A 113,603-nucleotide genomic window follows, 5' to 3' on the forward strand; every position below is an offset into this window, starting at 1 on the left:
ATATTAACAATTACACCACCTTTATTTTCAATCATTGATTTTTTTACTGATTGAACTGTGAAAAAATAATGTCTTAAGTTTACATTTATTCTCTCATTCCAGTATTCTTCTGTAACATCATCAATTTTATGTCTTGTGTCATTAGCAGCGTTATTGATTAAAATATCAATTGGACCTTTTTGATCTATGATGTCTGCAATTGTCTTTTGAAGTTGTTTTATGTTTAATAAATCACATTCAATAAAAGTTGGTATTGAATATTTTTTATTTTTTATATCTTCAATTAATTTTTCAGATTCTGATACATTAATATCTATAAAGTAAACTTCTGAACCTTGTTCACAAAAATGTTCAACAATTGAAGCACCAATTCCAGATCCTCCACCTGTTATAAATACTCTTTTCTTTTCTAAATCATAATATTTTACTTTCATTTTCTTAATCCTCCACCAGTTATAAATGCTCTTAAATTTTCTAAATAGTGATATTTAAAAATTTTATTATTTAAATAATTTAAATTCTGTTTATTTTAGTACTTATAAAGAATTTAAATTAAAAATATAGAATTTATTTTGCCTTATAGCCCAAACCAATATTATTTATTTTTTTACTTGCATCCATTATTTTTGGATATTCATAATTTAATCCTAAAAGCTGTCGCACTTTTGGATTTGAATTATTTTTAAAATCTTCCGATAAATAAGTAACTAAATCTTCAACTGGTTTTATATACTTTGGAAGAAACTCTATCAGTAATGCTGCTCTTTGGTGATCTGATTTATTTGGTGATGCTCCATGCCAACAGTTACCATTAAAAAAAACTAAATCTCCAGGATTAGCAATCATTTGTTGTTTGTTTGAAAAGTCATCATTTTCATTTGGATAGTGTAGTTTCTTTTGTGATCCTGGTATGAAAGCCGTTGCTCCTGATTGTTCTGAGCAGATATCTAAAGGTATAGTAGCCTGACAGTTTTGTGCAAATGAACTATTAAGACCCATTGGAAAAGTCTCACTATTATAAAAATCCCAATACGGATAATCGATATGTAGTTCTTGACCTATTGATCCTGGTAACAATCTACTTGCGCAGTATGATCCACAAAAAAACTCTGAACCTAAAAGTTTAGACATTAAGCTAAAAATAATGTCGTTTGTTATTAATTTACTAAAAACCTCTCCTTTACCAAATAAATTCCATATCCTTTGCTGTAGTTTAATTTTATCAGACGCCTCAGCCTCGGCATTAAAGTGGGTTTCTTTTTGCTCTTGTGTATCTGCAAAATGATTAACAATCTCTCTTGCTTCTTTGATTTCGTTTAAATTATATACGTTTTCAAAAACAATAACTCCAGATTCATGCATTAATTCATTTATTGCTTCGGTAATATTAAAATTATCTCTTGAGAATTTCCGCATAGATAAATTTTAAGTGAAAAAAAATTAAAAAAAAATAAAAAATTATAACTCTAATTCTTTAGCTAGATCACCAATTTTAGCACCACCTGCCATCAATCTTTTCACATCTTCGTTACCTAGTTCTGAAGACAATCCTGAACCAATTACTTCTCCTAAACTTAAAAAAGTAAATCGATCAGCTATTAGACGTGCATGAATTTCATTGTGAGTGATAAGTATAATTGCAATGTTTCCTAAATTTTGAACTTTTTTAATTGTTTTTAAAACTTCCATTTGCTGCTTTTGACCTAATGCTGATGTAGGTTCATCTAATATCAATATCTTTGCACCGAAGTAAATTGCTCTTGCAATAGCTAATGTTTGTCTTTGTCCTCCTGACATTGTTCCAACTGGTTGATTGGGGTTTGCAATGTTAATTCCAATTTTAGACATCTCCTCTATTGTAATTCTATCCATCTCATCCATTTGCATTAAACCAAATCCGGCAGGACCTTTTATTAATTCACGTCCAAGAAAAAAATTTCTTGTTACTGATGTTAGCGCGTTTAGTGCTAAATCTTGATAAACTGTTCCAATTCCTGCATCAGATGCTTGACGTGGTGAAGTAAAGTTAACATTTTCTCCATCTACTTTTATTTCTCCACTTGTCATAGGATGAACACCAGATAACACTTTGATCAAAGTTGATTTTCCAGCACCATTATCACCTAACAATGCATGAACTTCACCTGGATAAACATCTAATGAAACGCCATTTAAAGCAGTAAATGCTCCAAATTTTTTTACTAAATTTTTTATTTCAATTAATGGTTTTTTATCCATTAGATATTTCCCATAATTCGTTTTCGTATATTCTCATTGGTAAAGGCAGCAGTAACAAGAACTGCTCCAAGGAACACCCTATAGAACGATCCATCAATTCCAGGAATATAAAAGAAAGCTTCTTTTGCAATTCCAAAAATAATTGTGCCTAGGATTATTCCACCAATTGTTCCAAAACCTCCAGTTAATACAACTCCACCAATAACTGCTGCAGCAATTGCTTCTAACTCTTTTAAATTACCTTTAGCTGTATCTGCTGTGTTAACTTCAAATACCTGACAAGCCGCAAACATAGTTGCGCAGAATGCAGTAAACATAAATAATGAAATTTTAACTTTATTCGTTGGCACACCATTAGCTTTTGCTGCATTAAGATTTCCACCCGTTGAATAAATCCAGTTACCCGCTTGAGTTTTACTTAAAATTAAATAACAAATAAATGCAATCAGTCCCCAAATCATCAAACAAGAATACATTCCTTTAGCAAAAATGTTTCCGAAGTTATTTACGTTCCAATCTACCGTATAATATAGCCAGTTAAATACTGGTTCCATAATATCGCCACCAAAGAAATTAGCTACAGGTCTTGCAGTAACTATGGTGTCGATATAAGCTTTTGCTATATCAATATCAGTAACCGCTTTTGCTGCAACTTCAGGAACATTAACACCAGCTTCAATTTTCTTTGTCAAAATTTCAACCATTGAGTCATTGCCAGATTTTTTTGCCCCAGCTAATGATTTTTCTAAAGTTGCAATCATCTTTTCAGCATTCATAGCAGTTTTGTAAGCTGCAACTTTTTCGTTAATATATGTTAATCGTTCAGTTAATTTTGCAACCGTGCTAGCTGGCACAGTGCTAAGAATTTCTAATAATTGGTCATTTGGTAAAGATTTAGCCGCGTCTCTTTCCATTTCTCCATGACCTGGTACATTTATAATGTTTTTGATATCTGGTAAATCTGTAACAGTTGTTGATCCAGCAGTTTGATCAGGAGCTTTGTTAAATGCTCTGTATGATACCTCAGTTAATCCTCTTAAGAAAAAAAGTCCACCTAATGTAACGATGAAAGAAGATATTCCACTCTTAACAATTATCCATCCTTGTATCCATCCAAAAGATAATGTCATACATAATGTAATTAATATTGCTAATAATGGAGATACATCTTGAATTTTAAATAATGTAAATCCTTCAAAATGAAAACCTCCCTCGAAAGATATGTAAGGAATAACAACAGCAAAACCCCATTTTAGTATCATTGCCATACAACCACCGGCAAAACCGATCATTGAACCAACAGAAAGATCAAATTCACCTGCAATGATTAACATTCCAGCAGCAAGTGCAACGATCCCTAATTGTGCAATTACCCTAAAATTATTTCTAATTCCTAAAGCGTTAAATCCTTCACCAGAAAAAGGGTTAAGAGAAAATTGTCCTTCTGGAATAGAAAAGTATCCCAACATACAAAAAAGTAAAACCATAACTCCAAAAGGTCCAACTTCTGGTCGAGACATAAATGCAGAGTACCATTTTTTTTCACCTTGTCGGTCAGACTCTTGTCTTGGTTTTTTTGTTGTTGATGTATTCATTTAATAAAGACTTATTAATTTTGTTAAAAAAAAAGGGCCGATTGAATAATCGACCCTTTAAATTATTACAGACTATCTATCAATACCTGCTAAAGCAGCAACTGAAGAAGCGTTAGACTTGTCAACGAAGCCAGGTCCTGATGGGATGTTAGCTCCTGGTAAAAGTCCAGCACTGTTGTTGTACAAGTGTAATACGATGATTGGCATATAACCTTGTAATCTTTGTTGTTGGTCGATAGTGAAAGCAACTCTTCCAGATCCGATTAAATCCATAACTGCAGGACTTAAGTCGAAGCAAGAGTGGTGTACTGTCATACCTAGATCAGCTAAAGCTTTATCAACAGCTTCACAAACGTGTGGTCCTACTGAAAGGATTGCATCGATATCACTGTTTGCTTGTAAAGCAGCAGTTGCTCTAGTTTGAATAGTTGCAGGGTCAGATGTAGTATCAGTCATTTGCATAGGAACAGCAGAACCGTAACCTTCACATCTGTCTACAAGAGCTGTGTTGTATGCTTCTTGAATCATACAAAGTGCTTTAGAAGCACCTTCAGCTTTTGCTCTTTCACCAGCTTTTTGTCCAGCAAGTAATTCAGGCTGACCAACGTGCATTAAAGCACCTAGGCTAGCAGAAGACTCTAAACCAGAGTTCATTGTAATTACTGGAACACCAGCAGCAACAGCAGCTTTAATAGCTGGGCCTAATGCATCTGGATCTGGTAAAGAAATCACCATACCATCTGGTTGAGTAGCTGCAGCAGCTTGAATTGAGCTTGCCATATCAGCCATATCAGCAGAAGGGTTGTAGATATATTCGAAGTCAGCACCGATTGCTCTAGCTGCATCTTCACCACCTTTTTGAACTACTGGCCAAAAAGGATCTTTTCCTTCACCATGAGTAATCATGACATATCTTTCAGCGAACGCAGAAGTTGCAAATAATGCAAGAGCTGCAATCGAAAGTATAAGTTTTTTCATTATTTCTCCCTTTTTTTTATGTTTTTAAATTAATTTAAAAAAACGAAATATACCCACTTTGAGTAAAGATCATAACAAAAAATATAGATACAACTTTTAATTGAAATTTTTTTTTTAAATTTTATTCGCTTCTTTGCTTGTCTTTAAATTTTAGAATTTTTCTAAATTTAAATTTAAAACTAATATGTCGCGCTTCTTCCTAATCTTGCAGCACCTCTAACGCCACTCGCATCACCGTATCTTGGTTTTAAAAAAACACCTTCGTATTCTCTGCCAATTACAAATTTTCGCACCAGTGAATCTATTTCATGTAAGAAATCAATTTCATTTGAAACTCCTCCTCCAAATATAAAAACATCAGGATCCAAAATATTTATTATACTTGAAAGTGACATTGCTAAATTGACTTTAAAATCGTCTATAAATTTTTCAGCATCTAAATCATGTTTTCTATTTAATTCAAAAATTTCATTAGTTTTTAAATTTTTTCCATAAAGTTTTTTAAATCTTTTAGCCAAGCCTAAGCCGGATAAAAAACTCTCAATCTCTGCTTCTCTTGGATTGCTTGAGTCGAAATTTTCTTTCTTAGCAGCGAAATAGGGAATTTGATTATGACCCCATTCTCCTGCAACACCATTAGGACCACTTACAATTTTTTTATCAATAACTAAGCCACCTCCAACTCCAGATCCTAAAATAATTCCATAAACAATCTTATAATGTTTCCCCGCTCCATCTATGGCTTCTGATAAAGCAAAACAATTTGCATCATTTTCACAAAACACTTCTTTACCTAGTGCTTTACGCAAATCATTTTGAAAAGGTTTTTTTTCTAACCAACTGATGTTGGGAACGTTTTTAACTAATCCTGTTTGAGGAGAGTGAACTCCTGGATGACAAACGCCGATTGGAAGCTCTTGTTTAAACTCTTCTTCTAATTTTTTATGAATGTCTCTTATTGCAGTAATAATTTGAGTATAGTTTTTTGGACATGCTATTCTAGATCTGTGTTTTTCTTGTCCACTTTTTTCAAGTACAACACTCTCTATCTTTGTTGCACCAACGTCTATACCTACTTGCATAATTATTAGTAAGTTGCTCTACCACCGCTTAGATCAAATACTGCAGCTGTTGAGAATGAGTTTTCTTCGCTTGATAACCAAGCAACTAAAGAAGCTAATTCCTCTACCTTAGCAAATTTATTTCTTGGTATTTTTGAAAGCATATAATTTATATGCTCCTCAGTCATTTGGTCAAAAATTCTAGTTTTTGCTGCAGCTGGAGTAACACAATTTACTGCAATATTTTTTTGTGCAAGTTCTTTACCCAAAGATTTTGTTAATCCTATAACTCCTGCTTTAGAAGTACTGTAAGCACTTGCATTTGGATTTCCTTCTTTACCTGCAATAGATGCAATATTTACAATCCTTCCATAATCATTCTTTGTCATAAATGGAACAACTGCTTTGCAACAATAAAAGACTGCATTTAAATTTAGGTTAATAACTTTGTTCCACTCTTCTATTGGATATTCTGCAACAGTAGTGTTCATGCCTGCTACACCAGCATTATTTATAAAGATATCAATCTTACCATGTGATTTTTCAACTTCAGATAATTTTGAATTAATTGTTTCATAGTTGCTCACATCAACTATTTGATAAGTTAAATTTTCAGAATTTACTTTTTCTAATGCTTTTTTAGCTTCTCCTTCGTCGATATCCCAAATTACTACTTTAGCACCAGACTCGATAAATCTTTCAGTAATAGCTAATCCAAAACCTTGGGCTCCACCTGTTACAATTGCTACTCTATTGTTTAAATCAAATTTAATCATTTTTATTTTTTAATTTTTTTCGATCTTATTAAAGGAAAAGCTAAAGCAATTAAAGATAAAACAAAGAATGTTAAAGCTATTGGTCTTGTGAAAAACATTAACCAATTTCCATCAAATATAACTAGAGATTGTCTTAAAGTTCCTTCTACCAACTCACCTAAAATTAACCCAATGATGACAGGAACAACTGAGAAACCATATCTTCTCATAAAAAAACCAAGCACACCAAAAAATAACATTATCCAAACGTCAATTATAGATTGATTTAATGAATAGGTTCCGCAAACTGAAACTGCAAAAATCATTGGCCATAATATTTTATTAGGCACCAAAGTTATTCTTGCAAATATTTTTGCTCCAAAAAAACCAAATATAAAGAACAAAACATTAGCAATAAGCATTGCCCCAAATATTCCATATAAAAAGTCAGGTTGTTCTCTAAATAAATCAGGTCCAGGTCTAACCCCATGTATAATTAATCCAGTTAAAATAACTGCTGTTGTTGCACTACCAGGAATTCCAAGTGCAAGTGTTGGAACCATTGCTCCACCTGTTGCTGCATTATTTGCAGCTTCTGCTCCTGCGATACCTTCTATGGATCCTTTTCCAAATTCCTCTGGTTTTTTTGAAAATCTTTTTGCTTCTGAATATCCAATTAAAGATGCAACCGTTCCTCCTTCTGCAGGCAATACTCCAATAAAAGAACCTATACCACTTGATCTTAAAATTGTTTTCCAAGTTTTTTTGTAATCATCTTTACTTGGAAGTTTAATTGCTTTTAAAGCTATTCTATTAAATACCTGATTAATTAAAGTTGATTGTGTTAACATTTCACTCATTGCAAATAAACCAACCACTACTGGTATAAAACCAATCCCTTCAGTTAACTCGTTAATTCCAAAAGTAAAACGATCAATTGATGTCATAAAATCTTTACCGACTGTTGAAATTAAAATTCCAAATGCACCTGCAATCAAATTCTTAATTGGACTTCCCTCTCCAATTGATGCAAGCATCGTTAAACCAAAGATAGCTAATGCAAAATACTCTGGCTGACCAAATTCATATGCAAGCTGAGCTAATATAGGTGCAAAAAAGACAAGTATTACAACACTAAAAATACCTCCAACTGTACTTGAAACAGTAGCCATTCCTAGAGCTCTCCCTGCCTCTCCTTTTTGTGCCAAAGGATAACCATCTAAACAAGTTGCTGCAGCAGCTGGTGTTCCAGGTGTGTTAATAAGAACTGCTGTTATCGCACCACCGTAAGTACCGGCACAATAAATTGAAGTTAACAATACAATTGCTGACAATGGATCAAGTGTCATTGTAAATGGTAAAATTAATGCACCACCAGTTGTTGGGCCTAAACCAGGTAACACTCCTAAGATTAATCCAAACAATGTTCCAAAAAATAAAACCAATAATAGCTTTGAGCTAAATAAAGGAGCCATCATTAATAATAAATTATCCATCTAGCTATAATAAATGTTAGTTATAATTCCAGGTGGAAATCTTAGACCTAAAATTGTTTCAAAGAAAATAAAGACAATCACAGGAAATATAATTCCAACAAGTAATAAATAAAATATTCTTTTTTCTCCCCAACAATAAGAAACAAAAATAGATAAAACTGAAATTGCTAAAAAGAAATCTAAAGTCTTTGAAATGATTAAAAAAATCACAAAACTTGAAAGTGTTAAAAAGAATGATTTTGGTAATTCTTTTTGAACCTTCCAAGGGTTTTTAGTTGCTAAATAATAAATTAATAAAGTCATTACTATTATTAAAACCAAAAGTGCTTTTGGAAATGTTGCGGGCTGTATTCCTCTATTCAATATAGGAGGAACAATGTCAAAAGTAAAAGTAGTGATTAATAATGCTACAGAAATAAAAATAATTACAAAAGAGACTTTAAATTCATCTCTAAAAAAAAAGGGCAAACTTTTGTTTGCCCTTTTTTGTTTTTGTACATTTTTCATATGCAAATGTACTTTTAATTATATTAGTTAATGTAACCTAAAGCTTTTAGCTGAGCAGTCATTTCAGCAAGCATTTCTTCCATTTGCTTACCCCACTCGTCAGCACCAACTACACTAGTGTCATCAAGACCAATTTCAGTTAAGAAATTTTTGTAATAGTTGTGGCTCATAGCTTTCATCATTCCAGCTTCTAATTGTTTAACTCTTTCTGCTGGAGCACCTTTTTTAGTTACGAAACCTCTAACAGTAGATAAAGAAACAGGAATTCCTAATTCTTTAGCTGTTGGAGAGTCACCAATTTTAGCCATTCTATTATTTGCTAAAACAACTGATACACAAAGTTTACCTTCGTTGATTTCAGTTAATGCTTCACCTAAGTTTAAAACACCTACATCGATATCACCTTTGATAAGGTTAGTTTTAATTGGCGCTACACCTTTGTAAGCAACAATAGTTGGATCTGTTAATCCACCCTTTTTAGTAAATGCAATTGCACTAACATCATCAATACCACCAGTGTGTGTTGTTCCATATTTTAGTGATTTTGATTTTTGCGCGCTAATGAATTTCTTAGCATCTTTAATTTCATTGTTACAGTTAACAACAAATAATTGAGGATCATCTGTACCTCTAGCTAAAGGCTGCATATCGCTTAATTTTACTTTAGTTTTTCCTAAAGCCATTGATACTGCGTGACCAGTAGTCCAAGTTAGAGTGTGGTTACCATCTGCAGGTAAAGACATCATGTAATCCATAGATGCTGCTCCACCACCACCTTTTTTGTTAACTAACTGCATATCTTGTTTAAGAACTCTTCTTGCTCTTAATAACATCATTCTAGTAGTAACGTCAGTTCCACCACCAAAACCAGCGTGAGTAATTGCTTGGATTGGGTGTCCATCAGCTTTTGCTGAAGTGATCATTAATGGAAGAGCTACAACAAAAAATTCAGTTACTAAAAAAGCAGCTGCTAAAAATAGTTTAAAGCTTTTTTTCATTATTTCCCTCTTTAGTTTATTTAATTTATATATATAAGTTATATATAAATATATAATCACATTCAGATATAAAACGTAAAGTAAAAAGTGAAAAATATTTATTTAGATTATATATATAATATCTATATATAGTTACACTTAGTAGTATTTAAAAAAATTAATGACACAAACAAAAGCTAATATTGCAGTTTTACTTGGTGATCCAGCAGGAATAGGACCTGAACTTATTTCAAAATTATTAAGTGAAGAAATAACTAACAAAGCAAATATTGTTGTTATTGGTGAAAAACAGATACTTGAGAGTGGAAATAATGTAACTGGCAACTCTCACCAACTTGAAGTAGTTGAAAATTTTGATCAAATTGATTTTAATAAATCTAATAGATTTCTATTAGATATTTCAAAAGGAAAAAACCATAAATACAAAATAGCTGAACCTTCAAAAGAATCAGGCGAAAGCGTTTTGGAGGCTTTAGATTTAGCATTAACTCTTGCTAAAGAAAAAAAAATTGATGCAATTAATTTTGCTCCAATGAATAAAACAAGTTTAAAACTTGGAGGAAACACTCATTCAGATGAATTACAATTAATGGCTGAAAAATTAGATGTAAAAAGTTTTTGTTGTGAGTTTAATGTTATAGATAATTTTTGGACTGCAAGAGTGACCTCTCACATTCCAATCAAAGAAGTGGCTCAACACATAACAAAAGAAAATATCTTAAAGCCTATTAAATTAATTAATGAAGTTATGGAATTAAATGGCGTAAAAAATCCTAGAATAGCAGTTCAAGCACTTAACCCACATGCAGAATTTGGCACTGAAGAAAAAGATGAAATTATTCCAGCAATAGAAGAAGCAAAAAAACTTGGATTTAATACAGATGGTCCATTACCTTGCGATACATCTTTTGTGGTTGCTTATAAAAATAAAAATCATGATTGTATGGTTGGAATGTATCATGATGCACTCCAGTCTGGACTTAAAGCATTTGGTTTTGATAGAGGAGTTACAGTTCAAGGTGGGTTAACAGTTCCTGTAACAACTACTGCACATGGATCTGCGTTTGCAATTGCTGGTAAAAATGAAGCTAATTTAGCTCCAATTTTAAATTCATTTAAGATTGCTTTATCAATGGCTGAAAATAAAAAGAAGTTAAGTTAAGCCTTAAATTAAACCAGCATCTACCGTAAAATTTTGTTTAGTGCATCCAGACGAAACATCTGATGCCAAATATAGAACCATTCTTGAGACATCTTCAGGTAATACTTGTTTTTTAAGACACTGTTTATCTAAAATTTCTTTTTTAAATTTTAGATTTAACCATAATTTTGACTGTCTTTTAGTTGCAACTGAACCTGGTGCAATGGAGTTTATTCTAATATTATGTTGTCCTAAATCTCTAGCTAAAGATTTTGTTAAACCATAAATTGCAGCTTTTGCAGTACTGTATGCTGGAAACATAACGGCTCCTCTAATCCAACTAACAGAACCTAAATTTATTATTGATCCACCTTTATTTTTAATCATACTTTTTTTTACCGCTTGAGTAGCAAAAAAATAATGTCTCAAATTTATTGCCATTCTTTCATTCCAGTATTTTTCAGTAACTTCCTCAAGTGTATGTCTTTGATCATTGGATGCATTATTAACTAAAATATCAATTGCTCCTTTTTTTTTATAATGCTCTGAATTAAAGTTTTGTATTTTTTTATATTTTTAATGTTGCAGATATGAAAAGTAGGTATTTTATGTTTTTTCCTCTTAATTTTTGAAATTAATTTTTGAGCTTCTTTTTTATCTATATCAAAAAAATAGACCTCAACACCTTGTTCACAAAGATGTTCAACAATTGATGCGCCAATACCAGATGCTCCACCCGAAACTAAAGCACGTTTTCCTTTTAAATCAAAATATTCTACTTTCATTTTTATTTTACTTAATAATTTTCTACTTCTTGAAGTAATGGCATTGATGCTGCTGCACCTAATTTTGTTGTTGATATTCCTGCTACTTTATTTGCAAATACTAATGCATCTTTATTTTTTAGGTCATTAGATAATCCAACAACAAAAGCACCATTAAAAGCATCCCCCGCACCAGTTGTATCTACAACATTATTTTTTAATTTACATGCCTCAACAAAATAATCTTCTTTTCCATTAGAATAATAAACACCCTTCTCTCCTAATGTAATTATAATATTCTTAACTCCTTTTTTTAAAAACTCTTTAGCAGCTTCTTTAATATCATTTTCTGATTTTATTTTTTTATTTAAATAAAATTCTGCTTCTGTTTCATTTGGAGTAAAATAGTCAATTAATTTAAAGTACTCCTCTTCTATTTTTCTTGCAGGCGCTGGATTTAAAATTGTAACACAATTATTTTCTTTAGCTTTACTTAAAGCATAAAGTGTCACTTGCTCTGGAGTTTCTAATTGAGTAAGAAAAAATTTTGAATTTTTTATGGTGTTTAGATTTTGATCTATATCTTCATTATTTAAGTGGGCAGCTGCCCCAGCAACAATATTAATTGCGTTATGACCTTTTTCATCAACCATGATACCCGCAACTCCCGTGGAAAGATTTTTATCCTGGATGATTGAATTTATATTTATTTGAGCCTTTTTATATAATTTTAATGCCATATCGGCATGACTATCCTGGCCAATTTTTGTTATAAAATGTACATCACCTTTTAATCTTGCGGCTGCAATTGCTTGATTAGAGCCTTTGCCTCCAGGTCCAACAATATAATTTTTTCCTAAAACTGTTTGACCCTTAACTGGAATTGTCTCACCAAAGAAGCAAAGATCAGCAACAAAAACTCCAAATACACAAATTGAATTCATTATTTTTCAAGAACCCACACATCGCCATTGGGTTTAACTACACCTTTTGTAAAAATAAAACAGCCAAATGGTCTTGTTTCATTAGTAGTTATAATTGCGTAAGCATTTTTTGTTTCTTTATAAAAATTATTTCTTTCTATAGATCCTATTTTCCAATGATCTCCAGATACTTTTTTTGTTGTATCTATAAGTTCTTTGTGGACATCATTTAATTCGTTTGGTTTTCCATCAATTTCCATTCTCAAAATTGGATATTCTATAAAACTATCTAAAGGAAAAACTGAAAGAATAGCTTCTGCCGCTCTTGAAGCGTTTACACCATCAATTCGATAAACTCTTTTATTCAAAGAATATGCTGGAAAATTTGAGTCACAAAGTATTAGCTTATCACCATGTCCCATACTGCGTAAGCAGTGTAAAACATCAGGGCTTAGTATTGGATCAATTTTAATTAACATATCCTTATACAACTAAATTAATTTCAATAATTCAATAAATTAATTCAATTACAATAATTAAAATATATAATCATAGAATGTATTTAGGTATCGATCTTGGAACAACATTAATGAAATGTGTTGTTATTGGAGACAATCAAGAAATAATTTGCAAAACCTCTAGCAAAAATATTCCATTATCTAATCTAAAAAGTGGGTGGTCAGAACAAGATCCTAAATCATGGATCATTGCCCTCAATTACTGCATCAAAAAATTAAAAAAAGAAATTAATTTAAAAAATATCAAGTCAATCTCATTTTCTGGTCATATGCATGGCGCTACATGTCTTGATAAAAATTACGATGTTATAAGAAAATGTATTTTATGGAATGATACTCGAAGTCACAATGAGTGTAATGATATAATGAATGACAAAAAAGTTTTAAATATTTCAGGAAATATTGCAATGCCTGGATTTACATCGCCTAAAATTTTATGGCTTAAAAATAATGAATTAAAAAACTTTAAATCAATTCACAAATGTTTGCTACCTAAAGATTATTTGAGATTTTACATTACTGGAGAATTTTATAGTGACTTATCTGATGCATCTGGAACATATTGGCTTGATATAAAAAGTAGATCTTGGTCAAAGAAATTATTACAAACAACTTTTATGAACCTTTCTCAAATGCCTAAAACTTGTGAAGGTACAGATCAAACTGGAATTGTTAAAAAAGAAATCGCGGAAAAATATGGTTTTGATTTAAAATGTAAAGTCTACGGAGGTGGAGGAGATAATGCGGCAGCAGCTGTTGGTCTAGGTCTCTATGAAGAAGGCGATGCATCAATATCTTTAGGTACATCAGGCGTAATCTTTGCTTCAACAAAGAAATTTTTAAAAAACTATAATGATGCAATTCATTCATTTTGCCATTGTTTACCTAACACATGGCATTTAATGTCTGTTATGTTGTCTTGCACATCTAATATTAATTGGTTTATTGAAAATTTTAATTCATCTCTAGAAGAAATTTCACTAAATCTAAAAAAAGCAATTAAATCCAAAAATTTAATCAAAAATGCTCCGTACTATTTACCTTATTTAACTGGTGAAAGGACGCCTATAAACGACCCTCATGTTCGTGCAAGTTTTAACAACGTTGATATAAGTACAACGAGATCTTCAATGATTTACAGTTTAATAGAAGGAATTTCATTTGCATTAAATGACAACTATCAAGCCCTTTCAAAAACAAAAATTAAATTAGAAAATCTTTATGTAATTGGAGGAGGTTCAAATAACAAAACTTGGATTAAAATTTTAGCATCTATTTTAAATAAAAATCTTGCAATTACAGAAACTTCAGATTCAATGGCTGCTTATGGAGCAGCAAAAATAGCTTTTTTAGGTTACAATAATCTTGATCACCAAAAAGAACTAAAATCTCCTAAAGTGAAAAAAATTATAAAAAAAGATTCTTATCTTGCTTCTATACTTTCAGATAGGTTTGATAAATGGAAAAAATTTTATACTAAAACTTAAAATTATAATTATGAAAAGATTAAGCTATGAAGAACTTATCAGCGATTTAATAAAAAAATTAGATAATATAAAAAATAGATATTTGATAGCTTTAGCAGGACCTCCTGCTTCGGGGAAAACTACTGTTTCTGAAAAGATAACAAAAGATTTAAATCTAAAAGGATATCCATCAAATATTCTTCAGATGGATGCGTTTCATTATGATAATGGTATTTTAGAAAATAAAGGTTTACTATCCAAAAAAGGATCCTCTGAAACCTTTGATGTTATGGGTTTAAAAAATTTTTTAAATAGATTAAATGATGAAGATGAAGTTATTGTCCCAATTTTCGATCGTTCTTTAGAATTATCTAAATCATCAGCGGTTATAATTTCAAAAAAAACAAGAGTTATAATAGTTGAAGGAAATTATCTTCTTCTAAATTCTGAACCTTGGAAAAAATTACATAATTATTTTCAATCTAAAATCATAATTGATTGTGAAGAAAAAATTAGAGAAGAAAGGCTTGTAAAGCGTTGGGAAAATTTTAATTTACCTAAAGAAGAAATTCATAAAAAAGTATATGAAAACGATCTCCCGAACGGATTAAATGTTTTGAAAAATAGTATTGAAGCAGACTACACTTTAATTAATTAAGCTTTCGGCGGTTCTTTAGCTCCAGTCATGAATGCAACAGCATCTGACATTTCATATTTTTTTGGATCAATAACACATAATCTAGTTCCTAGTCGATGAATATGAATTCTGTCAGCTACCTCAAAGACATGAGGCATATTGTGAGAAATTAATATAATGGGAATTTTACGTGCTCTTACCTCACCTATTAACTCAAGAACCCTTCTGCTTTCTTTAACACCTAAGGCAGCTGTTGGCTCATCCATAATTACCACTTTAGTTCCAAATGATGTTGCTCTAGCTACAGCTACACCTTGTCTTTGACCTCCTGATAAAGTTTCTACTAATTGATCAATATTCTGAATTGTTAACAATCCTAGATCAGAAAGACGTTTTCTAGCTTCATCAGCCATAGCTTTTTTATCCAAAAATCTTAAAAATTTTCCTAGAAAACCTTTTTTTCTAATTTCCCTCCCCAGAAACATATTATCAGTAATTGATAAAGCTGGAGATAGAGCTAAGTTTTGATAAACGGTTTCTATACCTAGTTTTCTTGCCTCAATAGGAGAAGTAAAAGTTACATTCTCTCCATCTAAAAGTATTTCGCCACTATCAGGTATTACTGCTCCACATAAAACTTTAATTAAAGTTGATTTACCAGCGCCATTGTCTCCAATAACTCCTAACACCTCTCCAGGATAAAGCTCCAGATCAGCACTATCCAAAGCAACAACTCTTCCATATTTTTTTGATAAATTTTTTGCAACAAGAACAGGTTTCATTAATTTGATACCTTCCTAATCCATTGATCTATACCAACAGCAATAATGATCAAGCAACCAAGCGCGAACCTTTGCCATAAAACATCTAATCCAGCAATTGACAAACCAGAACTAAATACACCTACAATTAATGCTCCAAATAAAGATCCAATAATAGTTCCTCTTCCACCAAACAGTGAAGTACCACCTATTACAACTGCTGTAATAGAGTCAAGATTTCCTTCATAAAAACTTGTTGGTGAAACTGATCCGACTCTTCCTATTGAAACCCATGCTCCTATAGCAATAACCAATCCTGCAACAGCATAAATTGATACAAGCATTCTATCTGTTCTAATACCAGACAGCTCTGCAGCATCTTTATCATCTCCAATTGCATAGACATGTCTTCCCCATGCAGTCTTATTGAGCATAAACCATAAGAAAACAAATATAGCGATCATCAAGAAAGCACCGTAAGTAAATACGAAACCTCCAAGATTTATTCTTTCACCCCAAAAATGTAATAAAGGTGCATTCTCTTCAATTACTGAACTTCTTATAGATTGAGAACCAGTAAAAAAAATAACTAATGCAAAAAATATATTCCAAGTTCCAAGAGTAACAATAAATGGAGGTAATTTTAATCTTGTTACTAATAAACCATTTATAGCACCAGTCACAACTCCTGAAATCATACCTATTGCAATTGCAGGTAAAGTAGGCATCCCAAAATCAATTGAAAGTTTTCCCATAACGACTGATGCAAGAACCATCATTGCAGCAACACTTAAATCAATTCCAGCAGTTAAAATGATCAGTGTTTGTGCGGCAGCTAAAATTCCAACAATTGTTACCTGTTGAACAATCAAAGATAAATTAAATGCAGAAAAGAATTTTCCTCCAGCTATAAATCCAAAGGCAATTACGCTTAAAATTAAAATAATTACTGGAACAATAGTTGGATTACCATGTAGAAAATGTTGAAGTTTTTTTAAAAACGTTTGCTCACCAATATCAAATGTATGGTGGTCTTGAGCCTTGTCACCTATATCTGATGTAAACTTTGGCTGATCTTTTAAATCTTTTGATATGTCATCAGATATTTTGCTCATGAATAAAAAATAAAATTAATAATTACAGAATTTAAAGTCAAGTTTATCAGGGCAGAAATATTCTGCCCTGATAAAATGAAAAGTTATTGGATTATCCCCAACATCTGTCCATTCCTTCTTTAACACTTATTGAAGGAACGCCACTTGCAGCATCATCTGTAACTAAATTTACACCAGTATTAAAAAACTTTAATCCTGGAGAGTTCTCAGGTTTAGTTCCATTTTCTGCCCAAGCTTTAATAGCCTCAACACCTAAAGAAGCCATTAAAAGAGGATATTGTTGTGATGTAGCTCCAATTATACCTTTTTTAACATCAGCTACACCCGGACATCCACCATCAACAGAAGCAATTAATACACTTCCATCTGCTTTGCCCGCTGCTTTTAAAGCTTCATAAGCACCAACAGCTGCTGGTTCGTTAATTGTATATACCACATTAATGTCTCTATCTTTCTGAAGACATTTTTCCATTGCTGTTCTTCCACCTTCTTCGTTACCATTTGTAACTTCATTACAAATGATTCTTGGATCATCTTCGTCTCCCCATCTTGAAACGTCTTTGGTATCAATACCAAATCCGTTTAGGAAACCTTGGTCTCTTAAAACACCAACAGATGGTTGACTTTCATTAAGATCTAACATTGCAATTTTTGCATTAGCAGCATTTGCTCCTAATTTTGCAGCAACCCAAGCACCACCTAGTCTACCAGCTTCAAAGTTATCAGTAGCAAAAGTAGAGTCTGCAGCTGTGATTGGTTCTAAAGGTGTATCAAGCGCAATAACTAATAGACCGTTATCTTGTGCGTTTTTTAAAACTGGAACTATTGCTTTAGTATCAGATGCAGCAATTAAAATTCCTTTTGCACCAGATGCTATACAAGTTTCAACAGCTCTTACTTGAGTTTCATGGTCACCATCAATTTTTCCAGCAAAAAATGATAATTTTACACCTAACTCATTAGCCCGAGCCTCAGCACCTTCTTTCATTTTTACGAAAAATGGATTGATATCCGTCTTAGTAATCAAACAAGCTTCAATTGCAGCGTTCGCTGAAGTAGTCACAAAAAATAGACCACTTAAAATCATTGAAGCGAGAGTTAACGTTAGTTTTTTCATATATATCTCCCTTTTATTTATTAAGAGTTAAATGTAATTGGAAATGATTAGCAACAAAAAAAAACGCTCACAACTAAAAGTTGAATAAATTGTCAAACAAATAATTTTTAAATTTAGTTAACACTGACAGGTTTGGAGCTTAACAATTCAACTGTTTTTAATTGTGCTTTTTTACAATATTTTGGTTTTTGATTTTTTAAAATTAAATCCATATCTTTAAGAACTATATTTCCCATATCAAAAAAAGCCTCCTTTAATGCACCGGCTCTATGAGCTGAAAATAAAATATTTTTTACTTTTCTTATAGCATCATTTTTTCTTACAGGCTCTTCTGGAAATACATCAGTGGCCACATAAATATCTCCTTTTTTTAATCTAGTAACTAAATCTTTAAAATTAACAACTGCTGCTCTACTCATTAAAATAAATAAAGTATTTGGCTTCATTCTGTTTAACAATTTTTTATCAATTAAATTTTTATTTTCAGTTGTCACAGCTGCCAAAACATAAATTACTTCACATTTTGAAAACATCTCTTTTAAATTAATCGGCTGAAATCCATATTTTTTGATTACATTTTTTGGAAGCCATGGATCATAAACAGAGATATCTTTTGTAAATGGTAAAAGCAGTGGATAAAGAGATTTTGCTAAATCACCAAACCCTAATAAACCAATTTTTTTCCCTGACAACATTGATGCTTTAAGATTACTTTCTAAGCCATATTTCTCTTTACCTTTTAGAAAATCAAAATGCGCTTCATGAATATTTCTTAATAGGGATAATGTCATTCCTAATGCTATCTCAGCTACAGGTTTTGAAAAAACTGGAGAAGTAGCGATGACATGAATTCCTCTTTTATGACAATATTGATAATCAACATTGTTCATAAAATTACTTTCAACATTTATAATTGCTTTTAATTTAACTGCTTTTGACAAAAGCTTTTTATCTAGATCTGGTTGACCCATTATAAATGAAGCTTTGTGAATATTGCTTTCATAAAATTTTTTTTTGTTTTTACTTGGGGCTACAATAAGTGTGTATTTAGTTTTAAGTTCTTTTAGTTTTTTTTTTGTGAAAATTAGATCTAAAGTTCTTGGGAAAGGATCTGAAATTACAATTAATTTTTTCATAAGTTAAAAAATTAATTCATAATTTTTTTTATTTCCTCTAACGTAAATGGTTTAGGTTTTTTGCAAGTAGTCTTTATTTCTTGTGGAATACCTGTTTGAGAAGCTCTCATAGTTGAGTCTATGATATCTAAAACATGCAAAGAAAGCTCACCATTACATCTATGTTCTAAATTGTTTTCAATTGCATAAGCCATCTCAGATAGACCAGCTCCTCTATAATTTGCATTTGTTGGAGACTCATTTGCTCTTGAGCTTTGACTTTTAATGTTAATTTTTCCTAAAGGCATCATATCTGTTTTATGCTCACCCCAATTACCACCAGCAGTCACTGAAACAAAAGCTGATCCACCAAACATATTTGGATCAGGAACAATAATTGATCCTTTGTTCCCATATAGCTCTATGTGATTTCTTTGATGAGCGACCACATCAAATGATAAAGTAATCTGTATGATGCAATCATTTTCAAATTGTATAGTTGCAAGATAAGTTGTTGGAGTTTCTACTTTAAATTTTTGACCTTTTTTTGGGCCTATCCCAATTTCTCTTTCTTCAAAAACTTTTGTACATCTTCCTTGTACTTGTTTTGCTGGACCAATTAAATTTACTAATGCCGTAAGATAATATGGACCCATATCTATTACGGGACCCCCTTCATTTTCAGCAAACCAAGGTTCTGGGTTTGGATGATAAGATTGCACTCCAGGGAAAGCAAAAATAGCATTACCTAATTTAATGTCACCAATTACACCGTTATCAATGAGTTCACGAGTTTTCTGAATGCCCCCACCCAAAAAAGTATCTGGTGCATTTCCAATATAAAGATTTTTCTCTTTAGCAAGTTCAACTAATTTTTTTCCATCTTCAAAGTTAACAGCCATAGGTTTTTCAGCATAAGAATGCTTACCATTTTCTAAAGCCATTTTTGAAACTTCAAAATGCGCACCAGGAATTGTAAGGTTTAATATTATTTCAATCTCTTTATCTTTAAGAAGTTCTTCAACAGTTACAGCTTCAATATTGTAATGAATTGCACACTTCTTCGCTGTTTCCATATTAATATCAGCGCATTTAACAATTCTGATATTATTGAAATACTCCTGAGCTCTAAAATAAGTTTCTGAAATATGACCACATCCTATAAGGCCAACTTTAAATACTTTGTTCATAAAGGATTAAATACCTTGTCTTTGCTTGCTTCTTCCTTCTTTATAAAGTTTTAAAGCTTCTTCATTTTCTTTAGTAGTTGGAATTTCTAAAGTTGGACTATCCCAAAAAGATGATCCTTCTACCCATTTATAAGCATGGGTTTTAATTGAAATAACATAAGTTACATCAGACGCTTTAGCTCTTTTAAATGCAGCTTCAAGATCTGAAATTGAAGTAACGTGTTCAGATTTCGCACCCATACTCTCTGCATGTTTTGCAAAATCTACATCTACTAAACCAGGAGTATTAGAACTCTTTAATAAGTTATTATACTCTTTTCCGCCTTTGAATAATTGAAGTCGGTTTATAACTGCAAAGCCTCCATTATCACAAACAACTATGATCAATTTATTTTTTGTAATTACTGACGAATAAATATCAGTGTTATTTAATAGATAAGAACCATCGCCAACAAATGAGATCACCTCTTTATCTGGATTAGCCATCTTAATTCCTAATGCTCCAGATATTTCATAACTCATACAACTAAAGCCCCACTCTGTTTCGTGGGTATTAAGTTCTCTTGGTCTCCATACTTGAATTACTTCACCTACCAAACCTCCTGCAGCTGTAACTGCAATATCTGTTGGATCAGAATTTCTGTAAATAGCACCAATTACCTGAACATAACTTGGAACTTCCTGATTAGTTGGAGCGCTCTCTTTATCTATATGTTCATTCCATGACTTAAGTTCTGTTTGAGATTTCTTATTCCAATCTTCCCCTGCTTTCCAATCACCTAAGGCTTGAGAAAGTTCAGTTAATGAAACTTTTGCATCTCCAACAACAGCTTGAGCTAAATGTTTATTAGCATCATATCTTGATACATTGATTGAAACTAGTTTGAAATTCTCATTTTCAAAATTTGCCCATGATCCTGTTGTAAAATCAGCAAGTTTTGTACCTACAGCAATAGCAAGATCAGTTTGTTTTGCTAATGTGTTTGTATTTTTTCCACCAAGTCCTCCAATTTGACCTGCAAAATGAGAATGATCTCTCTTGATTGTTGAATAACCCATTACAGTTTGTGTAACTGGAATATTGTGTTTGATTGCAAACTGACTTAACTCTTCCATTGCATCTGAATAAAAAACTCCCCCTCCAGATATAATGATGGGATTTTTTGAAGATTTAATTTTTTCAGCTGCCTCTTTAATTTGAAATTCATCTGGTCTAGGTCGTCTAATTGTGTGAACTTTTTCTTGGAAAAATTCTTCTGGATAATCAAAAGTTTGACCTTGGATATCTTGACTTAACGCAATACATGCAGGACCACAATCAGCAGGATCTAACATTGTTTGAACTGCTATTGGAAATGATTGAATTATTTGTTCAGGTCTAGTGATACGATCAAAATATCTTGTAACTGGTTTGAAAGCATCGTTTGCAGTTACACTTGGATTGTTAAAATGTTCAACTTGTTGCAATACTGGATCTGGCATTCTATTTGCATAAGTATCACCAGGTAAAAATAAAATTGGCAATCTATTACTCATTGCTACTGCTGCTGCAGTAACCATGTTGGTTGCTCCTGGACCAACAGATGATGTAGCAACAAAAATTTGTTGTCTTCTTTTAGCTCTAGCGTAACCTATTCCTGTTAAAGCCATATTTTGTTCATGATGGCCTCTATAAGTTGGTAATTCTTTTTGATTTTCTTCAAGTGCTTGACCTAAGCACGCTACATTTCCGTGCCCAAAAATTCCAAAGACACCAGGAAAGAGTGGTTCTTTTTTGCTGTTAATTAATATTTTTTGAGCTATTAAATATTTTACGATTGCATGTGCACAAGTAAGAGTGATTTTTTTCATAATTGGGTTTATTTTTTTTATGTATAATGTTTATATATATTTATATTTATAAATTAAAAAACCCAACTTAGTAAACCTTAAAAAAATAAAAAATTATGTATAGCAAATTTGGACAATTCATTGATGGAAAATGGCAAGAAGCAGAAAAAAAAGAGACATATGATGTAATCAACCCTGCAACTGAGGAAGTGATTGGAAAAGCATCAAAAGCATCTTCAGCAGATGTACAAAAAGCATTAAAGTCAGCTGAGAAAGGTCTTAAAGTTTGGAGTAACACTACGCCATGGCAAAGATCATATGTAATAAGAAAAATTGCAGATCTAATGAGAGAGAAAAAAGATGTTCTTGCTAAATGGTTAACACTTGAGGTTGGTAAACCTCTTGCTGAAGGAGTTGGAGAAGTTGGTGGAGGAGCTGATATATTTGAGTGGAATGCTGAAGAAACAAAAAGAATTTACGGTCAAACAGTTCAAAGTAGATTTCCTGACACAAGAGTTTATGTTTATTATCAGCCAGTAGGTGTTGTGGCTGCTTTAATACCATGGAACTTTCCAATTATTTTGGCTGCAAGAAAAATTTCAACAGCATTAGCAGCAGGTTGCTCTGTAATTTGTAAACCAGATGTAATTACACCTGGTGCAGTTATGGAATTAGTTAATATCTGTAAAGAAGCAGGTGTTCCTAATGGAGTGGTTAATTTATTATCTGGCGATCCTGCAGAAATTTCAAATGAACTATTAGAGTCTGATATTATTAAAAAAGTATCAATCACAGGCTCAACAAGAGTTGGTAAATTAATATTAAAGAAAGCAGCAGATAAAGTTCAAAGAGTAACGATGGAACTTAGTGGTCATTCACCTTTTATTGTATGTGATGATGTTGATATGAATAAAGTTGCAGATATTGCGATTACTGCAAAATTCAGAAACAATGGACAAGTTTGTATCTCTCCAAATAGATTTTATATCCAAGAAAATAAAAAAGATGAATTTCTTGGAGCGTTTATGGATAGAGCAAAGAAATTAAAAATTGGAAATGGTATGGATGAAGGAACTATCTTAGGTCCTTTAACAACTGCAAAAAGATTAGAGGAAATTGAAAAACTAGTTGAGACAACAAAAAATGAAGGAGCCAATGTTTTGATGGGAGGAAAAAGACCTTCGGGTTTTAACAAAGGTTATTTTTATGAGCCAACTGTTTTTGATAATGTAAAAGACGATTTTACGATTATGAGAGAAGAGCCATTTGGTCCTCTCGTACCCGTTCTTACGTTTAAAACATTTGATGAAGTTATTGAAAGAGCAAACAATAATGACCTTGGTTTATGCAGTTATTTGTATACAAATAACATGGATCAAGCCAACAGAGGTTCTGAAATGTTAGAGTCTGGTTGCGTTGCCGTTAATACTGGTGCAGTTGCTGTAGCAGAAGCTCCTTTTGGTGGTATCAAACAAACTGGTTATGGACGTGAAGGTGGATCAATGGCGATCAAAGATTATCTAAACGTTAAATACACTCACATGGCATTAAAGGTATAATAATGAGAAAAAATAAAATTAAACAAATGATGAAAGACGGTAAACCCGTCATTAATGGTTGGTGCGCAATTCCAAGTACTGCATCTGCTGAAGCAATGGCACATCAAGGTTGGGATTCATTAACTATAGATATGCAACATGGATTAGTTGATTACAGTAATGCTCTTCCAATGCTTCAAACAATTTCGACAACGGATGTCACTCCACTTGCTAGAGTTAATTGGAATGAACCAGGTCAAATAATGAAAATTTTAGATGCTGGTTGTTATGGAATTGTTTGTCCAATGGTAAGCAATAGAAAAGAAGCTGAAAATTTTGTTCAAGCATGTATGTACCCACCTGATGGTTACAGAAGCTTTGGTCCTGTTAGAGGATTAATTTATGGTGGCGCAGATTATGCAGATCACGCTAATAAAGAAATTCTTAAATTAGCAATGATAGAAACAAAAGAGTCTTTAGAAAATTTAGATGAGATAATGTCTACACCAGGTGTTGATGGTATTTATATTGGGCCTGCAGACTTAAGTTTAGCAATTGGAGAAAAGCCTGGCTTTGATCGAGCTGAAACTACAAAGGCTTATTCTGAAATTTTGAGAATTCTAGAACATGCGAAGAAAAATAATATTTTTGCAGGAATTCACAATGGTACAACAGACTACGCAATGAAGATGATTGAAAAAGGTTTTGATTTTGTAACGATAGCTTCTGATTTAAGAGCTTTAAGTGCTGGTGCAAAAGCGACTGTAGATAAGATGAAAGGTTCTTTATCTAAAAAAGACGACGACGCTACTTATTAATCAAGTTGATTTAAAAATTCTTCAAACTGATTTTTATCTAAGTTAGAAGATTGTTTTTTACCTGGAAACTTTCCAGTCATAGAATCTTTTTTAAATGCTTTAAGAGCTTTAACTCTTTCAACTTTAATTTCATTTCTAAGTTTTAATAAGTTTCCATAAGCTTTAGAATGTCTTGGAGGATTTTCGGTATCACCACAAATATCTTCTATAAATAAATACATCACATCTGCATTTCTTCCTGATCCTAAAGAGACAGTAACAATGTCTGTTCGTTTAGAAATTTCTCCCATCACATTTTCAGGTATTACTTCACACTCAGCAGAAAAAGCTCCTGCATCTTCTAATCTTTTAAATTTTTGAAATAATTCATAAGCTTCATTTGCTGTTTTACCAACTGCTCGAAGTCCACCTATCCAAGTTGATTTTCTTGGAACTAATCCTAAGTGACCCATAACAGGCACATCTTCCTTTGCTAGCATTTCTACTATATCCATACTTCTTGGCGTCATCACTGCATCAGCACCATTTTCTAAAGCTTTAAACGCTCCTCGCATAATGTCATCTGCTGTTACAAATTCATTCAAAACTAAGGCTGCGGTTAAAAAAAGGTTTTTAGACCCTTCCCTAACTGGAACAACATTTCTAGCGTTAGCAATAATCATGTCAAAGCCAGCTTTTTCTGCAGCAGCTGCTTCATCAACAGTATTTGCAGTAACTTGAGTAAATTTTCTTTTACCTTTGGCTGCTTTTAAATCACCTACTGTAGTAGATCTTTTGGCTGGTTTTGCAGCCCATGTATATACATTCTTCATTAAATATCTTTATAAAGGACGTCTCTTCGATCAATAAATTCCTCAAAAGTCTTAATAGTAACAACTGATGGTAAAATAAAAATTGATCTTTTGTCCTTTTCGTTTCTAATAATTCTAAAATAACCTTTTTTGATTGCTGTATCGATATAAACATTAGAAGTTAAATAAGATTTCTCTATAACTCTTAATAGTTCATTTTTTGTAATAGATTTATTTTTATAATAAGCAAGCATCACCATGTGCAGCATAATCCAATGTTGAGGTGTCAGAGAAAACCAATTTAATAAATCATTTGCTAACCTTCCCTCAAAATCTCCAAGTGAAATTTCAGCTAATGTAATTCTTTTTTGAGTTGATTTTGAAATTTTTTTCTGTTCTTCAAAATTTTTTGGATACTTAAACTGTCTTTTCATTTAAATAAACTTAAACTTAATAAGTTTTCTATTCAATACTATTTTTGCTAAGTAGTTCTTTATAAATATTATTAACTCTATGCACTTCTGAGGCTGTATTAAAATATCCTTCATATTCTATTTCATCTGGTGTTACATCAAAATGGTAATGACCAGCATCTTTATCATGTTCATAAGAATGAAAATGTGTATGTTCACCAGACTCTCTTAAATTTAATTCTCCTCCAGTAGGATCTCCAGTCCAAAGTACTGTATAACATTGTAATTTTGGACCAACAGGTTCATAAAATTGAAGAAAATCTTTTACACACTTCATTTGTTTTGGATCATAGTATTCATGTTTAATATCTTTATAATCTGGTTGAACATGAGATCTTACTTTTCCTTCTAAAATTCTAAACACACCTGCAATAGCAATATGTTCATTTTCTTTGAGATTTAAATTATTAGACAAAGAAGACCTCATTGCTTGTGGAAGTGAACCTTGATCGCCTGATCTTCCTTTGATTTTTATTTTAATTACTTTTCCTTGCTTACCATCGGTATAATAAATATTCCCAAGTCCACCGTGTTTTCTTGCACTATATTTTTCTACAATACATTTTTTATCAGGACTTACTCTTGCAATTATAGATCTAGACTCTTCTGTAATTAAATTTTCATTAATTACTAATTCTCCACAGTGACCTTCCAAACATGACATTGCACCAGATCCAGCACCTAAAGCATAAGATTTTTCTGATCCAATCATTTTAGAAATTTCTTGGTAATCAAATTCAGCACCGATAAAATTAGGATCATGCATGTATGGTTCACCACCAACATCAATGATTTTTTGGTTGCCGCTTATTCCTTCAGATGGACAATCCCATTCACGAAGATTAGGACAATCTACAACTTCTACTTCAACATTTTTAAAATTTTCTGAAAGTCCTTTTTTTAATGCACTCGCTATATCTTCAAGTGAATGATTTGTGAAAGTTCCTTTTTCTATTTTTAATTGCATGATGTTAATAAGCTATAATTTATTTTGCATATTGTCTATAGATAATATATATAATTTCTATACATAAATAATTTAAAAAAGGTAACGATGATAAATAAAGATTTGAAAGTAGCCGTATTAGGTGCAGGTGCTATGGGCTGCCTGTTTGGAGGATTGCTAGCTGAAAAAGGTTTAAATGTAACTTTAATTGACGTTTGGAAAGAGCATGTTGATGCAATTAATAAATATGGTTTGAAAATGGATGGTCACGGTGGTGATCGTATAATTAAAGTTAATGCTACTTCAGATCCGTCATCGTTAGATAAAATGGATGCAGTGATTGTTATGTGTAAAGCAACTGCATTAGAACCAGCACTAAATAGCATTAAAAATATTATTGGTGAAAAAACAGTTTTCATGTCTTTTCAAAATGGAATTGGTCATGAAGCAATAATTCAAAGTATCGTTGGAAATGAAAAAGTAATCGGTGGAACAACAACACAAGCTTCAAATATTTTAGGACCTGGTCATATAATGAACCATGGCGCATTGCCTTCATGGATTGGTGAATATGAAGGAGGAATAACAGAAAGAATTACAGAAATAGCTGATACTTTTACTGCACATAATTTAGAAATGATTGCAGCTGAAGATGTAAAAAAAAGAAAATGGATGAAACTTTTTGCCCTAACAGCAATTGGTCCTCTTTCAGCTATATTTGATCTACATCACACCGATCTATACGTAAACAATAAGGCTAATGATGTTTCAAGAGGACTTGGTAAAGAAATCATTTTAGAGACAAGAGAAGTAGCGCTTGCTGATGGAGTTAATGTTTCTGAAGATGAGTGTCTATTTATGTTCAATAAAATTGTAGATTCGATGCAAACTAACAAATCTTCAATGGCTTTTGATGTTCAATACAAAAGAAAAACAGAAATTGATTTTATAAGTGGTGCTGTTTCTAAAATTGGAAAAAAACATGGAGTAAAAACACCTTTAAATGACCTGATGTATAAAATGATTAAGGTGAAAGAAGGTATGTATAGTTAATGCTTAAAATTAATCGATTAAAAAAAATTAAAAGTAATTTTCCTGTACTAGTTGGAGACAAAGTTGTTGAAAAAAATACATGTAATTTATTAATTGATGAGATTAGTAAATCTAAAGCTTTTGACGACATGATTATGGGTGGTCGAAGCAGAATTAATAAAGGTTCAAAAAATTTTAATAACTATATTAAATCTTCAAATAACTCTGCAAAACTCTTTAAACTTTTTAATAGCAAAGCATTTTATAAAAAAATTGAAACTCTTTTTTCTAAAAATTTTAAAGATGGATCTTGGACAAACACATATAAACCAAAAATATTTAATCAAAAAAAATTTACTATTAAAAAGAAATTAAATTCAAGTGAGTTAAAAAAACTATTAGGAAATAATTACACTAACCCAAAAGTTAATTTGGACATTGATTTTTCGGTTTCTAAAGGAGGGTATAGATTACGTCCTCATCGAGATGATATTACCAGATTGTATAATTTCTTAATTTATCTAACGGATATTCCAAAAAAAAATGGAGGATCGCTTACAATCTATAGAAAAAAATCTAAGAAAAATTTGAGAAAAAGTTTCAGAAGATTTCCAAAAATGAGTGAATTGGAAGTGGTCAAAGCTTTCACACCAAAGAAAGGAACTGTGGTATTTTTTCAATCAACACCAAATTCTTATCATGGAGTTAAGCGATTTATAGAAAAAAACTGTCCAAAAAGATTTTTTATTTATGGAAGTTATGCACTCAATAAACCTGTTATTTGGAATTTTAAAGGAACAGCTTACTATCCTCACATCATCAGTACCAAGAAAAGAATGTTAACTTCTTTTCATGATGCAAACTATTTAACATCTGCGCCTAAGAATTGATATTGTTTAAAAATTCTACTAGGTTCTGTTAATGGCAAATAATCTACAAAAAAAATTGTTTGAACAAGGATATTTAAAAGTAAAAAAAGTTCTTAATTTTCAAAGGGATTTAAAGCCAATCCTTAATGACATGGAATTTGTAATGGATTGTTTGATCCAAAAATTTGCAAAAAAAAAAGATGTAAAAAAAGTTCTTAATTTAGATTTTAAAAAAAAATATTCTTATATATCAAAATTAAAAATTGATGATTTAGATCAATATTTTAATACTAGATTGCCAAGAGATCACGTCAAGAAAGATAGTGATTATTTTGCTACGCAGTCTTTATGGAATTTAATCACAAATAAAAATATTTTAGATGTTGTTGAAAAAATTTTAGGAAAAGAAATTATGTCTAATCCAGTGCAAAATACTAGAATTAAACAACCTGAAAAAAAATTACCAAAAGGATCAGTTTTAGATGGTTTAAGTGGAAGAACACCTTGGCATCAGGATGCTGCTGTTCTTAACACTAAAGGACAAAAGTTAACGGACATGGTTACTGTATGGATACCTTTTACAAAAACTACAAAAAAAAATGGGTGCATGATTACTGTTAAGAAAATTAATAAAATGGGATTATTAAATCATATTGCTGGTTATAGGGGCCAAGTAGAAATTAAAGACAGCAAATTACTAGATAAAATGGAACATATTCACTTAGAGGCAGATGTTGGAGATGTAATTCTTTTACACAAACATTCAATTCATTGTTCTTTGCCTAACAGATCAAATGATTTTAGAATAAGTGCAGACCTTAGATATAACGTAGCCGGTCAACCTTCTGGAAGAGATCCACTTCCAAATTTCTATGTAAGAAGTAAAAACAAAAAAAATCTCAAAATTCAGAATTTTAAACAATGGTTAGCTCTTTGGGAAAAAGCAAAAGAAAAATGCATTCCACGTAAATATGCCTTTAAATATCCTTTACCAACGTTTAAGAATAGTAAAAGAGATCTTTCAAAATTATTATAAAAAATTAATAAATGAATTCAGTAACTACCCGTGTCTACTCGGTAGACTTTTTTTTAGCAATTCTTGGCTATTCCTTATTTGTTATCATGGACTCTATAGCAAAAGAATTGACAAATTATTATCATGTAACACAAATAATATTTATTAATTCTTTATCGGCCTTACTGCCAATTTTACTTTACACGCAAGTTAGAAATTCCTGGAAAAAAATTAAAACCAAAAACTTTTTTGTACATTTAGTTAGAGCAATAACTTTAATAATTTCGATGGGATTATTTTTTCTTTGTATAAATAAACTTCCACTTACAACTATGTATAGTATTATCTTCTTTACACCCTTTGTATTAACAATTGGTTCAGTAATCTTTCTAAAAGAAAAAGTAAGTTGGAGAAGATATACAGCAATATTAGTAGGTTTTATTGGAACAATAATTGCAATTGATCCTTTTGGGAAAGAAATAAATAACTATGTGTTATTGGCTTTATTAATACCTGTTTTTTCTTCAGTAGGTCATTTGTTGGTTAAAAAATACGGTCAATCAGAGAGTGTGTATTCATTTTTAATAATTGGAAAGTTAATTTTAATTGTTATTTCAGGTGTGATTACATTTGAGCTTTATATTCCAATGACAAAAACAGATTTCTTTTTAAATTTTAATGCGGGCTTATTAAGAGGAATGGGAATGATTTTTATTATAAACTCTGCTCGACATCTCCCTTCCTCAATATTTGCAAATACACAATATGTTCAATTATTAATTGGTGCATTGATCGGTTTTTATATATTTAATGAGATCCCTACTTGGAATATTTATTTTGGAAATGTTTTTATAATTGGAGCTGGAATTTATATCGTTTTAAGAGAGATAAAACTTTCTAAAAATATTGTATCAAATTCAATAAGACCAACAACGATTTCAATAAAAAAGTAAGTAATTTAATTTAATATTTAATATAATTTATTTTTGTGTATAAAAACTTATGAAAAAAATTTTAGTTATTCAGCCTATTCATGAAGCAGGAATGGAATTACTTAAAAATAATTCAAATTATGAATTTGAAGTTGTAGAAAATATTGATCCAGAATTTCTTAAATCAAAAATTAAAGATTGTGATGCAGCATCAATTAGAACAGCAAAATTAACTGGAGATGTAATTGAAGCGGCCAAAAAATTAAAAATAATTTCAAGACATGGTGTTGGTTACGATAATATTGATTTAGAAACATCAAAAAAAAATAATCTAACTCTAGCTATTACTGCAACAGCAAATGCTGTGGCTGTAGCTGAACATGTAATGTTTATGTTGCTCAATATTTCTAAAAGAAAGAGTATGTATGATAATACTGTTAAAGATGGAAAATTTAAAGACCGAAATAAATTACCCAAGACTGTAGAACTTTGGGGTAAAAATATATTAATTGCTGGATTTGGTAGAATTGGTCAAGCTCTTATAAAAAGATGTTTGGGTTTTGAAATGAAGATTTTTGTTTATGACCCTTTTGTCTCTAAAGATGTAATTGAAAAATTAGGTGGAATAAAAGTTGAGAGTATGGAAGATGCTTGTAGAGATATGGACGCAATTTCTCTTCATATCCCATTAAATGATAAAACTAAAAACATAATTAATTATGATTTGCTCAAAACTATGAAAAAGAATTGTATTATAATAAATGCTGCTAGAGGCGGAATTGTTAACGAAATTGATTTAGATAAGGCTCTAAAAGAAGATTTAATTTTTGGTGCTGGTTTGGATGTTTTTGAAATTGAACCTCCAGAGACAAACAATCCTTTACTTAAAAACGATAAAGTCTTTCTAAGTCCACACACTGCAGCTTTTACCGAAGAATGCATGACTAGAATGGGTAAAGAGACAATACAGAATATTATCGATTTTTTTGATGAAAAGTTAGAAAAATCTAAAATTGTAAATTTATAATATCAAGAATTAGTTTTGAAAAACTTCTAACTTACTTTTTTGTAAAGTTTCGGTTAAATATTTATAACCAATCTTTGCATACTCAAAAGGATTTGCTTTTGCAGGATCTTGCTCGGCCTCTACTACTAACCATCCAGAATAATTTTTTTCTTTCAGCACATCAAATAAAGGCTTGTAATCAATACATCCATCGCCTGGAACTGTAAATGCACCTTCTAAAAATGCCCCTCTAAAACTTAAGTCTTCTTTTAAAGATTTTTCTAAAACATTTTTTCTAATGTCTTTACAATGCATATGGATTAATCTTTCGCTAAAATCATTTAATATTTTTAAGGAATCTCCTTGAGCAAATAACATGTGACCAGTGTCTAATGTAAGTTTTACGCTATCATGCGTGTTCTCTAACAATCTTACAGTGTCTTCTTCCGTCTCTATTACAGTGCCCATGTGATGATGATAAGCAAGTGGCATACCTTCGTCTTCAAGATATTTTCCCATTTCTGAAATTTTTTCATAATATTTTTTAGACTCTTCCAGATCCATTTGGGGTCTTGTAGATAATTTTCGATTTGGATCTCCTTGAATTGAACCAGAAACTTCAGCAAAAACCATACATGGTGAATCACAATCTTTAAAAAGTTTTAGTTGATCTTGAATGAGATTTTTTTCTTCATCAACACTATTTGTTCTTAAATTAGCTCCATACCAACCTGAGCAAAGATTTAATTTAAATTCGTTAAGCTTAGGTATTAATTCTTCTGATTTTTTTGGAAATTTACCACCAGACTCAATTCCAATAAACCCTGCTTGACTAGCTTCAGATAAACATTGTTCTAAAGAAGTATCACCACCCAATTCTGGCATATCATCGTTACTCCAAGCAATTGGTGCTATTCCTAATTTTACTGACATATTAATTATTTAAAAAGTTAAATTTATTTTTAAATTATGATGTTTTGTGCATCAAGAAAATTATAATTTAATTTGATGTTTAATTCATCATTTAAAAATGTTTCTTGATTTTATTTTTTAATTCTGTTCTATATTCTTATGCTTAACTTTTCTTTAATGGGAGCAGGACGAATTGGAAAAATGCATGCTAAATTTATTGCAGCACATCCGAATGCAAAATTAAAATATATATATGATGTTAATTCAGAATTTGCTAAAGAAGTATCAAAATCAACAGGATGTTCAATTGCATCTTCACCTGAGGAAGCAATAAATTCAGATGATGTAGATGCAGTTCTTATCGCTTCAGCTACACCAACACACACTCAATTTATCACAATGGCTGCAAAAGCAGGAAAAGCAATTTTCTGTGAAAAGCCAATTGATTTAGATATCAATAAAGTAAATGAATGCATGGAAAATATAAAGGGAACAAACGTTCCTATTCAAATCGGCTTTAATAGAAGATTTGATGCAAGTCATGCAAAAGCTCAACAAGCAAGAGTAAAAAAAGAAATTGGTGAATTAGAAATGGTTGTTATTACAAGTAGAGATCCTGAGCCTCCAGGGATTGACTATCTAAAAGCTGCAGGAGGATTTTTTAGAGATACCACTATACATGATTTCGATTTAACAAGATTTATTTTAGGGGATGATCCTGTAGTTCAGATATCTGCATTCGGAGGTGCTTTGTTTGATAAAAATTCACAGCAAGAAAAAGATCTAGATACAGCAATGTTTATTCTAAAATCAAAAAAAGGCGTTTTAATCCATATTAATAACTCTCGAAGAGCAGTTTATGGATATGACCAAAGAGTAGAGGTATTTGGAAGTAAAGGTATGGTAATTTCAAACAATCAAACCCCAACTTCTTTAGAAAGATACACAAGTACATCTACAAATGAAAAAGAACCCATACATTTCTTTTTTATTGAAAGATATGAGCAAGCTTACAGAGATCAATTTAATGAGTTTGTAAAATGCGTTGAAGATAAAACAAAACCATTAGTAGGATTTGAAGATGGGAGAAACGCTTTAATAATAGCTAATGCAGCATATGAATCATTTGAAAGTGGCAAAGTTGTAGATGTAAAATTCTAAAATGAGCATTCTTTCTTTAAATAATATAGAAAAAAATTTTGGAGCCATACAGGCTTTAACAGGAGTTAGTTTTGATATTAAAGAAGCTGAAACTGTAGGATTAATGGGTGATAATGGAGCGGGTAAATCTACACTACTAAAAATAATAGCTGGTAATTTTAAACCTTCAAATGGTGAAATAAAGTTTGAAAATAATACTGTATCATTTGAAAAACCAATAGATGCAAGAAAATCTGGTATTGAGGTAGTTTATCAAGACTTAGCTCTTTGTAATCATTTGACTGCAGCATCTAATGTTTTTCTAGGTAGAGAGATACAAAAAGGTATTTGGCCATTTAAGTATTTGGATTATCCTGCAATGTTTAAAAAATCCTCTGAATTATTTGAGGAACTTAAATCCGAAACTCGACCAAAAGATTTAGTTATGCAAATGTCTGGTGGACAAAGACAGGCTGTGGCTATTGCAAGGACAAGACTTACAAATCCTAAATTAGTTTTAATGGATGAACCAACAGCAGCAATTAGTGTTAGGCAAGTTGCTGAAGTATTAGATCTTATAAAAAGATTAAAAGATCAAGGAATAGCAGTGATGTTAATTAGTCACAGAATGCCAGATATATTTGAAGTATGCGACAAGCTAGTAGTATTAAGACGAGGTGAAAAAGTTTGCGAAAAAAATATAAAAGATTCTTCTACAGAAGAAGCTACAGGCTTAATTACAGGAGCAATAGATAGAGTATGAGTTCAGTAAAATTTAATCAGGAAATAATCTCTAAGACTGAAAAAAATTTATTACAAAAACTTGTTTCTGAACAATCTTTTTGGGTAACAATAGCTTTATTTGGGATTTGTTTTATTATGTTTTTTGTAGAAGATGCTTTCTCTAGCAAAGATAATCTTTTTAATATTACACGAAACTTTTCTTTCATCGGAATAATGGCAATTGGAATGACATTTGTGATTATTACTGCTGGGATAGATTTGTCTGTAGGGTCAATAATGGGTGTTACAGGAGTTATATGTGGTTTATTTTTGGATGCTCAATTTTTACCTGAATGGTATTCCAAAGCTTCTTACTTTGAGGGAGTTTATGTTTGGGTATCAATAATTTTAGCTTTACTTGCTGGTACATTAATTGGTGCAGTAAATGGATATCTAATTGCTTATGTTAAACTTTCTCCTTTTGTAGTCACTTTAGGAATGATGGCTGCTGCAAGAAGTTTAGCTTTAGTAGTCTCAAACAATAAAATGTTTTATGAATTTGGACCTAAAGATGAAATGTTTTATGAAATTGGAGGAGGTTCAATGCTAGGTCTTGCTAACGCAACTTGGTTATTAATATTTCTTACGATAGTTATGGGTTTAGTATTGAAATATACCTCATATGGCAAACATGTTTTTGCGGTTGGTAGTAATAAAAAAGCTGCTGAATTATCTGGAATTAATACGAGATGGATTGAAATGTCAGTCTACATGATCAGTGGACTATTTGCTGCAATTTCTGCTGTTATGATAGTTGGATGGATGGGCTCTGTAACTAATGCTTTAGGTTATACTTATGAATTAAGAGTTATTGCAGCAACAGTTATTGGTGGTGCTAACTTAATGGGTGGTGTTGGTGGTACTTTTGGAGCATTTATTGGTGCTGCATTAATGGAAACAATTAGAAACAGTCTTCTAATGGCTGGAATTGACCCTTATTGGCAAGGAACATTTTTAGGAATATTTATCGTAGGTGCAGTTTGGTTAGAAAAAGTTAAGAATAAAAAGAATTAGTTAATAAACTTTTTTATCCATACAATTATATCTATTGAAAATTAATATATCTGAAAAAAAAGAATTTTGATTATCTGGATTTTTCTCAAAATCTAAAATTTTATCAAATGCAACTTTGATTTCTAATTCAACATTGTGGCCTATAACAAAATCCATTTTATCATTTTCTAAAAGATTTTTAGAATTTTTATTTAGTTCATGACCTACAAATATAATATGATCTTTTGCATTCATTTCACTAATTGCTTTAGCGACACCTAAATTTCCTCCAGCAATATTATAAATTCCTAAAGGTGGTCCATTTTCTTTAATATATTTTTTTACATATTTATAACTTTGTTCCGATGTATCTAAATTGAAAACACTTTCTTTGATTTTAAGATTTGGAAATTCTGATCTTAATACTTTTCTAAAACCCAGTTCTCTTTCCTGTTGACACCTATATGGCATACTCATGACCATCAAAATTGAACCTGATCTTTTACCAACATTTTTTCCAATTATACTTGCAGCAGTCGATCCAGCATTAGATTGATTGTTACCAATATAAGCTACTCTGTTTGAATTTGGAAAATCAGTTGTTAATGTAATCACAGGTTTTCCTTCACTCGCAATTTTACTTAGCTCATTATTTATATTTTGGTCCTCTTGTGAAACTATAATCACTGCATCAAAATTTGAAGTTTCTCTTAAAATTTTAACAAATTGACTGGGTTTAAATTCTTTTGCAGGAATAAAATGTTTTATTAAATTAAACTTATAAATTTCATTATTAATATTATCTAAGCTCTCCTCAAGAGTCTTATTGTATGAAGGTCCTGATTGACAACAAATTAAAATATTTTTAGTTTGATTTGTATTATTTCCGTTTTGAAGGTTATTTAAAATTTTTATAATTTTATCTTTAGTTTTTTTACTCACCCCTTTTCTGTTATTTAAAACTCTATCTACAGTGGCTGTACCATATCCTGATTCCTCAGAAATTTTCTTAATAGAGACATTTTTCCAATGATTTTTCATATAAACATCGTAACATTTATTGATGTAAAATCAATCATTTGATGTATCACTTTTTAGTTGAATAACATCATTTTACTTGAAACGTAAAAACATTCTAAATAGTATCTGTTTATTAAATTAACTAACTAAGAGAGAGAGAAATATGAGAAAAACAATAATTGCAATGTTAGCATTTATTTTTGTATCAATTTCTGGAATTTCATATGCAGCTGATAAAGTTTTTGCATTAGTTCCAAAAGCTATGAACAACCCGTTTTTTGATTTAGCGAGAGATGGTTGTAAAGTTGCTGAGAAAGAAATTGGTGGGATAGAGTGTTTATACATTGGACCTGGAGAGCATACTGAACAAGAACAAGTTCAAATTGTTCAAGATTTAATTGCTAAAGGTGTTGATGGAATTGCTGTTGCATCTTCTAATGCGGCTGCAATGGCAAAAGCTGTTAAAGGAACAGATATTCCAATTATTACTTGGGACTCAGATCTTTTAACTAAAGATGCTGGTTTAAGAGCAGCTTATGTTGGAACAAAAAACTATGACATTGGTGTATACCTTGCGCAAATCGTTATGATGTTAAAACCTAACGGTGGTGAAATTTGTATACAATCTGGTGGTGCTGCAGCTGCAAACCACAATGAAAGAATGTCAGGAATAAGAGACACTATTGCTGGAAGAGCAGATTCAGGAACTTATCCTAGTGCGGCTCTTAAAGGTGAAAATGGATGGACTGAAGCTAGCGGATGTCCTCTGTACACGAACGATGATTTCCCTCTTTCTGTACAACAAATGGAAGATATCTTTGCAAAACATCCAAACCTAACAGCATTTGTACCAACTGGAGGTTTTCCTCAATTCGTATCTAAAGCTTTCAGAAGAGTTGCTGAAAAGCACGCAGATAGAATTGGTTCTATGAAAACTGCTGTTGTAATTGCAGATACTCTTCCAATGCAAATGGAAGATTTAGATGCTGGAAGAACACATGGTCAAGTAGGTCAACAACCTTATATGATGGGCTACAAAGCTATGTATGTTCTTAAAGATATAGTAGATGGTAAAGCATTAAAATTTGACAACCCATCACTAAAAGCAATCTATACAGGTCTTGATGTTTGTATGAAGCCAAACATTGGATCTTGTATTGCGGGATAAAATCATTATTCTTCTTAAAAGTTTCTAAGCCCAATTTTTATATTGGGCTTAGTTATCTGTATAACTTTAAATTTTATGACTAATAAATATATATCTGATCAAGCTAACCAGTTTAAAAATAAAATAATAATTGTAACAGGAAGTACTCAAGGTAGTGGAGCTGAGACAGCAAAATTGCTTGCAAGCAGAGGTGCTAAAGGAATAACTATCTGTGGAAGGAATAAAGAGAAAGGAAACAAGGTAAAAGCTGAAATAGAAAGTATGGACGTGGAATGCTTATACGTTCAAGCTGATTTAGAAAAACTTGAAGATTGTAAAAAAATAGTTTCTGAGACTGATAAAAAATTCAACACTGTAGATAGTTTTATTAATGTTGCTGCTTTTACAGAAAGAGGAACGATCTTAAGCACTACAGAGGAAAATTATGACAAAAATTTTAATGTAAATGTAAAAGCTCCTCTTTTTATGATGCAAGATGTTATAAAAATAATGATTAGAGATAAAAAAAAAGGAACTATTGCTCATATTTTATCAATGGCTGGACATAGTGGTATGCCTTTCTTAACTGCTTACAGCTCTTCTAAAGCAGCATTAGCTATAATGATTAAAAATGTTGCAAATTCAGTATCTGGGCACCAAATAAGGGTGAATGGTGTAAATTTAGGTTGGACAGATACGCCAGCAGAAACAGTAATTCAAAAAAAATTTCATAATGCAGATGATGACTGGTTAAAAAAAGCTGAAGCCAAAGTTCCATTTAAAAGATTAAACAAACCTTTGGATGTTGCCAAGATCTTAGCTTTCTTGTGCTCAGATGAGTCGGGTATTATGACTGGAAGTATTGTTGATTTTGATCAAACAGTTGCAGGATGGCATTCTTATTCAGCATATGACACTAAGATTTTAGATGAGAGCATTTTGGGAGAGTGAACCTAATTTATAATAACTCATGAAAGTTATTGATTCACATCAACATTTTTGGGATCCTTCAAGGGGTGATTATCATTGGATGCCAAAAGACAATCCAATATTAAATCAAAAATATGAAGTTAAAGATTTAATTCAAGTTTCTGACTCAATAGATTTACACAAAACTGTTTTAGTTCAAGCTGCAGCAACTAATGCAGAAACTGAATATATGTTAAATATTGCTGAAGGTTCTGATTTAGTTTGTGGAGTTATTGGTTGGGTGAATTTTGAAGACCAAAATCAATTAGAACAATTAAAAATTTTCTCAAAACATCCTAAATTTCTTGGAGTAAGACCTATGATACAAGATATTCCAGATGAAAATTGGGTTTTAAATAAAAATTTTGATACTTTTTTTAAAAATATAATTAATTTAGATTTAAGCTTTGATGCACTAGGATTTCCAGTGCACTTAGAAAATTTTTACAAAATTGCTACAAAATATCCTTCTCTAAGATTTATCATAGATCATTTAATGAAACCAAAAATCTGTAATAATAAACAAGAAGAATTTATTCATTGGCAAAAAGGTATGAACAAATTATCTAAGCTAGAAAATGTATATTGTAAATTTTCTGGAATGGTCACAGAAGCCTGCGAAAATTGGACTGAGCAAGATCTAAAACCATATGTAGATGAGATATTAAATCTATTTACTGATAAAAAAATTATGTGGGGATCTGATTGGCCTGTCTGTAACTTAAGAACAAATTATTCAGGATGGTATAATGCAGCAACAAATTTACTTAAAGATTTAAGTATAGATGAAAAACAAAACATCTTTTATAATAATGCAAAAAAGTTTTATAAACTTAAAATATAATTTATGAAAAAAAATAAAATCAAAAATACTGGTGTTGAAGTCACTGAATTGAGTTTTGGAACCTCCTCTTTAGGTAGTATGCCAGATACTTACGGTTATGAAGTACCTGAACAAAGAGCTCAGGAAACGCTAAAAAGATTTTTTCAAGGTCCAGTAAATTTGCTTGATACTTCAAGAAATTATGCAATGGGAGAAAGTGAAAAAAGAATTGGTATAGCAATAAAAGAAAATGGTGGATGGCCAGAAAACTTTGTTTTATCAACTAAAATCGATAGAAATATGGATACATTAGTTCTTGATAAAAAAAGAACAAGGGAGTCTGTTGAAGAAAGTTTAAAAACTTTAAATGTAGACTCTGTTGATATTTTATTTCTCCATGATCCAGAATACGTAAAAGATATAAATGACATCACTAAAAAAGATGGGGCAATGGATGAATTGTTTAAAATTAAAGAAGAAGGGTTAGCGAAAGCAGTGGGTCTTGCAATGGGAAAAATAGATATAATGTTTCCTATGTTAAAAAAATGGGACTTTGATGTTATGATAAATCATAACAGATACACTTTGTTAAACAGGGAAGCAGACGAAATGTACAGTTATGCTCATAGCAAAAATATATCTATTTTCAACGCTGCCCCTTACGCAGGTGGTGTTTTGGCAAAAGGTCCAAGTAATTTTAAAAAAATAACTTACCAGGATGCTACTGAAGAAAAACTTGCACCTGCTAGAGAAATAGAAAAAGTTTGTAAGAAATATAATGTTGAAATGGGTGCTGCAGCTTTACAATTTTCTATGAAAGATAAAAGAATAACATCTACTATTTGTGGTGTTACTAGCGTTCAGAGTATTGAGAAAAATATTTCATGGGCTGAAACAGATATTCCAGAAGAATTTTGGAATGAAGTTTTAAAATTACCTTACTCAACTAAAGATCCAGAATCTGAGAGAACATATACTCCGGGTTAAACTTTAAAAAAATTTAAGACAAATAGATTTTATTATTAATTTGAATTAATTTCATAAAGAGTTGGAAACATTTTACCACTTAAATTATCACCGTTTTTATATCCATTAGCCTCCATAATTGATCTTTCTTCTCTAGCCCAATCACCTCTATAAATTATTTTTGAATTTTCTTTCGCCATTCTAAGTGTAAATCTATTTATATCTGATTTTGGAGTAGTTTCGTGTAAAGCTCCATGCAAAGTTCTAATATCAAAATATACACAATCTCCTACTTCTAAATCCCATTCTAAAAACTCATAATTTTCTTTATTAGAAATTATATCTGGGGTTAATTCATACTTAACACCATTCACAACTCCTTCTGCTCCATCAACTTTATGGCCGTCTTTAAAACGAGTTCTTAGAAATAATTTATCCCACAAATGAGAGCCTTTTATCCAAGCTATAGAGTCTTCTTTTCTTACTGGTTCAAGAGGTATCCACAAAACACACATGGAACCTTCAAAATCAAAATAAGAAATATCATGATGAAATGGTGGTTTAGATGTAGAGCCAGCTTCTCTAAAAAACCAATTATCCATTACTAAATTAATCTGCTTAGCATCTAGTAATTCAGAGGCAATTTTAGCTGTAGGTGAATTAAAAACAAAATTCTCAAATTCTTTATGTAAGTTCCATGTCCAAAAATCCTCTAAATAACAAGGTAAATTTGGATCTATGGTATGATTAGTAAACCTGGGGCTTGGATTATTTTTTGCTTTATTTATTCCAGATCTTAAAAGCTCAATCCATTTGATATCAAATTTATTTCTTAAAAATACCGCTCCATCTCTTTTAAATAGTTTGATCTCATTATCATTTAAAATTTGACTCATAGATTATTTAAGAAATAATACTCAATATATCATATGAATATTCTCAAAGATAGTTTTGGACGGAGGTTTCCATACATAAGATTGTCAATATCTGATGTGTGTAATTTTAAATGTGGCTACTGTTTACCTGATGGTTATAAGATAGATAAAAGTGATAACAGAACCTTTATCACTAAAGAAGAAATTGGAAGACTTGCAAAAGCTTTATCAGAATTAGGTGTGTCTAAAATAAGATTAACTGGAGGAGAGCCTACAGTTAGAAAAGATTTTTTGGATATAATTAAAATAATTAAAAAAAATTCAGGTATTAAAAAGACTGTAATTACTACTAATGGATATCACTTAGATAGAATTGCAGATGATTTAAATAAGAGTGGTCTTGATGGTATAAATATAAGTATTGATAGTCTTGATCCAAAGACTTTTAGAAAAATTACTGGTCATGACAGATTAAATGAAATTTTAGAAGGAATTAAAAAATTACAAAAACTAAATTTTAAAAATATTAAAGTTAATGCAGTCCTTCTTAAAGGAGTTAATGATAAAGAAGAAGATTTTAAAAGTTGGGCTAATTTTATAAAAAATAATCAAATTGATTTTAGATATATAGAATTAATGCAAACTGGAGATAATTTAGATTATTTTAATCAGTATCATGTGTCTACAAATAAATTTACAGATTATTTAAATAATAATAATTGGGTAATTCAAACATTTGGTAAAGATGCTGGTCCTTCCAAGAATTATATAAATCCTGAATACAAAGGAAAATTTGGTGTTATTGCACCCTACTCAAAAGATTTTTGCAAGAGTTGTAATAGACTAAGAATAACTGCCAAAGGTGATTTAAGATTGTGTTTATTTGGAAATACTGGAATAAATATTAGACACTTGATGCAAAGAGATGACCAAACTGAAGAACTGAAAGATTTAATTTTGAAACAATTAAATTATAAAAAAGAGTCTCACTATTTAGAAATAGGAGAAACGGGATTAACAAAAAATCTATCAACAACAGGTGGATAAGATGAAAAATTTAAAAATTGTAACTAACAATGATTTAAAAAACTGGGCAAAAGAAATTTTTGAAAAAAATTCATTTAAAATGATTGATGTTTCTGAAAAAAAAGAAACATTCCGTAGAGCTTTAGCATCAGGTAAAATATATGTCGGCAAAGAAGTATTTGAACTTATTAAAAATAAAGAGATGCCTAAGGGTGATCCAATTACTTTAGCAGAAGTTTCGGCAGTATTAGGTGTTAAAAAAACAAGTGAATTAATACCTTTGTGCCATCCTCTTCCAATAGATCATACGGCTACTAAAATCATAATGAATGAAGAAGAGTGTTCACTAGAAGTATACTGTGTGGTTTCCACCTATGCCAAAACAGGTGTAGAGATGGAAGCAATAATGGGTGTAAATGCAGCTCTGATTACAATTTACGATTTAAGCAAAATTGTAAATCCTCATTTAAAAATAGATAATGTAAAATTATTAATTAAAGAAGGTGGAAAAACTGGATTATGGAAAAATCCAAATGGACTTCCGAACTTTTTAAAAGATTTTTTCTAAAATTTATGAAAGTTAAAATTGAGTTGTTTGGAGCTGCAAGAGATTTTAATGACCAAAATTTATTAGAACTAGATCTAGGTCAAAAAACAACAATCAAGGATATAAGGAATAAAATAATTCAATATGTAGATCAGAAATTTAATGGAAATGAAAATTATATAAAAATCATTAACTCTTCAGCTTTTTGTTCGGAAAAAAATAATATTGTTAGCGACAATTATAAAATCACAAATAATGAAAAAATTGGTATTATTCCTCCAATTGGAGGAGGCTAATGCTTCATACTGACATTGTAGATAGTAAAGTTAAAAAATTATCATTAATTGATGCTGAAGAATTTATAGCATCTAATGATTTTGGAGCTTCATTAATTTTTAGTGGGACAGTTCGTAATCAAAATAATAATAAAAATGTTTTAGGTATTACATATGACAGTCATGATGCTTTGGTAATAAAAAGTTTTGAGGAAATTTATAATGAAGCTGAAGAAAAACTAAATATAAACAATAAGAGTGTTTTTATTGAACATGCCAAAGGTTACTTAAATTTAGGAGAAATTAGTATTATTATAGCAGTTGCATGCAAACATAGAGATGAGGCTTATGTATTATCAAGATATATAATAGAAGAAATTAAAAAAAGGTCTCCTATATGGAAAAAAGAACATTATACAAATAATCAAAGTGATTGGTTAAAAGGAAATCCTATTATTCATGAAAAAAATTAAATACTCAGAAATTACACCTGAGAAAATTTATAAAAATAGAAGATCATTTATTAAATCTCTTGGGTATGGTGCAAGTTCTTTAGCGGTAGCTACAATTCCTTTTGCAAGTCAAACTCAAGCTGATGATAGAAATGAACTTACAAGTTATAAAGATATAACAACTTATAATAATTATTATGAGTTCGGTACTTCAAAGAGTGATCCTTATGTTAATTCACAAAATTTTAAAACATCACCATGGACACTAAGTATTGAAGGGGAAGTTGAAAAACCTATCAAAATTTCTATGGAAGAAATAACCGAAACATTTGTATCTGAAGAAAGAATATACAGATTAAGATGTGTAGAAGGATGGTCAATGGTTATTCCATGGATGGGTTTTTCGCTAAGTAAATTATTGTCAAAAGTAAACCCAACTAGCAAAGCAAAGTATGTTGAATTTGAAAGTGTTTATGATCCTGAACAAATGAAAGGTCAAAGATATCCGGTTTTGAATTGGCCTTATAAAGAAGGATTAAGAATTGATGAAGCAATGCACCCTTTAACTACAGTTGTAACAGGTTTGTATGGTAAAAAGCTTCCAAATCAAAATGGAGCGCCTCTGAGAATATTTATCCCTTGGAAGTATGGTTTCAAAAGTGCAAAAGCAATTGTTAAGATAAAATTTGTAGAAAAAATGCCGACTTCATCATGGATGTGGGCATCTCCACGAGAATATGGATTTTACTCTAATGTTAATCCTAATGTAGATCATCCTAGATGGTCTCAAGCAACAGAAAGAATAATTGGTAAAGATATTTGGGTGCCAAGAGTAAAAACGCTCATGTTTAATGGTTATGGAGATGAAGTTGCAAATTTATATACAGGGATGGATCTAAAAAAATATTTTTAATGAGAAAATATTTTAAACCAGGTGTATTTATTTTAAGTACAATTCCTTTTTTATTAATTTTTTACAAAATATACTTCAATAAACTTGGGCCAGAACCTGTAAAAGAAATTACTCATTTTACTGGAGAGTGGACTTTAATATTTATCTGTCTAACATTAAGTATGACGCCACTTAAAAGGCTAACTAATTTAAATATTTGGATAAGTTTTAGAAGAATGTTGGGATTGTTTGTTTTTTTTTATGCATCTCTTCATCTCCTTACTTACGTAGGTATAGATTATAGATTTAATTTACAGCCGATAATTAATGATGTTCTGAAAAAAAAATACATCTTTATTGGATTTGCAGCATGGGTATTACTACTTCCATTGGCAATTACATCTTCTCAAATGATGATGAAGTTGCTTAAAAACAATTGGAAAAAATTACACAGATTAATTTACGTAATAGCGATATTTGGAGCTCTTCATTATATATGGTTATCTAAAACAATTTTTTTTAGACCACTAGTATATTTGGTAATAATACTTGTTTTACTTGCTTTAAGAATTAAAATTAAAAATAGGAACGTAAATTATGGATGATAATCTAAAAAAAGAAATTCAATCTGCTACACTTGAAAGATTAATGAGACATTTAGATGAAAGAAAAGATGTTCAAAACATTGATTTAATGAATTTAGCTGGATTTTGCAGAAATTGTTTGTCTAGATGGTATAGAGAAGAAGCTGAAAAAAAAGGAGTAGAAATATCTGATCCTGATGCAAGACAGCATATTTATGGAATGCCCTACTCTGAATGGAAAGAAAAATACCAGAAGTAACTTTCTATTCAATTCTAGTTAATGTTTACCTATTTAAGTCTATTTATTGTTTCATTTTTAGCTGCAACAATACTTCCTTTTTCATCTGAGGCTATATTAGCAACTTATCTGTTATCAGAAACTTATAACAAATTTTTGTTAGTATTTTTTGCAAGTTTTGGAAATATTTTAGGATCTATCTTCAATTGGTTTCTAGGAATTTATTTCTTGAAATTTCAAGATAAAAAATGGTTTCCTTTTACTAACACACAAATTGATAGATCATCCAGGTGGTTTATAAAGTATGGTAAATGGTCTTTGTTATTTGCTTGGGTACCAATTATTGGTGACCCTATTACTTTTATTGCTGGAACGATGAGAATTAAATTTTTAATTTTTTTATTGCTTGTGAGTTTTGGAAAAATAATGAGATATTTTTTTATTTCTCTTTTAGTCTAGGAAACAATTCAACAAAATTACAAGGTTTATGATTAATATCTAATTGATGTTTAAGGATACCGTCCCAAGCATCTGTTACTCCGCCTGAGGATCCTGGTAAGGCAAATATGTATTTACCATTTGATAGAACTGCACAAGCTCTAGATTGAATTGAAGACGTACCAACTGTTTTTAAACTAATAGTCCTAAAAACTTCGCCAAATCCTGGAATATGTTTATCTGCTATTTCATCAACAGCTTCGGGTGTAATATCTCTCCCAGTTAAACCTGTGCCACCAGTTGTAATGATAACATCAATATCTTTATGATTAATCCAGTCTTTTAGAATTTTAACTATATCTGCTTTATTGTCTTTACAAATTTTTCTGTCAATTAATTGATGATTGGCCTCTTTAATTTTTTCAACCAAGATCGCACCAGATTTATCGTTATCAATTGTTCTTGTATCTGTTACAGTTAGTAAAGCTATATTTACAATCATAAATAAATTTTTTTAATGATTATACTTACAATATTTTTTTTTATAACTGCAGTATTATATTCAAGTATAGGATTTGGTGGTGGCTCTACTTATCTTGCACTACTTTTAATTTGGGATGTCCCTTACTATATTTTTCCAATTTTAGCTTTGATTTGTAATATTATTGTAGTTTCAGGAAATTCTATAAATTTTTTAAAATCAAAGAATATTAATTTTAATTTACTTTATCCTTATTTAATAGGTTCTGTACCTTTTGCTTTTATAGGAGCATCGATCTCTATTGAAAAAAATTTATTTGAAATCTTGCTTTTCTTCATTTTAATATTAGCTGGAGTTTTTTTACTTATTGAAAGCAAATCATTTAACAAACAAAAAATTATAACAAAAAAAATACCCCTAGTTTTATCAATATTAATAGGATCAATAATTGGTTTTATATCTGGTTTGGTTGGAATTGGTGGTGGGATATTTTTAAGTCCTATTTTATTTTTGATGAAAGCAGGATTTCCAAAGCATATAACAAGTACTGCGTCCTTATTTATTTTAGTAAATTCAATTTTTGGTATAGGTGGTCAATTAACAAAGGATATAGTCTTTAACGAATTTTTAAATTACTGGCCACTATTTATTGCTGTCTTAATTGGTGGTCAAATTGGAAGTTTTTTAAATATAAAATTCCTATCTAACAAAATATTAGCTCTAATGACTGCATGCTTAGTAATTTTTGTTGCTATAAGAATGGGCATAACACTTATAGCTTAAGTTGAATTAATTATTTTTTGATATATTTAATCTCTCATGAAAAATTTTAAACCATTTGGACCTTCAATAGGAAAATCTAAAATTTCTAAAAAATTTTTAGAAAAACTTAACAAGGAAGTTGATACAAAAATCTTCTCAAAATCAAATGATTATAGTTCAAAATTAGCAAGTCAAATTAGAAAAGAAGTTCAAATTTCTAAAAGTTTTATAAAAAAAAATTTAGAAAAAGAATTAATAAAAAATATTAAAATTTTTCTAACTAAAGAACATATTAAAAAAATTAAAGAAATTAGAATTTTAAACCTGTGGGTCGTTAGCCAATATAAAAATGAGTATAATCCTATACATTATCATGAAGGCGACTTATCGGGTGTTGGTTATTTAAAAATTCCAAAACATATGACAAAAAATAAAAATGTTAAAAATAAAAAAATAAAAACCAATGGAACAATTGATTTTATAAATGGACAAAAAGCTTTTCTTTCAAAAAGTATTTTTAATTTGATACCAAAAACAGGCGATCTTTTAATATTTCCAAACTACTTAATGCATACAGCCTACCCCTTTAATATTGAAGAAGAAAGAAGATCGTTTTCTTTCAATGCTAAAATAATTTTTAATAAATAATTTACAAACTTTAATAATATTATATAAACGTAATTGCCGATTTGATCCTATTGCGGGCATAAACTGCTAAAATGGAAATTCCCAATAGATCTAATTAGCAAGGTAGTTGAACTATATTGTGCACCTGCATGTAGCTTAAGCACTAAAAAAGTGAGGATAAGATGGATAAAAATTTTTTTAAAACAACAAAAATTTTAGATGGTGGAATGGGTCAAGAATTATTGGCCAGAGGTATGGAGCCCAAGGGAACTTTGTGGAGTGCAAATGCTTTAATTGAGGAAAAATACCACGACTTAATACTTAATATTCATAATGATTTTATTAAATCTGGAGCTGATGTAATTGTAACTACAACTTTTACAACGAGAAGAAAAAGATTGAGAGAAAATGGAATAGAAGATCAATTTAAATTCTTAAATCAGAAAGCCTGTGAAATTGCACAAAAAGCTAAATTAAATAATCCACGCATTAAGATTGCAGGAGGACTCCCGCCTCAAGATTTGACATATGAAGAAGACAAGAGAAGTGAAAAAGAAATCACAAAGGATCATTCGGAATTAGCTGAATTACTAAACCCCTCAGTAGATTTTTTCTATTTTGATGTCTGGAGCAGTATCAAAGAAATTAGATGTGGAATAGAAGCTATTAAGAAATTTAATAAACCGTACTTAGTTGGGGTTCATATTTCTGAAGGAAACTCTTTACCAAGTGGAGAAAAAATTTCTGAAATTAATTCAATAATTACTGAAAATTGCCTAGGAGTAATTCTAGCATGTGTTTCGCCTGAAAATTATGAGAATAATTTAGATGAAATTCAAAAACTTAATGTTCCATTTGGTTTCAAATTAAATGGATTTATCACAACTAAACCAACAGGTGGTTATACTTCTCAGTATAAAGAAAATGATGGATCGAACCCCAATAGTTTTTTAGGTCAAAGAAAAGATTTAGATCCTGAAAAAATATCAATTTTTGCAAAAAAATTTAAAGAAAATGGAGCCACTATTCTTGGAGGATGTTGTGAAACTCGGCCTTCACATATAGAGGCAATAAAAAACATTATTTAAATTTTGTACCTTTTCTTACAAAATAGATACCTATAATAACTGCTATCAATGAAATTATAACTTTAGTAGTAACCAATTCTTTTAAAAAGATATAACTTAAAATGGTACCAAATATTGGAATTAAATAAGATACTTGAGATTGAAAAATTAAACCATTGTTAATTAAAATTCTAAATCTCAATAACCAAGCAATTCCAGTAGATATCAACCCAAGATAAATAACTGAAATAGTAGAATCTAATCTTGGAACAGTTTTCCAAGGTTGTTCAATCAAACATACTAAAGGTAATAATATAATAGTAGCCCAAATCAAAATTGAACTGGTTACATTTTCATTTTTTTTCTTACTTATTTTTAATGTTAAAAGACCTCCAATTACATAACAAGTAGCACCTAACAAAATTAATAATGCTGAAGTAAAGTTATTTTCATTAATTAATAAATTATCTGAAAATAAATAAACTATTCCTGAAAATCCAATTAGAACTCCTGTGGTTCTAATTAAATTAAATTTTTCATTTTTGGTGTAAAAATGTCCTAGCACTACTGAGCTAAGTGAAGTTGATGACATTAAAATTGCTGCTAAGTTACTTTGAACAGATTTAACTCCATATGCTATTAAAAAAAATGGAGCTACTAAATTTATAAATCCAATCATTGCAAACCAATACCAATCTTTTGAAAATGCCTCGATTTTAATTTCTTTGTAAAAGCAAAGTATTAAAACTGGAATTGAACCAAAAAAAACTCTTAGAAATGCAATTGTAACAGGACCAAATGAATAGGTTGCAATTTTAATATTAAAAAAAGCAGATGCCCAAATCAACGCTAACAACGTTAATAAACTATAATCAATTAGTTTTGGTTCTCTCATTCAATAATATCTTCTGGTGATCCGTTTGTTATTTCAATTAACTTATTATAATTTATTTTGAAAACAGCATTTGGATGTCCAGCTGCTCCAAATATATCTGGGAATCTCTCTAGACTTTTATCAATAAAGATTTTACATTGCTTTAAGTGACCTACTGGTGACACTCCACCAATTGTATATCCTGTATTCTCTTTAACAGCTTTTGGGGATGCCATGGACACGTCTTTTTCATTGAGAATTTTTTTTAACTTATTTAATGAGCAACGCTTGTCTCCGGATACCAAGCTTAATATATAGTTGTCACCTGCCCTAAAAAGTAAACTTTTAACAATAGCACCAACATTGCAACCCAAAGCTGTAGCAGCATCATTGGCTGTTCTTGCTGTTTTTTCTAAGACGATAACATTTAAATTTTGATCGAATGTTTTAAGAGCTTTTTCTGCCCTTTTTACCGGTTCTTTATTTGGTATTGATTCCATTGAATTTATAAAATTTCCTAATTTGATTGAGTAGATACACTACTTATGTAAAAAATGCATAGGTGTTATTTATTAAATAAGCATTATTTTTTAACTTTTTTTTGCTAATTAGGCTCCATCGAAATTACATAGGAGACAAAATGAGTGCAGAAAACGTTTTAAAATTTATTAAAGAGAAAGAAGCAGAATTTGTAGATCTAAGATTTACTGATCCAAGAGGAAAACTTCAACATTTAACTATGGATGCATCAATAGTAGATGCTGACATGCTTAATGAAGGAGTGTTTTTTGATGGTTCATCTATTGCTGGATGGAAAGCAATTAACGAATCTGACATGATTTTAAAACCTGATACTGCAAGAATGTTCATGGATCCTTTCACGTCTCATAATACTGTAGTTTTGTTCTGTGATATTTTAGATGCAATCAAAAAAGATCCTTACGAAAGAGATCCAAGAGGAGTTGCAAAAAAAGCAGAGGAATATTTAAAATCATCAGGTATTGGTGATAAAGCGTTTTTTGGACCTGAGCCAGAATTTTTTGTTTTTGATGATGTAAGAATTAAAAATGATATGAATGAAAGTGGATTTAAAATAGATAGTAAAGAAGGTCCATATAATTCAGGTAAAGAATATGAAAATGGAAATTTGGGTCATAGACCTCAAATCAAAGGAGGTTATTTTCCTGTGCCACCTGTTGATAGTGAGCAAGATATGCGTGGTGAATATTTAAAAAACTTAAAAGAAGTTGGTATCAAAGTTGAAAAACACCACCATGAAGTTGCTCCAAGTCAACATGAACTTGGTATGTATTTTGGAACTTTGGTTGACCAAGCAGATAACGTTCAACTTTATAAGTATGTAGTTCAAATGGTAACACATTCATTTGGGAAAACTGCAACCTTCATGCCAAAACCAGTTGCAGGTGATAATGGTTCAGGTATGCATATTCACCAATCTATTTGGAAAGGTGATACTCCTGTATTTTCAGGTGAAGCATATGCAGGACTTTCAGAAACTGCATTACACTATATTGGTGGAATTTTAAAACATGCTAAAGCGATTAATGCTTTTGCTAACTCTACAACAAATAGTTACAAAAGATTAATCCCTGGTTTTGAAGCTCCAGTATTATTAGCTTACTCTGCAAGAAACAGATCGGCATCATGTAGAATTCCAATTACTTTAAGTAAAAAAGGTGCAAGATGTGAAATTAGATTTCCAGATGCAGCAGGTAATCCTTACCTAACGTTTGCAGCAATGTTAATGGCAGGTATTGATGGAATTAAAAATAAAATACATCCAGGTGAGTCTTTTGATAAAGATTTATATGAATTGCCACCAGAAGAAGTAAAAGCTATACCAACCGTTTGTGGATCTTTAAGAGAAGCAATGGAAAGTTTAGATAAGGATAGAGAGTTTTTAACTCAAGGTGGTGTATTTACTGACGACCAAATCGATGCTTATATAGCACTTAAGTTTGAGGAAATTCATAAATTTGAACACGCACCTCATCCTGTAGAGTTTGAGATGTATTACAGTAGTTAATATTTAATTACTGTCTGGTTGTTGCAATTGTATCTTTGTTAATACCTTTTTTAACAACGTAATCTTGAGTACCGTTTGCACCGGTCTCAACTTCTTTACGTAAATCTTTAAAGAAAGTTCTTTCTTTAATTGTATCTTTTAGGTTTTTAACAAGATTTTTAAATTCAAATTTGTTCATACATAAATATATATACTAGGTATGCGTATGATGCAATACTGATATGCGTTAAATGAGAACATTCAACTTTTGCTAGATTTTAAAGGATTCCCCGCATCCACATCTTTCTGTTTCGTTGGGATTATTGAATACAAACGAAGAAGATAGCTCTTCTTTTTTGTAATCCATTTCTGTTCCAAGCAAATACATAATAGCTGCAGAATCGACAAATACTTTCACACCTTTTTCCTCAATTACTTCATCATTTGGATTTACTTCTTTGGTATACTCCATGACGTAAGACATGCCAGCACAACCTCCTGATTTAACTGAAACTCTTACACCTAAAGAGTCTTTTTCTGCATTAGACATAATTTCTTTAATTCTTTCCGCAGCATTATCACTTAATTTAATAATTGGATTCATTATAAATTTAACTCCAGTTTTGCAGCTTCTGACATCATATCCTTATTCCAAGGTGGGTCCCAAACTAATTCAAGATCAACGTCCTCAATACCGTCAACTTGCATTGCGCCATCTTTAACTTCTTTAGGTAAACTTTCAGCAACTGGACAATTAGGAGTAGTCAAAGTCATTTTAATTTTTGCAAATTTATCATCCTCAACTTTTATATCATAAATCAAACCTAGTTCATAAATATTCACTGGTAACTCAGGATCATAAATTTTTCTAATTTCTTCAATAATTTGATCTTTTTTCGACATAATTAATTTTCTGTTTTAACCTCATCAGTTTTATTATCAAAAGCTGAGACTAGCGTATGCCAAGATAGTGTGGCACACTTTACTCTCATTGGATATTGTTTTACTCCAGATAAGCACATTAGTTTTGTTTTTTCATCTTCTTCAAGATTTTCTGATTTAAGCTCAGGATTTTCTTTAATCATACCCAAAAAATCTTCAACAATCTCTTTTACTTCATTTTCATTTTTACCTTTAATTAAATCAGTCATTATTGATGCAGAAGCCATAGAAATGGCACAACCACTACCTTCAAATGAAATATCTTCCACAATTCTTTGTCCATTTAATTTTAAATAGACATGAACGTTATCACCACACAGTGGATTGTTGCCTTTGGCATCTTTATTAAAATCCTCTGTCTTACGAAGATTTCTTGGATTTTTTCCATGCTCTAAAATTATTTCTTGGTATAATTCTTTTAAATTCATTTTAAGTTAAATATTTTCTTACAGTTATTTATTGCATCATTAAGTTTATCTAAATCTTCTTTAGTGTTATATATTCCAACGGAAGCTCTTGCGCTCGCTGGTATATTGAGTTTGTCATGTAAAATTTGACAACAATGATGACCGGCTCTTATTGCAACTCCGTCTTCATCTAAAATTGTTGCGATGTCATGAGGATGCACACCTTCTAAAGTGAAAGACAAAACTCCACCTTTATTTTTTGGATTTCCAATCAATTTTACTGAATTATTTTTTTTTAATAATTCTTGGCCATACTCAACTAATTCTGCTTCATGTTTCATAACATTTTCAATACCTACGCTCTCCAGAAATTTAATTGATTGATCAAAAGCAATAACTTGCGCTGTAGCCATAGTTCCGGCTTCATATTTATTAGGTAAATCACCATAGGTAATTCTATCTTTTTTAACCTCTCTAATCATTCCGCCACCGCCTTGGTAAGGAGGAAGTTCATCCAACCACTTTTTCTTACCATAAAGAACCCCTAGTCCTGTAGGGCCGTACATTTTATGACAAGAAATTGCATAAAAATCACAATCTAAGTCTTGCATATCTAGCTTTAAATGAGGAGCTCCTTGACAACCATCTACGACAACAATTATTCCTTTTGAATGTGCTAAATCAGTAATTTCTTTTACTGGTAATATTGCTCCAGTCACATTTGATAAATGAGTAATTGAAATAACTTTTGTATTAGGAGTAATTTTCTTTTCAATTTCTTCTAGTGTAATTTCTCCCTCTTCATTTATTTCTGCAAAATTAATTTTTATATTTTTAGATTTTCTTAAAAAATGCCAAGGTACATAATTCGAATGATGTTCTAGTTCGGTAATTAATATTTCATCAGCTTCGTTTAAATGATTTTGACCCAATGTATTTGCAACAAGGTTTAATGCTTCGGTAGCACCTTTGGTAAATACTATTTCATTTTTATCTTTAGCATTAATATATTTTTGAACAGATGTTCTAGTATTTTCATATAAATTTGTTGCAGCAACCGCAAGATAATGAACACTTCTACCAACATTAGAAAATTGTTTAGTATAAAATTCATTAATTCTATCCACCACTACTTTTGGTTTTTGTGATGAATTTGCACTATCTAAGTAAACTAAATCATTATTTTGGATTTTCTCATCAAATATTGGAAATTCTTTTTTAACTTGATCTATGTTCATACATTTATACCTGATAATTTTTTAACTAATTTTTTTACATCTTCATTAGAAATTTTTTCAATTACCTCGTTAAGAAAACCATTTGTTAATAATTTTTTTGATTCTGAGTAACTGAGACCTCTTGACATTAAATAAAAAATTGAATTTTCATCAATATTTCCTGATGTAGATCCATGTGAGCATTTTACATCGTCTGCATATATTTCTAATTCTGGTTTCGCATTAAATTCAACACTTTCATTTAACAATAAAGCTCTACTTAATTGGTATCCATTTGTTTTTTGTGCTTCAGGACTTACAAAAATTTTACCTTGATAAATACCTTTTGATTTATCATTCAATACACTTTTAATTAATTGATAACTTTTAGAATTTTCTTTTTTATGATTAATTACAGTTTTTATTTCATGATGTTTTTCATTTTCTAAATTGATAATTCCATTTAACGCAATAGAACCATATTCATCATCTAGATTGCAATTTATATCTTGTTTTATAAATTTAGATCCTTCAGATAAAATAAAATATTCTAAATGACTATTTTTAGACAAATTAATATCTTTGTTGAAATACTTTATATTTTCTGAAGTATTTGAGTCTAGACTATAATTTTTTAAAATTGAATTATCTCCAATCTTAATTTTTTGTCTAAAATTAATGAAATTTTTTTCAGAATTTTCATTTAAAAAATTAACTACACACAATGAACTGTCATCTTCTAAATTAATATCTACTCTAGAATTAATTGCAGAAGATTTTAAACCATCACTTAAATAATTAAATAAAATCAATGGTTTTTTAACATAGCAACCTTTTTTAATAGTAATTTTCGAAACACTAGTAAGAAAGGCTGAATTCAAATTTAAAAGAGTATTTTGATAAATAGTATCATCTAAGTCTAAATTTTGATCAACTAAGATTTTATCTTTGTCTTCGTGTTTAAAATCAAAATCATATAATTTTCCATCAACAAAACTTATTTTATTATATTCAAAATCTAATGGAAAATCTTTTTCTTCAAAAACTTTTTTTTGATCAACAATAAAGTTTAAATTATCAAAATTTTTTGAAATAATTTGATTTATATCTGAAAATTTCCAATCCTCACTTCTTTTATTTGGTAAACCTTTTTCAAAATAATTATTAAAATTTTCTTGTTTTATTTTTTTCTGACTATCAGAAAAATTATTTAGACTAATAATTTTATCAAAATTTAATTTAAGTTCATTTTGCATTAATTAAAATCCTCATAACCTACTTTTTCTAATTCTTTTGCTAATTCAAAATCACCTGATTTAATAATTTGTCCATTTTTAAGAACATGAACAAAATCAGGTTTGATATAATCTAACAATCTTTGATAGTGAGTTATTATTAAAAAAGAATTGTTTTTATTTCTTAGTGAATTAACTCCTTCTGAAACTATCCTTAAAGCATCTATATCTAATCCTGAATCTGTTTCATCTAGAATTGATAATTTTGGATTTAAGATGGACATTTGTAAAATTTCATTTTTTTTCTTTTCTCCACCTGAAAATCCAACATTAAGTTGTCGGTTTAAAATTTTTTCATCAAATTTTAGTTCTGCAGATTTTTCTTTTATTAATTTTAAAAATTCAATTGCGTCTAGCTCCTTTTCGCCTCTAGCCTTTTTAATTGCATTTATTGATGTTTTTAAAAAAGTGTTTGTATTAACACCTGGTATTTCCATTGGATATTGGAACGCTAAAAAAATTCCCTTATGAGCTCTTTCTTCTGTTTCTAATTCTAATAAATTTTCTCCATCAAATGTAACTTTACCATTTATTTCGTAACCTTTTTTGCCTGACAAAATATTTGATAATGTACTTTTTCCAGATCCGTTTGGACCCATAATTGCATGAACTTCTCCTGGTTTAATATCTAAATTTAAACCTTTTAATATTTCTTTTTCATCAATCTTTGCTTTAAGATTTTCTATTGATAACATCTACCCCACACTCCCCTCTAAACTAATACCTACAAGTTTTTGTGCTTCTACTGCAAATTCCATTGGTAGCTGCTGCAGAACTTCTTTACAAAAACCGTTTACAATTAAACTAACTGCCTCTTCTTGGTTTAATCCTCTTTGATTGCAGTAATATAGCTGTTCATCACTTATTTTTGATGTTGTTGCTTCATGTTCTATATTTGATTTAAGATTTTTGTTCTTGATATAAGGAATTGTATGAGCTCCACATTTATTACCCATCAATAAAGAGTCACATTGGGTAAAGTTTCTAGAATTATCAGCTTTTGAAGATATATCTACTAATCCTCTGTACATCATATCTGATTTACCTGCTGAAATTCCTTTTGAAATTATTTTACTTTTTGTGTTTTTTCCTAAGTGTATCATTTTAGTACCAGTGTCAGCTTTTTGATGATTGTTTGTAATCGCTATAGAATAAAACTCACCTACTGAATTATCGCCTTTCAAAATACAACTTGGATATTTCCAAGTAATTGCTGAACCAGTTTCTACTTGGGTCCAAGAAATTTTGGAATTTTTACCTTTGCATAATCCTCTTTTAGTAACAAAATTATAAATACCGCCCTTTCCATCCTTATCCCCTGGATACCAATTTTGAACTGTTGAATATTTTATTTCTGCATCATCAAGAGCAATTAATTCAACATTAGCTGCATGCAATTGATTTTCATCTCTCATTGGAGCTGTACATCCTTCTAGGTAGCTTACATAACTTCCTTTATCAGCTATGATTAATGTTCTTTCAAATTGTCCTGTTTCTGATGCATTGATTCTAAAGTAAGTAGACAGTTCCATAGGACATTTAACATTTTCTGGAATGTATACAAATGAGCCATCAGTAAAAACTGCAGAATTAAGAGTTGCAAAAAAATGATCAGTTGTAGGAATAACTGATCCAAGATATTTTTTAACTAATTCAGGATGTTTTTGAATAGCTTCAGACATCGAGCAAAATATAATTCCTTGCTTAGTAAGTTCTTCTTTAAAAGTAGTTGCAACAGAAACAGAATCGAAAACTGCATCAACAGCAATACCATTTAATCTTGCTTGCTCTTGAAGAGGAATTCCTAATTTTTTATATGTCTCTAATAATTTAGGATCAAGATCATCTAAACTTTTTGGTTTATCTTTCATACTTTTGGGAGCTGAGTAGTAGTAAAGATCCTGATAATCTATTTTAGGATATTTTGGTTTCTGCCAATCAGGCTCTTTTAATTGTTTAAATCTTTCAAAAGCTTTTAATCTAAAATCTAACATCCATTGAGGCTCTTTTTTAATATTAGAGATAAATTTTATTACATTCTCATTTAAACCCTTAGGGGCTTTTGTATTTTCTATATCTGTTGAAAAACCATATTTGTAATCTTTCAAACTATCTATTTCTTTCTGTCTACTATCCATACTATACTCTGGTCTCTTTATTAATTTTTAATAAGTCGTTTAAGCTTTTATTTTCAAAGAAAGTATTAATATGAACCTCAAGTTCATCCCATAAATTATGTGTAATACATTTTGTAGCTTTACCATTACAACCTTTTTTAGATTCTTTTTTACACTGAACAGTTTTAACTTTTTCATCTACTGCATTGAAAATATTTGTAAGTTTTATTTCACTTGGATCTTTTGATAAAATGTAACCTCCTTGATTACCTCTAATACTTTTCACAATTTGATTTTTTTTAAGTTTTGAAAATATTTGCTCTAAAAAATCTAATGAAATTCCTTGTCTTAAAGAAATATCTCTTAATGATACAGGATTGATATTATCAAACCTTGCTAGATCTACTAATGCCATTACGGCATATCTTCCTTTTGATGTTAGTTTCATTTTTGCCCTTAAAATGTGGGTTTTTATACATACCCGACTAAAATGGTCAAGTTTATAAAGTAAAAAAAGACTACCATTTTGTCGCTCAGTTGTGATAAACGTACCTTTTTTTTGAGAACAATAATCAATTGCATATATGGATAATAAAATTTTAGAAATTTTTATACCTGGACCTGCTGGTAGATTAGAAGCTAAATATTATAAAAGTAAAAAAAATACTTCTCCTATTGCATTAGTTCTACAGCCTCATCCACAGTATGGGGGAACTATGAATAATAAAGTAGTTGTAGATACATTTCATACATTCATGGAAAATGATTTTTCAGTTTGTAGAGTAAACTTTAGAGGAGTTGGGAAAAGTGATGGAGAATTTGATAATGGTCAAGGTGAACTGGCAGATGCTGCAGCAGCACTAGATTGGTTGGAAAGAGAAAATTTTGATAATTCGCAATGTTGGGTATCAGGATTTTCTTTTGGTTCTTTGATTGCAATGCAGCTGCTTATGAGAAGACCGGAAATAAATAGATTTATAGCCATATCTCCACAACCTAATGTCTATGATTTTACTTTTTTGTCTCCATGTCCAACATCTGGGATGGTTGTTTATGGAAAAAAAGATGAATTAGTGCCAGTAGAATATATTACTGAATTAGATAAAAGATTAAGCGCTCAAAAAGGTATTAAAGTTGAATTCCAAACAATAACTGAAGCAAATCATTTCTTTTCTAAAACTGATGACGCTTTAACAAAAACTTTGGATAAATATATAAAAAAAGAAACAGCTTTATATTAATAATTATTTGCTAACTTGCCTCCAATGACCGGGGCATTACATCTTGTTGTATTTGGGAAAGAAATTGGTAAATTTAATTTAGACCTGATTGCTAAATAAGCAAACGCTTGAGACTCGATATAATCTCCATTCAGCTGAAAATTATCTATCATATCAAAATTATTCTTATTTAAATTTGAATTTCTAATAATTGATTCAATCAAAAATTTGTTCTTTCGACCTCCCCCACAAAATAAATATTTGTTAGAATTATTTTTATTTAAAAATTTTATTCCTTCTGCAATCAAATATGCCGTGAATTCTGTAATTGTTGAACACCCATCTTCTAAAGATAAACCTCTTGCAAAAGATATATCAAATTCTTTTACATCAAGTGATTTTGAATAAGTTTCAATTTTAAAATTATCTATTGCTTGATTTAGAATTAATTGATCAATTTTTCCAGATTTTGCAATCTTACCATCTTTATCAAAGGTAAAATTTGAATTATTCCTGATCCATTCATTTATCAAACAATTGCCTGGACCAATATCATAAGCAATCAAATCATTTTCTATATTATTGGATATATCATTTATTATTGTAGCGTTGGATATTCCTCCAATGTTAACAATGCAAATAGGTTTAGCTGATATATCTTTTTCTTTATTTAAAAAATTGTTAACTAATAATCTGTGGTAAATTGGTGTTAGAGGTGCTCCTTGACCATTGTTATCAATATCTGCTTGTCTAAAATCATAAATAACTGGTTTTTTTAATAATTGAGATAATAAATTTCCATCACCTAGTTGTTTAGTAATTTTAATCTGAGGGTTATGAAAAATTGTTTGTCCATGAAAACCTATAAGATCAATTTCTATTCCATTTTTTAATACAATTTTGCTAATTTTTTCAGCATGAAAAATGGTTAAAGCCCTCTCTAAATTACTCAATTCTTTAGAATATTTTATCAAATCTTCACTACTTTTAATTTTGTCTCTCAAAGTTGATAATTGCCTATAGAGATCAGTATCGTACTCAAAGTATTTATCCAAAATTAGTTCTACCTCGTTATATCCATCAGATTTAATTATTGAAACATCTATCCCATCCATGGATGTGCCACTCATTAACCCCATAGCTGAAAATAATTTTTTTTTCATTGATATTATTTTTAAAAAAAATTTGTATATAGTAACTATAGTCTTATGAATAAATTTTTAAAAGAATTTAAAGATAGAGGATATTTCTATCAATGCACAAGTGAAGCAGACTTATCTAACTTATTAGATAAAGAAAAAATTAAAGCTTACATAGGATTTGATTGTACTGCTGAAAGTTTACATGTTGGTAGTTTATTGCAAATTATGTGCTTGAGGTTGTTACAAAAAAATGGACATCAGCCAATTGTATTGTTAGGAGGGGGTACAACAAGAATAGGTGATCCCTCAGGAAAAGATAAGACAAGAAAAATTTTAGAAGAAAGTGAAATTGAAAAAAATATTAAAAATATTCAAAATATTCTAAAAAAATTTCTAGATAATGATGATCCAAAAACAAAACCTATATATGTCAATAATTACAACTGGCTTAAAGATTTAAATTATATTTCTTTTCTAAGAGATATAGGAAAACATTTTACCATAAATAGAATGCTTACATTTGATAGTGTAAAGCTAAGATTAGAAAGAGAACAGTCGCTTAGTTATATGGAATTTAATTACATGATACTCCAAGCCTACGACTTTTTAGAATTGAATAAAAAAGAAAAATGTGTTCTGCAAATAGGTGGTTCCGATCAATGGGGAAACATTGTAAACGGTGTCGAGCTTATTAAGAGATATTCTAATAACCAAACATACGGATTAACAACACCATTAATTACTTTAGCCTCAGGTGCAAAAATGGGAAAAACTGAAAACGGTGCTATTTGGTTAGACGAAAAATATTTATCAGCTTATGACTATTGGCAATTTTGGAGAAATGTTGATGACAGAGATGTAATGAAATTTTTAAAAATGTTTACTGATGTTGAAATAAGTGAAATCAATGCTTTAGAGGAAAAAAATATTAATGAATTAAAAATATTATTAGCAAACAAAGCCACAGCTATGTTACATGGAGAAGATGCTAGTCAAAATTCTGAGCAAGCAGCAAAAGAGGCATTTTCTGGAAATTCTTTAGGCTCTAACTTACCTAGCGTTACAATTGAAGCAAAACAATTAGAAAATAAAATCAATATAATTGACTTAATAATTTTATCTAAATTAGAAAATTCAAAAAGTGAGATAAGAAGATTAATTAAGGGTAAAGCTATTAAGATTAATGATGCTGTAGTTTCAGATGAAAAAGTTATTATTAATCAGGAGCTATTTTCAGAAAATTATTTAAAGCTTTCTATAGGTAAAAAAAGGCACATTAAAATTAAATTAAGTTAGTTTCTTTTAATTTTTTCGAGACTTCTAGTTATAAATCTTGGAGTTAATGTTTTTATTGGGTTTACTGAGGTTTGAAGATCTTTTGGTGGTCCTTTTATTTTAAAACTTACTCCAAAAACACCCTCTCCTGTTTTATCACCAACTAAAATTTTTCCTAATAATGGAATTTTACTTATTGTTTTATTTATAGTTGTTGCTGGTACTAAAGTACCTCTTAGACTTATCAATTTTTCTTCTTCCACATAACCACTCATTAATATTGAAATAGCTGGGCCAATTGCATAGAGCTCATCTATTGTCATTAGATTTTTCTGGTTATTGAATTTCATCTCGAACTCATCAAATCTTATTCCTTCTCCAGTTAAAATATCAGCAATTCCTTGTAGGGAAGCTAGTGTTAGAAGTTTTGTTAATGCTGGTACCTCTTTTAACTTAAAGTCATAAATTTTAAGATTTGATACTGATTTTTCATTTTTTTTTGTTGATATGAAATCCAAGTTGCCTTCATCAAATCCTTTTATAAATTTATATCTTTTCACTAATGGTTTTGCTCTAGATGAATAAAGTTTAGTTATTTTTTCACCGTTATCAGTTGTTTCAATAGAAAAAATTATATTTTTATTATTTTCAAAATTTGCAGATAAATTTGCATCAACAACTTTGTTATCTTTAATCAAAATTGACCCTTGTAAATTTTTAACAAAATTAATTTCATCTATATAAATTTCATTCAGATTTAAGTTCAATTTAAAATTATTCTTAAAAATTTTATTTTCTTTTTCTTTTTTACTCTCAAGTAAATTTGTTACAATTGAATTAGCGTTTAAGAACAATCCATTTAATTTATAATGATTTTCATTTTGTCTCTGAATAATAAACTGATTTTCTTTATTTTCAGTATCAATATAATCAAATTCAATTTTATCAAACCTATCTATTAAATAATCTTTATCTAATATTAAATTATTAATCTTAATTTTATTTTCATTATCTGTGATGTTTATATTTTCAAAATTTAAATTTTTTGAACTTTTTAATGTTCCAGCAACTGCTAAATTTGTTTTTTCATTTATATTTTTCTTATAATTTAAATTTTTAATTTCAAAATCTGTTTGATTTAAAATTAACTTTAAATCAAAATTGGTTTTTTCTTTATCATTAAAAACAAAGTAATTTATTTCATCATAGTTTTTATCAATTTTTATATTTCCATTACCTGAAAGAGTTAATGAACCATTTTTATATTTTATATTGAGTTTATGATTTTGAAGGTTAAGATATTTTTTAGTAGATGGGAAAAATTGTTTTAAGAATTCTTGATTTTTTAAATCAACACTTTTTAAATTAATATCAGATATGAATTCAAAATCCTTATCATTTTTGCTGTAAAAATACTCAATATAATCAAAATCTTTATTAAGTTTTACTTTACCTTCACCTTTAATTATAAAATCTTTGTTTTTATACTTTAAGTGTATTTTATGATTTTCAATATTTAAAAGATCCTTTGTGAGTGGAAAATATTCCTTAATAATTTTTTGATTTTTTAATATCCCTTTTTTAATATTTAAATTAGTTTCAAATTCAATGTTATTTTGATCTCTTTTAAAAGTGTATTCAATTTTATTTAATTTATTATCTAACTTAAATTCACCTGAACCATTAGCTAAAAGAGCTTTGTTTTCATAAATTAATTTTAATTTATGATTATCTAATAAGATTTCACTATTTTGATTTGAAAAATAATTTGGAATTAAATTATTATCATAAATAACTTTTTTAAAATTTATATCAGAGTCTATTTTTAAATTAGTTAATTTAAATTTATTAGTTATTTCAAAATTAAAAATATTCTCAGAACTAAACTTAGTATTTTTTAAATTAAAGTTATTTAAATTTAAATTTAATATATTAATTAAATTATCTGATAAAACTGCCTCAGAATTTTGAATCTTACCTTCAACGTAATGATTATTGTTCTTTTTGTTAACTTTTAATAATTTAGATGAAAAATCAATTTGATCTGATGCAAATTTAATATCTTCAAATAAATATTTGTCTTTTTCTATATTAAATAAAAAATTAATATTATTAAAATCTAGTCCATTAAAAAATTTAAATTTTCCATCTTTCAATAATCCTTTGATTTTGTAATCATTTTTAATTTTTCCATTTTGATCTAAGTTAAGATTTAGATCTAAAATTACATGTCCTTTTTTAATGAAAGTTTCCAAAATTAATAATTCTGGTTTGTTACTTGTGGCTCTTATAAATTTAACAAAATCCTTTAATAATATTGACTTTGTTGCCACCTCAAAATTAGAGGAAACTAATTTATTTTTAAAGATAGAATCGAGTGATACTTGAGTTTTTATGTATTCAAGTTCAAGTGGTCTATTTGCATAATAGATGTTTGCGCCAATAGTTTTTGCATTTATTTTAAGTTTAAAAGGATCAAGAATTAATTTTACTTTTTTTAAAGATACATCCAAATTCTTATTACTTTGAACAACTGTGTCTTTTATTTGCTGATTAAATTTGTTTGTTTCTATTCCAACAATGCTTAAATAAAATATTAGTGATATTAAAAATCCTAGTAATAATAAAAAGTATTTAAAAATATTTATTTTCATTTAATTTTGTAAAGAGATTGTTCTAAAAAATCATCTAATTCTCCATCAAGAATTTTATCTGGACTTGTGCTTTCAAAATTTGTTCTGTTATCTTTTACCAATCTATAAGGTTGCAAAACATATGATCTTATTTGATGCCCCCAACCAATTTCTGATTTACTGTTCTCTGTACTTTGATTCTCCTCTTCTCTTTTTTTAATTTCAAAATCATACAATCTTGCTTTTAACATATTCATACAAGTTTCTTTATTTTTATGTTGCGATCTTTCATTTTGACATTGGACTACTATTTTAGATGGAATGTGAGTAATTCTTACAGCGCTATCAGTTGTATTTACATGCTGTCCACCAGCACCACTTGATCTATAAGTATCTATTCTCAAATCTTTCTCTAAAATCTCAATATTTATATTTTCATCCACTACTGGGTAAATCCAGACACTTGCAAAACTTGTGTGCCTTCTTGCTCCTGAGTCAAATGGAGAAATTCTAACCAAACGATGAATGCCTGATTCTTTTTTCAACCAACCAAATACATAATCACCTTCAATTTTTATCGTTGCTGATTTAATACCAGCTTCATCTCCTTTATGCTCACTAATTAAATTTGATGTAAAACTTTTTTTATCAGACCACTTCAAATACATCCTTCTCAACATATCTGCCCAATCTTGACTTTCAGTCCCTCCAGCGCCTGCATGTATTTCTATATAGCAATCTAATGAATCTGCTTCGTCTGACAAAAAACATTTGATTTCATTTTTTTTTACCTCTTTTTTTAAATCCTTAATATTTTGTAAAGTTTCTTCCTGAACCGCTAGATTGTTTTCCACTAATGCAAGCTCATTCAAATCATCAAAATCATTTAATTTTTGGATAGACTGATTTAAAGAATTTACTAAATCTTCGTAGAGTTTTTTCTCTTTTATAACTTTTTTTGAATTATCTTTATCTTGCCAAAAATTGGCATCCAACATTTGAGAATTTAATTTTTCAAGTTTTGAGTAAATTTTATTGTTTTCAAAGATACTCCTTAATTCTTTGATTAATTTTATTAATTTCTTCTTTGTAATTTTGGTAATTGTTATCCATTAGTAAAACTTTAGTATGTTGTTTATATCCATTCTATCAGAATTTGAATAAAGAACTTTACCATCTACAACATTTTTCTTTTTAAAAACCTCAATTATTGTATTTTTAGATGTGAATTTAGCTTTTTGGCCTGTTGAGGGATCCACAACCATCATTATTGTGTCTTTTGCAGCTTTAAATGGTCTAGCCTCAGACTTTTTAACAGAATTTTTTATAAAATTTTTAAATATAGGTAGGGCAGTTTTTGATCCTGTTTCAAATTTACCAAGTGGTGTTGGGCTATCCATTCCTACATAAACACCTACTAATAAATTTGATGTAAAACCAATGAACCAGGTATCAGTATTATTATTCGTTGTTCCAGTTTTTCCTGCAATATTTAATTTTAAATCTCTTAATTTTTTTGCAGTTCCTCTTTGAACTACCCCTTCAAGAATTGATGTCATTTGATACGCAGTTTCTTCAGAAAAAATTTGTATATATTTATTTTTTAACTCAGGATAATCATCACTAAGATAGGATATTGAATCACAATTTACACAAGATCTCTTATCATTATTATAAATAGTATTTCCTTCACTATCTTGAATCCTGTCAATCAAAACAGGTTCAACAAGTTTTCCTCCATTAACAAAAACAGAGTAAGCAGATGTAAGCTGCAACAAAGTGGTTTCAGCAGAACCTAAAGAAATTGACAATAGTTTCTCAGGATTTTCATAAATTGAAAGTTTTTTAGAATAGTCGATAATTTTATCTAAACCTAAATCTTGAGCTATTCTAACTGTCATTAGATTTCTTGATTTCTCCAATCCAGTTCTGATTGTAGATGGACCGTAAAATTTTTTTCCATAATTTTCCGGTTTCCATAACTTTAAATCATCCCCTTGATCTAAAACTAAAGGTGCATCTAAAACTAATGATGTAGGTGTATAATTATTTTCTAAAGCAAGAGCATAAACGAATGGTTTAAATGCAGACCCTGGTTGTCTTTTCGCTTGCGTGGTTCTATTAAACTCACTTTTTTTAAAACTGAAACCGCCATTAAGAGCCAAAACTCTTCCTGTATAAGGATCCATTACAACAATTCCTCCATTTATTTTTGGCAGTTGTTGTAAACTGTATTTTTTATCTTTTATTTGTTTCACATAAATTATATCGCCAATTTTTAATAATTGGTTAAACTCTTTTTTTGTCCAAGAAATATCTTTATATTCAATAACACCATCATCTTTATCAATCGTTTCTACAATTGCTGAAAATTTATTTAATTTTTTTACAATTGCTAATTTCCAATTAATTGATTTTTCAAGTTTGTATTTATCTAAATCTTTGTACCAGTTCAAATTGTAAGGTTTGTTAATTAGTGCACCCCTCCAACCTTTTCTCTGATCATAGGAAATTAATCCAGATCTTAGAGAATTAGTTGCTAATTTTTGTAAATCTAAATCTATTGGAGTATTGATATTTAAACCTTGTTTATAAACTTTATCGTAAGTCAAATTTTCTATGACATTTTTTCTAACGTCTTCAATATAATATTGCGCATCTTCTAAGTATATTTTTTGTTTTTTCTTTAATTTAATTTCTTGATTACTTAATTTTTCTAACCACTCAGATGTAATATAATTATTTTCATATAAATTTTTTAAAACTAAATTTCTTCTAAATTTTGCTAAATCTTTATCTTTGTAAGGATTGTATTTACTAGGCGCTTTAGGTAAAGCAGCTAACAATGCAGCTTCTGAATAATTAAGATCCCTTATAGATTTATCAAAATATTCTAAGCTTGCAGCAGCTACGCCATAGGCTCCACTACCAAGATAGATTTGATTTAAATAAAGTTCTAATATCCTTTCTTTAGATAATGCTCTTTCAATCCTAAATGCTAAAATTGCCTCTTTTATCTTTCTATTTAGACTTACTTCATTTGTTAATAAAAAATTTTTTGCTACTTGTTGAGTAATAGTTGAGGCACCTTCTAGTCTTTTAGAGGCCATTATATTTGAAATATTGTTGATGACTGCTCTTAGAACACCTTTCGCATCTACACCAGGATGAGAGAAAAAATTTTTATCTTCTGCGGATAAAAATGAGTTAATTACATTTTTTGGTATAGCATTGTAAGGAACAAAAACTCTTTTTTCTTTTGAAAAATCTGCAACCAATTCTCCATTTCTTGAATAAACTTTACTTGAAACTGGTGGCTTATAACTCTTAAGAAATTTATAATCTGGAATATCGTTGGAGTATTTCCATAAAATACTAAATATCAAAATACCCAATAATATTAAAATAATGGAAGAAAATAACAGAATATTTTTGAATAATTTACTCATTTTATTTCCATTATATCTTGGAATTTGTTAAAGATAAGGCGTCAGAGATAAACAAAATTTATTACAAAAAAAATTAATGAACTTAAAAATCAACATATTATGGAAAAAAATTTATATATCGATGCATCGCATCCAAATGAAACTAGAGTTGTTCTTAAATCAGGTGAAAATATTGAAGACTACGAGTACGAAGGTTTAAAAAACAATTTAATAAAAAATAATATATATTTAGGTAAGGTAAGCAGGATTGAACCTTCGCTTCAGGCAGCCTTTGTTGACTTTGGAAGAGAAAGACATGGATTTTTATCATTTAACGATATTCAGTCAGATTACTATCAAATACCAAAAGCGGACCTAGAAAAAATAAAAGAAGAGGAAGAAAAAGCAAGAGAAGAACTTTCAAAACAAGTTGAAGCAAAAGAAGAAGAAAATATTGCTGAGGGCAAACTTGAAATAGATGATCCAATAGAGGAAAAAGTTGAAGATTTAGAATCTAATAAAGAAGAAGTAGATACAAAAGAAAATTCAGATACAGAGGAAAAGACTGAAAAAAAACCTGAAAAAAGATTCAAATTTAAAAGATACAAAATTCAAGAAGTAATCAAACCTAATCAAGTAATTCTTGTCCAAGTCATCAAAGACGAGAGAGGTCAAAAAGGTGCTGCACTAAGCACTTTTATTTCAATTGCAGGAAAATATATAGTGTTAATGCCAAACACACCTAAAGGTGGTGGAATTTCGAGAAAAATATTTAATCCTGCAGATAGAAAAAAAATTAGAACTATTTTAAATGAAATTGAAATTCCTAAAGAGATGGGTTTAATTGTAAGAACAGCAGGAAGCAACAAAACAAAAAATGAAATCAATAGTGACTTAACAACTTTAATTAATACTTGGGGACAGATAAAAGATAATGCAATTAATTCTATAGCTCCCTCTTTAATTCATCAAGAAAGCGAAATAATTAAAAGAACTTTAAGAGATATGTACGATGATAGTACTAACCAAATTATTGTTGAAGGAAATGAAGGTTATAAAAAAGCCCAATCTTTTATGAAAACAATGATGCCATCAAGTGTAAAAAAAGTTAGAAAATATAGAGGAAGAACACCACTATTTATTGAGGAAAATATTGAACAAAAATTAAATCAAATTTTTGATTCAGAAATTAAACTCAAATCTGGAGGATATTTAGTTATTAATCCTACAGAAGCACTTGTATCGATAGACATTAACTCTGGTAGCTCAATTAAAGGTAAAAATGTTGAGAGTACAGCCTTAGATACAAATATTGAAGCAGCAGAAGAAATTGCAAGACAGATAAAAATTAGAGATTTATCAGGATTAATAATTATAGACTTCATTGACATGCTTAGTTTTGGTAACCGACGTTTAGTAGAGAGAAAGCTTAAGGAAAAATGTAGATCTGATAGAGCAAGAATTCAAATTGGAAGAATAAGTAATTTTGGCCTTTTAGAAATGTCTAGACAAAGATTGAGGGAAAGTGCTGTTAAATGGAAGGTAACTTTAACAGACGAGTCTTTTGCTCAAAAATTATTAAAAATTGTTGAATTAAAGGCTGTAACTAACAAAGCAAAATTTGTTGAAGTAAAAGTCTGCGAAAAAATTTCAGATTTTCTAAAAGAAAATTTTGTTAATGATTTAACTTACTTTGAAAAAAAGAATAAAATGACAATTGATATCATCAGTGACAATACTCTGATAATTCCAGAATATATTATAAACATTCAGAACAAATCCAAAAAAACTATTGAACTTGTTGAGCATTATGAAAAATTAAAAAACTTAGAAACCCAAAATAAAGAAGATAAGATTTCTCAAAAAAAAGAAGTTAAGAAAATTAAAAAAAATTATAAAAAAAAAAATTTTTTAAAAAGGCTAAATAATACCCTTTAGAGGAGAGGAAGGATTTCCCATCAAGGTTTTATCTATTCTTCCTGAGTTATATGATTGTCTTCCAGCTATAACAGCATTTTTAAATGCTAGAGCCATATCAAATGGTTTTTTTGCTTTCGCGATTGCAGTGTTTACCAATACTCCATCACAACCCAGTTCCATTGCAATTGTAGCATCTGAAGCTTGTCCAAGACCTGCATCAATAATTAATGGAAGTTTTGTTTGTTTCCTGATTATTTGAATATTAATTTTATTTTGTATTCCTAAACCTGATCCAATTGGTGCTGCTAGTGGCATTATCGCAGCAGCTCCAACATTTTCTAATCTTTTTGCCATTAATGGATCATCGTTACAATAAACCATAACTTTAAATCCCTCTTTGGTGAGAACTTCAGTAGATTCTAAAGTTTCAATCATATCAGGAAATAAATTTTCCTTATCTCCTAAAACTTCTAATTTAACTAATTTCCACCCACCTATTTCTCTTGCTAACCTCAAAGTTCTAAGAGCTTCTTTAGAATTAAAACAACCTGCTGTATTAGGTAAATAGGTAATCTTTTTTGGATCTATATAATCCATTAACAAGGGTTTGTTTTTATCAGAAATATTTACTCTTCTAACTGCAACAGTAACTATCTCTGCTCCTGATAATTTGATAGCTTTGGCACATTCAGACATCGTTTTATACTTTCCGGTACCAACAATTAATCTAGATTTAAATTTTTTTTTAGCAATGATGAGATTATCTTTTTTCATACTACCCTCCTCCTATAAAATGAACAATCTCAATTTTATCGTTTTGTTTTAATTTAATTTTGTTAACATTTTTTTTATCTATTATTTCTTCATTAAGTTCAATTGCTACTTTTTTCATATGAATTTTAAGGTGTTTTATTAAATCTGAAAGTTTATATTTTTCAGAAATTGATCTGTTTTTACCATTTACTTTGATTTTTATTTTTTTCATCGTATATAAAAGCTGAATGAATAATAAAATAATTATTATTAATGGTCCAAATCTTAATCTATTAGGTGAAAGAGAACAATCACAATATGGATCAGGTAACTATGAACAACTTAAAGAAAATTGTTTAAAAAAATCAGAAGAAATTGGGCTTGACTGTGAATTTATCCAATCAAATTTGGAGGGAGATTTAGTAAATACAATTCAAGATGCACGCAAAACTTATGATGGAATGATTATAAATGCTGCTGCATTTACACATACTTCAGTTGCAATAAGAGATGCTCTTGAATTGTTCAAGAAACCAATAATTGAAATGCATATATCAAACATATATAAAAGAGAAGAATTTAGACATAAATCACTTATTAGTGGAGTTGCAACAGGTGGGATTTTTGGATTAGGCACTGAGGGATATATTTTGGCCATAATTTCATTACAAAAGCTTTTACAAAAATGAAAATAGATAAAAACATAATCAAAGAACTTAGTAATTATTTAGATGAGTTTAATTTAACTGAAATAGAGATTACTGAAAAAGATACTAAAGTTAAAGTTTCAAAAAATAACGTATCAATTAGCAACCAAACAATTCCAGCATCTGTAAACAATACAAATTTAACTGCTGCTTCCCAATCTGCTGAGAGCGTTAAATCTGGTACAGAAATTACTTCTCCAATAATTGGAACCGCTTATCATGCGCCAGAACCTGGGGCGAAAAAATTTGTTGAAGTTGGTAAAAAAATTAAAAAAGGTGACACAATTATGATTGTTGAAGCAATGAAGACTATGAATCACGTCCCTTCCACGCATGATGGTGTTGTAAAAGAGATTTGTGTTGATGATGGTCAGCCGGTTGAGTTTGGTCAAACAATTCTTATTTTAGAATAATTAATGTTCAAAAAAATTTTAATTGCAAATCGTGGAGAAATTGCAGTTAGAATTATAAGAGCATGTAAAGAATGGGGTATTGCAACAGTTGCGGTCCATTCAGATGTTGATAGAGAAAGCATGCATGTAAGAATGGCAGATGAAAGTGTCTGCATAGGTTCTCATCAACCAGCAAACAGTTATTTAAATATTCCCGCATTAATGTCTGCAATAGAACTGACTAATTCAGATGCTGTTCATCCAGGATATGGCTTCTTATCTGAAAATGCTAACTTTGCTAAAATTTTAGAGGAAAATAAAATTAAATTTATTGGTGCATCTTCAAAACATATTGAAATGATGGGAGATAAAATTCAAGCTAAAAGAATAGCTAAAGAAAATGGTTTACCTGTTATTGAAGGATCTGAAGGTGGTGTTAGAGATATTAATGAAGCAAAAGACCTTTGTAAAAAAATTGGTTTTCCTGTTCTGATTAAAGCCTCAGGTGGAGGTGGTGGAAAAGGTATGAAAATAGTACACAAAGAGGAAGAATTTGAAACTTTATTTTCTACAGCCAAATCAGAAGCACAAAAATACTTTGGTAACGACGAAGTGTATATTGAGAAATTCTTTCAAAATCCAAGACACATAGAAGTTCAAATACTCGCAGGAAAAAACAGAGTTGTGCATTTGCATGAAAGGGATTGCTCTGTTCAAAGAAGACATCAAAAACTTATTGAAGAAACTCCTAGTCCCGTTTTGAATGATGAAATTAGAAAAGATCTTTTTGAAAAAACTGTAAAAATGGTCTCTAAAATTGGGTACATGGGGGCTGGTACAGTCGAGTTTATCTATGAAGATGGAAAGTTTTACTTTCTTGAAATGAATACAAGAGTTCAAGTAGAGCACCCTGTTACAGAAATGGTGACAGGAATAGATATTATCAAAGAACAAATTTGGATAGCGTTTTCTGAGGAAACAGCATTAAAACAAAGTGATATAAACCCAAGAGGTCACGCTATTGAATGCAGAATAAATGCTGAAGATGCCAGTAAAAATTTTCAACCTTCTCCAGGAGTTATAAGCATGTGTCACCAGCCATCAGGGTTTAGAACAAGAGTAGACGGTGCTATATTCCAGGGTTATAAAGTCACTCCATATTATGACAGTATGGTTTGTAAGTTAATTTGTCATGGACGAAATAGAACTGAAGCTATTCAAAGAATGAACCGATCTTTAGATGAATTTGTTATTGAAGGAATTACAACTACTATTCCACTTCACAAAAAATTGTTAAATCATAAAAAATTTATCAATTCAGATTTTAATGTAAGCTGGCTAGATAAAGATACTATAGTTTAATAACATTTTACTAGCCACACATCGTAAATTGGATGATCAAAAGGAGTTATTGAAGGGCTTGATGAAAACATCCATCCATTAAAAACGAAAACTTCATCGTTGTTTTGATTCGATAAATCTCTGACCTGAATATAAGCAGTAATTTCTGGATTATCATCAAATTTAGAATTTTTACATTTCAAACTTTGAATTGATAAGTCTTTAAATTTTAACAATTGACCATTTTTAAGTTTTAATGAAATATTTTTAGAACTAATTTTATCTAAAATTTTAATTTCAGTAAAAGAACCTTCAAGTTGACTATTGGGATGTGAAATAGATGTAAATAGAAAAAAGAAGATTAGTAAGTAAAGAAAAAAACTATTCTTTCCAACTAGTATATTTTTTTTTAACACCATCTTTATTTTTATTTGGATAATATGCTTCTTCGGTACCAGTTAAATTGGATTGATGAGGTTTTTGCCATTCATATTTTTCTAGCTCATGTTTTTTTTCTATTTTGTTAGGTGTAAAATGCATCCATGAGTACCACTCAACTGGGATTTTTGATGCATCAATAACATCAGAATATATTACCCATCTTTTTCCTTTTTTATCTTCATAATATTTGTTTCCAAACTGATCTGTACCAGCAAGTTTTCCAAAAAAAATTGTTTTTAATCTTGTTCCAAAAGTATCTTGATTCCACCAAGTGAAAATTTTTTTAAAAAGTGTCAACATGTTATTTTATTTTTTATTTCAATCAAAAATTGTAAAAATTAAATTAGACTAAAATTTGAATAAGTATATAAATTAAAAGAATCTATTTTCAAACTAATTTTAAACTGAGGTGAAATGGCAAAATATCTTGTAGAAACTTATTACACTTGTACCTTTAAGGTGAATCATTACTTAGACGATATAAATGAAACAGAGCTTAAAAATCTTGAAAAAAGAGACGATGGTAAATTCGAAGTTTTAGATGTCAAATTAGACAATAGAAAAACCAAAAGTTTAGATCCAAATAATAAAAAAGTAGTTGAAAATAAAAAAATTGAAATAGTTTCAAAAAGTGCAAGTGAAAATTCTATAAGTAAAGAAACTGTTGTTCAAAACTTAAACAAAAACTCAGAAAAAGGTGGAAAAAGATTTAGTATGCCTGACAGACGAAAAGGCTATATTCAAAAAGCTACAATCGGAGATCATAAAGTCTATCTTCATACAGGTGAGTATGAAGATGGAAAAATTGGAGAAATATTTATCGATACAAGTAAAGAAGGAGAGCTAGTTAAGGCATTAATGAATAACTTTGCTATAGCAGTATCTTTAGGTCTTCAATACGGAGTACCGCTAGATGAATTTATAAGTGCATTCGTGGGAACAAAATTTGAACCATCAGGTAAAGTGCATGGAAATGATAGGATATTGAGCGCTACCTCTATTTTAGATTATATTTTTAGAGAGTTAGCTATATCTTACCAAAATAGAGAAGATCTTGCACATACTCCTGCAATTGGTGGAAACGATACGAATGATCAAGAAAATGAAGATCAAAATCAATTGTTAAAAATTGTTAAGGATATTACTAGCAAAGGATTTGTAAGAAATAACTATAAAAAAAATCTAGTTGATTTATCTGATGTTAAAATAAGTCTTAAAGGTAAAAAATAATTTTATTTTTTATTTTTTAAAGACAAGTTCAATTCCTTTAATTGTTCAGGATTTACTTCAGATGGAGCATTCATCATCAAATCCTGTGCATTTTGGTTCATTGGAAACATTGTTACTTCTCTAATATTTTTTTCATTAGCTAACAGCATAACAATTCTATCGATTCCAGGGGCAATACCCCCGTGAGGTGGAGCACCATAACTTAATGCATTTATCATACCACTAAATTTTTCATCTACTTGCTGCTTATCATAACCAGCAATTGAGAATAACTTATACATAAGTTCAGGTTTATGATTTCTTATAGCGCCAGAGGATAATTCAATACCATTACAAACAATATCGTATTGATAAGCCAATAGTTCTAGAGGATTTTCAAGTTCTTTTTCTGTCAAATCACCTTGCGGCATAGAAAATGGATTATGACTAAATTCAATTTTATTGGTTACTTCATCTCTTTCAAACATTGGATAATCAACTATCCAGCAAAACGCGAAAATATCTTCATTAATTAAATCTAAATCTTCTGCAATTTTATTTCTTGCCTGAGAAGTTATTTTTTCTAATTCATTTTGTTTGCCACAAGCTAGAAAAATACTGTCCCCTACTTCTGCATTAGTTAATTTCATTATTTCTAGCAATGCTTCTTTGGTGAAAAATTTTCCTATAGGTCCTTTACCAGATAACTCAGTATCTTTTTCAAATGTAAAATAAGCCAAACCTGATGCTCCTTGTTCTTTGGCCCATTTATCAATATTATCAAAAAAGCTTCTTGGTTTGTCTTTTGTGTTTTTTGTTATTATGCATCTTACTCTTGAACCAGATTTTACTAACTTTTTAAATATTTCAAAAGATACATCTTCTCTTGTAAATATTTCAGTAATATCATTTATTATAAGTGGATTTCTTAAATCAGGTTTATCACTTCCATACTTTAACATTGCTTCTTTATAAGAAATTCTTGGAAACTTATCGTTTAATAATTTTTTATTCGAAAATGTTTTAAAAGTATTAACCATTAATTTTTCAACAACATTAAAAACATCTTCTTGTTCTACAAAAGACATTTCCAAATCTAGTTGATAAAATTCACCTGGGCTTCTGTCTGCTCTTGCATCCTCATCCCTAAAGCAAGGGGCTATTTGAAAATACTTATCAAAACCAGATACCATAATTAGTTGTTTAAATTGTTGTGGCGCTTGAGGTAACGCATAAAACTTCCCTGGATTTAATCTACTTGGAACTAAAAAATCTCTAGCACCCTCAGGACTAGAGGATGTTAGTATTGGTGTTTGGAATTCCAAAAAACCTAATTTAGTCATTTCATTTCTAATGTGTGAAATAACTTTTGATCTTAAGATTATATTTTCATGTATTTTTTTTCTTCTTAAATCCAAAAATCTATATTTTAATCTTATTTCCTCAGCATACTCTTGATCACTGAAAACTGGCATTGGCAATTCTTTGCAAGAACCTAGTTCTTCGTAAGTATCAATTGTTACTTCAATTTCACCTGTCTCTATTTCTTTGTTAATTGTATCTTCAGATCGAGCTACAACCTTACCTTCTATTTTAACTACAGTTTCTAATTGAGTTTTTTCTAAGTTTGTAAAATTTTTGTTATCTTTATTAATAATACATTGTGTGACACCATAATTATCTCTTAAATCTATGAATAATAAATTGCCATGATCTCGTTTTTTATTGATCCAGCCTGAAAGAAATACTTTTTTATCAACGTCTTCATTTCTTAATTCGTTACAAGTATGTGTTCTATATTTGCTCAATTAATCTCCTAAAGCTTCTTTAATAATTTTAAAATCGATTGGTTTTTTCTTTTTTAAACTAATTTCGTCGATCTTATATATGAATTCAGATATTTTGCCATAGGATCTATCTATTCTTTTTATAATGAAATCTATTAATTTCTTATTTATTGATATCTGACGATCAGAAAGATTTTTTAATATTAGAGCGTATAATAAATCATCCTCTGGTTTATCAATCTTTGATATAATAAAATTTTTAGCTCGAGAATTTAAATCATTTAATTCAAAAGTGTAATCAACTATGGGTTTGGTTGAAGTAACAATTAAGTATTTGTTGTCTTGCTCAATATTGTTCAAAAAAGTATATAATAATTTTTCATCAATATTTTTATTTAAATCTTCAATAACTATATTTTCATAGATTTTAATTTTTTTTAAATATTCATTGCTAATATCAGCTGCGTTTATTTTAATACCTTTAAATTTATGTAAAAAAATATTAATTAAATGAGATTTTCCAGAGAATTTTTCGCCAATTAAATTAATAAAATTTTTTTCCCATTTAGGCCAACTATTCAATAATAAAAATGAAAATTCATTAGATTTTGATACATAAAAATCCTGATCCTGAAAGTTTTGTTCATAATCAAATTTTAAGATTTCTTGATTTAAAGATTTCATTCTAATACCCAAATTTTATTTTTGATTTCAAAAAAAAAATCATAATCTTTCATCACATTTAAGAACTGATCTCGGGTACCATTAAATATTACTTTATAAATGTTTTTATTATTATCAAATTTAAATATATTGAATTTATTAACCAATTCTATACTTGAAAGTGTTTCTTCAAACTGATCAATTTTAATTATATTGCTATTATCAACCGATATAGTCAGATCCAATTTAATTGATGTATTTATTATGTTTTTTGATTTCCAATAATCTTCAAAAACTGTTTTTTGTTTATCTATGAATTTTTTTAAATCTTCTAAATTTTCTAAATTTATATTTTTGAATTTAAAATTTTTTAAATTTTGGTTCTTGTTAAATACTATTTGATTAAGTACTCGGATTTCTTGATTATTTTTAAAAACAATCATAAAAATAAAATCTTCAAAATTATATTTTTTTGAAATTTCTCCAAAATCAAAATCTTCTAAATTGTTAATATTTTTTTTAATTAAATTATAATCATCGATATCCTCGTTTGGTAAAATGTAATTTAGTTGATGGTATTTTTCTTTTTTAAAATTCCAATTTTTAAATAATTGACTTTCTGAAAAAAGAAATATTTCATTTTTTTCTTCATCTACTTCTATTGGAAAAAAAATTAAATCTTTTTTAATAATAGATGAAGGAAATACATTTTTTTTTTCTAATAATTCAAAAAAACTTTTTTTATTAAATTCTACATTTAAAGTAAGATTATATATTTCATCAATAAAACTTTCTTCAACGATCGAAAATGTTTCAACTAAACTTTTAACTTCTTTGGTTGAAGAATTTTGAAGTTTTTTTTGATATTTGCTTTGAGCAATCGTAAAGATAAGTTCCTCATATGCTTCAACAAAACCTCGATTTATTATCTTATTTTTGTCAAATGAGGCATTAAATGGAGATGAAATTTCAATTTCTTTTATAGAAAATGTTTTTGCAACACTAATTTCTGTGGAAAAAAAAATATTTAATAAAGCAAGAAATAGAAAAAGATTATATAAACTTCTCTGTTTAATTAATTTTGAAAAACACCTCATATAATATTGTAATGAATAATAAAAATTTTACCTATAAAAAAAGTGGTGTTAACATTAAAGCCGCTGATAAGTTTGTAAATTTCATTTCATCAGTATCATCAAAAAAAAGGGGCAAAAAAAAGTTTTCTAATATTGGGGGCTTTGGTTCTATTTCAAATATCCCAAGCAATATAAAGCAACCTCAAATAGTTGCTTGCACAGATGGTGTGGGTACTAAAATTGAAATAGCTAATTCTTTAAATAAATTTGATACAATTGGTATTGATCTTGTAGCAATGAGTGTGAATGATTTAATTGTTCAAGGTGCAAAACCTTTGCTTTTTTTAGATTACATTTCAATAAATAAGATTGACTTAATTAAACTTAAATCTATCATTAAAGGAATAGTTAAGGGCTGTAAACTATCAGATTGTGAACTTGTAGGTGGAGAAACAGCAGAGATGCCTGGCACTTATTCAAAAGGTAAATTTGATATAGCTGGTTTTGCTGTTGGTATTGTTGGTAAAAATAAAATCTTAAATAAAAATAAAATCAAAAAAAATAATTTAATATTAGCAATTCCATCTAGCGGATTACATTCAAATGGGTTCTCACTTGTAAGGTATTTAATAAATAAAAAAAAAATGAATATAAATAAAAATAAATTTTTAAAATCAGAACTTTTGAAACCAACAAAAATATATGTGAAAGAAATAATAAACATAATTTCAAAAAATCTTATTAATGGTTGTGCAAATATCACAGGGGGAGGACTTGCGGATAATATCAAAAGAGTTATTCCTGATAACATGGTAGCAGATATTGATTTAAACAAAATTAAAACTTTAAAAATATTTAATTGGCTTAAAAAAAATGGAATACCAGAAAATGAAATGTTAAAAACATTTAACTGCGGTGTTGGTTTTTGTTTAATTATCAACAAAAAAAACTTAAAAAAAATTCAAAGTTATTTTCCTAAAGATTACAAACCATATGTAATTGGAAAAATTATAAGTGGTAAAAATAAAGTAAAATTAAATGGTTCTATCAACTGGAAAAAATAAAATAAAAGCTGCAGTATTTATCTCTGGAACAGGTAGTAATTTAAAATCACTTATTAAGTTTTCTAATTTAAACAAATCACCTATTTCTATTAACCTAATTATTGCTGATAATAAGTTAGCTAAAGGTTTGAAGTATGGAGATATTTTTAAAATTAAAAAAAAAATAATTTATTTCAAAAATAGAGAAATAGCTGAAAAAAAAATATTTAATGAACTTTCAATAAACAAAATTGAATTAGTTTGTTTGGCGGGATTTATGAAAATACTTTCTAAAAATTTTATTAAAAATTTCAAAGGGAAAATTTTAAATATTCACCCCTCCTTGTTGCCAAAATATAAAGGTTTAAATACTCATCAAAGAGCTATAGAAAATAAAGATAAATACTCTGGATGTACCGTACACTTTGTGAATGAAAAACTAGATTCTGGAAAAATAATTCTTCAAAAGAAGGTTAATATTTTAAAAAAAGATACTCCAGTTAGTCTTGCTAAAAAAATTTTGGCTCAAGAGCATAAATTATATCCAAAAGCTATTATGAAAATTTTTAGTCTTTAAAAAAGAAATCAATTTCAATTTTGGCATTTTCCACACTGTCAGATCCATGAACAGAGTTTTTATCAATTGAAATCCCATATTTCTTTCTAATTGTGCCTTCTTCAGCATCTTTAGGATTTGTTGCTCCCATCAATTCTCTATTACCTAAAACTGCGTTTTCTTTTTCAAGCACCATTACTACTATCGGACCTGAAGATAGGTATTCACATAAATCATTATAAAATGGCTTTGTTTCGTGAACTTTGTAAAAATTCTCAGCCTCAGATTTTTCAATTTGAATTTTCTTCTCTTTTAAAATTGAAAAACCATTATTTTTAAACATTTCTTTTATTTCATTATCTAGGTTTCTCTCTACCGCATCAGGTTTTATAATTGATAAAGTTTGTTCGATATTACTCATATTTGTCCTCTATTAGTTTATTTAATAATCTTACTCCATAACCAGTAGCTCCACCCGAATTTAATGCCCCTCCATATTTAGAGAAAGCCATTCCAGCTATATCTAAATGAGCCCATGGTGTTCTGTTTAAAATAAATCTTTGCAGAAATTGAGCTGCAGTTGTTGAACCTGCTCCTCCAACATAATTTATATTTTGCATGTCAGCATTTTTGGAGTCTATTAATTTATCAAAATTTTTATTTAAAGGCATTCTCCAAACTTTTTCCTCAACTTTCTCACCTGCTTCTATTAATTGTTTTGACAAATTATCATCATTTGAAAATAATCCTGCATATTCTGATCCCAATGAAACAATAATTGCACCAGTCAAAGTAGCCAAATCAATAATAAATTGGGGTTTAAATTTTTCTTCAGTATAAGTAAGTGCATCTGCAAGAACAAGTCTACCTTCAGCATCTGTATTCAAAATTTCAACTGTTTTTCCACTATAAGATTTTACTATATCGCCTGGTCTTTGAGAATTACCACCAGGCATATTTTCTACTAATCCCACAACACCTACGGCATTTACTTTAGCTTTTCTAAGAGCTAAACTTTTCATCAATCCAACTACAACTGCAGAACCAGCCATATCATAAGTCATGTCTTCCATAAATTTAGCTGGTTTAAGTGAAATTCCTCCAGTATCAAAACATACCCCTTTACCAACAAACGCTAAGGGCTTAGAATTATCTTTTCGGCCCTTCCATTCCATGGTAACTAAGTATGATCCTCTTATACTTCCTTGACCTACGCCTAATAAAGTATTCATACCTAATTTTTTTAATTTTTTTTCATCATAAATAGTTATTTTTAATCCAATTTTTTTTAATAAACTTAGTCTTTTTGCATATTCATCTGGATGCAAAACATTGCCAGGTTCTGAAACTAAATCTCTTGAATAAAAAGTTCCCTCTTCTATAGATTTAAATTTAAGTAGTTCTTTTGATGTAGGTTTATTTTTACCATTTACTTCTATAATTAAATTTACTTTACTTTTTTTAGTCTTGTATTTCTCAAATTTATAAGATTTTAATTTTATTCCATGAACAAAATGTCCGATAATATCACTTTTACTTTCAGAGATAGTATCAGTGTTTATGCTGAAATTTTTTATTTCAGATGATTTAAAAAAATCGTAGAATTTTGCACCTAGATTTTCTAGTTCTACACTGACCATATTTTTTTTTAAAGAAACTAAAGTTATCTTAACTTTAGAGCTAATATCAAAACTTGAGATTTTTTTTTTAACTTTGTTGTGTTTCATTAATTCTGAAATAAAATTATACTCCTTGAGAGAAATATACTTTTTTAATTTATCAACATTATATTTCTCATCTACAAATAAGACTTTATTTACTGAATTTTTTGAAGATAGGAATTTATTGTATTTTACTTGGACACTCATAATTTTAAATTCTATACGCTGAAAGAGAATGTTATATAAGAATATATTAACGTATTTCAATGAAAAAAATAATTTTTAGAAAGTTTTTATTTGATTATCTAAAGTTTTTCTTAATAGCTCTCATTTCATCTGCAACAGTGATTTGGGTTTTCCAAGCTGTGAATTTTTTAGATATTATGATTGAAGATGGAAAGGATTACTTTGTTTATATTAAGTATTCTTTACTTAATTATCCCAAAACTATTAGTAGGATATTCATTTTTGTTTTATTTTTTAGTCTTTACTATGTGACAATAAAATATGAACTTAATAATGAATTAATTTTATTTTGGAATTTTGGAATAAATAAGATCAAACTAGTAAATTTTATTTTTAAAATATCAATCTTTTTGACAATTTTTCATATATTTTTAAATTCTTTTGTTGTTCCCCACACTCAAATTCATGCAAAATCTTTATTAAAAACATCTGAAATTAATTTTTTTGATAATTTTATAAAGGGTAAAAAATTTAATGATACAATTAAAGGTTTAACAATTTATGCAGAAGAAAAAGACAATAGTGGTGAATTAAAAAATTTATATATTAAAAGAGAACTTGATGAACAACAGTTTCAAATAACATATGCAAAGAGAGGTGAATTTGATATAATAGGGAATATTCCCCTACTTGTTTTATATAACGGTGCAACAATAACTTCTGAAAATAGCAGTGTTACAAATATCTCCTTTTCTAAATCAGATTTTTCTTTAGCAAACTTAAAATCTAACACGGTGACTTACGTTAAAACACAAGAGATGCATTCCTCAAAACTTATAAAATGTATTCAGAATATTTACAATTTAACTGATAGGTTAAATTCATCAGATAATATTATTGAAAACTGTAATATTAAAAATATTAGAAATGTACTTAAAGAAGTTTACAAAAGATTTATTGTGCCTTTCTACATACCTGTTGTTAGCATCATCTCACTTATGCTTATCATTTTATCAAAAGAAAATCCTAAATATCAAAAATTAAAAATAACAATTTTTTTAATTGGATTTTTTATTATTTTATTTTCAGAAACAACTAGCAGACTCATATCGAATAATATTTTTGAAAATATTTTATTATTTTTGATTCCACTATTGTTAATATTTTTGTCTTATATGTTTTTGTTATTTAAATTTAATAAAATTGAGAAAATTTAAAGTATGAAGGTATATATTAAATTTATTTCAATAATTTTTTTTAAATCTCTTATTTATGTTCTGTTTATTATGAGCTGCTTAGTTTTCTTACTTAATCTTCTCAATGAATTAGAATTTTTTAAAAATAAATCTGTTGAAATTGTATATCCTTTATTTTTATCTATGTTGAATACACCATCTCATCTTTTTGAATTGTTTCCATTCGTATTACTGATCACCGTGCAACTTTTTTTTATTAAGTTATTTGAAAATAGAGAGATAGATATATTTAAATATTCTGGTCTTAAAAATTCTAAAATAATAATTATTTTAAGTGTTCTATCACTTTCAACAGGATTTCTTGCTGTTTCTTTATTTTATAATATTTCTTCTGGTTTAAAAAATTTATACATTGAAATTAAATCACCGTATACTAGTGATAATGAATATCTTGCAGTAATCACTAAAAATGGACTATGGATTAAAGATAAGATTAAAAATAATATTATGATTACAAATTCATCCTATATTGAAAATCAAATGTTAATTAAAAATTTCATTACAGAATTTGATGAAAATTTTAATGTTATAAGAAATATTCAAAGTGATGAAATTGATATTTCTAATGAAAATTGGATTATTTATGATGCTAAAATTTATAAAAAAAACAATTATGTAATTCAAAAAAAACTTGAATTGAAAACTAACTTTAATTTGCAAAGAATTAAAACTTTGTACTCAAATTTGTCATCCTTAAATTTGATTAAATTATACGAATTAAGAAAGAACTATAAAAAGCTAAATTATTCAATAATTGACATAGATCTTCATTTATTTAAAATTTTACTATTTCCTTTGTTTTTATTTTTAATAGCTCTATTTTCTTCGTTAATAATGTTAAATATTAAAGAAATAAAAAGCACAACATTCAAAATTTCAACGGGTCTCTTTTTATCTGTAATTATTTACTACTTAAATAATTTTTCATATGTTTTAGGGAGTACTGAAAAAATACCTATATTCATATCTGTTATCTCTCCATTAATAGTTTTAACATTTATTAATTTAATGATGTTAAATAATATTAACGAAAAATAAAAATGATTAAAATTTATCTAATTTTATTATTTAGTTTCATTCTAACTTCTAGCGCTATTTCTCAAGAACAATTTAACTTTGACGTTATAGAAATTGAAATAGTTGAAAATGGAAATAAATTTATTGGAAATAAAAAAGGTAAAATTACATCTAATAATGGGATTATCATAACAGCCAATAAATTTGAGTATGATAAAAATTTGAATATTTTAAATGTAACCGGAAACGTTGAGATCAATGATGTAATAAATGATTACGTAATTTTTTCTGAAAAAGCAACTTACAATAAAAAACAGGAAAAAATAACTACCGAGATAAACTCTAAAGCCATAAGTTCAAAAGATAATATAGTGATTACAGCCAATAAATTTGAGTATGATAAAAATTTGAATGTAATTTTAGCTAAAAATAATGTTGAGTTAGAGGACAAAAATAATAATTTTAAAGTTTATTCTGATATTGCGGAGTACCATAAGGATAAAGGGGAAATTTACTCCAGAGATAACGCTAAAGCTATAAACTTAGAAGATAGGAGTACAATCAATGCAAAATATTTTGATTTTTACATCAATAAAAATAAAATTGTTGCAAGAGAAAATGTAATTTTAGAAAATAAAAAAAAAGATTACAAACTTTTCTCTGATTTCTTAACTTATTATAAAAAAAATGAAAAAATAGAGTCCAGAGATACTTTGGCTTTATTTCAATCAAAATATAAATTTAGATCTAATAATGTTATTTTATACAAAAATTCAATGGAGTTTTTATCTAATAACAAAACTATTATAACTGATAATTTCAATCTATATAACCTTTCAAGTTTTAAATATTTGGTTAATCAAAAATTATTAAAAGGTGAAAAAATATCTATAAATTCCAATTACAAACTTCCTTTTTCAGATAAGTTTTATTTCTCTAATGGCATTATTAATCTCGAGACAAATGATTTCATTGCAAAAGACACCGAAATTGAAACTAAAAAAGATATATTTGATAATTCACAAAATGACCCAAGAATAAAAGGAGTGTCATCAATAAATAATGATAAAGTAACAATAATTAAAAAGGGCGTTTATACTAGCTGTAAAAAAAATGATGGATGTCCTCCATGGTCAATTAAATCAAGTGAAATTAAACATGATAAAAATAAAAAAGAAATACATCATAAAAATTCAATATTAAAAATATATGATATACCTATTCTTTATTTTCCTAAATTTTACCATCCAGATCCATCAGTCAAAAGAAAATCTGGTTTTTTACAACCCACACTGAATAATTCAAACGTTCTAGGTAGCTCATTTGCAATACCTTATTTTTATGCGATATCTGAAAGTAGTGACCTAACAATTGCACCAACTATATTTGATAATGATAATAAATTAATTCAAAATGAATACAGATCTGTTGGAAAAAATTATGAATTTACATCAAGTTTTGGACATGGAATAGATTATTTTTCAAAAAACCTAAATAAAAAAAAGAATACAACATATTTATTTTCCAAACTTGATTACAATTTAAATTTAGATGGATTTAAAGAAAGTAAATTAAACTTTAATATTCAAAAAATAAATAACGATACCTTTTTGAAGGTATTTGATAGCGCACTTTTAGAAGAAACTAGTCTGTTGATACCCTCAAATGCTAGTGTATTAAGTACAAGTTTAGAGGCAACTCTAAACAAAGAAGATTTTACTTTTAAAACAGGATTTGAAAGTTACGAAACGTTAAGTAAAAGAAGCAGTGATAGATATCAATATATCTTACCTTACTACAAATTTAATAGAAACATACTATCAAATTTTAAATATGGAACTTTTAATTTCAATTCTGATGGTAAAAACGACTTAAGTAATACAAATCAACTAAAAACTGAAATATTAAATGATATATCCTTTAAAGGTTTTGACTATTTTTTTTTGAATGGGTTTAAAAATAATTTTCAGATTAATGTAAAAAATATAAATTCTGTGGGTAAGAATGCAGCAAATTATAAATCAAGTCCTAAAGTTGAACTTTCAAGTATATTCAATTTACAATCTAGTTATCCTTTAGAAAAAACATATAACGATAAATTAAATATTTTAACTCCTAAAGTCTCATTAATGTTTAATCCTGGTGATATGAAGGATCACAACTCAAGCAAAAAAGTAATAAATGCTAGTAACTTATTTTCTATAAATAGAATGGGTTTAAGTAATACTTTTGAATCTGGAAAATCATTAACAATAGGGCTTGATTATAAAAAAGAATTACTAACTGATGTTAATAAATTTTTTGAATTAAAACTTGGAGCAGTTTATAGAGATAAAAATGAAAACTTTATTCCTCAAAATACAACTTTAAACAAAAAGCAATCAAATATATTTGGATCAATAACAAACAAATCTTCAGATCAATTTCAATTAAAATATAATTTTGCTTTAGACCGAAATACTAAAGACTTACAATACAATGATTTAAATGCAACTTTTTCACTGAATAACTTTGTAACTAATTTTGGATTTGTTAAAGAAACAAAAGATATGGGAAATCAAAATATAATCAGTAACACGACTACATTTAATTTTGATGAAAATAATTCTTTGAATTTTCAAACTAGAAGAAATAGAAAAATAAACTTAACTGAATTTTATGATTTAGTTTACGAATATAAAAATGATTGTTTAGTAGCGGCTATTAAATACAATAAGACATTTTATGAGGATAAGGATTTAAGACCAGCTGAGAACCTATTTTTTACAATTACATTATTTCCACTGACAACATTTGAACAAAAAGTAGACAATGAGCTTTATTAACTTGCTAGTAAAACTAATTGTAAAATTGTTTATTTTTATACTCTTAATTAAGCCTGTTTACTCAGTAGAAAATAAAATTTTATTTAAAGTAGATAATGAAATAATAACCTCAGTGGATATTATAAATGAAGTTGAGTATTTAGAACTTATAAATAAAAATTTAAATCAATTATCAAAAGAAAAATTGTTTGAAATTGGTAAAAATTCAATAATACGTGAAAAGGTAAAAAAAATAGAATTATCAAAATACTTCGAAAATTTTGAGGTAAACGAGAAATATTTAGACTCAATATTTTTAAATTTTCTGAGAAGATCAAATATAAAAGATAAAAAAGAACTTGAAAATATTTTGAAAGAAAAAAACTTAAATTTTGAATCAATAAAAAATAAATTAAAAATTGAAATTTTATGGAACCAATTAATAGTGAATAAATATTCAAAAGATATAAAAGTTAACAAAAAAGATATCAAAAGAAAAATCTTAGAGGATAATATTCAAATAGAGTTCTTGCTTTCTGAAATAGTTTTCAAGTTGGAAACAAATGAAAATTTAGATGAAAAATTTAAACTAATTAAAAATGAAATTAACACTAAGGGCTTTTCAAATTCAGCGTTAATATATAGTATTTCAGATACCTCAAAAAATGGAGGTAATTTGGGTTGGATTAAAATAAATGCACTTAATAAAACAATAAGAGATATTATTCAAAAAACGAAAATTGAAGAAGTTACAGAGCCTATTATTATACCTGGTGGGTTTTTGGTATTAAAAATTAATGAAGTAAGACAATCAAAAATTGTGAATGATATAGATAAACAGGTTGAATTAATTGCTAACGAAACTGCAAATAAACAACTAAATCAACTTGCTAACATTTATTATAATAAAATAGAAAAAGAAACTAAACTCAATGCTTTTTAAGTCTCCAATAATTATTGTACCTGGTGAGCCAAAAAGTATTTTTATGGAATTATTCTTTAAATCATTAAAAAAAATTAAAGTTAATAATCCAATAATTTTAATTGCATCTAAAAAATTATTAAATCAAGAGATGAGAAAGTTTAATTATAAAAGAAAAATAAAGATAGTAGACCAGAAAAATTTAAATTATAAACAGCTTAAAAATAATTTTATTCATTTAATTAATGTAGATGAAAATATACTTGATAATGATCAAAGTATAAAAAAAAAATCAAATGTATATTTGAACAAATGTTTTGAAATAGCTTTTGAAATAATTAAAAAATATAAATTAAAAAAATTCATAAATGGCCCAATAAATAAAAAAAGTTTTTTAGACAAAAAATTTTTAGGAATGACCGAGTTTATTTCTAATAAATTTAAGATTAAAAAAAATGCAATGTTAATTTATAATAAGAATTTATCTGTTTGTCCATTGACTACTCATTTGCCAATTAAATTTGTAGCAAAAAAAATTAACAAAAAAATCATTTTAGAAAAAGTTCAACTAATTCATAACTTTTATAAAAGTAAATTTAAAATAAAACCAAAAATTGGAATTCTTAGTCTAAATCCTCATGGCGAAAGTATAGATAAATTTAATGAAGATGAAAAAATAATAAAACCATGTGTTAAATATTTAAGAACTAAAAATTACTTTGTAAATGGTCCTGTATCCGCTGACACTGCATTTTTAAAACAAAATAGAGGAAGATATGACGTTTTATTAGGCATGTATCATGACCAAGTTCTAACTCCTATAAAAACTTTATTTGAATACGATGCTATAAATATAACACTTGGTTTACCATTCTATAGAGTAACACCAGATCATGGTCCTAATGAAAAAATGATAGGCAAAAATACATCCAATCCCTTAAGTTTAATTCAAGCAATAAGATTTTTGGATAAGAATTGATAATAGCAAAAAAAAGTCTAGGTCAAAATTTTTTAATTGATAATAAAATCATAGATAAAATTATTAATTATATCAATATCAAAGACAAAATTGTACTAGAGGTTGGTCCTGGAACGGGAAATCTTACTGGACCTATTTTAAAAAAACAACCAAAAAAATTTTATGTTGTTGAAAAAGATAATGACCTAGCAATACAGTTAACAAAAAAATTTTATGACAAAATAAAAGTTATAAATAATGATATACTAAGTTTTGATGAAAATTTATTAATTAAAGACAAAGTTATTGTTTTTGGAAATTTACCTTACAATATCTCAACTGAAATATTAATTAAATGGATAATTAATTTAAAAAATAGTTTTTGGTTTGAGTGTATGATTTTAATGTTTCAAAAAGAAGTGGCAGATAGAATAATAGCTAATATCAACAATTCTAATTATGGAAGATTATCTATACTTAGCAATTGGAAGCTAAACATTAAAAAAATTTGTGATGTTTATCCTGCAAGTTTCAAGCCTCAACCAAAAATTGACAGCACGTTGCTTTTCTTTACACCAAAGAAAAATTTTTATAAAATTAATAATCCTAAAAATTTAGAAAAAATTACCAGAATTTTTTTTAGCAATAGACGAAAAATGTTGAGAAAACCATATAATAAATTGTTTAACGGTGATTTGAGGGTTTCGGAAAAATTAAATATTAACTTAAATTTAAGACCACAAAACTTAAGTTGTGAAACTTATTTTAAATTAACTCAAGAATATGAAAATTTATTCAGTTAATTTTTCAACATGATTTCTTATAAAATTTAAATCGTAATCTTTAGAGCCATTATTAATTTCAGCATCTATCAAATTATTAATTTTGTTAAAACAAGTATCGATGTCGTCATTAATTACAACATAATCATAATTTATCCAATGCAGTACATCTCGCTCAAACTGATTCATTCTTTCTTCAGCAATTAATTTGTCTTTCATATCTCTATTTGAAAGTCTTTCAAATAAAACTTCCTTACTTGGTGGTAAAATAAAAAAAGTAATAAGCTTGTAATCAAGTTTTTTATTTTTTATTTGATCTGCTCCCTGCCAGTCAATATCAAAAAGAACATTCTTTCCGTTATTTAATTTATCTATAACTGGGGTTCGTGTGGTGCCATAATAATTTTTAAATACTTTAGCGTATTCTAAAAATTCTTCATTTTTAATAAGTCTCTTAAATTCTTCTTCACTTACAAAATAATAGTCTTTAGAATGATTTTCTTTAGATCGAGGTTCTCTAGTGGTGTGTGAAATAGAAACTTCAAAGTTTTTTTTTTCAGATAATAATTTAACTAGTGTAGTTTTGCCTGCTCCAGACGGAGAAGACAAGATTATCATTACCCCATCGTTCTCTGAGGGCATTGAAAGAACTAATTAGCTTTTCCTTCGATAAACTTAACTGCATCTCCTACAGTTAAAATTTTCTCTGCTTCGCTATCTGAAATTTCAGATCCAAATTCTTCCTCAAAAGCCATCACTAATTCAACAGTATCTAAACTATCAGCTCCTAAATCATCTATAAAACTTGATTCTTCCGTTACTTTTGCTTCATCTATACCTAAGTGATCTGCTACAATTTTTTTTACTTTGCTTGAAACGTCTTCTGACATATTGATCCTTTTTGTTATAATTCGTTAATAGTTTAAATAGCTATTTTGTCAAGCCATATACATGCCACCATTAACATGCAAGGTTTCGCCATTTATATAGCTTGATTGATTAGAGCATAAAAAACCCACAGCATTTGCAATGTCATCAGGCTCTCCAAGACGTGCTGAGGGTATTTTTGATATAATTGCTTCTTTAAACTTTTCATCTATCTTATCTGTCATTTCAGTTTTAATGAATCCTGGCGAGATACAATTAATATTTATATTTTTTTTAGCATATTCAATTGCTAAACTTTTAGACATTGCCACTATTCCTGCTTTTGATGCAGTATAGTTGGCTTGACCTAAATTTCCTGTATGACCTACAACAGAAGTAATATTAACAATTTTTCCAGATTTATTTTTTAACATTTTTTTTATGGCAAATTTACTCATCAAAAATGTCGACGTTAAATTAATATCAATTACCTTTCTCCATTCATCCAAACTCATTCTGATTGCCAAGTTATCTTGAGTAATACCAGCATTATTAACAATACAATCCAAACTACCACCAAGTTCTTTTGTTGCATTTTCAATGAATTCCTCAATTTTTTCACTTTGAGATATATCAAACCTTAAAATATTTATTCTTTCGAATTCTTTTTTTAATTCTTCGAGTTTCTCAATTCTTGTTCCTGAGGCTAAAATATTAGCACCACTTTCATATAATTTTTTTACAATAGAATTTCCTATTCCTCCAGATGCACCTGTAACTATTATATTTTTATCTTTTAAATCATTCATATTTTTAAATTTTCAACATCTTCTATACTATTTATCGTATTAATTTTAACTTCTCTATTAATTCTTTTTACCAAACCTGACAAAACTTTCCCAGGTCCAATTTCTATAAAATGATCTACATCATTATTTATCATATTTAAGACACTTTCTCTCCATCTTACTCTATTTTCAATTTGTTTTATTAAAAGTAATTTTAAATCTTCAGAAGTTGAAATAACTTCAGCTGTTACATTTGATATCAACTTATTACTTCCATCAGAAAATAAAATCTTATTTAATTCTTCTGTCATAATTTCTGTTGCCTTACTCATAAGACTACAGTGAAAAGGAGCACTAACTGGAAGCTTTATATTTTTAATAGAGTTTCCTTTTAATACTTCAATTAATTTTTCTAAATCTTCAGTTTTTCCACTTAAAACTATTTGCCCTTCTGAATTATCATTTGCTATTTGTGCTATAAATCTGGATTCATTATCTTTTAGTATCTTTTCTATAATCTCAACAGTTGATCCAAGAACTGCAACCATACCACCCTCGCCCTTTGGCACAGAATTCTGCATAGCATCACCTCTGATTCTTAAAATTTTTAATGTTTCTGCAAAGTTTAAATATCCGGCACAAGATAAAGCAGAATATTCACCTAAAGAATGCCCTGCAAAATATTTTGCTTCATTTAAATCAATATTAAATTCTTTTTTAATAACTTTAAATATAGAATAGCTTATTAAAAAAATTGCTGGTTGAGTGTTTACAGTTAAATCAAGCTCTTCTTTAGGCCCTTCTAATATTAGCTTTGATATTGAATAATTTAATGTCTCATCTGCCTCTTTAAATAGGCTTTTCACAAGCTCAAATTTATCGTAGAACTCTTTTCCCATTCCAACTATTTGAGATCCCTGACCTGGAAATATTACTGAAAACATATAAAAATATTACTAATTTTGTGTTTTTATCTATTGTAATTGAACTTTTATAATAGTATATCCTCACTTTTTATTAAAGAACTTAAATGAACTTATACGAACATACTATAATAGCTAGACAAGATACATCTCCAAGTGAGTTAAAGCAGTTAACTGAAAAATATTCTAAAATTGTAGAAAAAAATGAAGGTGAAGTTGTAAAAACTGAAAACTGGGGCCTTCTAAACCTTTCTTATCTAATTAAGAAAAATAAAAAAGGAAGCTACATTCACTTTAAGATTAAAGGTAAAGGTAAAGTGGTTGAAGAGTTAGAGAAAAATGAAGCTATTGATAAAAAATTACTAAGATATCTTACTGTTAGAGTAAAAGAATTTGATTTAGATACTAACTACTTTGGAAAAAAAGAAGATAGTGAAAATAAAGAAAGTGCTAAAAACTAATGCCAAAAAGACAAAGTGGAAATAAAAAAGGAAAACAAAGCAATTTTGCAAAACTAAGTATTTTCCAACCAAATAAATATAAATTTAAAAAAACTTGCCCACTTTCAGTAAAAGGTGCTCCTAAAGTTGATTACAAAAATATCAAACTTTTAAAAAGATATGTTTCTGAAAATGGTAAAATTTTACCATCAAGAATTACAAATGTTTCTCAAAAGAAACAAAGAGAATTATCTCTATCAATTAAAAGAGCAAGAAATCTAGCACTATTATAATGAAAGTTATTTTATTAGAAAACGTTAAAAGAATTGGGTCTGTAGGAGAAGTAATAGACGTAAAAAGAGGTTTTGCTAGAAACTTTTTGATTGCAAATAAAAAAGCTCTTTATGCCTCTAAAGAAAATATAAAAGAAGTTGAAAAAATAAAAGCTGATTTATCTAAAAAAGACAATGAGAGAAAACAAGAAGCAGCTAAAATAGCAGAACAAATCAATAATAAAGAATACTCAGTTCAAAAATTAAGTACTGAAAATAACGAACTTTATGGTTCTGTTAAACCAACTGAAATTTCTAAACTTATTCAAGAAGAAAATAAAATTGAAATCAAGCCTTCAATGATACAACCAGTTGAAGAAATTAAATCTTTAGGAAAATTTAAAGTTAAGATTTCTTTACACTCAGAAGTTGATGCTGAAATAATTGTTAATGTTACATCAGCAGATACAATTCAATAATTATACATTCTTTTCAACAGCTAAAAATTAAAATTTAAATACTAAATTTTTTTCTATAGATTCATAAATATGGAAAGCAATTTAAGTATCGTTAAAGATAAATTCAAAGAATTACCAAACAACATTGAAGCAGAACAAGCTGTAATTGGCTCGATACTAGTGAGTAACGATATTTTTGATGAGGTTAATACAATTATTTCATCTATTAATTTTTATGATCCTATGCATCAAAAGATATTTGATGCTATTGAAAGCCTTATCTATAAAGGTATGCTTGCCAATCCCATAACTTTAAAAAATTATTTTGAAGATGAAAAAGATGACATTAATGTTCCAGAGTATTTAGTTAAAGTAACTAAATTTTCTACACCTGTAAGACAAGCAGTAGAATATTCAAAAATAATATATGATATGTTTGTCAGGCGTGAATTAATAAAAATTTCTGAAGAAACTATCGATAGTGCTAAACTTAATGACCTTGATACTAGCGGTCAAACTATAATAGAGAATTCTGAAAGACAGTTATTTGATTTAGCTGAAAAAGGATCTTTTAGCTCTTCACTTATTAAATTTGACGATGCCATGAAACAAACTATAGAGATGGCTTCAGCTGCATATAAAAATGAAGAAGGAATTGTCGGAGTTCCAACCGGGCTCAGAGACTTAGATGATAAACTTGGAGGTTTACACCAGTCTGATTTAATCATTATCGCAGGTCGTCCATCAATGGGTAAAACTTCACTTGCTACAAATATTGCATTCAATGCTGCTCAAAAATTACAAGATAGTGGCAAAAAATCTTCTATAGCTTTTTTCTCTTTAGAAATGTCATCTGAACAACTTTCAACTCGTATAATCTCAGAACAGGCAAGAATCAGCTCAAACGATATAAGAAGAGGGAGAATTTCTGATGATCAATTTGATAAATTTCTTGAGACTTCTAAAAATATAGCTGAACTTCCACTTTATATTGACGAAACACCAGCAATTAGCATTGCAGCACTAAGTAACAGAGCAAGACGAATTAAGAGACTATTTGGATTAGATATGATCGTGGTTGATTATATTCAATTAATGAGAGGAACAACTTATAATAAAGATGGTAGAGTTCAGGAAATCTCTCAAATTACGCAAGGGCTAAAAGCAATAGCAAAAGAACTAGCTGTTCCAGTTGTTGCTTTATCACAGTTATCAAGACAAGTTGAACAAAGAGATGACCACAAACCTCAATTGGCAGATTTAAGAGAATCAGGTTCAATCGAGCAAGATGCGGATGTTGTAATGTTTGTTTACAGAGAAGGATATTATCTATCTAGAAAAGAACCAAGAGAAGCAACTGTAGAACATGCTGAATGGCAAGCTAAAATGAATGAAGTAGCACACTTAGCTCAAATTATAATTGGAAAACAACGACACGGTCCAATTGGCAATATTACACTTGAGTTTGAGGAAAGATTTACCAAATTTAAAGATACTCAAACTAATTAATTTCCAATATAAAAGAGCTAATGCTAGCTGAAATGTATCAAAACTTAGTTTTAAAGAACCCGAAGGCAATATTTGTATTTCTTATTATTTCTATTTTAAGTTTTGGATATTATTCTAAAGATTTCAGGTTAGATGCTTCTTCAGAAACGTTGTTAATTGATGGAGATCCAGACCTAGCATACTTGCAGGAAATTAATGAAAGATATGGTTCTAAGGAATTTTTAGTTCTTACCTACACTCCTAATGAAGGAATGGTTACAGACTCCTCAATCAATAATCTATTGAGCATAAAATACAAAATTCAAAGTTTAGATTGGGTTCATAGTGTTATTACACTTTTAGATATACCGCTTTTAAATAATTCAGACGCACCTCTCCAGGAAAGATTAAAAAGCTTTAAAACTTTAAAAGATGAAGAAGTGGATAGAGAAAGAGGATTTAGTGAAATTTTAAACAGTCCTGTCTTTAGAAATTTTGTAATTAGTGAAGACGGTAAGACAAGTGGGATTATTGTTAACATCAAACAAAATAAAAAATTAGAAGATATTGAAAATAAATCTAGAGAGGAAATTGAAAATTATAAAGATCAGATAAAAAAACAAAATCATCAAAACATTTTAGAAATAAGACAAGTAACCCAAAGTTATGGAGATGTTGGAAAAATTTACTTGGGTGGAATTCCAATGATTGCAGATGATATGATGACTTTTATCAAAAGTGATATCATTGTATTTGGTATTGGAGTTTTGTTATTTATTATAGCAACACTTTGGTTTGTATTTAGAAATCTAATTTGGATTATAGTTCCTATCAGCAGTTGTTTTTTCTCTGTAATTATTATGATGGGGCTGCTTGGATTACTTGGATGGAAAGTAACTGTTATTTCATCAAACTTTATTGCCCTGATGCTTATTCTCACAATGGCAATGAATATTCATATGAGCACCAGGTTTCTTCAGCTTAAAAAAAATTTTCCAACAAAAAATAACTTTGAAATCATTTCCTTAACAACGAGTAAAATGTTTTGGCCTATATTGTATACAGTTTTAACAACAATTTTAGCTTTCTTATCTTTAATCTTTAGTGAAATTAAACCCATTATAGATTTTGGTTGGATGATGACTTTTGGCTTGATTACATCATTTATAATTACTTTTACTTTGCTTCCTACTCTTTTAAGTTTTACCTCAACTGGAAATATATCTTTAAAAAAAGAACAAGATTCTAAAATTACATTAATACTTGGTTCAATTTCTTTAAATAATAAATTTACAATTTTTTCTACAACTGGAATTATTATTGTCTTAAGTGTAGTTGGAATTAGTAAACTCGAAGTTGAGAATAGCTTTATAAATTATTTTGATAAAAACACTGAAATTTACAAAGGAATGAAGCTAATTGATGAAGAACTTGGTGGAACTACACCTTTAGAAGTTATTTTAAAGTTCCCTAAAAAAGAAGAAAAGAAATCAGAGGAAGATGATGAGTTTGAAGATTGGGGAGATGAAGAAGACACAAATGATGAAAAATATTGGTTTACTAAAGATAAAATAGATAGAATTGCATCAGTTCATAATTATTTAGATAGTCTTCCACAAGTTGGAAAAGTTTTGTCTTTTTCATCAATTATTGATGTAGCAACACAACTGAATAACAATAATCCACTTGGTACTTTAGAGATGGGAGTATTATACTCAAAGATACCTGAAAGTATTAAAACAGAAATAATTGATCCATATTTATCAATAGAAAATAATGAAGCTCGAATTAGTCTTAGAATAATAGATTCTCAAGAAAATTTGAGAAGAAATGACTTAATTAATAAAATTAATTTTGATCTAGAAAATGAACTAGGATTAGAAAAAGATGATTACAAATTAGCAGGTGTATTAATATTATTTAATAATTTGTTACAAAGTTTATTTAAGTCACAAATTTTGACACTAGGTTTGGTTATGATTGGTATTTTCTCAATGTTTATTATTTTATTTAGAAATATTAAACTTTCATTAATTGGTGTTGTGCCGAATTTTATAGCTGCATTCTTCATTTTAGGAATTATTGGTTTGTTAGGAATACCATTAGACATGATGACTATCACGATAGCTGCCATCACAATCGGAATAGCTGTTGATAATAGTATTCATTATATCTATAGGTTCAAAGAAGAATTTGGTAAATTAAGAGATTACAATAACACATTAAAAAACTGTCACTCAACAGTTGGAGTTGCAATTTTAAATACCTCGATCACAATTGTTTTTGGTTTTTCAATTTTAGTATTATCTAAATTTATACCAACAATTTATTTTGGATTGTTTACAGGTCTTGCTATGTTGCTTGCAATGATATCAGTATTAACTTTGCTGCCAGCATTGATATTGGTGGTTAAACCTTTTGGTAAAGATGCTTAATGGTAGATGCTCTTAAAGATTTTTTTGAAGCATCCTCTATTATTGACTTAATCTATATCGCAATAACAATATGGTCTTTAATTAGTTGTTATAGAAAAGGATTTGTCTTAAGCATCCTTTCAATGGCAAAATGGCTCCTGGCCTATATTATTACACTAATTTTATTTCCACGTATAAAACCTTATGTAAAAGATATAATTGACAATGAATATGTTCTCGATATTGGACTTGGAATTGCAATATTTATAGTTGTTATCTTTTTAGTATTATTAGTTAACAAAGGTATCAGTAAAGCAATAAAATATACTGGCATTGGTGGCTTGGATACAACCTTCGGATTCTTTTTTGGGTTTATAAAAGCATATATTGTATGTGTATCTATTTTTTCTGGAGTACATATTGTTTATAACTACGATAAATGGCCAATTAATTTAGATAAATCATACGTCTTTCCATATTTGAAAAAAGGTAGTAGTTATCTTGTTGAAGAATTTCCTAATGAAAAAACATATCAAGAGTCTAAAGAAAAAATTGAAGATATTTGATCCAAAACTAAAAGAAGAATGTGGAGTATTTGGCATAAGCAATGCAAAAGATGCCTCTGCTTTAACAGCTTTAGGTTTGCACGCACTACAACATAGAGGTCAGGAAGGATGTGGAATTGTTACTTTTGATGGCGAAAAATATTATTCGGAAAAAAGATTTGGCTTAGTTGGAGATAATTTCAATAAAGAAAAAGTTCTAAAAAACCTTAAAGGTAATTATGCTATTGGACATAATCGATACAGTACTACTGGTAATAATATTTTAAGAAATATTCAGCCTTTTTTTGCAGATACTAACGCAGGTGGAATTGGGGTATCTCACAACGGAAATTTAACAAATTCAATATCTTTAAGAAACAAACTCGTAGAAGAAGGAGCAATTTTTCATACTACTTCTGATACAGAGACTATTGTTCAGTTAATTGCCAAATCTAAAAGATCAAAAACAATTGATAAAGTTATTGATGCTATATTCCAAATCCAAGGAGGATACGCATTGGTAATGATGACACAAAAATCTTTGATAGGTGTAAGAGATCCATATGGAATAAGACCATTGATGATTGGAAAACTAGGAAGTAGCTATGTGCTAGCGTCTGAAACATGTGCATTAGATATTATTGGAGCAAAATTTATAAGAGAAGTTGAGAACGGTGAAATAGTGTTAATTGAAGATGATGAATTAACTAGTATTAAGCCCTTCCCTCCAAAAAAAGTAAGACCGTGTGTGTTTGAATATATTTATTTTTCAAGACCAGACAGCTTACTTGATAATAAAACAGCTTATGAGCATAGAAAAAACTTAGGAAAAGAACTTGCAAAAGAAAATAATGTTGAAGCAGATATAGTGGTTCCTGTACCAGACTCTGGTAATGCTGCAGCTCTCGGTTTTGCTCAACATTTAAAAATGAATTTTGAACATGGTCTAATTAGAAATCACTATGTTGGAAGAACCTTTATTGAGCCAAGTCAGCAAATTAGAAGTTTGGGTGTAAAGTTAAAATTAAATGCAAACCAAAGCACAATTAAAGATAAAAAAATTATTTTAATTGATGACTCGTTAGTTAGAGGAACTACATCTTATAAGATTGTTAAAATGCTATATGATGCGGGTGCAAAAGAAGTTCATGTTAGAATTGCTTGTCCTGAGATCAAATATCCAGATTTTTATGGTGTGGATACCCCAACTAAAAAAGAGTTATTAGCAGCAAATAAAACAAATGACGAAATCTGCGAATACATAGGAGCAAAATCACTTAAATTTTTATCTATTGATGGATTATATAGAGCAATTGGTTTTGACAAAAGAAATGAGGCTTATCCTCAATTAACTGACCATTATTTTACAGGAGATTACCCTGTCAAACCTGTTGATGAATTAGGAGATAATAAAATAACTCAACTTTCATTATTAAGTACAGCATCTAATAATTAAAATATGAAAACAGTAAATTTTACTGAAATGAAAAATGGAACCAAGGATGAGTACTTGTTGCTTGATGAGTATGAGCAAAAATATATTGATGGCACTGCTGATCGAATATTAAAATTTATGAGTGGATTAAATTCTACTTTAGAAGGATACAAAATAACTAGACTTGAACACTCTCTTCAAACTGCAACAAGAGCTTTTAAAGATAACGCAGATGAAGAAATGGTGGTTGCAGCCTTACTACATGATATTGGAGACGAGTTAGCTCCTGTTAATCATTCAGAATATGCAGCTTCAGTTTTAAAACCTTATGTTTCAGAAAAAACACATTGGATCATTCAAAAGCATGGTGAGTTTCAAATGTATTATTACGCGCATCATCTTGGAAAGAATCAAAATCAAAGAGATAAATATAAAGATCATAAATATTTTAATGATGCTGTAGAGTTTTGTGAAAAATGGGACCAGGCATCTTTTGATCCAGACTATAAAAGTATGAAATTAGAGGAATTTGCGCCAATGGTGAGAAAAATATTCTCAAGAAAGCCCTATTCTTTACTTTAAATTAAATTAAAATCCACTATCTAAAGCGCATGATTAATAATAAAGAGAAAATTATTGAATATTTTAAATCTGGAATCAAAGAAGATAAAGATTTTAGAATTGGTATCGAGCATGAAAAATTCTTGTTCAACACTAAAGACAATAGAAGAATTGATTATCCAAAAGTAAAAGAAATGTTTACAGCTTTAACTGAGTTTGGGTGGAACCCTGTTTTTGAAAAAGAAAACATTATTGGTCTAAATAAAGCTGGTAAAAATATTACACTAGAACCTGGTAACCAAATTGAATTATCTGGTGACAAGTTAATCCATATGCACGAAGCATGTGCAGAGTCACAAGATTATTTATTTGAATTAAAACAAGTTACTAAAAAATTAGATATCAAAATAGTTAGTGCAGGTTTTGATCCTATTTCAAAATTAGAAGATATTCCAAATAACCCTAAGCAACGTTATGAGTTAATGACAAAAGACATGCCACTAGGTGGAGAGCTTAGTTTAGATATGATGTATCGAACGTGTGGAACACAATTAAATATTGATTACAATTCGGAAGAAGATTTTATTAAAAAATTTAAATTAGCTAATTCTATTGTTCCTATTTCAATTGCACTATTTGCAAACTCATCAATAGTTGAAAAAAAGAACAGTAATTATTTATCTTACAGATCTAAAGTATGGCAAAGCACTTCAAGAGGAGGTTTGCCTAAATTATTTTTTGAAAATTTAGATTTTGATAAATATGCGGAATTTGTCATGAACTTTCCAATTTTATTCATTCAACATAATGATCAGTATATTTCAGGAAAAAAATATACGTTTAAAGATTTTATGGATGGAAAAATTGAAGAAATAGGAAATAGACTTCCAACAGAAACTGATCTTACAACTCACTTAAGTACAATCTTTACTGAAAATAGACTGAAGAAATATATTGAGCTTAGATCAATGGATACCTGTGGTTGGGATTGTCTATGTGCTGGACCAGCTTTCAATATTGGTATGTTATATGGAAACTTAGATGAAGCATACGAATTAGTCTCTTCATGGGAAACAGACAAAATAATTAACGCTTATTTAGAAGCTCCACAAAAAGGATTTAATACTCAATTAATGGGTAAAGACTTATTGTATTGGACTTCTGCTCTTTTGAACATTTCTAGAAAAGGATTAGAGAAAAGAGATATCATTAGTAAAAAAGGAAATAACGAAACTATCTTCTTAAATCATTTGCAAAATGTAGTTGATAATAAGACTACAAATGCAGATCATATGATTAGTAAATTTTCGAAAGATGAAAATTTAGAAGAATTATATGACAAATAAAATAGTAGCTGTTCAAGGTAATCATCCCTCTACCTTAAATCCTATAACTGATACTAGTGTTTTTTTAGCTAACGAAATTCAACACAAATATAAGATTTTTTATTACGATCCAAAAAATCTATCAATAATTAACAAAAAAGTTTTAGCTAAAGGCTTCTTCATAAAGTTTAATTATCAAAACAAGAAATTTTATAAAATCATTAAAGAACAAACTTTAGAACTTGCAAAATGTAAGTTTATTTTAATCCGTCAAGACCCACCATTTAATTTAGAATATATTTCAACGACTTACATTTTAGATTTTATTAAAAATAAAGTTAAAATTATCAATAACCCAACATCAATAAGAAATATTTCTGAAAAGTTATATTCAACAAAATATTTAAAATATATGCCTGATACACTTTTTTCTCAGGATATAAATGAAATCAAAAATTTTATTAAAAAGCATAAGAAGGTAATTATCAAACCTATTCATAGTTATAGTGGCAATGATATTCACTTATTAAATAAATTTAATTCAAAACTTATTAATAAATTTATTAAAAAGCATGATCATATTATGTGTCAAAAATTTTTACCTAAAATTAATAAAGGAGACAAAAGAGTTTTTATAATTAATGGAAAAGTTTGTGGTGCAATTTCTAGAGTTCCTAAAAAAGGATCTTATTTAAGTAATATGAGTAAAGGTGCTAAACCGATTAATATCAATTTAACTAAACAAGAAAATAAAATTTCAAAATTAATTGCGAAAGATTTAAAAAAAGAAAATATATATTTTGCAGGGATTGATTTTATAGATCAAAAATTGAATGGAGACATCAACGTTACTTCTCCTACAGGACTTAAAACTTTTTTTGATTTATCAGGAATAAATTTAGCAAAAACTTTTTGGAAAGAATTAAAAGCGTGAACAATTTAACTGATCAGCAAAAAGGTTCTTTAATGGCTTTTGTTGCAGTGATGTTTATCACTCCTGATAGTTTATTTATTAGACTTTCAAATGTAGATACTTGGGGATTAGTTTTTTATAGAGGTATAATTCCATTTGTAACTGTATTTGTTGGAATGTTGTTTATTTATAAATCTTCTTTTTTTAAATTACTTTATGGAAATTCTATTTATGGTGTTGCTTACATTGTTACATTTTCTATAACCAACATTACTTTTGTACTATCAATTCAAAACACAAATGTTGCAAACACACTTGTTATGATTGCACTTGCTCCAATGCTCTCAGCTATTTTTGGTGCAATATTTTTAAAAGAAAAACCAGATAGAAATACTTTAGTTGCAATAGCAATTACGTTTTTAAGTGTTCTTTATATATTTTACGACTCTGTGAAATTAGGAAATATCTTTGGTGATATTTTAGGATTTATTACTGCATGCGGTCTCGCTGCAGGAGCAACAATCATCAGAGCTGGAAAAAGCCTTAACCTAGTTCCTTCAGCTGTGGTCGGTAAACTGGTCGTAGCATTAGTTGCTTTATTCTTTATTGATACGTTTGAGCTAAAAGACAATGATATTTATATCATTCCAGCGATGTGTATCCTTTGTGTGGCCATTCCTTTTGTGTTGGTAACTCTAGCCCCAAGATACATAACTGGGGCTGAAGTAAATCTGTTCTTTCTAATGGAAACAGTTTTGGGACCTATTTGGGTGTGGATGGTTGTTAAAGAACAACCATCGATGGAGACAATTCAGGGAGGAGTAGTGATCATTTTAACTATCGCTATCCACTCATTCCTAGCCATAAAAAAAACACAAACCAAAACTACTTAGCCCGCAATTTATTGATACTTAAAATTTAGAAATGCAAAAAGAAGTAAAAAAATCCTGGGCCCTATTTATAGGTATTGGAACCATGATGATAGCTCATGGATTACAAATGCAGATAATGGGTATCAGATCAGTACTTGAAGACTTTAGTGTTTTTACCACAGGGGTCTTCATGTCAGGTTATTATATTGGGTACTTTGTTGGTTCTAGAACAACTCCAAATTTTGTATCTAAGGTTGGTCACATCAGAGTGTTTGCAGCTTTTGCATCTCTTGCATCACTTAGTGCATTGCTTGCGGTAGTTTATGTAAATCCATTTATGTGGACTTTAAGTAGATTTATAACAGGTATCAGTTTAGTTAGTTGTTATGTTGTCACTGAAAGCTGGTTAAATGATAGGGCAACTAATAAGAATAGAGGGCAATTATTATCTGCTTACATGATGGTAATTTATTTTGGCCTTGCAGTTGGAATGTTGTTACTTAACTTAAGTGAACCAAAAGCATATGAACCTTTTATTTTGGTATCTGTGCTTTTATCTTTAGCGCTTGTTCCAATTTTATTAACAAAAAGACCAGCTCCAAAATTTAAAAAAATTGAAACAATTAGTATTAAAGAACTTTACGAGATCTCTCCTCTTGGAACTTTTAGTTCTTTTTTTACTGGTGTAATTCATGCAGCATTTTTTTCATTAATTTCAGTTTATGCAACTCTTGCTAAACTCAGTCTTTTTGAAACTTCAATTTTATTATTTATTGCAACGATTGCAGGTGTATTTGGTCAAGGACCAATTGGATATTTTTCAGATCAATACGATAGAAGAAGAGTAATTATTGTAACCACATTTGGAAGTTCTGCTTTGGCACTATTGTCAATTTTAACTTCTAATGATCCTATACAAAATATTTATTACATGGATGAACTTGCATTTAAAAAAATAGTTTTCTTTATTGCGGTTGGTCTTTATTCAAGTTTATGCCTTCCATTGTTTTCATTAAATCTTGCGCACACTAATGACTTTGTACCAAAATCTAAATTCGTAGCTGCTGGTGGTGGACTACAATTAATTTTTGGTGTTGGTGCTATTAGTGGACCAATTTTATGTTCATTGTTTATGGAATGGTTTGGATTAAATGGATTTTTTGTATTTTTAATTATAGTCCATGCTTTAATTGGTGCATTTGGTTTATACAGAATGAGAATAAGAGAAACTGTGGACAATCCAGATTCTACATTTACACCTGTTCCTGCAACCATCACACCTGCTGGATTAGAATTAGATCCAGATACTCCAGCAACATTGGAAGAAACTTCTAAAACTGATAATCCAGAAATTAAAAATTATTAAATTTTTAATGCGAGTCTAGTACTGCATGTAAAAATTGTTTAGTTCTTTCGTTTTGAGGATCTCCAAATAATTTTTCTGGTGGCCCTTCCTCAAATATTTTACCTTCATTAAAAAAACAAACTCTATCAGAAATCTCACGAGCAAAACCCATTTGGTGAGTGACCATTATCATAGTCAAACTATGCTCTTTATTTAGTGAACGGATAACGTTTAATACTTCTCCCACTACCTCAGGATCAAGCGCAGAAGTTATTTCATCTAAAAGCATAACTTTGGGTCTCATGGCAAGAGCTCTTGCTATAGCAACCCTTTGCTGCTGACCTCCTGAAAGTCTACTTGGGTGTTGGTCTTTTTTATCTGTCAAACCTACTAGCTCCAATAATTCTAAGGCTCTTTCCTCTGCTTCTTCTTTTTTAAGACCTAAAACTTCGATTGGTGCTTCTATGCAATTTTGTAAAGCTGTCATATGGGGAAACAAATTAAATTGCTGAAACACCATTCCAATTTTTGAACGTCTTTCTCTTAAATATTTTTCGCTTGCCTCAACAAGGTTACCATTTTCATTCATATGAGTTAGAGGTTCTCCGTCGAGATTAATTACACCTCCGTTTATTTTTTCTAAAGTCATCAAAACTCTAAGAACTGTGGTTTTACCTGATCCTGAAGGTCCAATTATTGAAACCATCTCATTTTTTTTAATATCTAGATTTAATTTATCCAAAACTACTAGGTCACCATATTGTTTAGTTACTTGATCAAACTTTACAATTATTTCGTCAGATGCATTTTTCATAATTTATTTTTTTATTTTTCCTTGTGCTTTATTAACATCATTTTCTAATTTTCTAACCCACATAGCAGCAGGAATTGAAAGAGTTAAAAATATAAGTCCAACTAAAGTGTAAGGTTCTAAATATCTGTAATTATATCCCCCTACCGCAGTTGCTGCATGGAATAATTCTGCAACTCCTATTGTTGAAAGTAATGGTGTATCTTTAAAGATACCTACTAAATAATTACCCATGCCTGGTATAGCTATAGGAAATGCCTGTGGCAGAACTATTCTTCTGTAAGTATAAATTGTTGAAAAATTAAGAGCTCTACATGCTTCCCATTGAGATTTTGGAACTCCTTCCAAAGCACCTCTATAAACTTCAGATAAATAAGTTCCAAAATGAAGACCAATAGTAATCATTCCACAAACCCAAGCAGATAGGGTAATTCCAAATTGTGGTAATACAAAATAAACAAAAAATAACTGAATTAAAAGCGGTGTTGATCTTATAAATTCTACTATTTCTCTATTAATCCAGTTAACAATTTTAAAAGGAGTTTTTTGACCTAGTAAAAAAAATAAACCAACTATTAAAGCGATTGCATAACCTACACCAGCTGCAAGAATAGTATTTAAAGTTGCAATTGCCATTTGTGGCAATATTTCAAATGTAAAATCCCATCTCCATCCCATTTGCATAACTTAAATTCTTTCCTTTCCAACTTTTCTAGCCGCTAACACTTCTAACCATCTTAAAAATGGGACTAATGCAAATCTAGCAATAATATAATAAATCAGTAGTGCTGTTCCAAAGCACTGAGCAGATAACCAAGTAATTGAATTAATTTGTTTTGCCTCAAAAGTTAAATCCACAACTGTTACCAATGCAACTAATGCTGTCGCTTTTAATAATTCGACAGTTAAATTTGCTGCAGGTGGAAGAATTATTGGAAATATTTGTGGAATAATAATTCTTTTAATTCTTTTTGCTGGAGTAAAATTTAAAGCATGTGCTGCCTCCCATTGTCCCTTAGGCACTGCGAGTATTCCTGCTCTAACAATTTCCGCACCATAAGCACCAAAGTTTAAACCAAGGGCGACTACTCCTGCTGTAAATGCTTCAAGTGATATTCCAAAAAAAGGTAATACATAATAGGCCCAAAATAATTGAACCAATAAAGAAGTTCCCCTAAAAAATTCTATATATACTGTAGCAATCCCTTGTATCGCTCGATTTTTAGAAAGTCTCATCAAACCAAAAATCATGGAAATAATCACATATAGAATCATAGAACAAACAAGCACTTTTATTGTAGTGACTGTGCCTAACAAAAGTGTAACGCCGTGTTCGTTTAAAAATTCAAAATATGTCAAAGTATTTTCCTTTAGATTTTAAAAACCAGGCAACAATCAAGTTGCCTGGTTTAATTTTTTAATAGTGTAAATTATTTAGTTGAGCAAGCCCACTCTGTAGTCATGTCAGCGGGAGGTAGTTGAGCTTTATCATAGCCATACTTACCAGCTCTCTCTAACATTTTATCAGGGTTAGCTAAAACTTTAGCTAAAGCTACGTTGAAAGCATCTCTGAACTTACTATCACTTTTTCTAAAACCAATACCTACTACGTTGACAGTTTCTTTAGGCATTAATTTAGGATCAGTTACTTCAAAAGCTCCGCCAGTTTTTTCCTCATGCTCTTTTGCACCAAAGAAAGTTTGTACAGCAGCATCAGCTCTTCCAGCTTTCATTGCTGCTAAAATACCAACTTCACCTTCTACTAAAAGCATTTGGCTATCTGGAACACCAGCTTTTTTTGCAGCTTCTACAGTGTTAAAACCAGTTCCAGTTACAAGTTTAGCTCCAGTTCTTATAACATCCTCGTAATTATTAATTCCTTTAGGGTTTCCTTTAGGAACTAACATCGCATCACCAAATACTCCAATTGGATCTGAAAAATCAATGTTGGCACATCTACTTTTTAGAATGTACATACCACCAGTAATCATGTCTGATCTGTCAGCATTTATTCCTGGAATAAGACCTGACCATTCAAAAACTTTAGTTTCATGCTCAGTAATTCCCATTTCTTCTAAAACAGTTAAAGCAATCATGTTTACGAAACCTAATGCTTCACCATTATCTCCAGCGTATGCCCATGGCACAGCAGTACCAAAACCTAGTCTTAATTTGTGACCATCTGCAAGCCTTTCAGTTAATGTTTTTGCATTAACAGTCGAAATACTAAACAGAAGAACAAATAAAACAGTTAACGTCTTATATATTTTTCTCATTATATCCCCTTCGTTATGTTTTGATAAAGTTAAGCAGATTAGAGAAGTGGTGTACACAGTAATTGAAATAAATATTCAATCCTGAGTTGTCTGCAATTTATTTTATAAGGATTTTTTCTGATAAATTTATTTCACCATCATTTTCCGGTGTCAAATAAACACCCATGTCATAGTGATCGTAAGTTTGTTTTAAAGTTTTAAGTAAATTAAATGAATTATCATCTGTTTTAGGTTTTAAGTTTATTGCAACACATCTTGGAATATTTTTTTCAACTTTAAACAAAACATCATTTATTTTTATAGTTTTACCAATCCAGTTTCTTTCTTCCCAAGCTTCCACTCCATCAAAATATAGATTGCCTCTGAAAATAGATTTTTCAATTTTTTTATCAATTTTATTCTCAAAATCTTTAATGCTATTAATATTTAAAAGCGAAATTGAGTTTCTAAACATAGACTTGTTAGATATAGAGGTATCATAAAAAGGATACTCATCATTTCTCATAAGTCTTATATCGTTTTTTAAAGACCCCTCTAGTTCAATTAATTTTCTTACAAGATCATCTCTTTCATTTGTTTCATTAACTTTAACAGTAATAATTTCTTTATTATTTAGCGTTAGAGTTAACTTATTGTCCTCATGTAAAAAATTGTACTTATTAAACACTGGTGTGTTTTTAAGCGTTACAATTTTATTCCATTTACCTTTTCTTGTTTCAGGATTTTTTTCGAATTCTACAGATTGATCTAAATTAAGATTTTGTGAAAAAGCAAAAACTCTATCACCTTCTATCCCAACATTTTTATTAATTTTACATTTTTCAATATTTTGAAATGAAATCGATTTTACAGGACAGTTATGTATTGAAGTAATAATAGCACTCATATAATCTTTAAAAATAATATGACTTATCTTAATTCAAATCAACAGAAACAGTACAATGAAGAAGGATATGTAGCGCCCTTAGATATTTTAACTCAAGAAGAAGCTTTAGAAGCAAGAAATGAAATTGAGCTAATTGAAAAAGAAATGCCAAATGAAATTGATAAATCTGGCAGATACAATGTGCACTTAATATCTCCTAAACTAGATGCGATTGTTCATAATTCTAAAATTCTTGATGCAGTTGAAAGTATTATTGGAAAAAATATTTTAGTTTGTAGTACCACTTTATTTATTAAAAACCCTAAACAAGAGGGATTTGTAAGTTATCATCAAGATGCAAAATATATTGGGTTAGAACCTCTTAATTGGGTCACTGCATGGATAGCAATTACAGATTCAAATAATGAAAATGGTTGCATGAGAATGTGGCCTAAGTCTCATATCGAACTAAAAGATCATAACCAAAAGTTTAATGAAGGAAACCTCTTAACACGTGGTCAAACAGTAGAAGGAGTGCCAGAAAATGAAGTTAAACCCATAGAGCTTAAAGCGGGTCAAATGTCTTTACACCACCCAAGAATAGTTCACGGCTCTGGAATAAATAAAAGTAATGATAGAAGAATTGGTTTTGTGGTTCAAAGTTACATAGGAACCAATGTTAAACAAATTTTAGGAAAAAATAGTGTTCAAATTGCTAGAGGAAAAGATGAATATCATTATCACGAAGTTATTAATCGTGCTAATTCATTAATGAGTGAAGAAGGCAAGTCTTTAAGAATTAGAGAAAATAAATATCTACAAGAAATCTTTTATAACGGTTCAGAAAAACAAGGAACATATTAACAAGATGAAAAAGACTATTAATCTTGGAGTGATAGGTATAGATCATGGTCACATCTTTGACATGTTGGACGAAATGTTAAAAGAAGGATGTACGTGTGATCATTTTTGGACAGAGGGTGATCCATTAACCCTAAGGGAATTCAATTCAAAATATCCAAATATCAAAAGAAAAGAAAATAAGGAAGAAATATTAAATGATCCCTCAATTGATATGATTTTAATATCTTCAGTTCCAAAAGATAGAGCTCATAATTCAATAGAAGCTTTAAAAGCTGGAAAAGATGTGATGGTCGATAAACCTGGTTGCACTACTATAGATCAATTAAACGAGCTTAAACAAACAGTCAAAGAAACTGGAAAAATATGGTCAGTTAATTTTTCAGAAAGATTTCATGTTGCAGCTGTTGCTAAAGCTGAAGAATTAGTTAACGACGGAAAAATTGGAAAAATAAAGCAAACAATTGGGACGGGTCCACACAGACAAGGTAACTACGAAAGACCTGATTGGTTTTATGATCGAGAAAGTTATGGTGGAATAATTACTGATATAGGCTCACACCAGATTCATCAATTTTTAGTTTTTACAAATTCAAATGAAGCAAAAATTAATTATGCTCTTGTAGAAAACTCTACCAAGAAGGAAAAGCCTGGTTTTCAAGATTTTGGAGAGGTTAATCTAACTGGTAATGGTGGACATGGTTACGTTAGATTAGATTGGTTCACTCCAGATGCACTTCCAACATGGGGAGATGGAAGATTATTAATCCTTGGGGATAAAGGCTATATAGAAATAAGAAAATATACAGATTTAGCAAAATCAGAAAAAGGCAATCATTTATATTTAGCGAATAATGAAGAAGTAAAATACATCGATTGCTCTGATATTAAGCTTCCCTACTTTAGAAATTTAATTAATGATGTAATCAACAGAACTGAAACTGCTTGTTCTCAAGAATTGACATATCTTTCAATGGAACTTGCAATAAAAGCACAATTAAAAGCTGAAACAAAATGAAAAAGTATCAAGTAGCAATTATTGGAACCAACATAGGCGCTAAACACTATGAAGATTTTAAAAAAGTTAAAGAGAGATTTAATGTTCATACTTTATGTGGTCTTACAAGAGAAGCAATTGATAACATTTTATCAAATAACACTGAAACAAAGGTATCACTAAATTTTGATGATGTATTGAAAGTAAAAGAGATTGATATCATTGATATATGTCTTCCACCCCACTTACATTTTTCAGCTTGTAAAAAATCTATGGAAGCTGGAAAGCATGTAATATGTGAAAAGCCATTAGTATCAAGTCTTAAAGAAGTCGATGAATTAGAAAAGATCAGTAAAGAAACGGGTAAAATTATTTTTCCTGTTTTCCAATATCGATATGGTTTAGGATTTTCAAAATTAAAAGCATTAATAAAATCTGGTTTAGCTGGAAAACCTTTAGTTGCTTCATTAGAAACTCATTGGAATAGAGGAAAAGATTATTATTCAAAACCTTGGAGAGGAACTTGGGAAGGTGAACAAGGTGGAGCCATATTAAGCCATTCAATTCATATTCATGATTTAATCAGCATGATTTTAGGTCCTGTTTCAAATGTATTTGCTAAATTATCAACGAGAGTAAATGATATTGAAGTTGAAGATTGTGCAGCATTATCAATTGAAATGGAAAATAGAACTTTAGTTACAAGCTCAATTACACTTGGTGCTGCAAACGATACCAGCAGACTTAGATTTTGTTTTGAAGGATTAACAGCTGAGTCTGGAGCATCTCCAGATAAACCATACAGTCCAGCGGATGATGAATGGCATTTCTTACCAAGATCACCTATTACTCAAGCTCAAATAGATGAAGTGTTGGCAAAAGTAGAAGAGCCACAATCTTGGTATGCAGGTATGTTTGATGAAATTGCAAACAAATTAGATGGATCTACTAGTGATGAGGTAACTTTATCAGATGCTAGAAAATCTTTAGAATTTGTGACCGCTGTCTACGAATCTTCCAGACAAAATAAAAACATTAAAATTCCAATAGATAAAGATAATCCACTTTATAATTCGTGGTTACCAAATAATTCATGATAAAATTTGAGCTCAATGAGAGTTTAATTGAAGAGTTTAATAATAATGGTTTTTTGATTTTAGATAACTTTTTAGATTTAAATTACATAGATGATCTTAGAAGCAAATTTGAGCCTCTATTTAAAGGTAATTTTGAAACAGGAATTGAGCCAGATGAATGGAACTGGAAATTTGGTAAAGATCCCGAAGATGTTACTCGTCAAATCTGTAATGCCTGGAAAGCAGATTATTTAATAAAAAAAGTAGTCTGTCATAAAATAATTGGTGAAGTTTGTTCTCGTTTAATGAACTGGCAAGGTGCAAGATTAGTTCAAGATAATATTTTATGGAAACCACCAAGAGGAAAAACCTTAGGCTTTCATCAAGATGCTGCTTATGATGATTGGCTTATTCCACAAACAATGATGACTTGTTGGATGTCATTAGATGATACCTCAAAAGATACTGGAACTTTAGAGTATATTAAAGGCTCTCATAAATGGGGGCTTCAACCTCCTAAAGGAGAATTTCACTCACCAGAAGATTATAAAAAAGAATTAAATATATTTGCTGAAAAAAATAATAAACAAATAGAAGTTGCTTATGTAGAGGTACCAGCTGGTGGTGTTTCATTTCATCATGGCTTTACCTGGCATGGATCAGGAATAAACACTTCAAACAAGAATAGACGAGCTATTGTCTCCCATTGTGTTCCAAGTAATGCAAAGTTTCATCCAACAAATGAAGGTGGAACCGCTAAAACTTATAAAAAATATAAAAAGGAAAATAGTGATTTATTAGATGAAGAGTATTTTCCTTTGTTGTGGGAAAGTAATTCTATTTAGATCCATCAAACCTATCTTCATCCTTTTTAGTTGGATTATAAGTAGGTGATGTCTCAAATTGTTCATCACATTTAATATCAATATAAGGTGCTTTTGATCTTGTAAAGATCTCACCTGATACACCGAACCAAAAACTCGGTGGATCAAATGTTGCGGCAGCAATAGCTGTTAAACCTTTTAAAGCAGGTGCTGATATTGTCCAATAAACACTGGTTCCACATTTATTACAAAAATTTATTTCAAAAGTATTTCCACTCTCAGTTACAAATTTATATTGATTATAATTTTGTGAATAGTGTTTTACATTTTCTTCTTTAAACCAAGCACCAACACCAAAAGGACTACCTGATCTTAGTTGGCAATATCTACAGTGACAAACCCTAGCTCGCTCTGGATTACCAGTTGTTTCATATCTGTTTTCTCCACAAGCACAGCCACCTTTATGAATTTCTTTATCTGACATAAATAAAAATTATAATATTGAATTAATTTAAAAATATATTTAAACAACAACAAATTATACCTTAATCATGAGAAAAAAATCAAAAAATTGGAACTATTCTAAATTGGCTAAAAATTATGATAAAAGAGCTGACTACTCTGAGGCTTTGCTAAAAAAAATTATAAAGAAATATAAAATAAAGAATAATGAAATAACATTAGACATCGGTGCAGGAACAGGAAAACTAACAAAGCTACTTTTTAAATTTAAATTAAATATTTTAGCAATTGAACCTAATCAGGCAATGTTAAAAATTGGAAAAAAAAATGTACCAAAAATAAAATGGATAAAAAAAAATGCAGAAAGTACAAAAATTAAAAAAGGAACCATAGATAATATTTTTTTTGGATCTTCATTTAATGTAATTAATTTTAAAAAGACAGTAAGAGAACTAAAACGGATTTTAAAAGTTAATGGTAAAGTAATATGTATATGGAATCATAGAGTTTTAAATGACAAACATCAGAAACAAATTGAAAAAATAATCTTTAGATTTTTGCCTAATTATCAATATGGTCTTAGGCGTGAAGATATAAGACCTCTTCTAAGAAAATCCAAATCATTTGTTAATATAAAAAAGTATGAAAAAAAATTTTATATAGATATGAAAATTAAGGATATTATTCTAGCTTGGAAATCTCACGCAACACTCAAGAGGCAAGCAAAAAATGTCTTTAATGATATAATTGTAGAAATTAGTAATTATTTAGTAAATTTAAAAAAAAATAGAATTAAAGTACCATATAAAACAGTACTTTATTATTCAGAAATAAAAAAATAATCTATTTCTTTTTAATTTTTTTATATTTTTCCAATGGTATTATCTTACCGTAATCTTTCTGTCTTTCATAGAAAGCAACGTAATTTTTTTCTTTAATTAATTTATTTTTAATTCCAAATGGACAAGACAAGATTAGTCTTAAGGAATTTATATTACCCTTAACTAACTTTAGTTTTTCTTGACAAGTTTTATTAATTTTTATTGCATTAAATATACTAAAAGTCATTTCTAAATCAGCATAATCATTTTTTTTAAAATCTATCATTCCATGGTTTCCTTGAATAACTACAATAGCATTTGCATCTCTTTCATTAATATAATCTAAAAATTTGTTTATTTTTTTTAATGCACATTTATATGCGGATTGATAACCATCATAATTAACTATGTTATCTGCTTCATTTTCAAATCTCAAACTGCAATCTGTATTAAAAACATAAGGCCAGTGTGGTGACCAATGATGTATCAAATAAAAAGTTGGGATTGAATTTTTTGTTTCTATTTTATTCAACTTAATAAATTTAGATATTATATCGTAATTTTTATGTGCTTTTTTATAATAAGTAATTAATGGTATATTTTTTTTAAATACAATTGAACTAAATTTATAGTAAACTGATCTTAATAAAGTTGAGTTAAAAAATATTTCATTTACTTCTATATTGTTTGGATTTTCCTCATAATATATTTTTTTATCAATCTTATTTTTTTTATTATTAAAGCTAATACAATAATTTTTATTATATTGGCAATTCCAACTATGAGGGCCAAGTAATTTAAATTGATATCCAATTCTATTTAATTCATTTATAAGAACAGGAGTTGTCATATTGGGTTTAAGTATATTTGGATAAAATTCATATCTGTTTTGATATTGCTTAGAATTTTCGTCAACAATTGTATCCATGTTAAGTAAAGCAGATAAAGTTAAATAAGAAGTTGGATATATTGATTGAGAATTTTCAATATATTTTATTCCTCTTTTATTTAAATTTATAAGACTTTCTTTTGAAATATTGGATTGGAACTTTTTATCAAATGTTTTGAGCGACATCATTGAATCCATTATAATAAAATAAATATTATTTTTATTATTTATTTTTTTTATTAACGAAACTTCTTCGTCATTAAAAAATTTATTTTTTGGTAAATTTTTAAAATCAATTTTATCATTTTTTATATAGTGAATGCTTATAATTGATGAATTATATATAAAAAGAATTATAAAAAAATTATAGAAAATAAATTTAA

At 29.0% G+C, this 113,603-nt stretch carries 121 protein-coding genes, 1 pseudogene and 1 riboswitch (1 of these 123 running past the window's edge); of the genes and pseudogenes, 61 read left to right on the top strand and 61 right to left on the bottom strand.

Going from position 1 to position 113,603, the window contains the following annotated elements; translation table 11 throughout:
• The 10 genes from ACTTBI_RS03765 to ACTTBI_RS03810 form a co-directional block, all read right to left on the bottom strand.
• Positions 1–434, bottom strand: partial view of an SDR family NAD(P)-dependent oxidoreductase gene (locus tag ACTTBI_RS03765; RefSeq protein WP_440652610.1) — the 5' portion only. The gene continues 328 nt to the left of window position 1, outside the view; 434 of the gene's 762 nt are visible here — the first part of the coding sequence; its start codon is at positions 432–434; its stop codon lies beyond the left edge, outside the window.
• A 133-nt stretch (positions 435–567) separates the two neighbouring features.
• On the bottom strand, positions 568–1,416 hold the full coding sequence (locus ACTTBI_RS03770) for a phytanoyl-CoA dioxygenase family protein (protein WP_440652611.1): 849 nt from the start codon (positions 1,414–1,416) through the stop codon (positions 568–570).
• A 42-nt stretch (positions 1,417–1,458) separates the two neighbouring features.
• Positions 1,459–2,238: an ATP-binding cassette domain-containing protein gene (locus ACTTBI_RS03775; RefSeq protein ID WP_440618597.1), complete on the bottom strand. Its 780-nt coding sequence runs from the start codon at positions 2,236–2,238 to the stop codon at positions 1,459–1,461.
• Positions 2,238–3,833: an ABC transporter permease gene (locus tag ACTTBI_RS03780; protein ID WP_440618598.1), complete on the bottom strand. Its 1,596-nt coding sequence runs from the start codon at positions 3,831–3,833 to the stop codon at positions 2,238–2,240. The genes ACTTBI_RS03775 and ACTTBI_RS03780 overlap by 1 nt, the downstream gene beginning before the upstream one ends.
• Positions 3,834–3,905: 72 nt before the next feature.
• Positions 3,906–4,811: a sugar ABC transporter substrate-binding protein gene (locus ACTTBI_RS03785; RefSeq protein WP_262589451.1), complete on the bottom strand. Its 906-nt coding sequence runs from the start codon at positions 4,809–4,811 to the stop codon at positions 3,906–3,908.
• A gap of 179 nt (positions 4,812–4,990) precedes the next feature.
• Positions 4,991–5,893 carry an ROK family protein gene (locus ACTTBI_RS03790; RefSeq protein ID WP_440652613.1) on the bottom strand — a complete coding sequence of 301 codons (903 nt, stop codon included), beginning with the start codon at positions 5,891–5,893 and terminating at the stop codon, positions 4,991–4,993.
• A 5-nt stretch (positions 5,894–5,898) separates the two neighbouring features.
• On the bottom strand, positions 5,899–6,648 hold the full coding sequence (locus tag ACTTBI_RS03795; protein WP_440647709.1) for an SDR family NAD(P)-dependent oxidoreductase: 750 nt from the start codon (positions 6,646–6,648) through the stop codon (positions 5,899–5,901).
• Positions 6,649–6,650: 2 nt separating this feature from the next.
• Positions 6,651–8,123 (bottom strand): tripartite tricarboxylate transporter permease, encoded by a 1,473-nt coding sequence (locus tag ACTTBI_RS03800; protein ID WP_440652615.1) that lies wholly within the window; start codon positions 8,121–8,123, stop codon positions 6,651–6,653.
• A complete protein-coding gene (locus ACTTBI_RS03805; RefSeq protein ID WP_440652616.1) occupies positions 8,124–8,630 on the bottom strand; it encodes a tripartite tricarboxylate transporter TctB family protein in 507 nt (168 codons plus the stop codon).
• A gap of 23 nt (positions 8,631–8,653) precedes the next feature.
• On the bottom strand, positions 8,654–9,628 hold the full coding sequence (locus tag ACTTBI_RS03810) for a Bug family tripartite tricarboxylate transporter substrate binding protein (protein WP_440614563.1): 975 nt from the start codon (positions 9,626–9,628) through the stop codon (positions 8,654–8,656).
• A gap of 160 nt (positions 9,629–9,788) precedes the next feature.
• Here ACTTBI_RS03810 and ACTTBI_RS03815 point away from each other — a divergent pair, with 160 nt between their 5' ends.
• Positions 9,789–10,790 (top strand): 4-hydroxythreonine-4-phosphate dehydrogenase PdxA, encoded by a 1,002-nt coding sequence (locus ACTTBI_RS03815; protein WP_440652618.1) that lies wholly within the window; start codon positions 9,789–9,791, stop codon positions 10,788–10,790.
• A gap of 3 nt (positions 10,791–10,793) precedes the next feature.
• Here the strand turns inward: ACTTBI_RS03815 and ACTTBI_RS03820 are convergent.
• From ACTTBI_RS03820 to ACTTBI_RS03830, 3 genes and pseudogenes are all read right to left on the bottom strand, one after another.
• Positions 10,794–11,554, bottom strand: a pseudogene (locus tag ACTTBI_RS03820) (SDR family NAD(P)-dependent oxidoreductase).
• Between the two features lie 11 nt (positions 11,555–11,565).
• Positions 11,566–12,477, bottom strand: coding sequence for a ribokinase (gene rbsK, locus ACTTBI_RS03825; RefSeq protein WP_440652620.1), 912 nt, complete (start codon positions 12,475–12,477; stop codon positions 11,566–11,568).
• Positions 12,477–12,935, bottom strand: a complete 459-nt coding sequence (locus ACTTBI_RS03830; protein WP_440652622.1) for an RbsD/FucU family protein — start codon at positions 12,933–12,935, stop codon at positions 12,477–12,479. The genes rbsK and ACTTBI_RS03830 overlap by 1 nt, the downstream gene beginning before the upstream one ends.
• 77 nt (positions 12,936–13,012) lie before the next feature.
• On the opposite strand from ACTTBI_RS03830, the gene xylB reads away from it, so the two are divergent.
• Together xylB and ACTTBI_RS03840 are read left to right on the top strand one after the other, a co-directional pair.
• On the top strand, positions 13,013–14,461 hold the full coding sequence (gene xylB / locus ACTTBI_RS03835) for a xylulokinase (protein ID WP_440652624.1): 1,449 nt from the start codon (positions 13,013–13,015) through the stop codon (positions 14,459–14,461).
• 10 nt (positions 14,462–14,471) lie between these two features.
• The gene (locus ACTTBI_RS03840; RefSeq protein WP_440652625.1) at positions 14,472–15,098 is read left to right on the top strand and encodes an AAA family ATPase; all 627 of its coding nucleotides are present in this window, start codon (positions 14,472–14,474) and stop codon (positions 15,096–15,098) included.
• Here ACTTBI_RS03840 and ACTTBI_RS03845 read toward each other — a convergent pair.
• From ACTTBI_RS03845 to iolD, 6 genes are all read right to left on the bottom strand, one after another.
• A complete protein-coding gene (locus ACTTBI_RS03845) occupies positions 15,095–15,859 on the bottom strand; it encodes an ATP-binding cassette domain-containing protein (protein ID WP_440614570.1) in 765 nt (254 codons plus the stop codon). The two genes, ACTTBI_RS03840 and ACTTBI_RS03845, sit on opposite strands and share 4 nt — an antisense overlap.
• Positions 15,859–16,953: an ABC transporter permease gene (locus tag ACTTBI_RS03850; RefSeq protein WP_440614571.1), complete on the bottom strand. Its 1,095-nt coding sequence runs from the start codon at positions 16,951–16,953 to the stop codon at positions 15,859–15,861. Before ACTTBI_RS03850 ends, ACTTBI_RS03845 begins: the two co-directional genes overlap by 1 nt.
• Before the next feature lie 91 nt (positions 16,954–17,044).
• A complete protein-coding gene (locus ACTTBI_RS03855) occupies positions 17,045–18,070 on the bottom strand; it encodes a sugar ABC transporter substrate-binding protein (RefSeq protein WP_440614572.1) in 1,026 nt (341 codons plus the stop codon).
• Between the two features lie 113 nt (positions 18,071–18,183).
• Positions 18,184–19,206 (bottom strand): NAD(P)-dependent oxidoreductase, encoded by a 1,023-nt coding sequence (locus ACTTBI_RS03860; RefSeq protein WP_440652627.1) that lies wholly within the window; start codon positions 19,204–19,206, stop codon positions 18,184–18,186.
• 11 nt (positions 19,207–19,217) lie between these two features.
• A complete protein-coding gene (locus ACTTBI_RS03865) occupies positions 19,218–20,375 on the bottom strand; it encodes a Gfo/Idh/MocA family protein (protein ID WP_440635010.1) in 1,158 nt (385 codons plus the stop codon).
• 6 nt (positions 20,376–20,381) lie between these two features.
• Positions 20,382–22,226, bottom strand: coding sequence for a 3D-(3,5/4)-trihydroxycyclohexane-1,2-dione acylhydrolase (decyclizing) (gene iolD, locus ACTTBI_RS03870; RefSeq protein ID WP_440652629.1), 1,845 nt, complete (start codon positions 22,224–22,226; stop codon positions 20,382–20,384).
• A gap of 95 nt (positions 22,227–22,321) precedes the next feature.
• On the opposite strand from iolD, the gene ACTTBI_RS03875 reads away from it, so the two are divergent.
• Both ACTTBI_RS03875 and ACTTBI_RS03880 read left to right on the top strand, forming a co-directional pair.
• Positions 22,322–23,764 (top strand): NAD-dependent succinate-semialdehyde dehydrogenase, encoded by a 1,443-nt coding sequence (locus ACTTBI_RS03875; RefSeq protein WP_440652631.1) that lies wholly within the window; start codon positions 22,322–22,324, stop codon positions 23,762–23,764.
• 2 nt (positions 23,765–23,766) lie between these two features.
• Complete coding sequence (locus ACTTBI_RS03880; protein WP_440652633.1) at positions 23,767–24,561, top strand: HpcH/HpaI aldolase family protein; 795 nt, start codon at positions 23,767–23,769, stop codon at positions 24,559–24,561.
• Here ACTTBI_RS03880 and ACTTBI_RS03885 read toward each other — a convergent pair.
• From ACTTBI_RS03885 to ACTTBI_RS03895, 3 genes are read right to left on the bottom strand one after another with little or no spacing between them, the layout of a single operon-like run.
• A complete protein-coding gene (locus ACTTBI_RS03885; protein WP_440652635.1) occupies positions 24,558–25,373 on the bottom strand; it encodes a 3-methyl-2-oxobutanoate hydroxymethyltransferase in 816 nt (271 codons plus the stop codon). The genes ACTTBI_RS03880 and ACTTBI_RS03885 overlap by 4 nt on opposite strands.
• Positions 25,373–25,786: a MarR family transcriptional regulator gene (locus ACTTBI_RS03890; RefSeq protein ID WP_440652637.1), complete on the bottom strand. Its 414-nt coding sequence runs from the start codon at positions 25,784–25,786 to the stop codon at positions 25,373–25,375. The genes ACTTBI_RS03885 and ACTTBI_RS03890 overlap by 1 nt, the downstream gene beginning before the upstream one ends.
• A 28-nt stretch (positions 25,787–25,814) precedes the next feature.
• Positions 25,815–26,792: a DUF1907 domain-containing protein gene (locus ACTTBI_RS03895; RefSeq protein WP_440652639.1), complete on the bottom strand. Its 978-nt coding sequence runs from the start codon at positions 26,790–26,792 to the stop codon at positions 25,815–25,817.
• A gap of 87 nt (positions 26,793–26,879) precedes the next feature.
• Between ACTTBI_RS03895 and ACTTBI_RS03900 the strand changes: the two genes are divergently transcribed.
• From ACTTBI_RS03900 to ACTTBI_RS03920, 5 genes are read left to right on the top strand one after another with little or no spacing between them, the layout of a single operon-like run.
• Positions 26,880–27,824, top strand: a complete 945-nt coding sequence (locus ACTTBI_RS03900; protein ID WP_440652640.1) for a ketopantoate reductase family protein — start codon at positions 26,880–26,882, stop codon at positions 27,822–27,824.
• Positions 27,824–28,693 (top strand): 2OG-Fe(II) oxygenase, encoded by an 870-nt coding sequence (locus ACTTBI_RS03905; protein ID WP_440652641.1) that lies wholly within the window; start codon positions 27,824–27,826, stop codon positions 28,691–28,693. Before ACTTBI_RS03900 ends, ACTTBI_RS03905 begins: the two co-directional genes overlap by 1 nt.
• Before the next feature lie 31 nt (positions 28,694–28,724).
• Positions 28,725–29,708, top strand: coding sequence for a phytanoyl-CoA dioxygenase family protein (locus ACTTBI_RS03910; RefSeq protein WP_440652643.1), 984 nt, complete (start codon positions 28,725–28,727; stop codon positions 29,706–29,708).
• An 11-nt stretch (positions 29,709–29,719) separates the two neighbouring features.
• Positions 29,720–30,640, top strand: a complete 921-nt coding sequence (locus ACTTBI_RS03915; protein ID WP_440652645.1) for a DMT family transporter — start codon at positions 29,720–29,722, stop codon at positions 30,638–30,640.
• A gap of 49 nt (positions 30,641–30,689) precedes the next feature.
• Complete coding sequence (locus ACTTBI_RS03920; RefSeq protein WP_440652646.1) at positions 30,690–31,646, top strand: hydroxyacid dehydrogenase; 957 nt, start codon at positions 30,690–30,692, stop codon at positions 31,644–31,646.
• A 9-nt stretch (positions 31,647–31,655) separates the two neighbouring features.
• Here the strand turns inward: ACTTBI_RS03920 and iolE are convergent, their stop codons facing one another.
• Positions 31,656–32,558, bottom strand: coding sequence for a myo-inosose-2 dehydratase (gene iolE / locus ACTTBI_RS03925; RefSeq protein ID WP_440652648.1), 903 nt, complete (start codon positions 32,556–32,558; stop codon positions 31,656–31,658).
• 138 nt (positions 32,559–32,696) lie between these two features.
• Between iolE and iolG the strand changes: the two genes are divergently transcribed.
• Genes iolG through ACTTBI_RS03940 form a run of 3 tightly spaced genes read left to right on the top strand, consistent with a single transcriptional unit; the run spans position 32,697 to position 35,474 of the window.
• Positions 32,697–33,698: an inositol 2-dehydrogenase gene (gene iolG / locus ACTTBI_RS03930; RefSeq protein ID WP_262589491.1), complete on the top strand. Its 1,002-nt coding sequence runs from the start codon at positions 32,697–32,699 to the stop codon at positions 33,696–33,698.
• Position 33,699: 1 nt separating this feature from the next.
• The gene (locus ACTTBI_RS03935) at positions 33,700–34,440 is read left to right on the top strand and encodes an ATP-binding cassette domain-containing protein (protein WP_440614594.1); all 741 of its coding nucleotides are present in this window, start codon (positions 33,700–33,702) and stop codon (positions 34,438–34,440) included.
• Positions 34,437–35,474, top strand: coding sequence for an ABC transporter permease (locus tag ACTTBI_RS03940; RefSeq protein WP_262589493.1), 1,038 nt, complete (start codon positions 34,437–34,439; stop codon positions 35,472–35,474). The genes ACTTBI_RS03935 and ACTTBI_RS03940 overlap by 4 nt, the downstream gene beginning before the upstream one ends.
• Here the strand turns inward: ACTTBI_RS03940 and ACTTBI_RS03945 are convergent, their stop codons facing one another.
• Positions 35,475–36,494 carry a LacI family DNA-binding transcriptional regulator gene (locus ACTTBI_RS03945; protein WP_440652650.1) on the bottom strand — a complete coding sequence of 340 codons (1,020 nt, stop codon included), beginning with the start codon at positions 36,492–36,494 and terminating at the stop codon, positions 35,475–35,477.
• 142 nt (positions 36,495–36,636) lie between these two features.
• Between ACTTBI_RS03945 and ACTTBI_RS03950 the strand changes: the two genes are divergently transcribed.
• The 4 genes from ACTTBI_RS03950 to ACTTBI_RS03965 all read left to right on the top strand — a co-directional run bounded on the left by ACTTBI_RS03950 (position 36,637) and on the right by ACTTBI_RS03965 (position 40,399).
• A complete protein-coding gene (locus tag ACTTBI_RS03950) occupies positions 36,637–37,641 on the top strand; it encodes a substrate-binding domain-containing protein (protein ID WP_440651178.1) in 1,005 nt (334 codons plus the stop codon).
• A gap of 75 nt (positions 37,642–37,716) precedes the next feature.
• Positions 37,717–38,571: an SDR family oxidoreductase gene (locus ACTTBI_RS03955; RefSeq protein ID WP_440652652.1), complete on the top strand. Its 855-nt coding sequence runs from the start codon at positions 37,717–37,719 to the stop codon at positions 38,569–38,571.
• Between the two features lie 19 nt (positions 38,572–38,590).
• Positions 38,591–39,433, top strand: coding sequence for an amidohydrolase family protein (locus ACTTBI_RS03960; protein WP_440652653.1), 843 nt, complete (start codon positions 38,591–38,593; stop codon positions 39,431–39,433).
• 3 nt (positions 39,434–39,436) lie between these two features.
• Complete coding sequence (locus ACTTBI_RS03965; protein ID WP_440652654.1) at positions 39,437–40,399, top strand: aldo/keto reductase; 963 nt, start codon at positions 39,437–39,439, stop codon at positions 40,397–40,399.
• Between the two features lie 35 nt (positions 40,400–40,434).
• Here ACTTBI_RS03965 and ACTTBI_RS03970 read toward each other — a convergent pair whose 3' ends face one another.
• Positions 40,435–41,274, bottom strand: a complete 840-nt coding sequence (locus ACTTBI_RS03970; RefSeq protein ID WP_440652656.1) for a phytanoyl-CoA dioxygenase family protein — start codon at positions 41,272–41,274, stop codon at positions 40,435–40,437.
• Between the two features lie 33 nt (positions 41,275–41,307).
• Between ACTTBI_RS03970 and moaA the strand changes: the two genes are divergently transcribed.
• From moaA to ACTTBI_RS04010, 8 genes are read left to right on the top strand one after another with little or no spacing between them, the layout of a single operon-like run.
• Entirely contained in the window at positions 41,308–42,300 is a 993-nt protein-coding gene (moaA, locus tag ACTTBI_RS03975; RefSeq protein WP_440652658.1) for a GTP 3',8-cyclase MoaA, read from the top strand.
• A gap of 1 nt (position 42,301) precedes the next feature.
• Positions 42,302–42,847 (top strand): cyclic pyranopterin monophosphate synthase MoaC, encoded by a 546-nt coding sequence (gene moaC / locus ACTTBI_RS03980; RefSeq protein ID WP_440652659.1) that lies wholly within the window; start codon positions 42,302–42,304, stop codon positions 42,845–42,847.
• Positions 42,848–42,852: 5 nt separating this feature from the next.
• Complete coding sequence (locus ACTTBI_RS03985) at positions 42,853–43,122, top strand: molybdopterin biosynthesis protein MoeD (protein WP_262589501.1); 270 nt, start codon at positions 42,853–42,855, stop codon at positions 43,120–43,122.
• Positions 43,122–43,574, top strand: a complete 453-nt coding sequence (locus tag ACTTBI_RS03990; RefSeq protein ID WP_440652660.1) for a molybdopterin synthase catalytic subunit — start codon at positions 43,122–43,124, stop codon at positions 43,572–43,574. Before ACTTBI_RS03985 ends, ACTTBI_RS03990 begins: the two co-directional genes overlap by 1 nt.
• The gene (gene msrP / locus ACTTBI_RS03995; RefSeq protein WP_440652662.1) at positions 43,561–44,466 is read left to right on the top strand and encodes a protein-methionine-sulfoxide reductase catalytic subunit MsrP; all 906 of its coding nucleotides are present in this window, start codon (positions 43,561–43,563) and stop codon (positions 44,464–44,466) included. The genes ACTTBI_RS03990 and msrP overlap by 14 nt, the downstream gene beginning before the upstream one ends.
• Positions 44,466–45,050 (top strand): sulfite oxidase heme-binding subunit YedZ, encoded by a 585-nt coding sequence (locus tag ACTTBI_RS04000; RefSeq protein ID WP_440652663.1) that lies wholly within the window; start codon positions 44,466–44,468, stop codon positions 45,048–45,050. Before msrP ends, ACTTBI_RS04000 begins: the two co-directional genes overlap by 1 nt.
• Positions 45,043–45,288 (top strand): DUF1244 domain-containing protein, encoded by a 246-nt coding sequence (locus ACTTBI_RS04005; RefSeq protein ID WP_075506533.1) that lies wholly within the window; start codon positions 45,043–45,045, stop codon positions 45,286–45,288. The genes ACTTBI_RS04000 and ACTTBI_RS04005 overlap by 8 nt, the downstream gene beginning before the upstream one ends.
• Positions 45,289–45,309: 21 nt before the next feature.
• Positions 45,310–45,726: a YqaA family protein gene (locus tag ACTTBI_RS04010; RefSeq protein WP_440652664.1), complete on the top strand. Its 417-nt coding sequence runs from the start codon at positions 45,310–45,312 to the stop codon at positions 45,724–45,726.
• Here ACTTBI_RS04010 and ACTTBI_RS04015 read toward each other — a convergent pair.
• Complete coding sequence (locus ACTTBI_RS04015) at positions 45,707–46,207, bottom strand: molybdenum cofactor synthesis domain-containing protein (RefSeq protein ID WP_440652666.1); 501 nt, start codon at positions 46,205–46,207, stop codon at positions 45,707–45,709. The two genes, ACTTBI_RS04010 and ACTTBI_RS04015, sit on opposite strands and share 20 nt — an antisense overlap.
• Positions 46,208–46,222: 15 nt before the next feature.
• On the opposite strand from ACTTBI_RS04015, the gene ACTTBI_RS04020 reads away from it, so the two are divergent.
• The 3 genes from ACTTBI_RS04020 to ACTTBI_RS04030 all read left to right on the top strand — a co-directional run bounded on the left by ACTTBI_RS04020 (position 46,223) and on the right by ACTTBI_RS04030 (position 48,663).
• Positions 46,223–46,969 carry a sulfite exporter TauE/SafE family protein gene (locus ACTTBI_RS04020; RefSeq protein ID WP_440652668.1) on the top strand — a complete coding sequence of 249 codons (747 nt, stop codon included), beginning with the start codon at positions 46,223–46,225 and terminating at the stop codon, positions 46,967–46,969.
• A gap of 36 nt (positions 46,970–47,005) precedes the next feature.
• On the top strand, positions 47,006–47,596 hold the full coding sequence (locus tag ACTTBI_RS04025) for a putative 2OG-Fe(II) oxygenase (RefSeq protein ID WP_440652670.1): 591 nt from the start codon (positions 47,006–47,008) through the stop codon (positions 47,594–47,596).
• A 91-nt stretch (positions 47,597–47,687) separates the two neighbouring features.
• Positions 47,688–47,750: riboswitch (SAM riboswitch) on the top strand.
• A 7-nt stretch (positions 47,751–47,757) separates the two neighbouring features.
• Positions 47,758–48,663: a homocysteine S-methyltransferase family protein gene (locus ACTTBI_RS04030; RefSeq protein WP_440652671.1), complete on the top strand. Its 906-nt coding sequence runs from the start codon at positions 47,758–47,760 to the stop codon at positions 48,661–48,663.
• Here the strand turns inward: ACTTBI_RS04030 and ACTTBI_RS04035 are convergent.
• On the bottom strand, positions 48,656–49,537 hold the full coding sequence (locus ACTTBI_RS04035; RefSeq protein ID WP_440652672.1) for a DMT family transporter: 882 nt from the start codon (positions 49,535–49,537) through the stop codon (positions 48,656–48,658). The two genes, ACTTBI_RS04030 and ACTTBI_RS04035, sit on opposite strands and share 8 nt — an antisense overlap.
• Positions 49,534–50,016, bottom strand: coding sequence for a YbaK/EbsC family protein (locus tag ACTTBI_RS04040; protein WP_440652674.1), 483 nt, complete (start codon positions 50,014–50,016; stop codon positions 49,534–49,536). The genes ACTTBI_RS04035 and ACTTBI_RS04040 overlap by 4 nt, the downstream gene beginning before the upstream one ends.
• Before the next feature lie 140 nt (positions 50,017–50,156).
• Here ACTTBI_RS04040 and glnA point away from each other — a divergent pair, with 140 nt between their 5' ends.
• Positions 50,157–51,563, top strand: a complete 1,407-nt coding sequence (gene glnA / locus ACTTBI_RS04045; protein ID WP_440652676.1) for a type I glutamate--ammonia ligase — start codon at positions 50,157–50,159, stop codon at positions 51,561–51,563.
• Positions 51,564–51,570: 7 nt separating this feature from the next.
• Here the strand turns inward: glnA and ACTTBI_RS04050 are convergent, their stop codons facing one another.
• The 9 genes from ACTTBI_RS04050 to ACTTBI_RS04090 all read right to left on the bottom strand — a co-directional run bounded on the left by ACTTBI_RS04050 (position 51,571) and on the right by ACTTBI_RS04090 (position 57,968).
• Positions 51,571–51,741 carry a hypothetical protein gene (locus ACTTBI_RS04050; protein WP_428080472.1) on the bottom strand — a complete coding sequence of 57 codons (171 nt, stop codon included), beginning with the start codon at positions 51,739–51,741 and terminating at the stop codon, positions 51,571–51,573.
• A 72-nt stretch (positions 51,742–51,813) separates the two neighbouring features.
• Entirely contained in the window at positions 51,814–52,146 is a 333-nt protein-coding gene (locus tag ACTTBI_RS04055) for a HesB/IscA family protein (protein ID WP_075506524.1), read from the bottom strand.
• The gene (locus ACTTBI_RS04060) at positions 52,146–52,445 is read right to left on the bottom strand and encodes an SUF system Fe-S cluster assembly protein (RefSeq protein WP_440652678.1); all 300 of its coding nucleotides are present in this window, start codon (positions 52,443–52,445) and stop codon (positions 52,146–52,148) included. Before ACTTBI_RS04060 ends, ACTTBI_RS04055 begins: the two co-directional genes overlap by 1 nt.
• A 2-nt stretch (positions 52,446–52,447) precedes the next feature.
• Positions 52,448–52,912 carry a Fe-S cluster assembly sulfur transfer protein SufU gene (gene sufU, locus ACTTBI_RS04065; protein WP_440652679.1) on the bottom strand — a complete coding sequence of 155 codons (465 nt, stop codon included), beginning with the start codon at positions 52,910–52,912 and terminating at the stop codon, positions 52,448–52,450.
• Positions 52,909–54,129 carry an aminotransferase class V-fold PLP-dependent enzyme gene (locus tag ACTTBI_RS04070; protein ID WP_440652681.1) on the bottom strand — a complete coding sequence of 407 codons (1,221 nt, stop codon included), beginning with the start codon at positions 54,127–54,129 and terminating at the stop codon, positions 52,909–52,911. Before ACTTBI_RS04070 ends, sufU begins: the two co-directional genes overlap by 4 nt.
• A complete protein-coding gene (gene sufD, locus ACTTBI_RS04075) occupies positions 54,126–55,364 on the bottom strand; it encodes a Fe-S cluster assembly protein SufD (RefSeq protein WP_440652682.1) in 1,239 nt (412 codons plus the stop codon). Before sufD ends, ACTTBI_RS04070 begins: the two co-directional genes overlap by 4 nt.
• A complete protein-coding gene (gene sufC / locus ACTTBI_RS04080) occupies positions 55,364–56,098 on the bottom strand; it encodes a Fe-S cluster assembly ATPase SufC (RefSeq protein WP_440618646.1) in 735 nt (244 codons plus the stop codon). The genes sufD and sufC overlap by 1 nt, the downstream gene beginning before the upstream one ends.
• On the bottom strand, positions 56,099–57,541 hold the full coding sequence (gene sufB / locus ACTTBI_RS04085) for a Fe-S cluster assembly protein SufB (protein ID WP_440652683.1): 1,443 nt from the start codon (positions 57,539–57,541) through the stop codon (positions 56,099–56,101).
• 1 nt (position 57,542) lies between these two features.
• Positions 57,543–57,968: an Rrf2 family transcriptional regulator gene (locus tag ACTTBI_RS04090; RefSeq protein ID WP_440652684.1), complete on the bottom strand. Its 426-nt coding sequence runs from the start codon at positions 57,966–57,968 to the stop codon at positions 57,543–57,545.
• Positions 57,969–58,116: 148 nt separating this feature from the next.
• Between ACTTBI_RS04090 and ACTTBI_RS04095 the strand changes: the two genes are divergently transcribed.
• A complete protein-coding gene (locus ACTTBI_RS04095; RefSeq protein WP_440652762.1) occupies positions 58,117–58,761 on the top strand; it encodes an alpha/beta hydrolase in 645 nt (214 codons plus the stop codon).
• Here the strand turns inward: ACTTBI_RS04095 and ACTTBI_RS04100 are convergent.
• Positions 58,758–59,903, bottom strand: a complete 1,146-nt coding sequence (locus tag ACTTBI_RS04100; RefSeq protein ID WP_440652685.1) for an anhydro-N-acetylmuramic acid kinase — start codon at positions 59,901–59,903, stop codon at positions 58,758–58,760. The two genes, ACTTBI_RS04095 and ACTTBI_RS04100, sit on opposite strands and share 4 nt — an antisense overlap.
• Before the next feature lie 45 nt (positions 59,904–59,948).
• Between ACTTBI_RS04100 and tyrS the strand changes: the two genes are divergently transcribed.
• Positions 59,949–61,178, top strand: a complete 1,230-nt coding sequence (gene tyrS, locus ACTTBI_RS04105) for a tyrosine--tRNA ligase (protein WP_440652687.1) — start codon at positions 59,949–59,951, stop codon at positions 61,176–61,178.
• On the opposite strand, the gene ACTTBI_RS04110 is transcribed toward tyrS, so the two are convergent.
• Genes ACTTBI_RS04110 through ACTTBI_RS04120 form a run of 3 tightly spaced genes read right to left on the bottom strand, consistent with a single transcriptional unit; the run spans position 61,175 to position 67,239 of the window.
• Positions 61,175–63,811 carry a hypothetical protein gene (locus tag ACTTBI_RS04110; RefSeq protein ID WP_440652688.1) on the bottom strand — a complete coding sequence of 879 codons (2,637 nt, stop codon included), beginning with the start codon at positions 63,809–63,811 and terminating at the stop codon, positions 61,175–61,177. The genes tyrS and ACTTBI_RS04110 overlap by 4 nt on opposite strands.
• Positions 63,808–64,899 carry a peptide chain release factor 2 gene (gene prfB, locus ACTTBI_RS04115; RefSeq protein ID WP_440652764.1) on the bottom strand — a complete coding sequence of 364 codons (1,092 nt, stop codon included), beginning with the start codon at positions 64,897–64,899 and terminating at the stop codon, positions 63,808–63,810. Before prfB ends, ACTTBI_RS04110 begins: the two co-directional genes overlap by 4 nt.
• Positions 64,900–64,902: 3 nt before the next feature.
• On the bottom strand, positions 64,903–67,239 hold the full coding sequence (locus ACTTBI_RS04120; protein ID WP_440652689.1) for a penicillin-binding protein 1A: 2,337 nt from the start codon (positions 67,237–67,239) through the stop codon (positions 64,903–64,905).
• 99 nt (positions 67,240–67,338) lie between these two features.
• Here ACTTBI_RS04120 and ACTTBI_RS04125 point away from each other — a divergent pair, with 99 nt between their 5' ends.
• Positions 67,339–69,156: an Rne/Rng family ribonuclease gene (locus ACTTBI_RS04125; protein WP_440652691.1), complete on the top strand. Its 1,818-nt coding sequence runs from the start codon at positions 67,339–67,341 to the stop codon at positions 69,154–69,156.
• On the opposite strand, the gene ACTTBI_RS04130 is transcribed toward ACTTBI_RS04125, so the two are convergent.
• Together ACTTBI_RS04130 and thiS are read right to left on the bottom strand one after the other, a co-directional pair.
• Complete coding sequence (locus ACTTBI_RS04130) at positions 69,139–69,912, bottom strand: thiazole synthase (RefSeq protein ID WP_440652692.1); 774 nt, start codon at positions 69,910–69,912, stop codon at positions 69,139–69,141. The two genes, ACTTBI_RS04125 and ACTTBI_RS04130, sit on opposite strands and share 18 nt — an antisense overlap.
• Before the next feature lies 1 nt (position 69,913).
• Positions 69,914–70,123, bottom strand: coding sequence for a sulfur carrier protein ThiS (gene thiS, locus ACTTBI_RS04135; protein ID WP_440652694.1), 210 nt, complete (start codon positions 70,121–70,123; stop codon positions 69,914–69,916).
• Positions 70,124–70,139: 16 nt separating this feature from the next.
• Between thiS and aroQ the strand changes: the two genes are divergently transcribed.
• The 3 genes from aroQ to accC are packed head-to-tail and all read left to right on the top strand — an operon-like array spanning position 70,140 to position 72,352.
• The gene (aroQ, locus tag ACTTBI_RS04140) at positions 70,140–70,580 is read left to right on the top strand and encodes a type II 3-dehydroquinate dehydratase (RefSeq protein WP_440652695.1); all 441 of its coding nucleotides are present in this window, start codon (positions 70,140–70,142) and stop codon (positions 70,578–70,580) included.
• Positions 70,577–71,011, top strand: coding sequence for an acetyl-CoA carboxylase biotin carboxyl carrier protein (locus ACTTBI_RS04145; RefSeq protein ID WP_440652696.1), 435 nt, complete (start codon positions 70,577–70,579; stop codon positions 71,009–71,011). Before aroQ ends, ACTTBI_RS04145 begins: the two co-directional genes overlap by 4 nt.
• A 3-nt stretch (positions 71,012–71,014) precedes the next feature.
• Positions 71,015–72,352 carry an acetyl-CoA carboxylase biotin carboxylase subunit gene (gene accC / locus ACTTBI_RS04150; RefSeq protein ID WP_440652697.1) on the top strand — a complete coding sequence of 446 codons (1,338 nt, stop codon included), beginning with the start codon at positions 71,015–71,017 and terminating at the stop codon, positions 72,350–72,352.
• Here accC and ACTTBI_RS04155 read toward each other — a convergent pair.
• Together ACTTBI_RS04155 and ACTTBI_RS04160 are read right to left on the bottom strand one after the other, a co-directional pair.
• Positions 72,349–72,750, bottom strand: a complete 402-nt coding sequence (locus ACTTBI_RS04155; RefSeq protein ID WP_440652699.1) for a DUF2155 domain-containing protein — start codon at positions 72,748–72,750, stop codon at positions 72,349–72,351. The genes accC and ACTTBI_RS04155 overlap by 4 nt on opposite strands.
• Positions 72,713–73,072, bottom strand: a complete 360-nt coding sequence (locus ACTTBI_RS04160) for an NADH-ubiquinone oxidoreductase subunit NDUFA12 family protein (RefSeq protein ID WP_075506547.1) — start codon at positions 73,070–73,072, stop codon at positions 72,713–72,715. Before ACTTBI_RS04160 ends, ACTTBI_RS04155 begins: the two co-directional genes overlap by 38 nt.
• A 114-nt stretch (positions 73,073–73,186) precedes the next feature.
• On the opposite strand from ACTTBI_RS04160, the gene ACTTBI_RS04165 reads away from it, so the two are divergent.
• Entirely contained in the window at positions 73,187–74,002 is an 816-nt protein-coding gene (locus ACTTBI_RS04165) for a TSCPD domain-containing protein (RefSeq protein WP_440652701.1), read from the top strand.
• 2 nt (positions 74,003–74,004) lie between these two features.
• Here the strand turns inward: ACTTBI_RS04165 and aspS are convergent, their stop codons facing one another.
• Genes aspS through ACTTBI_RS04180 form a run of 3 tightly spaced genes read right to left on the bottom strand, consistent with a single transcriptional unit; the run spans position 74,005 to position 77,528 of the window.
• The gene (aspS, locus tag ACTTBI_RS04170; RefSeq protein ID WP_440652702.1) at positions 74,005–75,789 is read right to left on the bottom strand and encodes an aspartate--tRNA ligase; all 1,785 of its coding nucleotides are present in this window, start codon (positions 75,787–75,789) and stop codon (positions 74,005–74,007) included.
• Positions 75,790–76,452 carry a DNA replication protein gene (locus ACTTBI_RS04175; protein ID WP_440652704.1) on the bottom strand — a complete coding sequence of 221 codons (663 nt, stop codon included), beginning with the start codon at positions 76,450–76,452 and terminating at the stop codon, positions 75,790–75,792.
• Positions 76,449–77,528, bottom strand: a complete 1,080-nt coding sequence (locus ACTTBI_RS04180; RefSeq protein ID WP_440652705.1) for a hypothetical protein — start codon at positions 77,526–77,528, stop codon at positions 76,449–76,451. Before ACTTBI_RS04180 ends, ACTTBI_RS04175 begins: the two co-directional genes overlap by 4 nt.
• Before the next feature lie 11 nt (positions 77,529–77,539).
• Between ACTTBI_RS04180 and purM the strand changes: the two genes are divergently transcribed.
• Together purM and purN are read left to right on the top strand one after the other, a co-directional pair.
• On the top strand, positions 77,540–78,571 hold the full coding sequence (gene purM, locus ACTTBI_RS04185; RefSeq protein ID WP_440652706.1) for a phosphoribosylformylglycinamidine cyclo-ligase: 1,032 nt from the start codon (positions 77,540–77,542) through the stop codon (positions 78,569–78,571).
• Positions 78,546–79,127, top strand: coding sequence for a phosphoribosylglycinamide formyltransferase (gene purN / locus ACTTBI_RS04190; protein WP_440652707.1), 582 nt, complete (start codon positions 78,546–78,548; stop codon positions 79,125–79,127). Before purM ends, purN begins: the two co-directional genes overlap by 26 nt.
• On the opposite strand, the gene ndk is transcribed toward purN, so the two are convergent.
• Together ndk and ACTTBI_RS04200 are read right to left on the bottom strand one after the other, a co-directional pair.
• Positions 79,117–79,518: a nucleoside-diphosphate kinase gene (ndk, locus tag ACTTBI_RS04195; protein ID WP_440652765.1), complete on the bottom strand. Its 402-nt coding sequence runs from the start codon at positions 79,516–79,518 to the stop codon at positions 79,117–79,119. The genes purN and ndk overlap by 11 nt on opposite strands.
• 1 nt (position 79,519) lies before the next feature.
• On the bottom strand, positions 79,520–80,974 hold the full coding sequence (locus ACTTBI_RS04200) for a leucyl aminopeptidase (protein WP_440652708.1): 1,455 nt from the start codon (positions 80,972–80,974) through the stop codon (positions 79,520–79,522).
• Between the two features lie 59 nt (positions 80,975–81,033).
• Here ACTTBI_RS04200 and ACTTBI_RS04205 point away from each other — a divergent pair, with 59 nt between their 5' ends.
• Genes ACTTBI_RS04205 through rsmA form a run of 6 tightly spaced genes read left to right on the top strand, consistent with a single transcriptional unit; the run spans position 81,034 to position 88,713 of the window.
• A complete protein-coding gene (locus ACTTBI_RS04205; protein WP_440652709.1) occupies positions 81,034–82,170 on the top strand; it encodes an LptF/LptG family permease in 1,137 nt (378 codons plus the stop codon).
• Positions 82,171–82,173: 3 nt separating this feature from the next.
• Positions 82,174–83,247 (top strand): LptF/LptG family permease, encoded by a 1,074-nt coding sequence (locus ACTTBI_RS04210; RefSeq protein WP_440652711.1) that lies wholly within the window; start codon positions 82,174–82,176, stop codon positions 83,245–83,247.
• A 2-nt stretch (positions 83,248–83,249) separates the two neighbouring features.
• Positions 83,250–86,051, top strand: coding sequence for an LPS-assembly protein LptD (locus ACTTBI_RS04215; RefSeq protein WP_440652713.1), 2,802 nt, complete (start codon positions 83,250–83,252; stop codon positions 86,049–86,051).
• Positions 86,038–86,973 carry a foldase protein PrsA gene (locus ACTTBI_RS04220; protein ID WP_440652714.1) on the top strand — a complete coding sequence of 312 codons (936 nt, stop codon included), beginning with the start codon at positions 86,038–86,040 and terminating at the stop codon, positions 86,971–86,973. The genes ACTTBI_RS04215 and ACTTBI_RS04220 overlap by 14 nt, the downstream gene beginning before the upstream one ends.
• Complete coding sequence (locus ACTTBI_RS04225; RefSeq protein ID WP_440652716.1) at positions 86,963–87,931, top strand: 4-hydroxythreonine-4-phosphate dehydrogenase PdxA; 969 nt, start codon at positions 86,963–86,965, stop codon at positions 87,929–87,931. Before ACTTBI_RS04220 ends, ACTTBI_RS04225 begins: the two co-directional genes overlap by 11 nt.
• A complete protein-coding gene (gene rsmA, locus ACTTBI_RS04230; protein WP_440652718.1) occupies positions 87,928–88,713 on the top strand; it encodes a 16S rRNA (adenine(1518)-N(6)/adenine(1519)-N(6))-dimethyltransferase RsmA in 786 nt (261 codons plus the stop codon). The genes ACTTBI_RS04225 and rsmA overlap by 4 nt, the downstream gene beginning before the upstream one ends.
• On the opposite strand, the gene gmk is transcribed toward rsmA, so the two are convergent.
• From gmk to fabD, 4 genes are read right to left on the bottom strand one after another with little or no spacing between them, the layout of a single operon-like run.
• Complete coding sequence (gene gmk / locus ACTTBI_RS04235) at positions 88,702–89,334, bottom strand: guanylate kinase (RefSeq protein WP_440652720.1); 633 nt, start codon at positions 89,332–89,334, stop codon at positions 88,702–88,704. The two genes, rsmA and gmk, sit on opposite strands and share 12 nt — an antisense overlap.
• 8 nt (positions 89,335–89,342) lie before the next feature.
• The gene (locus ACTTBI_RS04240; protein ID WP_008544320.1) at positions 89,343–89,582 is read right to left on the bottom strand and encodes an acyl carrier protein; all 240 of its coding nucleotides are present in this window, start codon (positions 89,580–89,582) and stop codon (positions 89,343–89,345) included.
• Positions 89,583–89,630: 48 nt separating this feature from the next.
• Positions 89,631–90,368 carry a 3-oxoacyl-[acyl-carrier-protein] reductase gene (fabG, locus tag ACTTBI_RS04245; RefSeq protein ID WP_440652722.1) on the bottom strand — a complete coding sequence of 246 codons (738 nt, stop codon included), beginning with the start codon at positions 90,366–90,368 and terminating at the stop codon, positions 89,631–89,633.
• Positions 90,365–91,291 (bottom strand): ACP S-malonyltransferase, encoded by a 927-nt coding sequence (gene fabD / locus ACTTBI_RS04250; protein WP_440652723.1) that lies wholly within the window; start codon positions 91,289–91,291, stop codon positions 90,365–90,367. The genes fabG and fabD overlap by 4 nt, the downstream gene beginning before the upstream one ends.
• A gap of 86 nt (positions 91,292–91,377) precedes the next feature.
• On the opposite strand from fabD, the gene rpsF reads away from it, so the two are divergent.
• From rpsF to ACTTBI_RS04310, 12 genes are all read left to right on the top strand, one after another.
• Complete coding sequence (gene rpsF / locus ACTTBI_RS04255; RefSeq protein ID WP_262589557.1) at positions 91,378–91,731, top strand: 30S ribosomal protein S6; 354 nt, start codon at positions 91,378–91,380, stop codon at positions 91,729–91,731.
• On the top strand, positions 91,731–92,003 hold the full coding sequence (rpsR, locus tag ACTTBI_RS04260) for a 30S ribosomal protein S18 (protein ID WP_440652725.1): 273 nt from the start codon (positions 91,731–91,733) through the stop codon (positions 92,001–92,003). Before rpsF ends, rpsR begins: the two co-directional genes overlap by 1 nt.
• Positions 92,003–92,461, top strand: coding sequence for a 50S ribosomal protein L9 (rplI, locus tag ACTTBI_RS04265; protein ID WP_440652727.1), 459 nt, complete (start codon positions 92,003–92,005; stop codon positions 92,459–92,461). The genes rpsR and rplI overlap by 1 nt, the downstream gene beginning before the upstream one ends.
• 69 nt (positions 92,462–92,530) lie before the next feature.
• A complete protein-coding gene (locus tag ACTTBI_RS04270; RefSeq protein WP_440652729.1) occupies positions 92,531–93,949 on the top strand; it encodes a replicative DNA helicase in 1,419 nt (472 codons plus the stop codon).
• Between the two features lie 20 nt (positions 93,950–93,969).
• Positions 93,970–96,363 (top strand): efflux RND transporter permease subunit, encoded by a 2,394-nt coding sequence (locus ACTTBI_RS04275; RefSeq protein ID WP_440652730.1) that lies wholly within the window; start codon positions 93,970–93,972, stop codon positions 96,361–96,363.
• Complete coding sequence (locus tag ACTTBI_RS04280) at positions 96,363–96,908, top strand: CvpA family protein (RefSeq protein ID WP_440652732.1); 546 nt, start codon at positions 96,363–96,365, stop codon at positions 96,906–96,908. The genes ACTTBI_RS04275 and ACTTBI_RS04280 overlap by 1 nt, the downstream gene beginning before the upstream one ends.
• Entirely contained in the window at positions 96,862–98,343 is a 1,482-nt protein-coding gene (gene purF, locus ACTTBI_RS04285; RefSeq protein WP_440652733.1) for an amidophosphoribosyltransferase, read from the top strand. Before ACTTBI_RS04280 ends, purF begins: the two co-directional genes overlap by 47 nt.
• 3 nt (positions 98,344–98,346) lie before the next feature.
• Positions 98,347–98,904 carry an HD domain-containing protein gene (locus tag ACTTBI_RS04290; protein ID WP_440614654.1) on the top strand — a complete coding sequence of 186 codons (558 nt, stop codon included), beginning with the start codon at positions 98,347–98,349 and terminating at the stop codon, positions 98,902–98,904.
• Between the two features lie 29 nt (positions 98,905–98,933).
• A complete protein-coding gene (locus ACTTBI_RS04295; RefSeq protein WP_440652735.1) occupies positions 98,934–100,229 on the top strand; it encodes a glutamate--cysteine ligase in 1,296 nt (431 codons plus the stop codon).
• Positions 100,219–101,142 carry a glutathione synthase gene (gshB, locus tag ACTTBI_RS04300; protein ID WP_440652736.1) on the top strand — a complete coding sequence of 308 codons (924 nt, stop codon included), beginning with the start codon at positions 100,219–100,221 and terminating at the stop codon, positions 101,140–101,142. The genes ACTTBI_RS04295 and gshB overlap by 11 nt, the downstream gene beginning before the upstream one ends.
• Positions 101,139–102,014 (top strand): DMT family transporter, encoded by an 876-nt coding sequence (locus ACTTBI_RS04305; RefSeq protein WP_440652737.1) that lies wholly within the window; start codon positions 101,139–101,141, stop codon positions 102,012–102,014. The genes gshB and ACTTBI_RS04305 overlap by 4 nt, the downstream gene beginning before the upstream one ends.
• Before the next feature lie 31 nt (positions 102,015–102,045).
• Positions 102,046–103,359, top strand: a complete 1,314-nt coding sequence (locus ACTTBI_RS04310) for an MFS transporter (RefSeq protein WP_440652739.1) — start codon at positions 102,046–102,048, stop codon at positions 103,357–103,359.
• Between the two features lie 4 nt (positions 103,360–103,363).
• Here the strand turns inward: ACTTBI_RS04310 and ehuA are convergent, their stop codons facing one another.
• The 5 genes from ehuA to ACTTBI_RS04335 all read right to left on the bottom strand — a co-directional run bounded on the left by ehuA (position 103,364) and on the right by ACTTBI_RS04335 (position 107,311).
• The gene (ehuA, locus tag ACTTBI_RS04315; protein WP_262589570.1) at positions 103,364–104,152 is read right to left on the bottom strand and encodes an ectoine/hydroxyectoine ABC transporter ATP-binding protein EhuA; all 789 of its coding nucleotides are present in this window, start codon (positions 104,150–104,152) and stop codon (positions 103,364–103,366) included.
• A gap of 3 nt (positions 104,153–104,155) precedes the next feature.
• Positions 104,156–104,833, bottom strand: coding sequence for an ectoine/hydroxyectoine ABC transporter permease subunit EhuD (gene ehuD / locus ACTTBI_RS04320; protein WP_262589572.1), 678 nt, complete (start codon positions 104,831–104,833; stop codon positions 104,156–104,158).
• 3 nt (positions 104,834–104,836) lie between these two features.
• On the bottom strand, positions 104,837–105,508 hold the full coding sequence (ehuC, locus tag ACTTBI_RS04325; protein ID WP_440652741.1) for an ectoine/hydroxyectoine ABC transporter permease subunit EhuC: 672 nt from the start codon (positions 105,506–105,508) through the stop codon (positions 104,837–104,839).
• 71 nt (positions 105,509–105,579) lie between these two features.
• Complete coding sequence (locus ACTTBI_RS04330; protein ID WP_440652743.1) at positions 105,580–106,425, bottom strand: transporter substrate-binding domain-containing protein; 846 nt, start codon at positions 106,423–106,425, stop codon at positions 105,580–105,582.
• 97 nt (positions 106,426–106,522) lie between these two features.
• Positions 106,523–107,311, bottom strand: coding sequence for an MOSC domain-containing protein (locus ACTTBI_RS04335; protein ID WP_440652745.1), 789 nt, complete (start codon positions 107,309–107,311; stop codon positions 106,523–106,525).
• A gap of 18 nt (positions 107,312–107,329) precedes the next feature.
• Between ACTTBI_RS04335 and ACTTBI_RS04340 the strand changes: the two genes are divergently transcribed.
• Genes ACTTBI_RS04340 through ACTTBI_RS04355 form a run of 4 tightly spaced genes read left to right on the top strand, consistent with a single transcriptional unit; the run spans position 107,330 to position 111,069 of the window.
• Positions 107,330–108,154, top strand: coding sequence for a phytanoyl-CoA dioxygenase family protein (locus ACTTBI_RS04340; protein ID WP_440652746.1), 825 nt, complete (start codon positions 107,330–107,332; stop codon positions 108,152–108,154).
• Between the two features lie 4 nt (positions 108,155–108,158).
• On the top strand, positions 108,159–109,169 hold the full coding sequence (locus ACTTBI_RS04345) for a Gfo/Idh/MocA family protein (protein WP_440652748.1): 1,011 nt from the start codon (positions 108,159–108,161) through the stop codon (positions 109,167–109,169).
• The gene (locus ACTTBI_RS04350; protein WP_440652750.1) at positions 109,166–110,245 is read left to right on the top strand and encodes a Gfo/Idh/MocA family protein; all 1,080 of its coding nucleotides are present in this window, start codon (positions 109,166–109,168) and stop codon (positions 110,243–110,245) included. Before ACTTBI_RS04345 ends, ACTTBI_RS04350 begins: the two co-directional genes overlap by 4 nt.
• On the top strand, positions 110,242–111,069 hold the full coding sequence (locus ACTTBI_RS04355; protein WP_440652751.1) for a phytanoyl-CoA dioxygenase family protein: 828 nt from the start codon (positions 110,242–110,244) through the stop codon (positions 111,067–111,069). Before ACTTBI_RS04350 ends, ACTTBI_RS04355 begins: the two co-directional genes overlap by 4 nt.
• Here the strand turns inward: ACTTBI_RS04355 and ACTTBI_RS04360 are convergent.
• On the bottom strand, positions 111,062–111,532 hold the full coding sequence (locus tag ACTTBI_RS04360) for a GFA family protein (RefSeq protein ID WP_440652752.1): 471 nt from the start codon (positions 111,530–111,532) through the stop codon (positions 111,062–111,064). The genes ACTTBI_RS04355 and ACTTBI_RS04360 overlap by 8 nt on opposite strands.
• A 67-nt stretch (positions 111,533–111,599) precedes the next feature.
• Here ACTTBI_RS04360 and ACTTBI_RS04365 point away from each other — a divergent pair, with 67 nt between their 5' ends.
• Entirely contained in the window at positions 111,600–112,352 is a 753-nt protein-coding gene (locus tag ACTTBI_RS04365; RefSeq protein ID WP_440652753.1) for a class I SAM-dependent methyltransferase, read from the top strand.
• A gap of 1 nt (position 112,353) precedes the next feature.
• Here the strand turns inward: ACTTBI_RS04365 and ACTTBI_RS04370 are convergent.
• On the bottom strand, positions 112,354–113,603 hold a 1,250-nt coding region (locus ACTTBI_RS04370), incomplete at its 5' end, for a hypothetical protein (protein ID WP_440652755.1).

It is taken from the genome of Candidatus Pelagibacter sp. HIMB1542, assembly GCF_052047835.1.
In the GTDB taxonomy this organism is placed as follows: domain Bacteria; phylum Pseudomonadota; class Alphaproteobacteria; order Pelagibacterales; family Pelagibacteraceae; genus Pelagibacter.

Bases quoted from the DNA above. Each gene is read 5' to 3' on its own strand.
- ACTTBI_RS03770 (WP_440652611.1), bottom strand. From the start codon at position 1,416: ATGCGGAAATTCTCAAGAGATAATTTTAATATTACCGAAGCAATAAAT.
- ACTTBI_RS03775 (WP_440618597.1), bottom strand. From the start codon at position 2,238: ATGGATAAAAAACCATTAATTGAAATAAAAAATTTAGTAAAAAAATTT.
- ACTTBI_RS03780 (WP_440618598.1), bottom strand. From the start codon at position 3,833: ATGAATACATCAACAACAAAAAAACCAAGACAAGAGTCTGACCGACAA.
- ACTTBI_RS03785 (WP_262589451.1), bottom strand. From the start codon at position 4,811: ATGAAAAAACTTATACTTTCGATTGCAGCTCTTGCATTATTTGCAACT.
- ACTTBI_RS03790 (WP_440652613.1), bottom strand. From the start codon at position 5,893: ATGCAAGTAGGTATAGACGTTGGTGCAACAAAGATAGAGAGTGTTGTA.
- ACTTBI_RS03795 (WP_440647709.1), bottom strand. From the start codon at position 6,648: ATGATTAAATTTGATTTAAACAATAGAGTAGCAATTGTAACAGGTGGA.
- ACTTBI_RS03800 (WP_440652615.1), bottom strand. From the start codon at position 8,123: ATGGATAATTTATTATTAATGATGGCTCCTTTATTTAGCTCAAAGCTA.
- ACTTBI_RS03805 (WP_440652616.1), bottom strand. From the start codon at position 8,630: ATGAAAAATGTACAAAAACAAAAAAGGGCAAACAAAAGTTTGCCCTTT.
- ACTTBI_RS03810 (WP_440614563.1), bottom strand. From the start codon at position 9,628: ATGAAAAAAAGCTTTAAACTATTTTTAGCAGCTGCTTTTTTAGTAACT.
- ACTTBI_RS03815 (WP_440652618.1), top strand. From the start codon at position 9,789: ATGACACAAACAAAAGCTAATATTGCAGTTTTACTTGGTGATCCAGCA.
- rbsK (WP_440652620.1), bottom strand. From the start codon at position 12,477: ATGAATTCAATTTGTGTATTTGGAGTTTTTGTTGCTGATCTTTGCTTC.
- ACTTBI_RS03830 (WP_440652622.1), bottom strand. From the start codon at position 12,935: ATGTTAATTAAAATTGATCCAATACTAAGCCCTGATGTTTTACACTGC.
- xylB (WP_440652624.1), top strand. From the start codon at position 13,013: ATGTATTTAGGTATCGATCTTGGAACAACATTAATGAAATGTGTTGTT.
- ACTTBI_RS03840 (WP_440652625.1), top strand. From the start codon at position 14,472: ATGAAAAGATTAAGCTATGAAGAACTTATCAGCGATTTAATAAAAAAA.
- ACTTBI_RS03845 (WP_440614570.1), bottom strand. From the start codon at position 15,859: ATGAAACCTGTTCTTGTTGCAAAAAATTTATCAAAAAAATATGGAAGA.
- ACTTBI_RS03850 (WP_440614571.1), bottom strand. From the start codon at position 16,953: ATGAGCAAAATATCTGATGACATATCAAAAGATTTAAAAGATCAGCCA.
- ACTTBI_RS03855 (WP_440614572.1), bottom strand. From the start codon at position 18,070: ATGAAAAAACTAACGTTAACTCTCGCTTCAATGATTTTAAGTGGTCTA.
- ACTTBI_RS03860 (WP_440652627.1), bottom strand. From the start codon at position 19,206: ATGAAAAAATTAATTGTAATTTCAGATCCTTTCCCAAGAACTTTAGAT.
- ACTTBI_RS03865 (WP_440635010.1), bottom strand. From the start codon at position 20,375: ATGAACAAAGTATTTAAAGTTGGCCTTATAGGATGTGGTCATATTTCA.
- iolD (WP_440652629.1), bottom strand. From the start codon at position 22,226: ATGAAAAAAATCACTCTTACTTGTGCACATGCAATCGTAAAATATTTA.
- ACTTBI_RS03875 (WP_440652631.1), top strand. From the start codon at position 22,322: ATGTATAGCAAATTTGGACAATTCATTGATGGAAAATGGCAAGAAGCA.
- ACTTBI_RS03880 (WP_440652633.1), top strand. From the start codon at position 23,767: ATGAGAAAAAATAAAATTAAACAAATGATGAAAGACGGTAAACCCGTC.
- ACTTBI_RS03885 (WP_440652635.1), bottom strand. From the start codon at position 25,373: ATGAAGAATGTATATACATGGGCTGCAAAACCAGCCAAAAGATCTACT.
- ACTTBI_RS03890 (WP_440652637.1), bottom strand. From the start codon at position 25,786: ATGAAAAGACAGTTTAAGTATCCAAAAAATTTTGAAGAACAGAAAAAA.
- ACTTBI_RS03895 (WP_440652639.1), bottom strand. From the start codon at position 26,792: ATGCAATTAAAAATAGAAAAAGGAACTTTCACAAATCATTCACTTGAA.
- ACTTBI_RS03900 (WP_440652640.1), top strand. From the start codon at position 26,880: ATGATAAATAAAGATTTGAAAGTAGCCGTATTAGGTGCAGGTGCTATG.
- ACTTBI_RS03905 (WP_440652641.1), top strand. From the start codon at position 27,824: ATGCTTAAAATTAATCGATTAAAAAAAATTAAAAGTAATTTTCCTGTA.
- ACTTBI_RS03910 (WP_440652643.1), top strand. From the start codon at position 28,725: ATGGCAAATAATCTACAAAAAAAATTGTTTGAACAAGGATATTTAAAA.
- ACTTBI_RS03915 (WP_440652645.1), top strand. From the start codon at position 29,720: ATGAATTCAGTAACTACCCGTGTCTACTCGGTAGACTTTTTTTTAGCA.
- ACTTBI_RS03920 (WP_440652646.1), top strand. From the start codon at position 30,690: ATGAAAAAAATTTTAGTTATTCAGCCTATTCATGAAGCAGGAATGGAA.
- iolE (WP_440652648.1), bottom strand. From the start codon at position 32,558: ATGTCAGTAAAATTAGGAATAGCACCAATTGCTTGGAGTAACGATGAT.
- iolG (WP_262589491.1), top strand. From the start codon at position 32,697: ATGCTTAACTTTTCTTTAATGGGAGCAGGACGAATTGGAAAAATGCAT.
- ACTTBI_RS03935 (WP_440614594.1), top strand. From the start codon at position 33,700: ATGAGCATTCTTTCTTTAAATAATATAGAAAAAAATTTTGGAGCCATA.
- ACTTBI_RS03940 (WP_262589493.1), top strand. From the start codon at position 34,437: ATGAGTTCAGTAAAATTTAATCAGGAAATAATCTCTAAGACTGAAAAA.
- ACTTBI_RS03945 (WP_440652650.1), bottom strand. From the start codon at position 36,494: ATGAAAAATCATTGGAAAAATGTCTCTATTAAGAAAATTTCTGAGGAA.
- ACTTBI_RS03950 (WP_440651178.1), top strand. From the start codon at position 36,637: ATGAGAAAAACAATAATTGCAATGTTAGCATTTATTTTTGTATCAATT.
- ACTTBI_RS03955 (WP_440652652.1), top strand. From the start codon at position 37,717: ATGACTAATAAATATATATCTGATCAAGCTAACCAGTTTAAAAATAAA.
- ACTTBI_RS03960 (WP_440652653.1), top strand. From the start codon at position 38,591: ATGAAAGTTATTGATTCACATCAACATTTTTGGGATCCTTCAAGGGGT.
- ACTTBI_RS03965 (WP_440652654.1), top strand. From the start codon at position 39,437: ATGAAAAAAAATAAAATCAAAAATACTGGTGTTGAAGTCACTGAATTG.
- ACTTBI_RS03970 (WP_440652656.1), bottom strand. From the start codon at position 41,274: ATGAGTCAAATTTTAAATGATAATGAGATCAAACTATTTAAAAGAGAT.
- moaA (WP_440652658.1), top strand. From the start codon at position 41,308: ATGAATATTCTCAAAGATAGTTTTGGACGGAGGTTTCCATACATAAGA.
- moaC (WP_440652659.1), top strand. From the start codon at position 42,302: ATGAAAAATTTAAAAATTGTAACTAACAATGATTTAAAAAACTGGGCA.
- ACTTBI_RS03985 (WP_262589501.1), top strand. From the start codon at position 42,853: ATGAAAGTTAAAATTGAGTTGTTTGGAGCTGCAAGAGATTTTAATGAC.
- ACTTBI_RS03990 (WP_440652660.1), top strand. From the start codon at position 43,122: ATGCTTCATACTGACATTGTAGATAGTAAAGTTAAAAAATTATCATTA.
- msrP (WP_440652662.1), top strand. From the start codon at position 43,561: ATGAAAAAAATTAAATACTCAGAAATTACACCTGAGAAAATTTATAAA.
- ACTTBI_RS04000 (WP_440652663.1), top strand. From the start codon at position 44,466: ATGAGAAAATATTTTAAACCAGGTGTATTTATTTTAAGTACAATTCCT.
- ACTTBI_RS04005 (WP_075506533.1), top strand. From the start codon at position 45,043: ATGGATGATAATCTAAAAAAAGAAATTCAATCTGCTACACTTGAAAGA.
- ACTTBI_RS04010 (WP_440652664.1), top strand. From the start codon at position 45,310: ATGTTTACCTATTTAAGTCTATTTATTGTTTCATTTTTAGCTGCAACA.
- ACTTBI_RS04015 (WP_440652666.1), bottom strand. From the start codon at position 46,207: ATGATTGTAAATATAGCTTTACTAACTGTAACAGATACAAGAACAATT.
- ACTTBI_RS04020 (WP_440652668.1), top strand. From the start codon at position 46,223: ATGATTATACTTACAATATTTTTTTTTATAACTGCAGTATTATATTCA.
- ACTTBI_RS04025 (WP_440652670.1), top strand. From the start codon at position 47,006: ATGAAAAATTTTAAACCATTTGGACCTTCAATAGGAAAATCTAAAATT.
- ACTTBI_RS04030 (WP_440652671.1), top strand. From the start codon at position 47,758: ATGGATAAAAATTTTTTTAAAACAACAAAAATTTTAGATGGTGGAATG.
- ACTTBI_RS04035 (WP_440652672.1), bottom strand. From the start codon at position 49,537: ATGAGAGAACCAAAACTAATTGATTATAGTTTATTAACGTTGTTAGCG.
- ACTTBI_RS04040 (WP_440652674.1), bottom strand. From the start codon at position 50,016: ATGGAATCAATACCAAATAAAGAACCGGTAAAAAGGGCAGAAAAAGCT.
- glnA (WP_440652676.1), top strand. From the start codon at position 50,157: ATGAGTGCAGAAAACGTTTTAAAATTTATTAAAGAGAAAGAAGCAGAA.
- ACTTBI_RS04050 (WP_428080472.1), bottom strand. From the start codon at position 51,741: ATGAACAAATTTGAATTTAAAAATCTTGTTAAAAACCTAAAAGATACA.
- ACTTBI_RS04055 (WP_075506524.1), bottom strand. From the start codon at position 52,146: ATGAATCCAATTATTAAATTAAGTGATAATGCTGCGGAAAGAATTAAA.
- ACTTBI_RS04060 (WP_440652678.1), bottom strand. From the start codon at position 52,445: ATGTCGAAAAAAGATCAAATTATTGAAGAAATTAGAAAAATTTATGAT.
- sufU (WP_440652679.1), bottom strand. From the start codon at position 52,912: ATGAATTTAAAAGAATTATACCAAGAAATAATTTTAGAGCATGGAAAA.
- ACTTBI_RS04070 (WP_440652681.1), bottom strand. From the start codon at position 54,129: ATGAACATAGATCAAGTTAAAAAAGAATTTCCAATATTTGATGAGAAA.
- sufD (WP_440652682.1), bottom strand. From the start codon at position 55,364: ATGCAAAATGAACTTAAATTAAATTTTGATAAAATTATTAGTCTAAAT.
- sufC (WP_440618646.1), bottom strand. From the start codon at position 56,098: ATGTTATCAATAGAAAATCTTAAAGCAAAGATTGATGAAAAAGAAATA.
- sufB (WP_440652683.1), bottom strand. From the start codon at position 57,541: ATGGATAGTAGACAGAAAGAAATAGATAGTTTGAAAGATTACAAATAT.
- ACTTBI_RS04090 (WP_440652684.1), bottom strand. From the start codon at position 57,968: ATGAAACTAACATCAAAAGGAAGATATGCCGTAATGGCATTAGTAGAT.
- ACTTBI_RS04100 (WP_440652685.1), bottom strand. From the start codon at position 59,903: ATGAAAAAAAAATTATTTTCAGCTATGGGGTTAATGAGTGGCACATCC.
- tyrS (WP_440652687.1), top strand. From the start codon at position 59,949: ATGAATAAATTTTTAAAAGAATTTAAAGATAGAGGATATTTCTATCAA.
- ACTTBI_RS04110 (WP_440652688.1), bottom strand. From the start codon at position 63,811: ATGAAAATAAATATTTTTAAATACTTTTTATTATTACTAGGATTTTTA.
- ACTTBI_RS04120 (WP_440652689.1), bottom strand. From the start codon at position 67,239: ATGAGTAAATTATTCAAAAATATTCTGTTATTTTCTTCCATTATTTTA.
- ACTTBI_RS04125 (WP_440652691.1), top strand. From the start codon at position 67,339: ATGGAAAAAAATTTATATATCGATGCATCGCATCCAAATGAAACTAGA.
- ACTTBI_RS04130 (WP_440652692.1), bottom strand. From the start codon at position 69,912: ATGAAAAAAGATAATCTCATCATTGCTAAAAAAAAATTTAAATCTAGA.
- thiS (WP_440652694.1), bottom strand. From the start codon at position 70,123: ATGAAAAAAATAAAAATCAAAGTAAATGGTAAAAACAGATCAATTTCT.
- aroQ (WP_440652695.1), top strand. From the start codon at position 70,140: ATGAATAATAAAATAATTATTATTAATGGTCCAAATCTTAATCTATTA.
- ACTTBI_RS04145 (WP_440652696.1), top strand. From the start codon at position 70,577: ATGAAAATAGATAAAAACATAATCAAAGAACTTAGTAATTATTTAGAT.
- accC (WP_440652697.1), top strand. From the start codon at position 71,015: ATGTTCAAAAAAATTTTAATTGCAAATCGTGGAGAAATTGCAGTTAGA.
- ACTTBI_RS04155 (WP_440652699.1), bottom strand. From the start codon at position 72,750: ATGGTGTTAAAAAAAAATATACTAGTTGGAAAGAATAGTTTTTTTCTT.
- ACTTBI_RS04160 (WP_075506547.1), bottom strand. From the start codon at position 73,072: ATGTTGACACTTTTTAAAAAAATTTTCACTTGGTGGAATCAAGATACT.
- ACTTBI_RS04165 (WP_440652701.1), top strand. From the start codon at position 73,187: ATGGCAAAATATCTTGTAGAAACTTATTACACTTGTACCTTTAAGGTG.
- ACTTBI_RS04175 (WP_440652704.1), bottom strand. From the start codon at position 76,452: ATGAAATCTTTAAATCAAGAAATCTTAAAATTTGATTATGAACAAAAC.
- ACTTBI_RS04180 (WP_440652705.1), bottom strand. From the start codon at position 77,528: ATGAGGTGTTTTTCAAAATTAATTAAACAGAGAAGTTTATATAATCTT.
- purM (WP_440652706.1), top strand. From the start codon at position 77,540: ATGAATAATAAAAATTTTACCTATAAAAAAAGTGGTGTTAACATTAAA.
- purN (WP_440652707.1), top strand. From the start codon at position 78,546: ATGGTTCTATCAACTGGAAAAAATAAAATAAAAGCTGCAGTATTTATC.
- ACTTBI_RS04200 (WP_440652708.1), bottom strand. From the start codon at position 80,974: ATGAGTGTCCAAGTAAAATACAATAAATTCCTATCTTCAAAAAATTCA.
- ACTTBI_RS04205 (WP_440652709.1), top strand. From the start codon at position 81,034: ATGAAAAAAATAATTTTTAGAAAGTTTTTATTTGATTATCTAAAGTTT.
- ACTTBI_RS04210 (WP_440652711.1), top strand. From the start codon at position 82,174: ATGAAGGTATATATTAAATTTATTTCAATAATTTTTTTTAAATCTCTT.
- ACTTBI_RS04215 (WP_440652713.1), top strand. From the start codon at position 83,250: ATGATTAAAATTTATCTAATTTTATTATTTAGTTTCATTCTAACTTCT.
- ACTTBI_RS04220 (WP_440652714.1), top strand. From the start codon at position 86,038: ATGAGCTTTATTAACTTGCTAGTAAAACTAATTGTAAAATTGTTTATT.
- ACTTBI_RS04225 (WP_440652716.1), top strand. From the start codon at position 86,963: ATGCTTTTTAAGTCTCCAATAATTATTGTACCTGGTGAGCCAAAAAGT.
- gmk (WP_440652720.1), bottom strand. From the start codon at position 89,334: ATGCCCTCAGAGAACGATGGGGTAATGATAATCTTGTCTTCTCCGTCT.
- ACTTBI_RS04240 (WP_008544320.1), bottom strand. From the start codon at position 89,582: ATGTCAGAAGACGTTTCAAGCAAAGTAAAAAAAATTGTAGCAGATCAC.
- fabG (WP_440652722.1), bottom strand. From the start codon at position 90,368: ATGAATGATTTAAAAGATAAAAATATAATAGTTACAGGTGCATCTGGA.
- fabD (WP_440652723.1), bottom strand. From the start codon at position 91,291: ATGTTTTCAGTAATATTTCCAGGTCAGGGATCTCAAATAGTTGGAATG.
- rpsF (WP_262589557.1), top strand. From the start codon at position 91,378: ATGAACTTATACGAACATACTATAATAGCTAGACAAGATACATCTCCA.
- rpsR (WP_440652725.1), top strand. From the start codon at position 91,731: ATGCCAAAAAGACAAAGTGGAAATAAAAAAGGAAAACAAAGCAATTTT.
- rplI (WP_440652727.1), top strand. From the start codon at position 92,003: ATGAAAGTTATTTTATTAGAAAACGTTAAAAGAATTGGGTCTGTAGGA.
- ACTTBI_RS04270 (WP_440652729.1), top strand. From the start codon at position 92,531: ATGGAAAGCAATTTAAGTATCGTTAAAGATAAATTCAAAGAATTACCA.
- ACTTBI_RS04275 (WP_440652730.1), top strand. From the start codon at position 93,970: ATGCTAGCTGAAATGTATCAAAACTTAGTTTTAAAGAACCCGAAGGCA.
- ACTTBI_RS04280 (WP_440652732.1), top strand. From the start codon at position 96,363: ATGGTAGATGCTCTTAAAGATTTTTTTGAAGCATCCTCTATTATTGAC.
- purF (WP_440652733.1), top strand. From the start codon at position 96,862: ATGAAAAAACATATCAAGAGTCTAAAGAAAAAATTGAAGATATTTGAT.
- ACTTBI_RS04290 (WP_440614654.1), top strand. From the start codon at position 98,347: ATGAAAACAGTAAATTTTACTGAAATGAAAAATGGAACCAAGGATGAG.
- ACTTBI_RS04295 (WP_440652735.1), top strand. From the start codon at position 98,934: ATGATTAATAATAAAGAGAAAATTATTGAATATTTTAAATCTGGAATC.
- gshB (WP_440652736.1), top strand. From the start codon at position 100,219: ATGACAAATAAAATAGTAGCTGTTCAAGGTAATCATCCCTCTACCTTA.
- ACTTBI_RS04310 (WP_440652739.1), top strand. From the start codon at position 102,046: ATGCAAAAAGAAGTAAAAAAATCCTGGGCCCTATTTATAGGTATTGGA.
- ehuA (WP_262589570.1), bottom strand. From the start codon at position 104,152: ATGAAAAATGCATCTGACGAAATAATTGTAAAGTTTGATCAAGTAACT.
- ehuD (WP_262589572.1), bottom strand. From the start codon at position 104,833: ATGCAAATGGGATGGAGATGGGATTTTACATTTGAAATATTGCCACAA.
- ACTTBI_RS04330 (WP_440652743.1), bottom strand. From the start codon at position 106,425: ATGAGAAAAATATATAAGACGTTAACTGTTTTATTTGTTCTTCTGTTT.
- ACTTBI_RS04335 (WP_440652745.1), bottom strand. From the start codon at position 107,311: ATGAGTGCTATTATTACTTCAATACATAACTGTCCTGTAAAATCGATT.
- ACTTBI_RS04340 (WP_440652746.1), top strand. From the start codon at position 107,330: ATGACTTATCTTAATTCAAATCAACAGAAACAGTACAATGAAGAAGGA.
- ACTTBI_RS04345 (WP_440652748.1), top strand. From the start codon at position 108,159: ATGAAAAAGACTATTAATCTTGGAGTGATAGGTATAGATCATGGTCAC.
- ACTTBI_RS04350 (WP_440652750.1), top strand. From the start codon at position 109,166: ATGAAAAAGTATCAAGTAGCAATTATTGGAACCAACATAGGCGCTAAA.
- ACTTBI_RS04355 (WP_440652751.1), top strand. From the start codon at position 110,242: ATGATAAAATTTGAGCTCAATGAGAGTTTAATTGAAGAGTTTAATAAT.
- ACTTBI_RS04360 (WP_440652752.1), bottom strand. From the start codon at position 111,532: ATGTCAGATAAAGAAATTCATAAAGGTGGCTGTGCTTGTGGAGAAAAC.
- ACTTBI_RS04365 (WP_440652753.1), top strand. From the start codon at position 111,600: ATGAGAAAAAAATCAAAAAATTGGAACTATTCTAAATTGGCTAAAAAT.